General features: G+C 72.8%; 109 protein-coding genes and 1 riboswitch (1 of these 110 running past the window's edge). Of the genes, 91 read left to right on the top strand and 18 right to left on the bottom strand.

All coding sequences use genetic code 11. From position 1 onward, the window contains the following. Positions 1–306, bottom strand: partial view of a peptidylprolyl isomerase gene (locus AC3EN4_RS14650; protein ID WP_422739560.1) — the 5' portion only. Its footprint begins 573 nt before the window's first position; only the first 306 of its 879 coding nucleotides appear in the window; the start codon lies at positions 304–306; its stop codon lies off the left edge, out of view. A 266-nt stretch (positions 307–572) separates the two neighbouring features. On the opposite strand from AC3EN4_RS14650, the gene AC3EN4_RS14645 reads away from it, so the two are divergent. From AC3EN4_RS14645 to AC3EN4_RS14635, 3 genes are all read left to right on the top strand, one after another. Next, positions 573–1283, top strand: coding sequence for an MBL fold metallo-hydrolase (locus tag AC3EN4_RS14645; protein WP_435206396.1), 711 nt, complete (start codon positions 573–575; stop codon positions 1281–1283). 74 nt (positions 1284–1357) lie between these two features. Further along, positions 1358–2686, top strand: a complete 1329-nt coding sequence (hisS, locus tag AC3EN4_RS14640) for a histidine--tRNA ligase (RefSeq protein WP_435206395.1) — start codon at positions 1358–1360, stop codon at positions 2684–2686. Positions 2687–2757: 71 nt separating this feature from the next. Then, positions 2758–3699 (top strand): acyl-ACP desaturase, encoded by a 942-nt coding sequence (locus AC3EN4_RS14635; RefSeq protein ID WP_435206394.1) that lies wholly within the window; start codon positions 2758–2760, stop codon positions 3697–3699. A 149-nt stretch (positions 3700–3848) separates the two neighbouring features. Here the strand turns inward: AC3EN4_RS14635 and AC3EN4_RS14630 are convergent, their stop codons facing one another. Next, the gene (locus tag AC3EN4_RS14630; RefSeq protein ID WP_435206393.1) at positions 3849–4355 is read right to left on the bottom strand and encodes a PaaI family thioesterase; all 507 of its coding nucleotides are present in this window, start codon (positions 4353–4355) and stop codon (positions 3849–3851) included. A gap of 55 nt (positions 4356–4410) precedes the next feature. On the opposite strand from AC3EN4_RS14630, the gene AC3EN4_RS14625 reads away from it, so the two are divergent. Both AC3EN4_RS14625 and AC3EN4_RS14620 read left to right on the top strand, forming a co-directional pair. Next, complete coding sequence (locus AC3EN4_RS14625) at positions 4411–4887, top strand: winged helix-turn-helix transcriptional regulator (protein ID WP_435206392.1); 477 nt, start codon at positions 4411–4413, stop codon at positions 4885–4887. Between the two features lie 328 nt (positions 4888–5215). Beyond that, complete coding sequence (locus AC3EN4_RS14620) at positions 5216–6259, top strand: S1 family peptidase (protein ID WP_422739566.1); 1044 nt, start codon at positions 5216–5218, stop codon at positions 6257–6259. Positions 6260–6320: 61 nt separating this feature from the next. Here the strand turns inward: AC3EN4_RS14620 and AC3EN4_RS14615 are convergent, their stop codons facing one another. Further along, positions 6321–7040: a DUF998 domain-containing protein gene (locus AC3EN4_RS14615; protein ID WP_435206391.1), complete on the bottom strand. Its 720-nt coding sequence runs from the start codon at positions 7038–7040 to the stop codon at positions 6321–6323. Positions 7041–7194: 154 nt separating this feature from the next. Here AC3EN4_RS14615 and aspS point away from each other — a divergent pair, with 154 nt between their 5' ends. From aspS to AC3EN4_RS14595, 4 genes are all read left to right on the top strand, one after another. Then, positions 7195–9000: an aspartate--tRNA ligase gene (gene aspS / locus AC3EN4_RS14610; RefSeq protein WP_422739568.1), complete on the top strand. Its 1806-nt coding sequence runs from the start codon at positions 7195–7197 to the stop codon at positions 8998–9000. A gap of 92 nt (positions 9001–9092) precedes the next feature. After that, a complete protein-coding gene (locus AC3EN4_RS14605) occupies positions 9093–9902 on the top strand; it encodes an SDR family oxidoreductase (protein ID WP_435206390.1) in 810 nt (269 codons plus the stop codon). A gap of 64 nt (positions 9903–9966) precedes the next feature. Next, positions 9967–10569, top strand: coding sequence for an ArsR/SmtB family transcription factor (locus tag AC3EN4_RS14600; RefSeq protein ID WP_422739570.1), 603 nt, complete (start codon positions 9967–9969; stop codon positions 10567–10569). Positions 10570–10624: 55 nt separating this feature from the next. Beyond that, positions 10625–12130 carry an MFS transporter gene (locus tag AC3EN4_RS14595; RefSeq protein WP_435206389.1) on the top strand — a complete coding sequence of 502 codons (1506 nt, stop codon included), beginning with the start codon at positions 10625–10627 and terminating at the stop codon, positions 12128–12130. On the opposite strand, the gene AC3EN4_RS14590 is transcribed toward AC3EN4_RS14595, so the two are convergent. Next, positions 12127–12876, bottom strand: a complete 750-nt coding sequence (locus tag AC3EN4_RS14590; RefSeq protein ID WP_435206388.1) for a GNAT family N-acetyltransferase — start codon at positions 12874–12876, stop codon at positions 12127–12129. The genes AC3EN4_RS14595 and AC3EN4_RS14590 overlap by 4 nt on opposite strands. Positions 12877–13170: 294 nt before the next feature. Between AC3EN4_RS14590 and AC3EN4_RS14585 the strand changes: the two genes are divergently transcribed. The 9 genes from AC3EN4_RS14585 (at position 13171) to AC3EN4_RS14545 (ending at position 24095) form a co-directional block, all read left to right on the top strand. Beyond that, entirely contained in the window at positions 13171–13383 is a 213-nt protein-coding gene (locus AC3EN4_RS14585; RefSeq protein WP_435206387.1) for a hypothetical protein, read from the top strand. Positions 13384–13458: 75 nt separating this feature from the next. Then, positions 13459–15027 (top strand): replication-associated recombination protein A, encoded by a 1569-nt coding sequence (locus AC3EN4_RS14580; RefSeq protein ID WP_435206386.1) that lies wholly within the window; start codon positions 13459–13461, stop codon positions 15025–15027. A 2540-nt stretch (positions 15028–17567) separates the two neighbouring features. Then, positions 17568–18266: a hypothetical protein gene (locus AC3EN4_RS14575; RefSeq protein ID WP_422740659.1), complete on the top strand. Its 699-nt coding sequence runs from the start codon at positions 17568–17570 to the stop codon at positions 18264–18266. A gap of 148 nt (positions 18267–18414) precedes the next feature. Further along, entirely contained in the window at positions 18415–18879 is a 465-nt protein-coding gene (locus tag AC3EN4_RS14570) for a DUF948 domain-containing protein (protein ID WP_422739575.1), read from the top strand. A gap of 28 nt (positions 18880–18907) precedes the next feature. After that, positions 18908–19213, top strand: coding sequence for a hypothetical protein (locus AC3EN4_RS14565; protein WP_422739576.1), 306 nt, complete (start codon positions 18908–18910; stop codon positions 19211–19213). Further along, on the top strand, positions 19210–21888 hold the full coding sequence (gene alaS / locus AC3EN4_RS14560) for an alanine--tRNA ligase (protein WP_435206385.1): 2679 nt from the start codon (positions 19210–19212) through the stop codon (positions 21886–21888). Before AC3EN4_RS14565 ends, alaS begins: the two co-directional genes overlap by 4 nt. A gap of 73 nt (positions 21889–21961) precedes the next feature. Continuing rightward, entirely contained in the window at positions 21962–22420 is a 459-nt protein-coding gene (gene ruvX, locus AC3EN4_RS14555) for a Holliday junction resolvase RuvX (protein WP_435206384.1), read from the top strand. Next, positions 22420–23616: an endolytic transglycosylase MltG gene (mltG, locus tag AC3EN4_RS14550; protein ID WP_435206383.1), complete on the top strand. Its 1197-nt coding sequence runs from the start codon at positions 22420–22422 to the stop codon at positions 23614–23616. Before ruvX ends, mltG begins: the two co-directional genes overlap by 1 nt. A gap of 170 nt (positions 23617–23786) precedes the next feature. Beyond that, the gene (locus tag AC3EN4_RS14545; protein WP_422739580.1) at positions 23787–24095 is read left to right on the top strand and encodes a hypothetical protein; all 309 of its coding nucleotides are present in this window, start codon (positions 23787–23789) and stop codon (positions 24093–24095) included. Between the two features lie 130 nt (positions 24096–24225). Here the strand turns inward: AC3EN4_RS14545 and AC3EN4_RS14540 are convergent, their stop codons facing one another. After that, positions 24226–24717: a peptidoglycan-binding domain-containing protein gene (locus tag AC3EN4_RS14540; protein WP_435206382.1), complete on the bottom strand. Its 492-nt coding sequence runs from the start codon at positions 24715–24717 to the stop codon at positions 24226–24228. Positions 24718–24870: 153 nt separating this feature from the next. Here AC3EN4_RS14540 and AC3EN4_RS14535 point away from each other — a divergent pair, with 153 nt between their 5' ends. From AC3EN4_RS14535 to AC3EN4_RS14470, 14 genes are all read left to right on the top strand, one after another. Further along, positions 24871–25701, top strand: coding sequence for a shikimate dehydrogenase (locus AC3EN4_RS14535; RefSeq protein WP_435206381.1), 831 nt, complete (start codon positions 24871–24873; stop codon positions 25699–25701). Between the two features lie 738 nt (positions 25702–26439). Beyond that, positions 26440–28140 carry a glycosyl hydrolase gene (locus AC3EN4_RS14530; RefSeq protein ID WP_435206380.1) on the top strand — a complete coding sequence of 567 codons (1701 nt, stop codon included), beginning with the start codon at positions 26440–26442 and terminating at the stop codon, positions 28138–28140. Positions 28141–28365: 225 nt separating this feature from the next. Beyond that, positions 28366–30303: a WD40 repeat domain-containing protein gene (locus AC3EN4_RS14525; protein WP_435206379.1), complete on the top strand. Its 1938-nt coding sequence runs from the start codon at positions 28366–28368 to the stop codon at positions 30301–30303. A gap of 127 nt (positions 30304–30430) precedes the next feature. Beyond that, on the top strand, positions 30431–30949 hold the full coding sequence (locus tag AC3EN4_RS14520) for an acyltransferase (protein ID WP_435206378.1): 519 nt from the start codon (positions 30431–30433) through the stop codon (positions 30947–30949). Continuing rightward, positions 30942–32543, top strand: coding sequence for a lipopolysaccharide biosynthesis protein (locus AC3EN4_RS14515; protein WP_435206377.1), 1602 nt, complete (start codon positions 30942–30944; stop codon positions 32541–32543). The genes AC3EN4_RS14520 and AC3EN4_RS14515 overlap by 8 nt, the downstream gene beginning before the upstream one ends. A gap of 9 nt (positions 32544–32552) precedes the next feature. After that, positions 32553–33908, top strand: a complete 1356-nt coding sequence (locus tag AC3EN4_RS14510) for an O-antigen ligase family protein (RefSeq protein ID WP_435206444.1) — start codon at positions 32553–32555, stop codon at positions 33906–33908. After that, positions 33905–35512 (top strand): lipopolysaccharide biosynthesis protein, encoded by a 1608-nt coding sequence (locus AC3EN4_RS14505; RefSeq protein WP_435206376.1) that lies wholly within the window; start codon positions 33905–33907, stop codon positions 35510–35512. Before AC3EN4_RS14510 ends, AC3EN4_RS14505 begins: the two co-directional genes overlap by 4 nt. Before the next feature lie 8 nt (positions 35513–35520). Further along, on the top strand, positions 35521–36423 hold the full coding sequence (locus tag AC3EN4_RS14500; RefSeq protein WP_435206443.1) for a sulfotransferase domain-containing protein: 903 nt from the start codon (positions 35521–35523) through the stop codon (positions 36421–36423). After that, positions 36420–37676: a hypothetical protein gene (locus tag AC3EN4_RS14495; RefSeq protein ID WP_435206375.1), complete on the top strand. Its 1257-nt coding sequence runs from the start codon at positions 36420–36422 to the stop codon at positions 37674–37676. The genes AC3EN4_RS14500 and AC3EN4_RS14495 overlap by 4 nt, the downstream gene beginning before the upstream one ends. A 214-nt stretch (positions 37677–37890) precedes the next feature. Next, a complete protein-coding gene (locus AC3EN4_RS14490; RefSeq protein WP_355243117.1) occupies positions 37891–38367 on the top strand; it encodes a UDP-N-acetylglucosamine--LPS N-acetylglucosamine transferase in 477 nt (158 codons plus the stop codon). Positions 38368–38459: 92 nt separating this feature from the next. Then, on the top strand, positions 38460–39026 hold the full coding sequence (locus AC3EN4_RS14485) for a glycosyltransferase (protein WP_422740663.1): 567 nt from the start codon (positions 38460–38462) through the stop codon (positions 39024–39026). Beyond that, complete coding sequence (locus AC3EN4_RS14480) at positions 39023–39943, top strand: glycosyltransferase family 2 protein (protein WP_422739593.1); 921 nt, start codon at positions 39023–39025, stop codon at positions 39941–39943. Before AC3EN4_RS14485 ends, AC3EN4_RS14480 begins: the two co-directional genes overlap by 4 nt. A 103-nt stretch (positions 39944–40046) precedes the next feature. After that, entirely contained in the window at positions 40047–41225 is a 1179-nt protein-coding gene (gene aroC / locus AC3EN4_RS14475; RefSeq protein ID WP_435206374.1) for a chorismate synthase, read from the top strand. Then, positions 41225–41728, top strand: a complete 504-nt coding sequence (locus tag AC3EN4_RS14470) for a shikimate kinase (protein WP_435206373.1) — start codon at positions 41225–41227, stop codon at positions 41726–41728. The genes aroC and AC3EN4_RS14470 overlap by 1 nt, the downstream gene beginning before the upstream one ends. Positions 41729–41842: 114 nt before the next feature. Here the strand turns inward: AC3EN4_RS14470 and AC3EN4_RS14465 are convergent, their stop codons facing one another. Then, positions 41843–42571 carry an alpha/beta fold hydrolase gene (locus tag AC3EN4_RS14465; RefSeq protein ID WP_435206372.1) on the bottom strand — a complete coding sequence of 243 codons (729 nt, stop codon included), beginning with the start codon at positions 42569–42571 and terminating at the stop codon, positions 41843–41845. Positions 42572–42651: 80 nt separating this feature from the next. Between AC3EN4_RS14465 and AC3EN4_RS14460 the strand changes: the two genes are divergently transcribed. From AC3EN4_RS14460 to nusB, 5 genes are all read left to right on the top strand, one after another. Then, positions 42652–43650, top strand: coding sequence for a helix-turn-helix transcriptional regulator (locus AC3EN4_RS14460; protein WP_435206371.1), 999 nt, complete (start codon positions 42652–42654; stop codon positions 43648–43650). Positions 43651–43660: 10 nt separating this feature from the next. Beyond that, positions 43661–44740, top strand: coding sequence for a 3-dehydroquinate synthase (aroB, locus tag AC3EN4_RS14455; RefSeq protein WP_435206370.1), 1080 nt, complete (start codon positions 43661–43663; stop codon positions 44738–44740). A 58-nt stretch (positions 44741–44798) separates the two neighbouring features. Further along, complete coding sequence (gene aroQ / locus AC3EN4_RS14450) at positions 44799–45230, top strand: type II 3-dehydroquinate dehydratase (protein WP_435206369.1); 432 nt, start codon at positions 44799–44801, stop codon at positions 45228–45230. 400 nt (positions 45231–45630) lie between these two features. Next, positions 45631–46188, top strand: a complete 558-nt coding sequence (efp, locus tag AC3EN4_RS14445) for an elongation factor P (protein ID WP_433538268.1) — start codon at positions 45631–45633, stop codon at positions 46186–46188. A 23-nt stretch (positions 46189–46211) separates the two neighbouring features. Then, on the top strand, positions 46212–46622 hold the full coding sequence (nusB, locus tag AC3EN4_RS14440) for a transcription antitermination factor NusB (RefSeq protein WP_435206442.1): 411 nt from the start codon (positions 46212–46214) through the stop codon (positions 46620–46622). An 87-nt stretch (positions 46623–46709) separates the two neighbouring features. Here the strand turns inward: nusB and bldD are convergent, their stop codons facing one another. Then, positions 46710–47198: a transcriptional regulator BldD gene (gene bldD, locus AC3EN4_RS14435; RefSeq protein ID WP_007458348.1), complete on the bottom strand. Its 489-nt coding sequence runs from the start codon at positions 47196–47198 to the stop codon at positions 46710–46712. A gap of 289 nt (positions 47199–47487) precedes the next feature. Here bldD and pyrR point away from each other — a divergent pair, with 289 nt between their 5' ends. The 15 genes from pyrR to AC3EN4_RS14360 all read left to right on the top strand — a co-directional run bounded on the left by pyrR (position 47488) and on the right by AC3EN4_RS14360 (position 65359). Then, positions 47488–48072: a bifunctional pyr operon transcriptional regulator/uracil phosphoribosyltransferase PyrR gene (pyrR, locus tag AC3EN4_RS14430; RefSeq protein ID WP_422739601.1), complete on the top strand. Its 585-nt coding sequence runs from the start codon at positions 47488–47490 to the stop codon at positions 48070–48072. Then, complete coding sequence (locus AC3EN4_RS14425) at positions 48069–48995, top strand: aspartate carbamoyltransferase catalytic subunit (protein WP_422739602.1); 927 nt, start codon at positions 48069–48071, stop codon at positions 48993–48995. Before pyrR ends, AC3EN4_RS14425 begins: the two co-directional genes overlap by 4 nt. Next, positions 48992–50269 (top strand): dihydroorotase, encoded by a 1278-nt coding sequence (locus tag AC3EN4_RS14420; RefSeq protein WP_435206368.1) that lies wholly within the window; start codon positions 48992–48994, stop codon positions 50267–50269. The genes AC3EN4_RS14425 and AC3EN4_RS14420 overlap by 4 nt, the downstream gene beginning before the upstream one ends. Continuing rightward, the gene (carA, locus tag AC3EN4_RS14415) at positions 50266–51423 is read left to right on the top strand and encodes a glutamine-hydrolyzing carbamoyl-phosphate synthase small subunit (RefSeq protein WP_435206367.1); all 1158 of its coding nucleotides are present in this window, start codon (positions 50266–50268) and stop codon (positions 51421–51423) included. The genes AC3EN4_RS14420 and carA overlap by 4 nt, the downstream gene beginning before the upstream one ends. Next, a complete protein-coding gene (carB, locus tag AC3EN4_RS14410) occupies positions 51416–54763 on the top strand; it encodes a carbamoyl-phosphate synthase large subunit (protein WP_435206366.1) in 3348 nt (1115 codons plus the stop codon). The genes carA and carB overlap by 8 nt, the downstream gene beginning before the upstream one ends. After that, positions 54760–55806, top strand: coding sequence for a quinone-dependent dihydroorotate dehydrogenase (locus tag AC3EN4_RS14405; RefSeq protein WP_435206365.1), 1047 nt, complete (start codon positions 54760–54762; stop codon positions 55804–55806). Before carB ends, AC3EN4_RS14405 begins: the two co-directional genes overlap by 4 nt. Positions 55807–56098: 292 nt before the next feature. Further along, positions 56099–57373, top strand: a complete 1275-nt coding sequence (locus AC3EN4_RS14400) for an adenosylmethionine--8-amino-7-oxononanoate transaminase (RefSeq protein ID WP_435206364.1) — start codon at positions 56099–56101, stop codon at positions 57371–57373. A gap of 66 nt (positions 57374–57439) precedes the next feature. Next, on the top strand, positions 57440–58276 hold the full coding sequence (pyrF, locus tag AC3EN4_RS14395; RefSeq protein ID WP_435206363.1) for an orotidine-5'-phosphate decarboxylase: 837 nt from the start codon (positions 57440–57442) through the stop codon (positions 58274–58276). 178 nt (positions 58277–58454) lie between these two features. Continuing rightward, the gene (mihF, locus tag AC3EN4_RS14390; protein WP_007458370.1) at positions 58455–58772 is read left to right on the top strand and encodes an integration host factor, actinobacterial type; all 318 of its coding nucleotides are present in this window, start codon (positions 58455–58457) and stop codon (positions 58770–58772) included. Between the two features lie 25 nt (positions 58773–58797). Next, positions 58798–59331 (top strand): nucleoside/nucleotide kinase family protein, encoded by a 534-nt coding sequence (locus tag AC3EN4_RS14385; RefSeq protein ID WP_435206362.1) that lies wholly within the window; start codon positions 58798–58800, stop codon positions 59329–59331. Between the two features lie 64 nt (positions 59332–59395). Further along, complete coding sequence (gene rpoZ / locus AC3EN4_RS14380) at positions 59396–59659, top strand: DNA-directed RNA polymerase subunit omega (RefSeq protein ID WP_074318577.1); 264 nt, start codon at positions 59396–59398, stop codon at positions 59657–59659. A gap of 14 nt (positions 59660–59673) precedes the next feature. Further along, positions 59674–60882: a bifunctional phosphopantothenoylcysteine decarboxylase/phosphopantothenate--cysteine ligase CoaBC gene (coaBC, locus tag AC3EN4_RS14375; RefSeq protein WP_435206361.1), complete on the top strand. Its 1209-nt coding sequence runs from the start codon at positions 59674–59676 to the stop codon at positions 60880–60882. A gap of 87 nt (positions 60883–60969) precedes the next feature. Continuing rightward, positions 60970–62163: a methionine adenosyltransferase gene (gene metK, locus AC3EN4_RS14370; protein WP_355624166.1), complete on the top strand. Its 1194-nt coding sequence runs from the start codon at positions 60970–60972 to the stop codon at positions 62161–62163. Positions 62164–62222: 59 nt separating this feature from the next. Continuing rightward, positions 62223–64184, top strand: coding sequence for a primosomal protein N' (locus AC3EN4_RS14365; RefSeq protein ID WP_435206360.1), 1962 nt, complete (start codon positions 62223–62225; stop codon positions 64182–64184). 191 nt (positions 64185–64375) lie between these two features. Further along, entirely contained in the window at positions 64376–65359 is a 984-nt protein-coding gene (locus tag AC3EN4_RS14360; protein ID WP_422739612.1) for an AAA family ATPase, read from the top strand. Between the two features lie 72 nt (positions 65360–65431). Here AC3EN4_RS14360 and AC3EN4_RS14355 read toward each other — a convergent pair whose 3' ends face one another. Beyond that, the gene (locus tag AC3EN4_RS14355) at positions 65432–66712 is read right to left on the bottom strand and encodes a chymotrypsin family serine protease (RefSeq protein WP_435206359.1); all 1281 of its coding nucleotides are present in this window, start codon (positions 66710–66712) and stop codon (positions 65432–65434) included. A gap of 244 nt (positions 66713–66956) precedes the next feature. On the opposite strand from AC3EN4_RS14355, the gene AC3EN4_RS14350 reads away from it, so the two are divergent. The 5 genes from AC3EN4_RS14350 to AC3EN4_RS14330 all read left to right on the top strand — a co-directional run bounded on the left by AC3EN4_RS14350 (position 66957) and on the right by AC3EN4_RS14330 (position 73755). Beyond that, entirely contained in the window at positions 66957–69440 is a 2484-nt protein-coding gene (locus tag AC3EN4_RS14350; protein WP_435206358.1) for an ATP-binding protein, read from the top strand. A gap of 79 nt (positions 69441–69519) precedes the next feature. After that, complete coding sequence (locus AC3EN4_RS14345; protein WP_435206357.1) at positions 69520–70788, top strand: cytochrome P450; 1269 nt, start codon at positions 69520–69522, stop codon at positions 70786–70788. Positions 70789–70829: 41 nt separating this feature from the next. Further along, on the top strand, positions 70830–71390 hold the full coding sequence (gene def / locus AC3EN4_RS14340) for a peptide deformylase (protein ID WP_433538285.1): 561 nt from the start codon (positions 70830–70832) through the stop codon (positions 71388–71390). Positions 71391–71395: 5 nt separating this feature from the next. After that, the gene (fmt, locus tag AC3EN4_RS14335) at positions 71396–72322 is read left to right on the top strand and encodes a methionyl-tRNA formyltransferase (protein WP_435206356.1); all 927 of its coding nucleotides are present in this window, start codon (positions 71396–71398) and stop codon (positions 72320–72322) included. After that, positions 72319–73755 carry an RsmB/NOP family class I SAM-dependent RNA methyltransferase gene (locus AC3EN4_RS14330; RefSeq protein ID WP_435206355.1) on the top strand — a complete coding sequence of 479 codons (1437 nt, stop codon included), beginning with the start codon at positions 72319–72321 and terminating at the stop codon, positions 73753–73755. The genes fmt and AC3EN4_RS14330 overlap by 4 nt, the downstream gene beginning before the upstream one ends. Before the next feature lie 62 nt (positions 73756–73817). Here AC3EN4_RS14330 and AC3EN4_RS14325 read toward each other — a convergent pair whose 3' ends face one another. Further along, positions 73818–74708, bottom strand: a complete 891-nt coding sequence (locus AC3EN4_RS14325) for a septum formation family protein (RefSeq protein WP_435206354.1) — start codon at positions 74706–74708, stop codon at positions 73818–73820. Positions 74709–74792: 84 nt separating this feature from the next. Beyond that, the gene (locus AC3EN4_RS14320; RefSeq protein WP_435206353.1) at positions 74793–75683 is read right to left on the bottom strand and encodes a septum formation family protein; all 891 of its coding nucleotides are present in this window, start codon (positions 75681–75683) and stop codon (positions 74793–74795) included. A gap of 254 nt (positions 75684–75937) precedes the next feature. On the opposite strand from AC3EN4_RS14320, the gene rpe reads away from it, so the two are divergent. From rpe to ribH, 7 genes are all read left to right on the top strand, one after another. Next, a complete protein-coding gene (gene rpe, locus AC3EN4_RS14315) occupies positions 75938–76618 on the top strand; it encodes a ribulose-phosphate 3-epimerase (RefSeq protein ID WP_422739621.1) in 681 nt (226 codons plus the stop codon). Position 76619: 1 nt separating this feature from the next. After that, on the top strand, positions 76620–77576 hold the full coding sequence (locus AC3EN4_RS14310) for a response regulator (protein ID WP_422739622.1): 957 nt from the start codon (positions 76620–76622) through the stop codon (positions 77574–77576). A gap of 78 nt (positions 77577–77654) precedes the next feature. After that, positions 77655–77825: riboswitch (FMN riboswitch) on the top strand. 159 nt (positions 77826–77984) lie between these two features. Further along, positions 77985–79046 carry a bifunctional diaminohydroxyphosphoribosylaminopyrimidine deaminase/5-amino-6-(5-phosphoribosylamino)uracil reductase RibD gene (gene ribD, locus AC3EN4_RS14305; protein WP_422739623.1) on the top strand — a complete coding sequence of 354 codons (1062 nt, stop codon included), beginning with the start codon at positions 77985–77987 and terminating at the stop codon, positions 79044–79046. A gap of 1 nt (position 79047) precedes the next feature. Then, positions 79048–79665, top strand: a complete 618-nt coding sequence (locus AC3EN4_RS14300) for a riboflavin synthase (RefSeq protein WP_435206352.1) — start codon at positions 79048–79050, stop codon at positions 79663–79665. Next, complete coding sequence (gene pnuC / locus AC3EN4_RS14295) at positions 79665–80354, top strand: nicotinamide riboside transporter PnuC (protein ID WP_435206351.1); 690 nt, start codon at positions 79665–79667, stop codon at positions 80352–80354. Before AC3EN4_RS14300 ends, pnuC begins: the two co-directional genes overlap by 1 nt. Next, complete coding sequence (locus AC3EN4_RS14290; protein WP_435206350.1) at positions 80351–81616, top strand: bifunctional 3,4-dihydroxy-2-butanone-4-phosphate synthase/GTP cyclohydrolase II; 1266 nt, start codon at positions 80351–80353, stop codon at positions 81614–81616. Before pnuC ends, AC3EN4_RS14290 begins: the two co-directional genes overlap by 4 nt. A gap of 2 nt (positions 81617–81618) precedes the next feature. Further along, a complete protein-coding gene (gene ribH / locus AC3EN4_RS14285) occupies positions 81619–82119 on the top strand; it encodes a 6,7-dimethyl-8-ribityllumazine synthase (RefSeq protein ID WP_422740667.1) in 501 nt (166 codons plus the stop codon). Between the two features lie 76 nt (positions 82120–82195). Here ribH and AC3EN4_RS14280 read toward each other — a convergent pair whose 3' ends face one another. Genes AC3EN4_RS14280 through AC3EN4_RS14270 form a run of 3 tightly spaced genes read right to left on the bottom strand, consistent with a single transcriptional unit; the run spans position 82196 to position 84659 of the window. After that, positions 82196–82939: an amino acid ABC transporter ATP-binding protein gene (locus AC3EN4_RS14280; RefSeq protein WP_435206349.1), complete on the bottom strand. Its 744-nt coding sequence runs from the start codon at positions 82937–82939 to the stop codon at positions 82196–82198. 2 nt (positions 82940–82941) lie between these two features. Then, positions 82942–83802, bottom strand: coding sequence for an amino acid ABC transporter permease (locus tag AC3EN4_RS14275; RefSeq protein WP_422739628.1), 861 nt, complete (start codon positions 83800–83802; stop codon positions 82942–82944). Further along, positions 83799–84659, bottom strand: a complete 861-nt coding sequence (locus tag AC3EN4_RS14270) for an ABC transporter substrate-binding protein (protein WP_435206348.1) — start codon at positions 84657–84659, stop codon at positions 83799–83801. The genes AC3EN4_RS14275 and AC3EN4_RS14270 overlap by 4 nt, the downstream gene beginning before the upstream one ends. A 133-nt stretch (positions 84660–84792) precedes the next feature. Here AC3EN4_RS14270 and AC3EN4_RS14265 point away from each other — a divergent pair, with 133 nt between their 5' ends. The 9 genes from AC3EN4_RS14265 to pheT all read left to right on the top strand — a co-directional run bounded on the left by AC3EN4_RS14265 (position 84793) and on the right by pheT (position 93553). After that, entirely contained in the window at positions 84793–85056 is a 264-nt protein-coding gene (locus AC3EN4_RS14265; protein ID WP_089016570.1) for a phosphoribosyl-ATP diphosphatase, read from the top strand. 45 nt (positions 85057–85101) lie between these two features. After that, positions 85102–85947 (top strand): ATP phosphoribosyltransferase, encoded by an 846-nt coding sequence (hisG, locus tag AC3EN4_RS14260; protein ID WP_422739630.1) that lies wholly within the window; start codon positions 85102–85104, stop codon positions 85945–85947. 278 nt (positions 85948–86225) lie between these two features. After that, positions 86226–86699: a PH domain-containing protein gene (locus AC3EN4_RS14255; protein WP_422739631.1), complete on the top strand. Its 474-nt coding sequence runs from the start codon at positions 86226–86228 to the stop codon at positions 86697–86699. A gap of 809 nt (positions 86700–87508) precedes the next feature. After that, positions 87509–88156: a translation initiation factor IF-3 gene (gene infC / locus AC3EN4_RS14250; protein ID WP_030335715.1), complete on the top strand. Its 648-nt coding sequence runs from the start codon at positions 87509–87511 to the stop codon at positions 88154–88156. A 20-nt stretch (positions 88157–88176) separates the two neighbouring features. After that, complete coding sequence (rpmI, locus tag AC3EN4_RS14245; RefSeq protein ID WP_354973576.1) at positions 88177–88371, top strand: 50S ribosomal protein L35; 195 nt, start codon at positions 88177–88179, stop codon at positions 88369–88371. Positions 88372–88403: 32 nt separating this feature from the next. Further along, a complete protein-coding gene (gene rplT / locus AC3EN4_RS14240; protein WP_007458417.1) occupies positions 88404–88796 on the top strand; it encodes a 50S ribosomal protein L20 in 393 nt (130 codons plus the stop codon). An 83-nt stretch (positions 88797–88879) separates the two neighbouring features. Further along, positions 88880–89677, top strand: coding sequence for a TrmH family RNA methyltransferase (locus AC3EN4_RS14235; RefSeq protein WP_422739632.1), 798 nt, complete (start codon positions 88880–88882; stop codon positions 89675–89677). A 217-nt stretch (positions 89678–89894) separates the two neighbouring features. After that, positions 89895–90962: a phenylalanine--tRNA ligase subunit alpha gene (gene pheS / locus AC3EN4_RS14230; RefSeq protein ID WP_435206347.1), complete on the top strand. Its 1068-nt coding sequence runs from the start codon at positions 89895–89897 to the stop codon at positions 90960–90962. 41 nt (positions 90963–91003) lie between these two features. Next, positions 91004–93553: a phenylalanine--tRNA ligase subunit beta gene (gene pheT, locus AC3EN4_RS14225; RefSeq protein WP_435206346.1), complete on the top strand. Its 2550-nt coding sequence runs from the start codon at positions 91004–91006 to the stop codon at positions 93551–93553. 170 nt (positions 93554–93723) lie between these two features. On the opposite strand, the gene AC3EN4_RS14220 is transcribed toward pheT, so the two are convergent. Continuing rightward, a complete protein-coding gene (locus tag AC3EN4_RS14220; protein ID WP_435206345.1) occupies positions 93724–94227 on the bottom strand; it encodes a hypothetical protein in 504 nt (167 codons plus the stop codon). A gap of 197 nt (positions 94228–94424) precedes the next feature. Between AC3EN4_RS14220 and AC3EN4_RS14215 the strand changes: the two genes are divergently transcribed. The 9 genes from AC3EN4_RS14215 to argH all read left to right on the top strand — a co-directional run bounded on the left by AC3EN4_RS14215 (position 94425) and on the right by argH (position 104173). Continuing rightward, complete coding sequence (locus AC3EN4_RS14215) at positions 94425–95258, top strand: AfsR/SARP family transcriptional regulator (protein WP_435206344.1); 834 nt, start codon at positions 94425–94427, stop codon at positions 95256–95258. 114 nt (positions 95259–95372) lie between these two features. Next, the gene (locus tag AC3EN4_RS14210) at positions 95373–96632 is read left to right on the top strand and encodes a chymotrypsin family serine protease (protein ID WP_435206343.1); all 1260 of its coding nucleotides are present in this window, start codon (positions 95373–95375) and stop codon (positions 96630–96632) included. A gap of 206 nt (positions 96633–96838) precedes the next feature. Further along, the gene (gene argC / locus AC3EN4_RS14205) at positions 96839–97840 is read left to right on the top strand and encodes an N-acetyl-gamma-glutamyl-phosphate reductase (protein ID WP_435206342.1); all 1002 of its coding nucleotides are present in this window, start codon (positions 96839–96841) and stop codon (positions 97838–97840) included. Beyond that, positions 97837–99009: a bifunctional glutamate N-acetyltransferase/amino-acid acetyltransferase ArgJ gene (gene argJ, locus AC3EN4_RS14200; protein ID WP_435206341.1), complete on the top strand. Its 1173-nt coding sequence runs from the start codon at positions 97837–97839 to the stop codon at positions 99007–99009. Before argC ends, argJ begins: the two co-directional genes overlap by 4 nt. 30 nt (positions 99010–99039) lie before the next feature. After that, positions 99040–99945, top strand: coding sequence for an acetylglutamate kinase (gene argB / locus AC3EN4_RS14195; protein WP_435206340.1), 906 nt, complete (start codon positions 99040–99042; stop codon positions 99943–99945). After that, a complete protein-coding gene (locus AC3EN4_RS14190) occupies positions 99942–101183 on the top strand; it encodes an acetylornithine transaminase (protein WP_435206339.1) in 1242 nt (413 codons plus the stop codon). The genes argB and AC3EN4_RS14190 overlap by 4 nt, the downstream gene beginning before the upstream one ends. Next, the gene (gene argF / locus AC3EN4_RS14185) at positions 101180–102115 is read left to right on the top strand and encodes an ornithine carbamoyltransferase (protein WP_435206338.1); all 936 of its coding nucleotides are present in this window, start codon (positions 101180–101182) and stop codon (positions 102113–102115) included. Before AC3EN4_RS14190 ends, argF begins: the two co-directional genes overlap by 4 nt. Further along, on the top strand, positions 102112–102627 hold the full coding sequence (locus AC3EN4_RS14180) for an arginine repressor (RefSeq protein WP_435206337.1): 516 nt from the start codon (positions 102112–102114) through the stop codon (positions 102625–102627). The genes argF and AC3EN4_RS14180 overlap by 4 nt, the downstream gene beginning before the upstream one ends. Positions 102628–102709: 82 nt before the next feature. After that, the gene (gene argH, locus AC3EN4_RS14175; protein ID WP_422740668.1) at positions 102710–104173 is read left to right on the top strand and encodes an argininosuccinate lyase; all 1464 of its coding nucleotides are present in this window, start codon (positions 102710–102712) and stop codon (positions 104171–104173) included. A 42-nt stretch (positions 104174–104215) separates the two neighbouring features. On the opposite strand, the gene AC3EN4_RS14170 is transcribed toward argH, so the two are convergent. Together AC3EN4_RS14170 and AC3EN4_RS14165 are read right to left on the bottom strand one after the other, a co-directional pair. Further along, a complete protein-coding gene (locus tag AC3EN4_RS14170) occupies positions 104216–104569 on the bottom strand; it encodes an MmcQ/YjbR family DNA-binding protein (protein WP_435206336.1) in 354 nt (117 codons plus the stop codon). 170 nt (positions 104570–104739) lie between these two features. After that, positions 104740–105165 (bottom strand): DNA-binding protein, encoded by a 426-nt coding sequence (locus tag AC3EN4_RS14165; RefSeq protein ID WP_435206335.1) that lies wholly within the window; start codon positions 105163–105165, stop codon positions 104740–104742. A 77-nt stretch (positions 105166–105242) separates the two neighbouring features. On the opposite strand from AC3EN4_RS14165, the gene AC3EN4_RS14160 reads away from it, so the two are divergent. From AC3EN4_RS14160 to AC3EN4_RS14140, 5 genes are all read left to right on the top strand, one after another. Next, positions 105243–105926 (top strand): DNA-3-methyladenine glycosylase, encoded by a 684-nt coding sequence (locus tag AC3EN4_RS14160; protein ID WP_435206334.1) that lies wholly within the window; start codon positions 105243–105245, stop codon positions 105924–105926. A gap of 89 nt (positions 105927–106015) precedes the next feature. Next, a complete protein-coding gene (locus AC3EN4_RS14155; protein ID WP_435206333.1) occupies positions 106016–107101 on the top strand; it encodes a WD40/YVTN/BNR-like repeat-containing protein in 1086 nt (361 codons plus the stop codon). After that, complete coding sequence (locus AC3EN4_RS14150; protein WP_422739648.1) at positions 107102–107377, top strand: ubiquitin-like small modifier protein 1; 276 nt, start codon at positions 107102–107104, stop codon at positions 107375–107377. A gap of 123 nt (positions 107378–107500) precedes the next feature. After that, entirely contained in the window at positions 107501–108643 is a 1143-nt protein-coding gene (locus tag AC3EN4_RS14145; protein WP_421476048.1) for an LLM class flavin-dependent oxidoreductase, read from the top strand. After that, positions 108640–109275: an FMN reductase gene (locus tag AC3EN4_RS14140; protein ID WP_435206332.1), complete on the top strand. Its 636-nt coding sequence runs from the start codon at positions 108640–108642 to the stop codon at positions 109273–109275. Before AC3EN4_RS14145 ends, AC3EN4_RS14140 begins: the two co-directional genes overlap by 4 nt. Here the strand turns inward: AC3EN4_RS14140 and AC3EN4_RS14135 are convergent. Further along, the gene (locus AC3EN4_RS14135; protein WP_435206331.1) at positions 109268–110125 is read right to left on the bottom strand and encodes a universal stress protein; all 858 of its coding nucleotides are present in this window, start codon (positions 110123–110125) and stop codon (positions 109268–109270) included. The two genes, AC3EN4_RS14140 and AC3EN4_RS14135, sit on opposite strands and share 8 nt — an antisense overlap. Positions 110126–110320: 195 nt before the next feature. Here AC3EN4_RS14135 and AC3EN4_RS14130 point away from each other — a divergent pair, with 195 nt between their 5' ends. The 3 genes from AC3EN4_RS14130 to AC3EN4_RS14120 all read left to right on the top strand — a co-directional run bounded on the left by AC3EN4_RS14130 (position 110321) and on the right by AC3EN4_RS14120 (position 112943). Then, the gene (locus tag AC3EN4_RS14130) at positions 110321–110815 is read left to right on the top strand and encodes a GNAT family N-acetyltransferase (RefSeq protein ID WP_435206330.1); all 495 of its coding nucleotides are present in this window, start codon (positions 110321–110323) and stop codon (positions 110813–110815) included. 15 nt (positions 110816–110830) lie between these two features. Continuing rightward, on the top strand, positions 110831–111472 hold the full coding sequence (locus tag AC3EN4_RS14125) for a hypothetical protein (RefSeq protein WP_435206329.1): 642 nt from the start codon (positions 110831–110833) through the stop codon (positions 111470–111472). A 127-nt stretch (positions 111473–111599) separates the two neighbouring features. Beyond that, positions 111600–112943: a hemolysin family protein gene (locus tag AC3EN4_RS14120; protein WP_435206328.1), complete on the top strand. Its 1344-nt coding sequence runs from the start codon at positions 111600–111602 to the stop codon at positions 112941–112943. A gap of 13 nt (positions 112944–112956) precedes the next feature. Here AC3EN4_RS14120 and AC3EN4_RS14115 read toward each other — a convergent pair whose 3' ends face one another. Continuing rightward, a complete protein-coding gene (locus AC3EN4_RS14115; protein WP_435206327.1) occupies positions 112957–113346 on the bottom strand; it encodes a PaaI family thioesterase in 390 nt (129 codons plus the stop codon). A 100-nt stretch (positions 113347–113446) separates the two neighbouring features. Here AC3EN4_RS14115 and tyrS point away from each other — a divergent pair, with 100 nt between their 5' ends. Further along, positions 113447–114739, top strand: a complete 1293-nt coding sequence (gene tyrS / locus AC3EN4_RS14110) for a tyrosine--tRNA ligase (RefSeq protein WP_435206441.1) — start codon at positions 113447–113449, stop codon at positions 114737–114739. Positions 114740–115343 lie beyond the last annotated feature (604 nt).

The following is a 115343-nucleotide window of genomic DNA, read 5'->3' as shown; positions in this document are numbered from 1 at the left end:
CGGCCGGGTGCCGTCGGTGGGCAGGCCCTTGGTCTCCGGCGTGCCGACGTCCTTGAGGTTGGTGTTCGCCGTCGCGTCCTGTGGCGTCCAGAGGCAGGTGTCCTCGGCCGCCGTGTTCTGCTTCGGGTCGGAGTCGAACGCCCCGAGCGCCCAGGCCGAGCCGGCCACGATCACCGCGAGGACCAGGAAGGCGCCGACACCGGCCTGGATCTGCCGACGACGCCGCGTGGCGGCCGCCCGGCGGGCCATCTGCCGGTCGAGCTTGGCCCGCGCCAGTTTGCGCTGCCGGTCCCTGCTGGAAGCCACAGGTGCTCCCCTTTCTTCGCCTGATCGTCACCGGCGGCCGGCCCTTGCGGCCCGTCCGGGCGTCGCGTGTGCCGCGCCACACGCCCGCCAGAGTGTACGGCTAGTGACTGGGAATGTGGTGTACGAGGTCCACCCCGTGCCGAGCAGCGCTTATCGGAGGTTGTCACTGTGCCGCCCGGGGCGCGTGGGACGGACGCGGCAAACTCGTTCGGCCCGCCCGATAGGCTGCTGGGCAGGACGACAGCTCGACGGAGAGGACAGCGCCCGTGCTCGTGGCCGGCTTTCCCGCGGACGCCTTCGGCACCAACTGTTACGTGGTCGCCACCGCGCCGGGGGAGCAGTGCGTGGTGGTCGACCCCGGCATCGGGGTGCTCGACCAGCTCGACGCGCTGCTCGCCGAGCACCGCCTGCATCCGGCCGCCGTGCTGCTCACCCACGGCCACCTGGACCACACGTTCTCGGTGGCGCCGGTCTGCGACGCCCGCGGGATCACCGCGTACGTGCACCCCGGCGACCGGGAGATGCTCGCCGACCCGGCCAAGGGCCTCTCGGCGGACCTGACGTCGCTCTTCGGCGGCCGGCTGAGCTACAGCGAGCCGGAGGACGTGGCCGAGCTGACCGACGGCGCCACGCTCGCGCTCGCCGGCCTGGAGATCGCTGTCGACCACGCCCCGGGCCATACCGGCGGGTCGGTGCTGTTCCGGCTGCCGGGCGCGGGCTCGGGCTGGGAGGCGGACGAGATCTGCCTCTCCGGCGACGTGCTCTTCGCCGGCTCGATCGGCCGCACCGACCTGCCCGGCGGCAGCATGCCGGCCATGCTCGCCAGCCTGCGCGACAAGATCCTCCCGCTGGCCGACGACACCGTCGTGCTGCCCGGCCACGGCCCGAGCACCACCATCGGCCGCGAGCGCGCCAGCAACCCGTACCTCGTCGAGGTGGCCGGCACGTCGCCGGCCGCGCCCACCCGGGGCCTGTAGCTCCCCCGTCCGCGCCGCGCGCGCGGACCCACGACACCACCGCGCCGCGGGCGCGGAACCGCAAGGAGTACGCCATGAGCAAGCCCACGCCCATCTCCGGGTTCCCGGAGTGGACCCCCGGCCAGCGGATGATCGAGCAGTTCGTGCTCGACAGGATCCGCAACACCTTCGAGCTGTACGGGTTCGCCCCGTTGGAGACCCGCGCGGTGGAGCCGCTGGACCAGCTCCTGCGCAAGGGGGAGACCTCCAAGGAGGTCTACGTGATCCGGCGGCTGCACGCCGACGCCGAGAGCGGCGGCGGTGACGACCAGCTCGGGCTGCACTTCGACCTGACCGTGCCGTTCGCCCGCTACGTGGTGGAGAACGCCGGCAAGCTGGCCTTCCCGTTCCGCCGTTACCAGATCCAGAAGGTGTGGCGGGGGGAGCGGCCGCAGGAGGGGCGCTACCGGGAGTTCGTCCAGGCCGACATCGACATCGTCGACCGGGACACCTTGGCCCCCCACCACGAGGCGGAGATGCCGCTGGTCATCGGGGACGCGCTGCGCGCCCTGCCCATCCCGCCGGTGACCATCCAGGTCAACAACCGCAAGATCTGGGAGGGCTTCTTCCGCGGCGTCGGGGTGACCGATCCGGAGGCGGCGCTGCGTACCGTCGACAAGCTCGACAAGATCGGCCCGGCGAAGGTGGTCGAGCTGCTGGTGGAGACCGCCGGGGCGAGCGAGGCGCAGGCCAAGGCGTGCCTCGCGTTGGCCGAGATCACCGCGCCGGACGCCTCGTTCGCCGACGCGGTACGCGCGCTCGGCGTGACCGACCCGCTGCTCGACGAGGGCGTCGACGAGCTGGTCCGGGTGGTGGAGACCGCTGCCGGGCACATGCCCGGCCTCTGCGTGGCCGACCTGCGCATCGCCCGTGGGCTGGACTACTACACCGGCACGGTGTACGAGACCCAGCTGCGCGGCTACGAGCGGTTCGGCTCGATCTGCTCCGGCGGCCGGTACGACAACCTGGCCACCGCGGGGGCCACCTCGTACCCCGGGGTGGGTATCTCGATCGGGGTGACCCGGCTGCTCGGGCTGCTGTTCGGCGCGGGGGAGCTGTCCGTCTCCCGGTCGGTGCCCACCTGTGTCCTGGTGGCGCTGGCGGACGAGGAGCACCGGGGGGCCAGTGATCAGATCGCGGCGGAACTGCGTCGGCGGGGGATCGCCACCGAGGTGTCGCCGAGCGCGGCGAAGTTCGGCAAGCAGATCCGGTACGCCGAGCGGCGGGGCATCCCGTACGTCTGGTTCCCGGGAGCCGACGGCGCGGCGGACGAGGTGAAGGACATCCGCTCCGGTGAGCAGGTCATGGCCGACGCGCAGGCATGGAATCCGCCGGCGGTTGACCTGAAACCGGCGGTGAGTTGAGCGGTCCCACTGGCGCTCACGGTCGCGGGGACCTACGGTAGCGTAAGTTACGCCACCGTAGGGAGTTCTTCGTGACCGTGAGCACCACACTGAGCCAGACCGCCCTGCTCGTCGAGCTGGAGCCGGTAGTCGCGCGCAACCTGGACCGTCATCTCTCGCTGGCGAAGGAGTGGTTCCCGCACGAGTACGTGCCGTGGAGCGAGGGTCGTACGTTCGACGGGCCGCTCGGTGGTGAGGCGTGGTCGCCCACCGACTCCACGATCCCGGACGTGGCGCGCACCGCGCTGATCGTGAACCTGCTGACCGAGGACAACCTGCCCTCGTACCACCACGAGATCGCCACCCTGTTCGGCCGCGACGGCGCCTGGGGCACCTGGGTGCACCGGTGGACCGCCGAGGAGGGCCGGCACGGTGTCGCCATCCGGGACTACCTGACCGTCAGCCGGGCCGTCGACCCGGTGGCGTTGGAGCGGGCCCGGATGACGCACATGTCCGCCGGCTACATCAACGCGCACGACGACGAGGTGCTGCACTCGCTGGCGTACGTCTCGTTCCAGGAACTGGCCACCCGGATCTCGCACCGCAACACCGGCAAGGCCACCGGTGACCCGGTCTGCGAGGCGCTGCTGGCCCGCGTCGCCGCCGACGAGAACCTGCACATGGTCTTCTACCGGAACCTGCTCGCCGCCGCGTTCGAGCTGGCCCCGAGCCAGGCCATGCGGGCCGTCGCCGACGTCGTCGCCGACTTCCAGATGCCCGGCAACGGCATCGAGGGCTTCGCCCGCAAGTCGGTGGCGATCGCCCTGGCCGGCATCTACGACCTGCGCCAGCACCGCGACGAGGTGTTGCAGCCGGTGCTGCGCCAGTGGGACGTCTTCAACGTGACCGGCCTGAACGCCGACGGCGAAGCCGCCCGTGAGCAACTCGCCGCCCAGCTCGACGACCTGGACCGCGCCGCCTCCCGCTTCGAGGAGAAGCGCGCCGCCCGAGCGAACCGCCTAGCCCTGCGCTAACCCCCGGCCCCCCGCACCCCCCGCGCGCCCCACCCCACCCCGTCGATCTTGCACTTTCTGTTGTCACGAACCGGGGCACAGCCCGCGTTTCGGCGACAGGAACTGCAAGATCGACGGGGGTGGGGGGCGGGGTGCGCCCGGGGTGGGGGTCAGGGGAGGGGGAGGAGCAGGCAGGTGCTGGTGGCGTGGGCTACCAGGCGGCCTTTCGTGTCTGTTAGGCGGGCTTCGGCCAGGGCGGTGCGGCGGCCGCGTTGCAGGACCGTGCCCTCGCAACGCAGCGTGCCGCTGGCGACGGTGACCGGGCGGAGGAACTTCACGTTCAGGTCCAGCGACGTGTAGCCGACCCCGGCGGGCAGCGTGGTGTGCACGGCGCAGGCGGCGGCGGTGTCCAGCAGGGTCGAGAGGACGCCGCCGTGCACGGTGCCCAGCGGGTTGTAGTGGAACTCCTGTGGGACCAGTTCGACGACGACACGGCCCTCGTCGGCCTCCATGCGGGCCATGTCGAGCAGGTGCATCACCGGTGGCGCGGCCAGTTCCCCGGCGATCATCGCGCGCAGCATGTCGAGGCCGCTGCGCTGACCGACCTGCGCGGCGTTCGCGGCCGGGTCCGACCAGGTGAAGGTACGGCTGCGCGCCGGCTCCTGAGTCTGTGTCATGGACGCAGCCTGGCAGCACGTTGCTGAGTCTGTCAACGAGACCTAGCCTGGTCGGATGAGGCCTGCGGCACTGGACTGGTCGGTGGAGAACTGCACCATCGCCCGCGCGATGGAGATCCTCGGCGAGCGGTGGACCATGGTGGTGCTGCGCGAGGTGTTCAGTGGCGTACGGCGCTTCGACGACATGCGGGTCCGCACCGGCATCCCGCGGCAGGTGCTCACCAGCCGGCTGACCCTGCTGGTCGAGCGGGGGGTCCTGCGCCGTGAGCCGTACCGGGAGCCCGGCAGCCGGCTGCGCCACGAGTACCGGCTGACGGAGATGGGCCTCGCGCTCTGGCCGGTGCTGGTCGCCGTGCTCGGCTGGGGCGACCGGTATCTGGCCGACCCCGAGGGCGCGCCGTTGCGGGTGGAGCACCGCGGCTGCGGCGCCGAGGTGCGCGCCGAGCTGCGCTGTGCCGACGGGCACCCGGTGCGGGACCCGCGCGACGTGCTGCCCCGCCCGGGGCCCGGCGCGCGCCGTCGTACCCCCTGACGCCGCCGCCCGCCCGGCCGTGCCGGCGCAGGCGTCCGGCGCGTGCGTCCGCGCCGTTGTGGCATCAACCGCCTCGGTTGCCCGGCGGTGTCCGAAAGGGATCCGGCGGTCTTCGCGGTGTGACGGCGGATGTCAGCGAGTGTGTCCGTGGTGTTGCGGCGGTGTCATCGGTGGCGGTCGACGAATTCGGGCGAAACCAGGTCTTGTCAATGATCTTAAGTATGTGAATACTTCAGTTCACTCGACCGGTTTTCGCAGATCGGCCGGGTTGCCCTCGGGTCAGCCACCCCCGGCCAGACCCGTCTCCCCCGCCCAGGAGGTTTGTTACATGCGACCCACGAGGTCCTCCTTCCGTGTTGCGGCGACCGTCGCCGTGACCGGAACCCTGGTCGTCGGCTCGCTCATCGGCGCACCCGCCCAGGCCGCCCCCGCCGCCTCGCCCGACGCCGGCGCCGCCCTCTCCGCCCAGCTCGGTGACCGCTCCGCCGGCTCGTACATCGACGCCAGCGGCAAGACCGTGGTCACCGTGACCGACGCCGCCGCCGCGCGGACGGCCAGCAAGGCCGGCGCGAGCGTCCGGTACGTCACCCGGGGCGCCGCCGAGCTCAACCGGGCCACCGCCGAGCTGGAGCGCTCGGCGAAGATCCCGGGCACCGCCTGGTGGAGCGACCCGGTCACCAACCAGGTGGTCGTCTCCGTCGACAGCACCGTCACCGGCGCCAAGCTGGAGCGGGTCAAGGCCGCCGCCGCGCGGGCCAACGGCGCGGTCCGGGTCGAGGCCGAGGCCGGCGTGCTGAGCACCCGGATCTCCGGTGGTCAGGCCATCTACACCGGCGGGTACCGCTGCTCGCTCGGCTTCAACGTGCGCAGCGGCAGCACCTACTACTTCCTGACCGCCGGGCACTGCACCAACCTCGGCACCAACTGGTACTCGAACTCGAGCCAGACCAGCCTGCTCGGCACCCGTACCGGCACCAGCTTCCCGGGCAACGACTACGGCATCGTGCGGCACAGCAACTCCGCGAACGCCGCCGGTAACGTCTACCTGTACAACGGCAGCTACCGGGACATCACCGGCGCCGGCAACGCGTCGGTCGGCCAGTCGGTGCAGCGCTCCGGCAGCACCACCGGCCTGCGCAGCGGCTCGGTCACCGCGACCAACGCCACGGTGAACTACGCCGAGGGCTCGGTCTCCGGCCTGATCCGCACCAACGTCTGCGCCGAGGGTGGCGACAGCGGTGGCTCGCTCTTCTCCGGCGGTACCGCGCTCGGCCTCACCTCCGGCGGCAGCGGCAACTGCAGCAGCGGAGGCACCACCTTCTTCCAGCCGGTCACCGAGGTGCTGAGCCGCTACGGCGTCAGCGTCTTCTGATCGACGTACCGCACGCGGGCCGCCGGGACTCCGGCGGCCCGCGTCGCGCGTCCGGGCCCGCTCACGCCAGCCGGTCGGGGCCGTCCGTCGGCAGCAGGGGATCCGGGGGTACGACACCGGTCGCCGGCAGGGCCGGTCCGAGCGGGGTGGCCCCGGCGGCGGCCCACGCGAGATGCGCCCGGCGGGCCGACAGCACCGCCAGCAGTGGCCAGAGCGAGACGCCCACCGCCGTCACCCGCTCGGCCAGGCCGGTCCGGGATCCGCTGGTCACCTCGAAGGCGAACCAGCCGAACAGGGCCAGCAGCACGAGTGTGGCGCTCAACGCCACGCCCCGCCGGAACGCCCAGGGCGGTTGCGGCGCCCGGGGGTGCGCGGCGTCCGGGCCACGCGGCAGCCGCAGCGCCGACCCGGCCGGCCAGAGCGCCAACGCCAGCACGGCGACGGTCGCCACGATGCCGTGGCTGAGTGAGCCGCCGACCGTCGGCCGGGGAAAGGCGACGAGCGCGATGGTGGCCACGCCGCCGACGGCGAGCAGGAACCGGCTGGGCAGCCCGGCGGCGTGCAGTACCGCGGCGATCGCCAGGTAACAGCAGCCGAGCAGCACCAGGGCACTGATCATGATCCAGGCGTCGGTGGCGTCCGGCCCGGCCAGTTCACTGATGGTGTCCCGGACGGGGTCGTACCCGGCGGGCTGCCGGGCGCCCGCGACCGTCCAGCCGCCCACCAGCAGCACCGGCGCGGCCACCGCCGTGGCGACGCCCCAGTTCGGTACGGCGCGCATCAGGTCACGCTAACCGGCGTCGGGCCCCGTCGCCCGGGGTTCGCCGGCTCGCCCACCAGCGAATCGGGCCTGCCTGACGGGTGCCCCGGAGCCGGGCCGGCCTCCCCTGACAGAATGCGGGTGAGGACTGTTCCACGATGAGGAGTTGCCAGCCGTGATCCGTACCCACAATGCCGGAAGCCTGCGCGCCGCGGACGCCGGCTCGACGGTGACGCTCGCCGGGTGGGTGGCCCGCCGGCGCGACCACGGCGGTGTCATCTTCGTCGACCTGCGCGACGGCTCGGGCGTCGTGCAGGTGGTGTTCCGCGAGGAGGACGCGCACGCGCTGCGCAACGAGTTCTGCGTGAAGGTCACCGGCGAGGTGACCCGCCGCCCCGAGGGCAACGAGAACCCCGACCTGCCGACCGGTGAGGTCGAGGTGACCGCCGTCGCGCTGGAGGTGCTCTCCGAGGCCGCGCCGCTGCCGCTCCCGGTGGACGACCAGGTCGAGGCCGGTGACGACATCCGGCTCAAGTACCGCTACCTGGACCTGCGCCGCAGTGGCCCGGCGAACGCGCTGCGGCTGCGTTCGCGCGCCAGCCAGCTCGCCCGGGGCGTGCTGCACGAGCGGGACTTCCTGGAGATCGAGACGCCGACGCTGACCCGGTCGACCCCGGAGGGCGCCCGCGACTTCCTGGTGCCGGTGCGGTTGCAGCCCGGCAGCTGGTACGCGCTGCCGCAGTCGCCGCAGCTGTTCAAGCAGTTGCTGATGGTCGGCGGCATGGAGCGGTACTACCAGATCGCCCGCTGCTACCGGGACGAGGACTTCCGCGCCGACCGGCAGCCGGAGTTCACCCAGCTCGACATCGAGATGTCGTTCGTCACCGAGGACGACGTGATCGACCTCGGCGAGGCGATCGTCTCGGCGCTCTGGAAGGACCTGGCCGGGCACGAGATCACCCGGCCGATCCCGCGGATCACCTGGCACGACGCGATGGCCCGGTACGGCTCGGACAAGCCGGACCTGCGCTACGGCGTCGAGCTGACCGAGCTGACCGACTACCTGCGCGGCACCGAGTTCCGGGTGTTCGCGGGCGCGATCGACGCGGGCGGCTACGTCGGCGCGGTGGTGATGCCCGGTGGCGCGTCGCAGACCCGCAAGGAGCTGGACGGCTGGCAGGACTGGGCCAAGGCGCGTGGCGCGCGTGGCCTGGCGTACGTGGTGCTGGACGCCGAGACCGGCGAGGCGCGCGGTCCGGTGGCGAAGAACCTCTCCGCCGAGCACCTGGGCGGGCTCGCCGACGCGGTCGGCGCGAAGCCGGGCGACGCGGTCTTCTTTGCGGCGAGCACGAACACCCGCGAGGCGCAGGAGCTGCTGGGGGCGGCGCGGATCGAGATCGCCAAGCGCTCCGGCCTGATCGACGAGAGCGCCTGGGCGTTCTGCTGGGTGGTCGACGCGCCGATGTTCGAGCGTACGGACGAGGGCGGCTGGACGGCCGTGCACCACCCGTTCACCTCGCCGAACGCCGAGTGGGTGGACCGGTTCGAGGAGGCCCCCGACCGGGCGCTGGCGTACGCGTACGACATCGTCTGCAACGGCAACGAGATCGGCGGCGGCTCCATCCGTATCCACCGGGGCGACGTGCAGCAGCGGGTGTTCGACCTGCTCGGCATCACCCCCGAGGAGGCGCAGGACAAGTTCGGCTTCCTGCTGGAGGCGTTCAAGTACGGCGCACCGCCGCACGGCGGCATCGCGTTCGGCTGGGACCGGGTCTGCATGCTGCTGGCCGGCGCGGACTCCATCCGCGAGGTCATCGCGTTCCCGAAGACCCGGGGCGGCTTCGACCCGCTGACCGGCGCGCCGACGCCGATCACCGCCCAGCAGCGCACCGAGGCCGGCATCGACGCCAAGCCCAAGCCCGCAGCCACCGCCCACACCGGCACCGCCGGCCCGGCCGCCCCGGTAGCCGACCCGGTCTGACCCGACCCCTTCTTTGGTTGATCAAGAGGTTCGCGTCATCATCGCCCTGCGAGATGACGCGAACCTCTTGGTCAACGGGGGAGTGGGTGGGCATGCGGGTACTTGTCGTCGGGGGTAGTGGGTTTCTCGGGCGGGAGGTGTGTCGGCGGGGCGTTCGCGCGGGGGTTTCGGTGGTCGGCACGTTCTACGGCGGTGACGTCGGCGTGCCGGGGGTCGTGGCGCGGCGGTTGGACGTGACCGACCGCGCCGCCGTGCGTGCGCTGGTCGCCGAGGTGCGGCCGGACGCCGTGGTCGCCACCCCCTACCGGTACGACGACTGGACGATCACCGCCGACGGCGCCGCGTACGTGGCCCTCGCCGCCGCCGAGGTGGGCGCCCGGCTGGTGCACCTGTCCAGCGACGCCCTGCACGGCGGCCGGCCCGAGCCGTACCTCGACGACGACCCGCCCAGCCCGATCAACGCGTACGGGGCCGCGAAGGCGGCGGCCGAGACCGCCGTACGGGCGATCGACCCGGGCGCGGCGCTGGTGCGTACATCGCTGATCCTCGGGGAGGGCAGCAAGCAGATCCAGCTCTGCCGGGACGCGCTCGCCGGCCGGGCCGTCCTGTTCACCGACGAGGTCCGCTGCCCGATCGACGTCACCGACCTGGCCGACGCCGTGCTGGAACTGGCCCGCTCGTCGTACGCCGGGCCGCTCAACGTGGCCGGTGCCGATGCGGTCAGCCGGGCCGAGTTGGGCCTGCTGGTCGCCGAGCGGTTCGGGCTGGATGCGACCGGGTTGAAGACGACCACGGCCGCCGCCGTCGGCGTGGTGCGCCCCGGCGACGTACGCCTCGACTGCGACCGCGCGGCCGGTCTGCTGCGCACGCGCCTGCGGGGGGTACGCGAACTCCTGGCCTGACATCACGCACACTTTCTATGCACACCTCTTGTGCATAGAAAGTGTGCAGAGATAGTGTGCTCGTATGGATGCCACCCCCGGTCCCGCGAACAAACCGTCCGAACCCCGGCAGGTCCACCTCGACAGCCGGCAGGTCCGCACCCTGGCCCACCCGCTGCGCATGCGCCTGCTGGGCTCGCTGCGCGTCGACGGTCCGGCGACCGCCACCGCGTTGGCCGAGAAGCTGGGCACGAACACCGGCGCGACCAGCTACCACCTCCGGCAGCTCGCCGAGGTCGGGTTGGTGGCCGAGGACCCGGCCCGGGGCAGCGGCCGGCAGCGCTGGTGGCAGGCCGTGCACGACATCAGCAATTTCGAGCCCACCGACTTCGACGACGACCCGGACGCCCGGGCCGCCGTGCAGTGGATCCAGGGAGACCAGGTACGGCTGATGGCCGACCTGGCCGAGCGCTGGATGGGCGTCGAGCACCACCAGTCCCGCGAGTGGCGCGACGCCGCCGGCATGGGTGACCTGGTGCTGCCGCTCGATCCGGCCCGCCTGCGGGCGCTCAACGACGAGCTGTGGGCGGTGCTGATGCGCTACCGCGACCAGCCCGCCCCGGAGGGGGACGTCAAGCCGGTGCACCTGTTCGTCGCCGGCTTCCCGCGGTTGGAGGAGCGCTGGTGAGCGCGAGGAGTGAGCCGGGTTTGCGAGCCCCGCAGTCGCGAGCGCAGGTGGTCCGGTGAGCGCCCTCTCCGTACGCCAGGTCCGGCGTCGCTACCTCACGCTGTACGGCCTGCGCTGGCTGCCCACGGGCCTGATGGTCCCGGTGATGATCCTGCTGATGCAGGAGCGCGGCCTGTCGCTGCCGCAGATCGGCCTGGTCACCACCGCACAGGGGTTGCTGGTGCTCGCGCTGGAACTGCCCACCGGCGGATTCGCCGACGCCCTCGGGCGCAAGCCGGTCCTGCTCGCCGCCGGAGTCCTCAACCTCGCCTCCCTCGCGGTGTTCACGGTGGCCGACTCGTTCGCGCTGTTCTTCCTGGTCTGGGCCCTGCAGGGCATCTACCGCGCGCTCGACAGCGGCCCCCTGGAGTCCTGGTACGTCGACGCCACGCTGGCCGCCGACCCGCAGGCCGAGTACGAGCGCGGCCTCGGGTACGCCGGCACCATCGTCGGTGTCGCCATCGGCGGCGGGGCCCTGCTCAGCGGTGGCCTGGTCGCGCTCGGTCCACTCGGGCCGGTCAGCGCGCTCACCGTGCCGGTGCTGGCCGCGATCGTCGCGCAGGCGGTGGCGCTCGGCGCGTTGCTGGTCCTGCTGGTCGAGGAGCGCCCGGCCACCGGCGTCGCGGCGGTGCGCGCGTCGGTGACGCAGGCGCCCCGCATGATCGGCCAGGCGATCGGCCTGCTGCGCCGGTCCCGGGTGCTGCTCGCCCTGGTGGCGGTGGAGCTGTTCTGGGGCTTCGGCATGATCACCTTCGAGTCGCTGCTGCCGGTTCGGCTCGCCGAGGTGGTCGGCGACCCGGAACGCGCCGCCGCGCTGCTCGGGCCGGCCAGCTCCGCCGCCTGGATCGCCAACGCGGCCGGCGCGGCGCTCACCCCGCTGCTGCTGCGGTGGCCCGGGGCGGCGCCCGGCGCGGCCCTGCTGCGCATCCTGCAGGGCGCGACGGTCGTCGGGATGGGGCTGCTCGCCGGCCCGGTCGGGGTGATCGTCGCCTACCTGGCCTGCTACGCCGTGCACGGCGCGTCGAACCCGCTGCACAGCGGCCTGCTGCACCGCCAGGTCGACGGCCCGTACCGGACCAGCGTGCTCTCGTTGAACTCGATGATGGGGCAGCCGGCGGCCGCGCTCGGCGGGGTGGTGCTGACCGCGGTCGCGGCCGCCACCAGCGTGGGTACGGCGATGGTGGTCGGCGCGGTCGTGCTGGCCGTCGCCGCGCCGCTGTACGTGCCCGCCTGGCGGGCCGACCGGCGGGCCGCGGCAGATCCGGCTGGCACGGTGACGGACTCGGCCGTTGCCGCGGCGGTGGCTGACTCGGCCGGTGGGTCGGCGGTGGCGGGGCCGGCCGGTGCGGCGGCGGCAGGCCCGGCCGAATCCGGGGCCATCGTGGATCGGCCCCGGCAGCGCGCTAGGGGCGCGGACCCCGACGGCTCCGCTGGCCTCGACGGCCCCGCCGGCTCCGGTGGGGACCCGACGGGCCGTGGCGCGGACCCGACCGTGGTCGCCGAGCCGGTCGAGCGGCGTTAGCGCTCGGGGCCGAGGCGGATCGAGGTGCGGGTCAGGGTGCTGGTGAAGCCGAGGCGGCGGTAGAGCCGCACCGCCCCGACGTTGTCCGGGTAGACACCGAGCGCGACGGTGTCGTGCCGGGACAGCAGCGCCCGGGTCATCCCGGCGGTCAGCGCCGCGCCCAGCCCTTGGCCCCGCTGGTCGGGGGCGACGGTCAGACCGGCCAGGAACCCGATGTCACCCCGGCTGCGGTCCGCGCCGCAGGCCACCAGCCCGTCGCCGGACCGGATGCCGTACCAGTCGACGACCGTCGGGTCGCCCGGGCGGGTGGTGGTGGTCGGGAACGACCGGTCCACGAGCGCCTCCAACGCAGGGCGGTCGGCGTCGGTCAGCCGGACGACCCGCTGCTCGTCCGGCTGCGGCGGGGGAGCGACAGTGGTCCAGTGGAAGTCCCAGTCGACGTGCTGCGCCACCGCCACCCGCCCGATCGCCAGGGCGGGGTCGAACCGGGGCAGGTGCAGCCGGTTCCCCGGCCGCAGCAGCCCTTCGGCGATCAGTGCGGCGCAGAGGACCAGTGCCGGGCCGGCGGGGCCCACGGCGTCGGCGCCGAAGCCGCGCTCGGGAGGCAACAACCACAGGACGGCGCCATCGCGTTGCCAGCCACGCGCCGGGATGCCCGGCGAGAGCGAGTGCCGGACGAACGGGTGCCCGCCGGCGGCGGCCAGGATCGTGGCCCGGTCGTGCAGCTCCTGGTCCTCGATGATCATGAGACCAGCCTAGAAGCCGGCGTACGGCCGACCGCGCCGGCCCAGGGATGCGCCCCATTCGCACCTCGCGCGGGTGCCGTAGGCCCAAGATCGTCACAACTTCGGGGATGGTGCTGCTTCGCACGCGCCGGAGACAGCAATATCGCCGAAGTTGCGCGGATCTTGACAGCGGCCCTGGCGACGCGGCGGCCCGAGCGGCACGGGCGTGCGGCCGATCCACGGTGGAGATTGGCGAGTCGACCGATTGGGTACATCACGCGCCGACCTACTGGGAACCCCCACCGGAGGACCGACATGCTCGCCATTCTCGCGGCCATCGTCTTTGGCTTCGCCCTGCTGATCGACCTGCTCGACACCAACTTCGGCGCGCCCGACCTGTTCAACTGGAACACCCTCGTGCTCATCGGCCTCTTCCTGCTCGCGCTCTACCTGGGCGGCGTCGGCAGCGGGCCGCGGGGCAGTGGTGGCGGTCGCTGGTACCGGGGTCGCCGCCCCGGTCGTGGCTGACCGAGACCGATCAGCGATGGCCCGGCCCGTAGCGCGATTCCGGCGTCTCGGGTCGGGCCCGGTACTGTCTTCGTGATGGAGTCCGACGCTCTCTTCTCCCTCGGTGCACCCACCGGGTCGCGTGCCGCGCCCGAGGGTCCCGCCGGTGTCGACGGCTTCACTCCGGTAGCGGACGATTCGCCCCTGCCTGTCCGCATGCGACCCGCGAGCCTGGACGAGTTGATCGGGCAGGACCACCTGCTCGCCCCCGGCGCGCCGCTGCGGCAACTGGTCTCCGGCGGTGCGCCGATGTCGGTCATCCTCTGGGGGCCGCCGGGCAGCGGCAAGACGACAATCGCGCACCTGGTGGCCGGCGCCACCGACCGCCGCTTCGTCGCCATGTCGGCGCTCTCCGCCGGCGTCAAGGACGTCCGTGCGGTGATCGAGACGGCCCGTCGCCAGCGCCGTTCGGGCGGCCCGCAGACGGTGTTGTTCATCGACGAGGTGCACCGGTTCAGCAAGACCCAGCAGGATTCGCTGCTCGCCGCCGTCGAGGACCGTACGGTCACGCTCCTCGCGGCGACCACCGAGAACCCGTACTTCTCGGTCATCTCGCCCCTGCTCTCGCGGTGCGTGCTGCTCACCCTGCAACCGCTCGACGACGACGCCGTACGCGGTCTGCTGCGGCGCGCGGTCGCCGACGAGCGCGGCCTGGGCGGCACGCTCACCCTGGCCGCCGACGCTGAGGACCACCTCGTTCGGCTCGCCGCCGGTGACGTCCGCAAGGCGCTGACCGCGCTGGAGGCGGCGGCGGCCTCGGCCACGGCCCTCGGTGCCGGGCGGATCGACCTGGCCACCGCCGAGCAGGCGGTCGACGTGGCGGCGGTGCGCTACGACCGCGACGGCGACGCCCACTACGACGTGGTCAGCGCCTTCATCAAGAGCATGCGCGGCTCGGACGTGGACGCCGCGGTGCACTGGCTGGCCCGGATGCTGGTCGCCGGGGAGGACGCCCGGTTCATCGCCCGCCGGCTGGTCATCTTCGCCAGCGAGGACGTGGGCATGGCCGACCCGACCGCACTGAGCGTGGCCACCGCCGCCGCGCACGCGGTCGAGTACGTCGGCCTGCCCGAGGCGCAGCTCAACCTGGCCCAGGCCGTGATCCACCTGGCCACCGCGCCGAAGTCGAACTCGGCCACCACCGCGATCGGCGCTGCCATCGCCGACGTCCGGGCCGGTCGGGGTGGCCCGGTGCCCCGGGGGCTGCGCGACGCGCACTACGCCGGCGCGCGCGGGCTGGGTCACGGCACCGGATACCGCTACCCGCACGACGACCAGCGCGGCGTGCTCACCCAGCAGTACGTCCCCGACGACCTGGTGGGCGTGGACTACTACCAGCCCGGCCCGCACGGGGCGGAACGGTCCGTGGCGACGCGGCTGCCGCTGCTGCGCCGGATCGTACGCGGGCTGCCGGTCCCACCGGCCCGTCCGGAAGGTCCGGCCGCCGGTTCCCCCGCGACAGCCACGCCGGCCGCGGGGGAACCGGTAACGCCGCAGCCCGCGACGGCGCTTGCTGGTCGGAACGGCCGGGCGGCCACGGACGTGGACGGTGCCGGCACGACGCAGGACGGCGGCACGAACGCCGCAGGAGAGGGTCAACAGTGAGATCGCGTGGTGCGGACCGCCCCGACGAGGGCCCGGACGAGCGGCGTGATCCGCGCGCCAAGGGCCGCCGTTGGGGCCGAGGCCGAGCCGAGGCCGAGCCGGAGGAGCCGGTAGCCGGCGAGGAGTTCGGCTGGATCGACGATCTGCGCTCGGCCAAGCAGCAACGGGGCGAGTTGGGCCCGGACGGGGTCCCGACCGAGCCCGCGCCCCCGCGTGCCGGCGTGCCGGCGCCTCCGGACGCGCCGCCCGGCCCGCGCCGGCCGGACGCCGAGGCCGCCGGCCCGCGCCGGCCCGTCGACGGACCCTGGCCCGGCGAGGCGCCCCCGCCCGGTCGTCGTCCGGACGCCCGCCCGCCCGCCGACCGGACGCCGGTCGAGCGTCCGCGTGAGCCCGGACCGGCCGGCGCCCCCGGCCAACCGGCGCCGCGTGGCACCCAGCCCGTGCCCGGCGTCGACCCGCGCGCCGCCGCAGGACCCCGCACGCCGCCGGTCGGCCGCCCCGGCGGCGGTGACCCGGCCGACCCCGCCGGCCCTCGCGCCAGAGGCGTCGACCCGCGCGACCCGGCCGGCCCCCGACCGAGGGGCGGCGTTCCCACCGGCCCCGCGCGAGCACGACCGACCGTGGGGCCGTCTGGCCCGCCCCCGGTCCCACCGGTCGTCGGCACTCCGACCGGCCCCCGTCCCGAGGTGGCCGCGCCGGCCGGCCGGGCGGAGGCCGTGCCGCCGCTGCGCCGGCCCGAGGCCGTACCGCCGGGCCGTCCACCCGCGCCCGAGCCGGGTCCGGGCGGCCGGCCGCTCGGCGGTGACGGTCCGCAGCCCGGACGGCGTACGCCCGACCCGGCACGACCCGCCGCCGGTGGCGCCGCCCGCTTCGACGGACCCGTGTCCGGTGTCGCCGCCCAGGTCGCCGACGGTCTGCGACCCGACCCGGCGGTCGCCGACGACCCGCGTACGGCCCGCCGCCGTCCCGGGCCGGTCGACCCGGGAGCGCCGGAGCCGCCCCGCCCCGCCGGGGGCGGCCGCCGTCGGGCCGCCGAACCGGACGAGCCGGTGGTGCCCCGCTCGGGCAACGCCCCGCCGCTGCCCGACGGGTCGCCGAGCGGCCCTCTCCCCACCGGCGGCACGGCCACCGACGGCACCGGCCGCCGTCGGGCGGTCCCCGACGAGCAGGACCGGCGCGCGACGACCGGCGGTGAGCCGCAGCCGGAACGCCGGGACCGTCCGGAGCGGCCGGCGGACTGGCTGCGTCAGGCCGGCCGGCTGCCGCACACCGACCCGGGCCTGCCGGTGGTCAACCGTCGAGGGGCCGGCGGGCAGCCCGCGGAGCGGCCCGCCGCCCGCCGTACCGGCCCGCCGCCCGCGGGTGACCTGAACGACCGCTCCGGCGGCCCGTTGGCGGTACCGGATCCGGCTGCGGAGCGCGCCACCGGCCGCCGGGCCGCCGGACCGCCCACCGACCCGGGCGCGGACGCTCCCGCCGGCCGCCGGCCCGCCCGCACCCCGGAAACCACCGGCGAGCACCCGACCGGTGCGGTGCCGCAGCCGCCGGCCCCCGGGGAGCGCCCCGTCGGCCGTCGCGGTGCTCCGGGCACCGTCGGGGACCCGATCAACCGTCGCCGCCGCCCGTCGGCCGAACCCCCTGCCGAGGGGCGGCCCGGACCGGTGGGCGAGCGCGGTGACGACCCGTACGCCGGTCCGCCCGGTGGCGGACGACCCGCACCCGGCGCGCCGGTGCGGGGTGCCCGTTCCGGCCCACCCGGTGGCCGGGCCCGGCTCGCGCCCGGCGACGCGCCGGTCTCCGGCGCCGGCCGCCGTGGCCCCGACGGCCCACCCCGACCCGGCGTCACCCGCCCCGACGGTCCGGCGCGCGCGGCGGTCCCGCCGGGCGCCGGCCCCGACGGTCCGCCCGGCCCACGCCTGGATGGTCCGCCCCGGTCCCGCCCCGACGGTCCGGCCCGCGCGGCGGTCCCGCCGGGCGTCGACGGCCCGGCCCGCGCCGCGACGCCGCCGCCGGGCGCCGGTCCGGACGCTGCGGCCCGCGCCGCCGTCCCACCCGGCGTCGATAAGCAGGGTGCGGCGCGGGCGGCGGTACGACCGGGCGTCGGCCCGGACGCTCCACCCCGACCTGGTACGGCCCGGCCCCGCCCGGACGCTCCGGGCCGGGCGGCGGTCCCGCCGGGCGTCGGCCCGGACGGCGCACCCCGCCCGGACGGTCCACCGCGTCCGGACGGACCGGCGCGCGCCGCCGTTCGCCCCCCGGGTGTCGCCCAGCCGCCCGGCGGCGACGTCCGCACGGGTGCCGAGCCGCCCGGCCCGGGCGCACCGGTGGCCGCGCGTGCCGCCGCCCCGCGGCCGACGGACCGCGCCGCGGGTCGGGCGCTGCCGCCGCCCCGCGCGGGTGGCCGTCCCGAGCCCAGTGGTGTCGCTCCCGTGCCACCGCCGGGTCGTACCGGCGAACCGGTCGCCCGGGCCGCCGTCGTGCCACCGGGCCCGGCGGGTCCCGCGGACCGGCCGCCCGCCGAGCCGACCGACGAGCCGGCGCTGCGTGCGGCCGGCCAGGACGTCGCCGACGACGAGGACGCGGCCCCGGGCGCCCGGTCCGACCAACACCGGCAGTCGCGCGAACGACGTCGGCTGCGGGTCGCCGTGCTGGCGCTGGTCAGCGTCGTGCTGCTCGGCGCGGTGCCGCTCTTTTTCGGCCTCCGTACGCTCAGCCGGGACCCGGTCTTCGACAACCTGGACCAGCTCGACGTGCCCGGGTGGGCCGCGGCCAAGACGGTCGACGACGTCAGCGGCAGCCGCTGGTGCCTGCTCGACTGCCGACTGCGCGAGCGCACGGTCACCTCGGAGAAGTCGCCGGAGGAGACGGCGAAGGTCTACGAGGAGGCGCTGCGCGCCGACGGCTGGCGGCCGTGGAAGGTGAGCCGCTGCCCCGAGCAGGAGACCAAGGGCAGCTACACGTGCTGGCGTCAGGACGAGCTGACCCTCGACCTGTGGGTGCGTGCGCCGGCCTGCGTGCCGCCGCCGGTCGACGGGGAGCCGGCGATCGTGCCGTCTCCCGAGCCGTCGGCCGCTGCGGGGGAGTGCGCCGGCTCGTTGGTGTCGGTGAAGGTGCGCAACGCGATCGACGACGAGCGGACCAGGCCGCAGCCCAGCACCGATCCGTCACTGACCGGCGAGGATCCGTTCCCGACGGTCAGCGGGGATCCGCTGGGCGACGTGACACCCTCACCGTCCTGAGCCGCTCTCCATCACGGACGGTAGGGTCTGGGGCTGGCGGGCCGCCCACGCCCGCCGGCCGGCGACGGCCCGGTGGGTTCGGTGGGCACCACGGTTGTGCGTTCCGGGGACGTCGGGTCCGGCGGAAATCTGCTTGAGGAGGACACGCGTGGGCGACATTCTGGCGGTCGCGGCGCTGATCGCGGCGAGCGCGTTCGCGGTGCTGGTGCTCATCCTGACGCTGCCGATCCTGCGGCTGCGGCACACGGTGGACGCCACCACCCGGATGATCAACGACCTCAACGACCGGACGGCACCGCTGCTCGGCGACGTCAACACCACGGTGAAGAACGTCAACGTCGCCCTCGAGCAGGTGCAGACCTCGCTCGACGGCGTGAACCTGCAGCTGGCCAAGGTCGACACGATGACCAGCCACGCCCAGAACGTCACCGCCAACATCGCCAACCTGGCGACGGTGGTCTCCGCCGCGGCCGCGAACCCGCTGGTCAAGGTGGCCGCCTTCGGCTACAGCGTGCGCCGGGCCGCCGCCAGCCGCCGGCACGCCGAGACCGAGCGCGAGGTGCGCGACACCATCAAGCAGCAGCGGCGGGCCGCCCGGCGCGGCAACCGTTGACCCATCCGGCCACAGGAGGTAGCGCGACATGAGGCGGTTGTTCTGGCTCGGCATCGGCGTGGCCGTGGGCGTGGTGGTGGTCCGTAGGGCGACCCGGACCGCGCAGGCGTACACCCCGGCCGGCATCGCCAGCTCGTTGTCGGAATCCGCTGGCAGCCTGGTGGAGTCGGTGCGTAGCTTCGTGGAAGACGTGCGGGTCGGGATGGCCGAGCGCGAGCAGGAGATCCACCAGGCGTTCGTCCAGGGCGAGGCGTTCGACGACCAGTTCGCCGAGCTGCGGGAAGACCCGCGGATCGGCGATCGAGAGATTTTTCCGGAGGAACACCAGCGATGAAGACGGCGGAAATCAAGCGGCGGTACCTCGCGCACTTCGAGGCGAACGGTCATGCCGTGGTGCCGTCCGCTCCGCTGCCCGCCATCAGCGACCCGAACCTGCTGTTCGTCAACGCCGGCATGGTGCAGTTCGTGCCCTACTTCCTGGGCCAGCAGACCCCGCCGTATGAGCGGGCGGTGAGCGTGCAGAAGTGCATCCGCACCCCGGACATCGACGAGGTCGGCAAGACCAGCCGGCACGGCACGTTCTTCCAGATGAACGGCAACTTCTCCTTCGGCGACTACTTTAAGGCCGGTGCGATTCCGCTGGCCTGGGAGTTGTCCACGAAGCCGATCGCCGAGGGCGGTTACGGGCTGGATCCGGAGCGGATCTGGCCGACGATCTACCTCGATGACGACGAGGCGTTCGAGATCTGGCGGTCGGTGGGTGTGCCGGCCGCGCGGATCGTGCGTCGGGGCAAGGCGGACAACTTCTGGTCCATGGGCATCCCCGGGCCGTGCGGTCCGTCGTCCGAGCTGTTCTACGACCGGGGCCCGGAGTACGGCGCCGAGGGCGGTCCGGCGGTCGACGAGGACCGGTACATGGAGTACTGGAACCTCGTGTTCATGCAGTTCGAGCGGGGTCCGGGCACCAACAAGGAGGACTACCCGATCCTGGGTGACCTGCCGGCGAAGAACATCGACACCGGCATGGGCCTGGAGCGGATGGCCTCGATCCTGCAGGGCGTCGACAACCTGTACGAGATCGACGAGGTCCGGCCGATCCTGGCCCGGGCGGCGGAGCTGACCGGCAAGCGGTACGGCGCGCACTCCGGGCACGTGGCCAGCGAGTCGCACCCGGACGACGTCCGGCTGCGGGTGGTCGCGGATCACGTGCGGACCGCGCTGATGCTGATCGGCGACGGCGTGACGCCGAGCAACGAGGGCCGTGGGTACGTGCTGCGGCGGATCATGCGCCGGGCGATCCGGTCGATCCGGCTGCTGGGCTGGCAGGACCGGGCGCTGCCCGAGCTGCTGCCGGTGGCGCGGGACTGCATGGCGCCGTCGTACCCGGAGCTGGCGACCGACTTCGACCGGATCGCGCAGTACGCGTACGCGGAGGAGGAGGCGTTCCTGTCGACGCTGCGTGCCGGGACGACGATCCTGGACACGGCGATCGCCGAGACCCGCTCGGCGGGCGGCACGGCGCTGTCCGGGGCGAAGGCGTTCCAGCTGCACGACACGTACGGCTTCCCGATCGACCTGACCCTGGAGATCGCGGCCGAGCAGGGCCTCAAGGTCGACGACGAGGGTTTCCGCCGGCTGATGGCCGACCAGCGGACCCGGGCCAAGGCGGACGCGCAGGCGCGCAAGACCGGGCACACCGACGTCTCGGCGTACCGGTCGGTGCTCGACGAGGGTGGCCCGGTGACGTTCACCGGCTACAGCGAGGTGGCCCGCGAGTCGCGGGTCCGGGCGCTGCTCGGCTCGGACGGCCCGCGCGCGGCGGCGACCGAGGGTGAGACCGTCGAGCTGGTGCTCGACACGACCCCGTTCTACGCCGAGGGCGGCGGCCAGCAGCCCGACCACGGCATCATCACCGTCGGCGACGGTCAGGTCGAGGTGCTGGACGTGCAGCAGCCGGTGCCGGGGCTGATCGTGCACCGGGCCCGCGTCATCCGGGGTGAGGTGCACCCCGGTGACACCGGCTACGCCGAGATCGACACCACCCGGCGGCGGGCGATCTCCCGGTCGCACACGGCCACCCACCTGGTGCACCAGACCATGCGCAACTTCCTCGGCGAGTCGGCCACCCAGGCGGGTTCGCTGAACGCGCCGGGCCGGCTCCGGTTCGACTTCAACACCCCGACCGGGGTGTCGCCGACCGTCCTGCGGGACGTGGAGCAGCAGGTCAACGAGGTGTTGCTGGCCGACCTGGAGGTGCACGCCTTCATCACCTCGCTGGACGAGGCGCGGCGGATCGGCGCGATGGCGCTGTTCGGCGAGAAGTACGGCGAGGAGGTGCGGGTCGTCGAGGTGGGCGACTACGCCCGGGAGCTGTGCGGTGGCACGCACGTGGCCCGCTCGGCGCAGCTCGGCCTCGTGAAGATCCTCTCCGAGTCGTCGATCGGCTCCGGCGTCCGCCGGGTCGAGGCGCTCGTCGGTATGGACGCCTTCGGTTTCCTGGCCCGCGAGCACCTGCTGGTGTCCCGGCTGGCCGAGCTGTACCGGGTGCCCAACGAGCAGGTCGCCGACCGGGTCGAGCAGACGGTCACCCAGCTCCGCGACGCCGAGAAGGAGCTGGAGAAGCTGCGCGCCCAGCTGGTGCTCGGTGGGGCGGGCGCGCTCGCCGCGCAGGCGAAGGACGTGCGCGGGGTGGCGTACGTCGGGACCGAGGCGCCGGAGGGCGCGGCCGGTAACGACGTACGGACCCTGGCGCAGGAGATCCGCGGCAAGATCGACCCGGCGCGGCCGGCGGTGGTCGCCGTGGCGGCCCGGGCGAACGGCAAGGCGTCCCTGGTGGTGGCGGTCAACGCGGCGGCCCGCAGTCGCGGCCTCGCCGCGTCGGACCTGGTGAAGGCGGCGTTCTCCGGGCGCGGCGGGGGTAGTCCCGACCTGGCCCAGGGTGGCGGCCTGCCCGCGACCGAGGCGCCGAACCTGCTGCTCACCGTCGAGAAGGCGATCACCGAAGCGTGATGGACGGTCAATGTCGACCAGGGCGGACCGAATGGTCCGCCCTGGTTCGTCGACAGCCCATGGGTGGCCCACGGTGACCGGGCTGACACGCGGAGTTCGCCTCGGTGTGGACGTCGGTCAGGTGCGCGTCGGGGTGTCCCGCTCGGATCCGCACGGCGTGCTGGCCACGCCCCTGGTGACCCTCGCCCGTGATCTCACCGCCGCGCCGGAGGCGGTCCCGAGCGACATTGCCCAGCTCAAGGCCCTGGTGGCCGAGCACGAGGCGGTCGAGGTGGTCGTCGGGCTTCCGGTCAACCTGGCCGGCAAACACGGCCCGGCGGCGCTCAGCGTGAAGGCGTACGCTGACCGTTTGGTCAATGTGATAGCGCCGGTTCCGGTAACGCTCACTGACGAGAGGATGTCGACCGTGGTCGCTTCTCGTAGGCTTGCCGAACGTGGCGTACGTGGCAAGCGTCAACGTGCGGTTGTCGACCAGGCGGCCGCGGTGGAGATCCTGCAGAGCTGGCTGGACGCACAGCGGAGGCGGACGTAATGATCGACGATCTGGACCTTGGGTTCGACGAGCCGGAGCGGGGTGAGAAAGGGCGGCACCGGCGCAGCTTCCGGAAGCGCAAGTCAGGCTCCGGCGGTGGCCGGGGCAAGACGTTCCTGGCTCTGCTGATGGCCCTGGTCCTGCTGGGCGCCATCGGTGGCGGCGCGTTCTACGGGTTCGACCGGATCCAGAACTACTTCGTCACGCCTGACTACGACGGCGCCGGGTCGGGTGAGATCACCGTCGAGATCAAGAACGGCGCGTTGCTGGCCGACATGGCCGACGCCCTGGTCGCGGCCGACGTGGTCAAGAGTCAGAAGGCGTTCATCGAGGCGGCCGAGGCCAACTCGCGCAGCAAGAACATCCAGCCGGGCACGTACAAGCTCCGCAAGCAGATGAGCGGCGCGAGCGCGGTGACGGCGATGCTCGACCTGAAGAACAAGATCGTCAACGGGATCACCATCCCCGAGGGTCGTACCAGCAAGAACATCTACAAGCTGCTCTCCGACAAGACCAAGATCCCGGTCAAGGAGTTCGAGGCCGCCGCCAAGGACCCGGAGGCACTCGGCATCCCGGACTGGTGGTTCAAGCGCGAGGACGGCAAGAAGGTCGTCAAGTCCGTCGAGGGCTTCCTCTACCCGGACACGTACGAGATCCCGCCGAAGGCCACCGCCGAGACCGTCCTGAAGCTGATGGTGGACAACTTCCTCTCGGTGACCGGTGAGATGAAGTTCGCCGACCGGGTGCAGAAGGAGCGGGGCGGCGTCAGCCCGTACGAGGCGCTGATCGTGGCGTCGCTGGCCCAGGCCGAGGCGGGCAACAAGGACGACCTCGGCAAGGTCGCCCGGGTGGCCTACAACCGGGCGTACGGCGAGTTCCCGTGCAACTGCCTGGAGATGGACGTCACGGTCAACTACTGGTTGGAGTTGACCGGTAAGCCGACCAAGACGTCTGCGGAGATGAAGCAGTCGGAGCTGCTCGACACCACGAGCCCGTACAGCCGCAAGCTGAAGGGCATGATTCCCACCCCCATCAACAACCCCGGCAAGCTGGCGCTGGAGGGTGCGATGGACCCGCCGGTGGGCAAGTGGCTGTACTTCGTGGCGATCGACAAGCAGGGGCACTCCGCCTTCGCCGAGACGTACGAGGAACAGAAGCGCAACGAGGCCCGGGCCAAGGAGGCCGGCGTGATCTGACACCGCCCCTCTCTGTTGCCGGTCCATCGTCATGCCGCGCCGACGGGGCAGCGCGTTCCGCTCCGGCCTCCTAGACTGCCGCTGTTCGTATCGACAGTCGTGAGAACGGGGGAATGGTTGTGGCTACGAAGAGATGGACGGCGCGAGCGGGAGCGGTCGCCTCGACGGCTATGGTGCTGCTTGCCTTCGCCGCGGTGCCGGCACAGGCCGCCGAGGTCACCAGAAGCACGACCGGAGCCGCAGGTCGGGCCGTCTACATCAAGAATGGCGACTGGGACCTCTACGCACGGGACCCCCTGACCGACGGGCACTGCGCCCGTTGGCAGGAGCGCGCTCCGGGGAGCAGCTCGTGGTCGTGGAAGGGCAACTCGATCTGCACCTCGTCGGAGGGGTGGGCGGCGTTCGCCCGATCGGGCTACTCCTACCGGGTCTGCCGCACCGGTATCGGCAACTGCTCGTCGGTGGCCACCCTGCCCTGACCGAGCATCGTCGATCGAGGTTGGCTGACGAGCTGGCCGCGACACCGTAAAAAGGCTCCCCTCTCCCTCGACCAGGAATCGGTCGCGGTGGAGAGGGGAGCCTTCCGGTGTCAGTGCCTACGGTCGTGCGTCAGTGGCTCGTGCCGGTCCAGGAGCCGGTGCGCGGGTTCAGGAACGTCCACACGCCGTTGCTGTTCTGCTTGCGCAGCGCGAACGTGCGGTTGTAGCCGTAGTAGAAGTACCCGGTCTGGGTGCTGGTGTCGTAGCCGGTGTTCCGGTTGACCGCGCCGTACGCCTTGCCCCAGGTCTGCGGCCCGACCTGCCCGTCGACGCCGATGTTCATCACGTCCTGCCAGGTCCTGGTCTTGGCGGCGGTGTTGGAGCCGAACTCGCCGTCGATGAAGCTGGTGCCGACGGTACCGCTCAGGTCGTCGGCCCAGATGATGGCCTGCCAGAGCCGCACGATGTTGCCGGCCCGCACGCACGAGCTGGAGTTGCAGAGCTGGTGGTTGTCCGACCAGCTGCCGGCCGCGCTGTCCGCCCGTGCGGGAGCCCCGGCCAGCAGCGTCATGCTGAGGGCCGCGGCAACCGCGATGAGGACGCGCAGAATCCGTTTGTTCATGGTTCCCCCCTGTTGACGATCGATCGTCCTGCCTCAGAAGCTTTCACCGACGTCGATGAAGCGTCAAGTGGATACCACCGTCGCGGTCGGCGGCGGCTGGTGCGGTGCGCCCGGCGGTGGGTAGGGTCGGGGCGACGTGGACGGGGGGCGGAGATGACGCGGACCGGGGCGGCCCGCCGGGCCGCGGTGCTGGGCAAACCCATCGCGCACTCGCTCTCCCCGGTGATCCACACCGCCGGTTACGCCGCCGCCGGGCTGGCCGGGTGGTCGTACACCCGGATCGAGTGCGCGGCCGCGGAGCTGCCGGCCCTGGTCGCCGGCCTGGGCCCGGAATGGGCCGGGTTGTCGGTGACCATGCCGGGCAAGGAGGCGGCGCTCGCGGTGGCCGACGCCGCGTCGCCTGTCGCCGTCGCCGTCGGCGCGGCCAACACGTTGGTACGACGAGACGACGGCTCCTGGTACGCGGACAACACCGACGTCGGCGGCATGGTGCAGGTGCTCACCGACGCCGGGGTGGTGTCCGGCGGGACGATGACGGTGCTCGGTGCGGGCGGAACGGCCCGCGCCGCGCTCGCCGCAGCCGCGCGGCTGGCCTGCCCGTCGGTGACGGTGGTGGCCCGTCGGGCCGAGGCGGTCGACGAGCTGCGACCGGTGGCTGATGCGCTCGACCTGGCCCTGACCGGCGCCGGCTGGTCCGAGGCTGCCCGGCTGACCGACGCGGACGTGGTCATCTCCACGGTGCCGAAGGGCGTCGCCGACCCGCTCGCCGGCACGACGACGTGGCGGCCGGGTGGCGTCTACTTCGATGCGCTCTACGACCCGTGGCCGACGCCGATGGCCGACTCGGCCGTCGCAGCCGGGCTACGGGTCGTCTCTGGTCTGGACCTGTTGCTGGCGCAGGCGGTCGGCCAGTTCGAGCAGTTCACCGGCGTTGCCGCGCCGGTCGAGGCGATGCGTGAGGCGCTGGTGGCGGCCCGCCGCTGATGACGCACGCAGAAGGCCCAGCGGTCCCCGAGCCACCGTTCCTGTCCGGCTAGGCAAATGCCGTCCGTGCGGGTTGAGCTTGGCCATGTCCCCGATCGCGTCGAACAGGTACCCCGCCATCTCGATCGCCAGCCCGACCGGGTCGTCGTCGTACACCGCTCGCAAGGTAAGTCGGGCGGTGGGGCGTGAGCGGCGGCGGTAATGCTGATGAGTGTGATGCCTGTGAGTCATCTAGATGACTCACAGGCATCACACTCATCAGGGTGTTGTCGCCGCCGGTCGCATGGCTGGCGGTCGCGAAGACGCACGGTGTGCCTGAAGCGGGTGCAGTCGTTGACGTTGCCGCCCGAGAGCACGAACGCCAGAGTCCGACTCAGTCCATCGAGGCACGTGCTATATCCTGCCCCACCAAGATCCTTTGAAGACACCGCCTAGCGCCCGATCGACGCCTTTGATCGTTCCGCAGGGCTTCCGCTGGCAGTCTCTTCGTGATGCTCCTCCGTCGGAGGCATTGATGTCCGTCCTGGTGTTTCTCGCCATCGGTGCCCTCAGCGTCCTGGCGCTGGTCGCCGTGCTCGCGTACGGCTCACTTGGATGGCCCCTCGTCGCACACCCTCGTTCCGCGTGGATCCTTAGCTGACGGTTAAGACGCGCTTACGGAAAACTGTCCTACCGACGACATGCCCTGGTCATCGATACGCTGCTCACGGTTATCGCACCAGACACAGGGAGTCTTCCTTGACCAGGCACGGACTGCACCGCATCACCCGGTTCCGCAACGGCCCCCGACGCAAGGCGATCGCCATCGGCGTCGTCGGTGGTTCGGTGGTGGCCGGCATCGTCGCGACCATGATGCCTCTGCTGGCCAGCGACGACCTGTCGATCCGCGCGGTGGCGGACACCACCGCGACGATGGTCTCGCAGGACGGTGACAACTCCACCAAGGGGACCCTGGCGACCTGCGCGGCGCGCTGCGACGGCAACCCGCGCGGCGGCCGGGAGGCGGTCGTCGAGTTCGCGGTGACCACCCTCCCCGCCGCCGCCGTCAACGTCCGGGCGACGCTGCGCATGCACGCCTGGCAGCAGTTCGGCGCGACGGTGACCGCGTACGCCTCGTCGGTGAGCGCCCGCGAGGCGCGACCGGCCCCGGCGAAGGCGGGAGCCGTGTTGGACGCCGTGACCGGTGTGGCCAAGGGCGTCAACGAGTGGGACGTCTCCAAGCTGGTCACCGGTAACGGCACCTGGACGGTGTCGCTGGCCCAGACCGGCCTGGAGACCCGGGTCTACTGGGCGTCGGTCGAGAACCGCAACTCCGACCTGCGACCCAGCCTGGTGATCAGCTACGACCTGGGTAGCGGGCCGACGTCGGCGCCGACCACCCGACCCGCGCCGACGCCCACGATCGCACCGACCACCGCCGCGCCCCGGCCCACGCCGACGGTCGCACCGAGCCGTACGCCCACCCCGACCGGGAGTCCCACCCTCCCGTCCGGCAAGTGCGGCCAGGTGTCCGACACGCTGGTGCCCTCCTGCGGCGCCTGGTGGGGGATGTACTCGCCCGCGAACGCCGGCAGCGGCTGGGACCACGGCAAGGCGATCACCGATGTGGAGGCCCAGGTCGGGCGCAAGTTCGACATCGTGCACCGTTACCACGACTTCTCCAACGCCGGCAGCAATGGCGCGTTCCCCGACGCGTACGAGCAGGAGCAGATGCGCCAGGGCCGGCTGATGTTCTTCGCCTGGGAGTCGCGCGACTTCTCCGCCGGTACCACGCTGAAGTGGTCCGACGTCTACAGCGGCCGGCAGGACGAGACCATCGACGCGGTCGCCGGTCGCATCCGGGCCGCCAAGGTGCCGGTGTTCATGGGCTTCGACCACGAGCCGGAGGACGAGCCGGGCAAGGGCAGCGACGCCGACTTCGTCCGGGCCTGGAAGTACGTGTACGAGCGGTTCGCCAAGGCGGGCGCGGACAACGCGGTCTGGGTGTGGACGATGATGGGCTGGTCCGGGCACTACTCGCGGTACGCCGGTCTCTACCCCGGCGACCGGTACGTCGACTGGGTGGCGTACGACCCGTACAACTTCCACGTCTGCAACGGCAGCACCGTGTGGAAGAGCCCGAGCACCACCATCGGCGGCTTCTACGACTGGCTCGACCAGAACGGCATCGGTGCGGGCAAGCCCCGGATGCTCGCCGAGTTCGGCACGAACTTCGACGCCAAGGATCCGGGCGCGAAGCAGCGCTGGTTCCAGGAGTTCCCGGCGGCCCTCAAGTCCCACCCGAAGATCAAGGCCGCCATCTACTTCAATTCGCCGGGCATGACGACCCGCACGGCGACCTGTGACATGACGATGAACCACGATGCCGCCTCGGTGGCCGGGTTCAGCCAGGCCGGCAAGGACACCTACCTGCGGCAGCCGACCGGAGGGAGCCGCTGACCCGCGTGACGACACTGTGAACACAGCCGCCGTTCATCGGAGATCCACCAGCTGATCTTCCGGCGTTCTGTCGGCTAGCGGATTCACGCACCGCCCAATCGGCGGATGCGCCTACCAGGCTGGGCGAGGCACGCTACCTCGGGTTCTCATCCATCTTGGAGGCGCAGCGTGCCCACACTCTCGCACTCATGGCGTTTGTCAGGACGACGTCGTACTCGGGCGGGGGTGGTCGCGCTGGCGGTGTTCGCCGCGGTGTTCAGCGCGCCCACGGCCTCCTCGGCGGCGGTGCTACCGGTCCCCGGGACCGCGACTCTGGTGTCGGCGAATCCCGCCGACATCACCCCGCACGCGCGGGACGGTGAGACCCGCGCCTTCGCGCAGGTCGGCAACACCGTGTTCGTCGGGGGCAGCTTCACCCAGCTCCGGCAGACGGCCACGTCCGCGTGGGTCACCCAGCGCTACCTCTTCGCGTACGACCGCACCACCGGCACGATGTCCACCACCTTCCTGCCGGTGCTGGACGGCGCGGTCAACACCCTGATCGCGGGACCCGGCGGCACGCTGATCGTCGGCGGCGCCTTCAAGAACGTCAACGGGGTCTCCCGCAAGAACCTGGTCGCGCTGAACCCGAGTACCGGCGCGATCATCGACAGCTGGGTGGGCCGCTCCGACGGCGGCACCGTCCGTGACCTGGTGCTGTCGGGCAACTGGCTCTACGTGGCCGGCGCGTTCAACTGGCTCAACGGCACCGCGCACTCCGGCCTCGGTCGGCTGAACGCGACCACCGGGGCGATCGACCCGACGTTCTCCGTCGACGCCACCGTCGGGCGGCACAGCACCACCTCGTACGTGTGGACCATCGACGTCACTCCGGACGGCAACACCCTCGCCGTCGGCGGCAACTTCACGCTCCTCAATGACCTGCCGCGCAACCAGATCGCGCTTGTCGACGTCTCCGGAACCCCGACCGTCCTGGACTGGAGCACCGACAAGTACATCGCGCCGTGCGGGGCCCCGACGACCTTCGTCCACTACGTGCAGGACATCAGGTTCGCCGAGGACGGCAGCTGGTTCGTGGTCGGTAGCAACGGTGGCGCCGGCTGGCCGAGCGCGTACTGCGACGCGCTGGTCCGGTTCGAGACCGCCGCCCGCGGTACCGGGCAGCTCGCCACCTGGGTCGACTTCACCGGCAACGACACCATCACGTCGGTCGAGGTGGCCGACAACGTGATCTACCTGGGCGGCCACTTCCGCTGGCTGAACAACCCGAACGCCAGCGACAACGCCGGCGCGGGCGCGATCGACCGCCTCGGCATCGCCGCGGTCACCCCGGCCACCGGCCTGCCGGTGAACTGGAACCCACGGCGCAGCGGCAGCGCCACGATGCCGTCCGGCACCACCGCCTGGGGCTCGGCGGTGCCCGTGCTCTGGAAGGGCTCGGACGGTCTCTACTTCGGGCACAATTCCGACGGCATGGGCGAGGAGTACCACGGTCGCCTGGGCATGTTCCCGTCCGCCGGTGGCCGCACCTTCACGGCGAAGAACCCGCCGAGCGGCAGCACCGGCAACCTCTACCTGGGCGCCGGCGCGGGTGCGGTGTCGAAGGTGCCGTTCGACGGCGTCACCCTGGGCACCCCGACCACCGTCAGCCAGCCGGCCTACACCGCGTCCGGCGCGACCTGGCGGGTGGACGACCGGATCTACTGGTCGCACACCGTGGCCGGTACGCCCACCGGTAGCCGGATCGACGTCTCGCTGTTCAACGGCGGCGCGATCGGCTCGCCGTGGGAGGCCTCGGGCTACAACGACTGGTACAACCCGGCGCTGCTCACCGGCGCCTTCTACCTCGACGGCCGGCTCTACTACACCCGTACCGGCGCCAACAACCTCTACTACCGCTACTTCGAGATCGACGGCAACTACCTCGGCGCCACCGAGTTCGCGCTGCCGACGAGCGGTGTCACCTGGTCGAGCGTGCGTGGCATGGCCTGGGTGGACGGTCGGATCGTCTACGGTGCGACGGACGGCGGGTTGCGCAGCGTCCCGTTCGACCCGACGGCCGCGCCGACCGCGGTGGTCAACGGCACCGCGACGACGCTCATCGCCGCAGCGACGCCCGAGTTGTCCTGGTCGATCCCCTCGATGTTCTTCTCCGTGCAGTAACGGTCAACAAAACGTAACGGAGGATCGGTAGATTGTTCACGTCGGGTCGGCGGCGGTACCACCGCCGCCGACCCCGCGATGTGGGGAGGGGTCGTTGGTCGGCGGCGCTGGATTCCGCGCTAAACGCGTGGTCCACCTGGTCTTCGCGCTCAAACGTGCCTGGTACGGGTTGCGCTATCCACGGCTGACCCTGGGGCGGGACGTGCAGATCCGGGGCCGGATCCGGCTACGTCGGGGGGTACGGGTCACCATCGGCGACCGCACCCGCATCAACAAGCTGGTCCGCTTCGCCGGCCCCGGCGAGGTACGCGTCGGCGCCGACTGTCTGCTCAACGCCACCTGGATCGGCACCTGGACGTCGGTGACGATCGGGGACAGGTGCCTGTTGTCCGACTGCGAGCTGCTCGACAACGACTTCCACAACCTGCCGCCCGACCAGCGGCACGCCCCGCCCAGTCCGGCCACCCGCGCGCCGATCGTGCTGGAGGAGAACGTCTGGGTCGGCGCGCACGCCCTGGTGCTCAAGGGGGTCCGGGTCGGCCGGGACAGCGTCGTAGGGGCGGCCTCGGTGGTGCGTACCGACGTGCCACCGGGCGTCGTCGTGGTGGGCAATCCTCAACAGACGGTGAAGAAGTTCCATGACTGATGCGACGCCCGCCCCCTGGCCATCCGACCCGTCGAGCGCCGGCGCCGCCCGTGTCGTGACGCTCTCCGACCTGCTGCGGGTGCCGATGCACCGGCTGCGGCTGGTGGTCGCGGTCGCCGTGGCCGGCCTGCTCGCCGCCCTCGGCTACGTGCTGCTGGTCCCGGCGGCGGTGACCGCCAGCGCGGTCGTGGCGGTCCGGCCGGTGGTCACCGACGCCTTCACGCCCAGCGGCGCGGGCGCCGACCGCGCCGTCAACATGAACGTGGAGAGTGGACTCGCCACCGGCACCGAGGTGGTGCAGCGGCTCACCAACGCCGTCGGTGGCGCGCCGCGCGACGTCCGCAACGCCCTGGAGGTCGAGGTACCCACCGGCGGGCAGATCCTGCGCTTCACCTACCAGTCGCACGACGCGCAGCGGGCGGTGCAGGGCGCCAACCTCGCCGCGCAGGCCTACCTCGACGTGCGGCGCGCCATGTACGAGCAGCAGCGCGCCGAGATGCTCCGCTCCTACGACGCGAGCATCGCCAAGGTCGTCGCCCAGCAGACCGCCGTGCAGAAGCGCGCGAGCAGCGCCAAGGGCACCGCCGCCGGTGACGCGGCGCTGGCCGAGCTGTCCGGCATCAACAACCAGCTCACCCAGCTCAACGCGGCCCGTACCGAGATCGCCGCGGTCGACGTCAACCCCGGCTGGGTCACCCAGACCGCCGAGCGGGCGCTGGTGTCCTCCGCCGGGCACCGGCCGATCTACCTGGTCGCCGGCCTGCTCGGCGGCGCGCTGATCGGCGTCGTGCTGGCGTACGCGTGGGAGTCGGCGGACCGGCGGGTCCGCTCGGTCACCGACGGCCGGGACGCCACCGGCCTGCCGCTGCTCGGCACGGTACGCCGGCCGCCGTTGCGGGGCAGTCCCCGGGCGGTCGACGCGGACGTCCGCTACGTGGCGATGGCGGTCGCCGAGCGGGTCCGCCAGCCGGCCCGGGTCGCGCTGGTCACCTCCCGCGAGGACGCCACGGCACTCACCGCCGGGCTGGCCGTGGCGCTGGCCGCCGACGGCCGGGAGGTCTTCGTCGCCGACGACAGCGGCCGGGTGGAACGGCTGCGGGCCGCCGTGCTCGCCGACCGTGGGCGGCTGCCCGTCGACCCGTCCCGACCGCTGGTGCCCAAGCCGCGCCCGGCCGGCACCCCGGCGGCCGGCGGTGGTGCCCCCGCCGAGACGTCGGCGACCCGACGGCCCTCGCCGCACCCGCCCGGCAGCCGCCCGTCCACCGACCCGGACGCCACCCTCACCCTGCCCCGGGTCTCGTCCGCCCGCACCGACAACGGCCGGCCGGCGTCGGCGGACGAGGTGACCGTCGGGGTGGGCAGCGTCCGCTTCGGCACCTGGCGGCAGGGCGCCGACCACGGCCTGGTGCTGTTCAACGCGCCACCGGCCGAGTCCGACGAGCGGGGCGTCGCGGTCGCCCGGCAGGGCAGCGCCGTGGTGGTCGTCGAGCGGGACCGTACCCGCCAGAGCGACCTGCGGCGGCTCGTGGAGCGGCTGCGCGCCGCCGGGGTCACCCCGCTGGGCTTCGTCCTCACCCGCAACGGCCGGGCCTGATCGGTGTCGATCACCCGAGCCCCGGCGACCGAGCCGCCGCCCGGCGACACACCGGTCGCCGCCGGGCCGACGCCGCCGACACCGCCGCCCGCCCGGCTGCCGCTCTGGCCGCTGGCGTTGATGTTCGGCCTGGTGCCGCTCTGGTGGGCGCTCGGCGCGTTCTACCTGGGGTGGCCGATGCTGGGGGCGCTGCTGCTGGCGATGCTGCTCACCCGGGGTCGGGTGCCGCTGCCCCCGGTGGCCGGCCTCTGGCTGCTGTTCCTGGCGATCGTGGTCGTCAGCGCCACCCAACTGGCCTCACCGGCCTCGCTGCTGACCTTCGCCCTGCGGCTGGCCTTCTACCTGACCGCGCTGGTGGTCGGGGTCTACGTCTACGTCGCCGCCCGGGAACGCGCCGACCTGGTGGCCGTGCTCACCCCGCTCTGCGCGTTCTGGTTCGCGCTGGTGGTGCTGGGCTGGCTCGGCGTGCTGATGCCCCGGTTCGCGCTGGCCACCCCGATGGAGGTGCTGTTGCCGGCCGGCGTCGCCCGTACCCCGTTCATCCAGGACATGGTGCACCTGACCACCGCGGAGTACAGCCCCCGCTCGCTCAACCCGATCTACCGGCCCGCGGCGCCGTTCGCGTACACCAACAACTACGGCAGCGCGTACGCGATGACCCTGCCCTGCGTGGTGGCGTACACCATGTTGCGCCGTCGCGGCCTGCTGCGGTGGGTGCTGCTGGCGTCGTTGCCGCTGTCGCTGGCGCCCGCGTTCCTCACCCTGAACCGGGCGATGTTCCTCAGCCTCGGCGCGGGGCTCGCCGTGCTCGGGGTGCGCGCCAGCCTGCGGGGCAACGTCCGGGTCGCCGCGTCCATCGTCGGCGTGGTCGTCACCGGCGGACTGGCCACGCTCTTCATCCCGATCACCGAGCTGATCAACAACCGGGTCGACTCCAGCGACACCAACACCGACCGGTTGTCGCTCTACACGGAGGTGATCCGTCGGGTGCAGGACTCCCCGTGGCTGGGCTACGGCGCTCCGGTGAACGTGGACACGGTCTCCGCGGACGCGCCGATCGGTACCCAGGGGCAACTGTGGATGGTGCTGTTCAGCCACGGCGTACCGGCGCTGCTCTGCTTCCTGGGCTGGTTCGTGGCCGCCGCGGTGGTCTGCGCGCGGGCCACGTCGGCGGCCGGTCAGTGGCTCGCGGTGGTGCCGGTGGTCTGCCTCGTGCAGATCCCGTTCTACGGCATGGCCAACCAGAACCTGGCGGTCGCGTTCTTCGCGGTCGGCTTCGCCATGGCGCTCACCGAACGCGAACGCACGCCCCGTCCGCAGCGGTGGCAGCCACCGCTCGCCGCCGGCACGGCGGTGCCGGCGTGACCGCCGCCACCCGACCGCCGGCCGACGCCGGCCGGGACGGCCCGCGCGGCGCGGCGGCGGACACCGGCGCGGCCGAGACGCGCCGCAGCGCCCGCAGCGGGGTGGCCGGGCTGCTCGGCGCGGCCACCAGCGGACTGTTCGGGTTCGTGCTGGCCGTGGTGATCACCCGGGGGTACGGGACGGCCGGCGCGGGCGCGTTCTTCGCCGCGATCGGCGTGGTCACCGTGGCCACCGCGGTCTGCACGCTCGGCGCGGAGACCGGTCTCATGTGGGCGGTACCCCGGCGGCGACTCGGCCCCCGGGGGGACGCGGCCCGGGTGCTGCCGGTGGCGCTGATCCCACCGCTGCTGGTCGGCCTGGCCGTCGCCGGCGTGGGAGCGCTCAGCGCCGACGCGCTCGCTCCCCGCCTGCTGCGCGGCTCGGGCGAAGAGGGCCACGGCCTGTTGACGCTGACCTTCGCCGCGGTGCCCGTGGTGGTGGCGATGACCCTGCTGCTGGCCGCGTTGCGCTGCGTACGACCCATCCGCGCGTACGTCGGCGTGCAGTTCCTCCTGCTGCCGGTGGCCCGCCCGGCGCTGGTCGGTGCCGCCGCGCTGGCCGGCGGCGGACTGCTCGCCGGCATGACCGGCTGGCTGGTGCCGGCGGCGCTGGCGTTGCTGGTCTGCCTGGTGTTGGTGGCCGGACCACTCGGGGTGGGTCGGGGCGCGACGCTGCGACCGACCCGGTCCGACTGGTCGACGTTCTGGCGCTTCGCGCTGCCCCGGGCCGCCTCGGCGGCCATCGACGCGGGCAGCATGTGGGTGGGGGTGCTGCTGACCTCGGTGCTGGCCGGGCCGGCCGACGCGGGTGTGTTCGGCGCGGTCGGCCGCTACGTGCTGGCCGGTCAGCTCGCCATGCAGGGCCTGCGGGTCGCGGTGTCACCGCAGCTGTCCCGGCTGCTCGGGCGCGGTGAGCGGGCCGCCGCGGCGGCCGTGCACCGGCAGTTGAGCAGGTGGGGACTGGTGCTGTCCTGGCCGGTGTACCTGCTGCTGGCGGTGTTCGCGCTCGCGTTCCTGCAGTTGTTCGGCCGGGAGTTCACCGCCGGCGTGCCGGCGATGACGGTGCTGGCGCTGGCGATGCTGGTGAACACCGGCGTGGGCAACGTGCAGAGCCTGCTGCTGATGGGCGGGCGCAGCGGCCTGCACCTGATCTCCACCCTGGCCGGGCTCACCGTGACCGTCTCGCTCGGACTGTGGCTGATCCCCGGCCACGGCGCGACCGGCGCCGCGCTGGCGTGGGCCGCCGGCATCGTCACCGAGAACCTCACCGCCGCCGGCTTCGCCCGCTCGGTGGTCGGTGAACCGCTGGTCGACACCGCGACGCTGCGCGCGGCGGCGGCCACCGTCGGCGGGGTGGGCGTCGCGGCCGTGATCGGTGTGCTGGCCGCGGGGCGGGGCCTGCCCGGCCTCGCGGTGGCGCTCGCCGTGCTGCTGGCCGGCTGCGTCGGCTTGTTGACGTTGCCCCGGGTGCGCGCCGGCATCCGGGTGACCATGAGGCAGATCCGTGGGTCCGACGAGGCGGCCACGGCCGCCGGGCCGGTCCCGGTATCGACGAGAGGCAGGTGAGAGCCGTCGTGGCGTCCATCCGTGACCGGGTCAAGCAGTTGGTGCCGACCCAGGTGACCACCCGGGTGAAGGAGTCCCTGGTCGACTACGGGGTACGCACCAGTGACCGGCGTCCGCTGCCGGACTTCCTGATCATCGGGACGAAGCGGGGCGGCACCACCTCCCTGTGGAACTACCTCATCCAGCATCCGCTGGTGCCCCGGCTCTTTCCCGCGTGGAACACCAAGTCGGCGCACTACTTCGAGGAGCACTGGGCTCGGGGAGAGGCGTGGTACCGCTCGCACTTCCCGACCGAGCGGCAGCGCGACGCGCTCGCGAAGCGGCACGGCGGGCCGGTCCGCGTCGGCGAGGCCGCGCCGCTGTACATGTTCCACCCGCTCGCCGCGCAGCGGGTCGCCGCGCTCATGCCCACCGTGAAGCTGATCGTGCTGCTGCGCGACCCGGTCGAGCGGGCGTACTCGCACTGGAAGGAGCGCCGTACGCACGGCATCGAACCGCTGGACTTCGCGGCCGCGCTGGCCGCCGAGCCGGAGCGTACGGCGGGGGAGCGGGAACGGCTCATCGCCGAGCCGGAGGCGTTCAGCGAGGCGTACGACTGGTACACCTACCGGGCGCGCGGGCGTTATCTGGAGCACCTGGAGCCGTGGTTGGAACGCTTCGACCCCGCCCAGATCCTCTTCCTGCCCAGCGAGGACCTGTACCGCGACTCCCGCGCCACCTACCAGCGCACCCTCGACTTCCTCGGGCTGCCCCGGTACGACCTGCCGAACTTCAAGGTCTACAACGACCGGCGGTCGGCGCCGCTGGAGCCGGCGGTGCGCGCCGAGCTGACCGAGTACTACCGCCCGTACAACGACGCGCTGCGCGAGCGGCTCGGGTTGGACCTCGACTGGGCGGACCGGGCGGCGTGACGACCGGGGTCACCCCGGCCACCGACCCCCGCTCGCGGGTGGACGGGCTGGGCTGGGTGAGTCGCGCGGTGTTCCCGGACGACCGGGTCCACCTGACGCTGGGCGGCGCGGTCCCGGACGGGCAGCGGGCGGTGGCCCGGTACGCCGTGGTGCCGTCGGTGCCACGGGCCCGGTTCCTGGTGCCGCTGGGCGCGCCCCGGGCCGGCGCGGCGTCGCTGCTGGCGTACAACGCGCTGCGGCCGCCGAAGGTGCGGGTGATGCGGGCGGCGCTCGGTGGACTGGCCCGGTTCGGCGCGGCGGGTCTGGCGCCGTTTCCGACGCTGACCGTCTCGGTGCCGGTGGGGGCGCCGGTGGCCGATCTGGTGCTGACCGAGCGGCTCGCCGGCGCGCTGGGCGGCACGCCCCTGCTGGCCGCGTGCGGCGTCCGTCCGCCGGACCCGAACGCCAAACCGACCCTGCAACTGTTCACCGTCGACGGTCGTCCCCGCGGCTACGCGAAGATCGGCTGGAACGACGCCACCCGGGCCCTGGTCACCGCCGAGGCCGCCGCGCTGCGGGCGCTGCGCGCGGTGACCGGGGTGCCCGACCATCCGACGCCGCCCGGGCTGCTCACCGAGACGGCGTGGGCCGGCCAGGCCGTCGCGGTGATCGAGCCGCTGCCGCCGGACGTACGCGGAGTGCCGGTGGACGACCCGCCGCGGATCGCGGCGCTGCTCGCGGTCGCCCGCCGGGGCGACGCGCCCGGTGTGTCGCGCCCGTTGGCGTCGTCGACGTTCCTGGCGCGGCTGGCCGCCCAGGCGCAGCGGGCCACCGGGGCCGCCGGGGCGCGGGCGGTGGCGGCGGTCGACGCGCTGGCCCGTCGGCACGGCGACACGACCGTCGAGTTCGGCCACTGGCACGGCGACTGGGTGCCGTGGAACCTGGGTACGCACGACGGTCGCCTGGTCGCCTGGGACTGGGAGCACAGTGGCCCGGACGTGCCGGTCGGCTTCGACCTGGCCCACGACGCGTTCCAGCGGTCGCTGGTGCTGCGCGGCGAGCCGGCGGCGGTGGCCGCCGTGGCGGTGGACGCGTGGCTCGGGCGACACGGTGGGCGGCTGGGCCTCGACGCGGCGCGGTGCGCGCTGGTGGCCGATGCGTACCTGGTGGAGATGTGGCTGCGTACGTGGCGGCTCGCGGACGCCGGCGCCGGGTGGAACCCCGCGCTGCATCCCGCACTGTTGGACGTCATCGAGAAACGACATAGCGAGTGAACAGGAGAATCCCGACGCCCGGGAGGCGTCACAGAGTGACCACATAATGGCAGGTCGTGACGATGGTCGATGGGCTGTGGGCTCGACAGTGGGCCTCGACAGCTCGGCGGGAGATCGTCGCCTGGTCCGGTCGCGCTATTCAACGACCGCAGAACCTGTGATCTGCTGCTGCCTTGCCTGAACAGGAACTCCAAGCGGACTTGTGGGGAGTCGCGTGGACACGAACAACGACGACGAGTCGCCGGTGCTGCTGCTGGTGGGATCCAGCGGCGGTCACCTGGCCCAACTTCTCGCCCTGCGGCCCTGGTACGAACGGTGGCGGCGCTGCTGGGTCACCTTCGACACCCCGGAGGCGGTGTCGCTGCTGACCGGTGAGGACCTGGTGCCCGCGCACCACCCGACCACCCGGAACGTACCCAACCTGCTGCGCAACGCGCGGCTGGCCTGGCGGGTGCTGCGGCGTCGGCGGGTCGCCGCCGTGGTCACCACCGGCGCCGGCGTGGCTGTGCCGTTCGTGGTGCTGGCCCGCCTGCGTCGCATCCCGACCGTCTACATCGAGGTGTACGACCGGATCGACACCCCGACATTGACGGCCCGGCTCTGCCGCCCGTTCCTGTCCGCGATGCTCGTGCAGTGGGACGAGCAGCGCCGGCAGTACCCGGAGGCCACCGTCGTGGGGACGCTGCTGTGAGCGGGGAGACGGAGATCGCCCGCCGCGACGCCGTCGCCGAGCCGTCCCGGCTGCCGCGTCAGCGCGACACCACATCCGTCGAGCGGCCCTGGCTGCTCGTCGCCGTCGGTACCGACAAGCATCCCTTCGACCGGCTCGTGGACTGGCTCGCGCAGTGGCACGCGCAGGCCGGCCCGGTCGGGCTGACCGTGCAGCACGGGCACACCGTGGCGCCGTCGCTGCCCGGCGCGGTGCCGTTCCTCGGTCACGACGCGCTGCAGCAGGCGATGGCCGACGCCGACCTGGTGGTGTGTCACGGTGGCCCGGCGACGATCCTGGAGGCCCGCCGGCACGGTCACCTGCCCATCGTGGTGCCCCGGGACCCGGCGCGCGGCGAACACGTCGACGACCATCAGCAGCTCTTCGCGCGTCGCCTCGGCGCGGCCGGGCTGGTGGTGCTCTGCGAGACCCGCGAGGAGTTGCACGACGCGCTCGCGGCGGGGCAGGCCGACCCGTCCCGGTACGCGGTCCAGGCCGACCCGGCCGCGCACGAGGCCCGCCGCGCCGCCGTGGCCAGGGTCGGGCAGATCGTGGACGACCTGGTGGCCCGCTCGACCCGGCGCCGACCCCGCTGGCGGACCTGGCCGCGTCCCGGCCGGACGACGAAGGAGACCCGATGACCCGGCAGCCGAGCGTCAGCGTCGTGGTGCCCACCCGGGACCGCCCCGAACTGCTGCGCGCCGCCCTCGCCGCGATCCTCGCCCAGGAGTACCCGGGCCCGATCGAGGCCGTGGTGGTGTTCGACCAGTCCACCCCGGACGAGTCGCTGACCGGCCTGGGCGGGCCGGACCGGACGGTCCGGGTGATCACCAACGGGCGCGCGCCCGGACTGGCCGGCGCGCGCAACAGCGGCACCCTCGCCGCCGACGGCGAGCTGATCGCGTTCTGCGACGACGACGACGAGTGGCTGCCCGGCAAGCTGGCCGCCCAGGTCGAGGCGTTGTCGGCCGACCCGGACGCCGAGTTCGTCTGCTGCGGCATCCGGGTCAGCTACGACGGGCACACCGTCGACCGGGTGCTCGACAAGGACCGGATCACCCTGGACGACCTGCTGCGGGACCGGATGACGGAGCTGCACCCGTCCACCTTCCTGATCCGGGCGACCGCGCTGCGCGACGGCTTCGGCCTGGTCGACGAGGAGATCCCGGGCAGCTACGCGGAGGACTACGAGTTCCTGCTGCGCGCCGCCCGCAGCGCGCCGCTGATCAACCTGCGGACGCCGTCGGTGCTGGTGCGCTGGCACAAGCGGTCGTACTTCGCGCAGCGTTGGGACACCATCTCCGAGGCGTTGCAGTGGCTGCTGCGGCGCTATCCGGAGTTCGCCGGACAACCGGCCGGCGAGGCCCGGGTCACCGGGCAGATCGCCTTCGCCCGGGCTGCCTCCGGCGACAGACGGGGCGCGCTGCGGTGGGCCCGGCACACCCTGCGCCGCAATCCTCGCGAGCCACGCGCCTACCTGGCGCTCGCGGTCGCCGGACGGGTCGTCCGGGCCGACTCGGTGCTGCGCACCCTGCACAAGCGCGGTCGGGGCATCTGATCCGTCGCGCGAATCCGCCCTGCGGACGGTCTCGGCCGTCCGCAGGGCGGGACGCGGCGGGCAGCGCGACGCGCCCGTCGCGCCCCGTGACAGACTGACCGCTGTGTTGCGCTGGTTGACTGCAGGTGAATCGCACGGCCCCGCCCTCGTCGCGCTGCTGGAGGGGGTGCCGGCCGGCATCGAGGTGAGCACCACCGAGATCGCGGGGGAGCTGGCCCGTCGCCGGTTGGGCTATGGCCGCGGCGCCCGGATGTCCTTCGAGCAGGACGAGGTCGAGGTCGTCGGTGGGCTCCGGCACGGCGTCACGCTGGGCAGCCCGGTGGCGATCCGGGTCGGCAACTCCGAGTGGCCCAAGTGGCGCACGGTGATGGCCGCCGACCCCGTCGACCCCGACGAGCTGGCCCGGCAGGCCCGCAACGCGCCGCTGACCCGTCCCCGGCCGGGCCACGCCGACCTGGCCGGCATGCAGAAGTACGGCCACACCGACGCGCGTCCGATCCTGGAGCGCGCCAGCGCCCGGGAGACCGCCGCCCGGGTGGCCGTCGGCACGGTCGCCAAGGCGTTGATCCGGCAGGCCCTCGGCATCGAGATCGTCTCGCACGTGGTCGAGTTGGGGCCGGTGGCCGCGAAGCCCGGGCTGCGGCCGACCCCCCAGGACGCCGAGCGCATCGACGCCGACCCGCTGCGCTGCCTCGACCCCGAGGCCAGCGCCCTGATGGTCGCCGAGGTCGACGCCGCGAAGAAGGCCGCCGACACCCTCGGCGGCGTGGTGGAGGTGCTGGCGTACGGCGTGCCGCCGGGCCTGGGCAGTCACGTGCAGTGGGACCGCAAGCTCGACGCCCGACTGGCCACCGCGCTGATGTCCATCCAGGCGATCAAGGGTGTGGAGATCGGCGACGGGTGGCAGCAGGCCCGTTCCCGTGGCTCGGAGGCGCACGACGAGATCATCCCGTCGGCCACCGGCGTGCGTCGGGTCACCGACCGGGCCGGCGGGCTGGAGGGTGGCATCACCACCGGTGAGCCGCTGCGGGTCCGTGCCGCCATGAAGCCGATCTCGTCGCTCAACCGGGCGCTGGCCACCGTGGACGTCCTCACCGGCGAGCCGGCGACGGCCATCAACCAGCGTTCCGACGTCTGCGCCGTGCCCGCCGCCGCCGTCGTCGCCGAGGCGATGGTCGCCCTCGTGCTGGCCGAGGCGGCCACCGAGAAGTTCGGCGGCGACTCGGTCGCCGAGATCCGCCGTAACCTGGCCGGCTACCTCGACGCGCTGGTCATTCGCTGATGGCGCCGGTCGTCGTGCTGGTCGGAGTGCCCGGCTGCGGCAAGACCACCGTGGGGCAGGCGCTCGCCGTCTCCCTCGGCGTGGAGTTCCGGGACACCGACGCCGACATCGAGCAGTTGGCCGGCAAGACCATCCCGGAGATCTTCATCGACGAGGGTGAGGCGCACTTCCGTGCCCTGGAGCGGGCCGCCGTGGCGGCGGCACTCGCCGCGGGTACCGGTGTGCTCGCGTTGGGCGGCGGCGCCGTGCTGGCCGAGGAGACCCGGGCCGCCCTGGTGGGGCACCGGGTCGTGCACCTCTCGGTGGAGCTGCCGGACGCGGTGAAGCGGGTGGGGCTCGGCGCGGGCCGACCGCTGCTGGCGATCAACCCGCGCGCCACCCTCAAGCACCTCATGGACCAGCGCAAGCCGCTGTACGCCGAGGTGGCCACCGACACGGTGGTCACCGACGGTCGTACCCCGGCCCAGGTCGTCGCCGAGGTAGCCGCGCTGCTCCCGCGCTGACCCTGCCCCTGACCCCACCCCGCCCCGCCTCCGCGCCGATCTTGCAGTTGCTGTGCCGACGTACCGGGGCATTCCCGGTGTCTCGACCACCACAACCGCAAGATCGGCGCGGTGTCAGGCTCGGGCGATCAGGTCGAGCACGTCGGCCAGCGCCTTCGGCTCGCTGAGCATCGGCCAGTGCCCGGTGGGCAGCTCGAACAGCCGGCCGCCGGTCAGGCCGGTGAAGAGCGGATGCCGCTGGGCGATCATCTGCTCCACCACGCTCAGCGGAAAGGTGCTGGCGACCAGGGCGGTCGGCACCGGGCGGCCACCGGTACGCCGTACCGGGTCGGTGGCCGTACGCAGCGGCTGGGGGGTGCTGCGGGCGCGCAGCAGTGTCAACGCCTGCTCGTCCAGGCCGGCCAGGTTCGTCGGGTCGGCCGTCGGATCCCAGGCCGGCGGGGGCAGCAGGTGACCGTTGCCGATCAGGGCGCGCAGTCGCTGCTGCTCCTCCGGCGGCACGGTGTCGAACTGCGCGGTCCCGTCCGGCAGGGGTCCGCTCTCCACGTACACCACCCGGGCGATCCGGTCCGGGATCCGGTCCGCCGCCTGGGCGACCGGCATGCCGCCGCCGGAGTGCCCGACCAGCAAGACGTCGTGCAGGTCCTCGACCTCGATCAGCCGCACGATGTCGGTGGTGTGCGTCTGCAGGTCCACCTCCGGCCCGGCCAGGTGGTCGCGCTCGGCCAGGCCGGTGAGCGTCATCGGGTACACCTCGTGGCCCTGCGCGCGCAGGGCCAGGGTCACGTCCCGCCACGCCCAGGCACCTAACCAGAAGCCCGGTACCAGGACAAAAGTCGCCATCGATCGCTCCTTCTCTCGGTTTACCGGTCGACCGTACGATCGAATCCGGACAGTGTTCGCCCGGTTTGAAGGAGTGGTCCGTGTCACAACCCGCCGGTCGGATGCTGGCCCTGCTCGAACTCCTGCAGAGCCGGCACCGGGCGACGGCCGCTGACCTCGCCGCCCGCCTCGGCGTGGACGAACGGACCGTGCGCCGGTACGCCGCCACGCTGCTCGACCTGGGCATCCCGGTCACCGCCGACCGGGGTCGCCACGGCGGTTACCGGCTGCGTCCCGGGTACAAGCTGCCGCCGCTGATGCTCACCGACGACGAGGCGGTGGCCGTGCTGCTCGGCCTGGTCGTCGCGGAACGGCTCGGGATCGCTTCCGAGCAGCCGGCCACCGCCACCGCGCTGGCGAAGATCCGCCGGGTGCTTCCGGAGCCGCTCGCCGACCGGCTGGCCGCCGTGCAGGAACACCTGGGCTTCACCCTGCCGCGCGCCGGGCGGGAGCACGGTCCGGCCCCGGGCACCCTGCTCGCCCTCGCCTCGGCCGCCCGTCGCGGGCAGCGGGTGGCGCTGAACTACCGCTCCTGGCGCGGCGAGGAGTCACACCGGGAACTCGACCCGTACGGGCTGGTCGTCCACGCCGGCCGCTGGTACGTCACCGGCCACGACCACCGGCGCGGTGAGATCCGCACCTTCCGGTTGGACCGGATCGGCGCCGTGACTCCCCGCTCGGCGACCTTCCGGGTGCCGGACGACTTCGACGCGGTCGCCTGGGTGACCCGTTCGCTGGCCGGGGTGCCGTACGCCCACGAGGTGGAGGTGCTGCTGGAGACCGATCTGGACGCCGTACGTCGCCGCATCCCGCCCACCGTGGCCGAGTTGACCGCCGGCGCCGACGGGGTGCTGTTGCGCGCCCGGGCGGAGAGCCTGCCCGGGATGGCCGTGTTGCTCGCCGGTCTCGGCTGCCCCTTCACCGTGCGGCGCCCGGAGGCGCTGCGCGCCGAGGTGGCCGCGTACGCCCGTCGCCTGGCGGACTGGTCCACCCGGTCAGCAGGTGGACAGCCGCCCGCACCGCGTGCTCCGCTCGACTAGGCTGCCGGCGATGGACGAGGTGACCCGGATTCCGGTCGGCGGCGAACGACCGTACGACGTGCTTGTCGGACGCGACCTGCTCGGCGCGCTGCCGGGGCTGCTGCCCGGCGCGACCCGGGTGGCGGTGCTGCACACGCCCCCGCTCAAGGCCCTGGCCGACGCGATCGGTGAACGGCTGCACGCCGCGGGCGTCGACCCGCTGCCGATCGAGGTGCCCGACGCGGAGTCGGGCAAGCAGATCGACGTGGCGGCCGCCTGCTGGGACCGGCTCGGCGCGGCCGGGTTCACCCGTACCGACGCGGTGGTCGGGGTGGGCGGCGGCGCGGTGACCGACCTGGCCGGATTCGTCGCGGCCTGCTGGCTGCGCGGGGTGCGCTGGGTGCCGGTCGCCACCTCGCTGCTGGGCATGGTGGACGCGGCCGTGGGCGGCAAGACGGGGATCAACACCGCCGCCGGCAAGAACCTGGTGGGCGCGTTCCACCCGCCGGTCGGTGTGCTCGCCGACCTCGCCACCCTGGACAGCCTGCCCGCCGTCGACCTCGCGGCCGGGTTGGCCGAGGTGGTCAAGTGCGGGTTCATCGCCGACCCGGTGATCCTGGATCTCGTCGAGCGTGACCCGGCGGCGGCCACCGACCCGCGTGGGCCGGTGACCCGGGAGCTGATCGAGCGGGCCATCCGGGTCAAGGCCGACGTGGTCGCCGGCGACCTGCGCGAGTCGGGTGTGCGGGAGGTCCTCAACTACGGCCACACCCTGGCGCACGCGATCGAGCAGAACGAGGGCTACCGCTGGCGGCACGGTCACGCGGTGGCGGTCGGCCTGGTGTACGCCGCCACCCTGGCCCGGCTCGCCGGCCGGCTGGACGCCCCGACCGCCGACCGGCACCGGCGCACCCTGACCGCGCTCGGCCTGCCAGTGAGCTACGCGGCCGAGGCCTGGCCGCGGCTGCTGGCCACGATGCGGGTCGACAAGAAGGCCCGGGGTGCCCGGCTGCGGTTCGTGGTGCTGGACGGGCTGGCCCGCCCGGCCATGCTGGAAGGCCCGGACGACGCCCTGCTCGAAGCCGCCTACCGCGAGCTGGTTGCCCCGTGAGCGCGAGGAGTGAGCCGGTTTTGCGAGCCCCGCAGTCGCGAACGAAAGACAGCGCCGCGTGAGGGTGTACGTGCTGAACGGGCCTAACCTGGGTCGGCTGGGCACCCGGGAGCCCACCGTGTACGGCTCGACCAGCTACGCCGACCTGGTGGCGCTCTGCGAGACCACCGGTCGGGAGTTGAGGCTCGACGTCACGGTCCGGCAGACCGACGCCGAGCACGAGCTGCTCGGCTGGCTGCACGACGCCGCCGACGAGGGCGCCGCCGTGGTGCTCAACCCGGCCGCCTGGTCGCACTACTCGTACGCGGTGCGCGACGCCTGCGCCATGCTGCGCGGGCCGCTGGTGGAGGTGCACATCTCCAACATCCACACCCGTGAGGAGTTCCGGCACCATTCGGTGATCTCCGCGGTGGCGACCGGGGTGATCTGCGGCCTGGGCATCGATGGCTACCGCCTCGCCCTGCACCACCTGGCCGCCCGCGTCGACTGAACCATCCCATTCCGCAGTTTCACCCTCAGTGATGTCGCCGGTGCTCGGCAATGTCACTGCTGGTGGTCGCCGCCTCGCCCGATGAGGGGGAGCGTCCTGCTGATTCGCCTCCTTTGCTCTGCTTCAACGGACGCAACACCTACCCTGAGCTGCTGATCTCTGGGGTGGGTCGGGGTGGGGTGCCGATCATGGCGCGGCACTGACCGTGACTGTTGCGTCCGTTGAAGCAGAGCAAAGGGTCAAGGACGTGCACACGGCGGCGAGTCGGCGATAACGGATAGTGATGATAGATGGGCATCGGGCGCCGGTTTGCGCGAGTGGCGACCACGGCGGGTAACGCGTCTCGGCGCAGCTTGTAGACTTGCCGGGTCTGTCCGCCAATTGATGATCAAGGCAGGAAATGGCCTCCACCAACGACCTCAAAAACGGCCTGGTACTCAACCTTGACGGCGAGCTCTGGTCCGTCGTCGAGTTCCAGCACGTCAAGCCCGGTAAGGGTGGCGCGTTCGTGCGCACCACGCTGAAGAACGTGCTGTCCGGGAAGGTGGTCGACAAGACCTTCAACGCGGGCACCAAGGTCGAGACCGCGACCGTGGACAAGCGCACGATGCAGTACCTGTACGCCGACGGCGAGGACTACGTCTTCATGGATCTGGAGACCTTCGACCAGATCACCGTTCCCGGCGGCACCGTCGGGGAGGCAGCCAACTACCTGCTGCCCGAGGCGGAGGCGACCGTCGCCACCCACGAGGACGTGCCGCTCTACATCGAGCTGCCCACCAGCGTCGTGCTCGAGGTCACCTACACCGAGCCGGGCCTGCAGGGCGACCGTTCGACCGGTGGCACCAAGCCGGCGACGGTCGAGACCGGCGCCACCGTGCCGGTCCCGCTGTTCATCACCACCGGTGAGAAGATCAAGGTCGACACCCGCGACGGCCGTTACCTCGGCCGCGCCTGATGGCTGAGGGTCCCAAGCAGCAGATGCCGGCGCGCCGCAAGGCGCGCAAGCGGGCGCTGGACGTCCTCTACGAGGCCGACCTGCGGGATCGGCCGCCCGTGGAGGTCCTGGCCGGTTACCTCCAGCGCATCGAGCAGCCCCGCCCGGAGCACCTGAGCTACACCGTGGGGCTGGTCGAGGGGGTCGCCGAGCACCTGGACCGGATCGACGAGCTGATCGCCAGCTACGCCGAGGGGTGGACCCTCGACCGGATGCCGGTGGTCGACCGCAACCTGGCCCGGATCGCCGTCTACGAGTTGCTCTACGTCGACGAGATCGACGACGCGGTGGCGATCAGCGAGGCGGTCGAGTTGGCCCGGCAGATGTCCACCGACGACTCGCCGCGCTTCCTCAACGGGGTGCTCGGCCGCATCGCCGAGTACGCCACCCGCTGAAGCCGACGCGAGCAGCGCGAACGAGAAGGGCCCGTGCCACCGGCACGGGCCCTTCTCGTCGAACGGTGGATCGGGTGAAGCGACAGCTCAGGAGGCGAAGAACGCCCGGGGGTCGGCCACCAGCACGCCGTGCTCGGTGAGCCGCTCGATCAGACCCGACGGCGAGGCGTCGTAGACGATGGCGAGCGCCCGGAGGTCGTCGGCACGGATGGAGAGCACCCGGCCGTTGTAGTCACCGCGCTGCTGCTGGATCGCGCGGGCGTAGCGGGCGACGTAGGCCAGGTCCTCGGAGGCCTCGTCGTAGAGCCGCTCCAGGTCCAGGACGATCTTGCTGGTGGGCTCGTGCCGGACACCGCTGCCGTCGGGCAGCAGTTCCGAGACGGGGACCCGGTAGAACTCGGCCAGCTCGGCCAGACGGGACACCGTCACGGCCCGGTCGCCACGCTCGTACGAGCCGACCACCACGGCCTTCCACCGCCCGTTCGACTTCTCCTCCACACCCTGCAGGGAGAGGCCCTGCTGCTGGCGGATAGAGCGCAGGCGGGCGCCCAGAGATTTGGCGTATTCAGAGGGCATTCGGACACTCCCAGTGCTGCTCGGGGTTCTCCCGTCGATCGCTACGGAGCGTGACGGTACGGGGAATGGGACACCTGGTCAAGTGGTCGTGACCTTACCGTTGGGGAGCGTCGAGGGGGCCATCGGTGTTTCGAAGATCTGATCCGGTGGTCAGCGGCCGCCGTCGGCCGGCGCGGTGACCACTGGTAACGTGGCGTGAAGCCCCGGTCAGGGCAGCTCGCGCTTCCCGGCCGGAGGTGCCCGACATCCTTTAACGACCCGTCCCGTGAGGCGGGGAAGGAGGTCCGCCGTGGCGTCCCCACCGGCTGCCCGCCCGTCACCACCGCGACAACCCTCGGTGAAGGTGATCCTCGCCAGCGCCGACGTGCAGCGGGTGGTCGACCGGATCGCCCACCAGATCCTGGAGAAGACCCAGGGCGCGGCCGACACCGTGCTGCTCGGGATTCCCACCCGGGGTGCCCCCCTCGCGCGGCGGCTCGCCGCCCGGATCAGCACCTTCGAGGACGTCGACGTCCCGGTCGGTGTGCTCGACATCACGCTCTACCGCGACGACCTGCGCCGGCACGCCACCCGCGCGATCGGTCCCACCCAGGTGCCCAGCGGCGGCATCGACGGCAAGCGGGTGATCCTCGTCGACGACGTGCTCTTCTCCGGACGTACCGTGCGGGCCGCGCTCGACGCGCTCAACGACGTCGGCCGCCCGGCATCGGTACAACTCGCCGTGCTGGTCGACCGTGGCCACCGCGAACTGCCGATCCGCGCCGACTACGTCGGCAAGAACATCCCCACCGCGCTCGCCGAGAGCGTCAAGGTGACGCTCGCCGAGACCGACGGGACCGACGAGGTCAAGCTCTACGGGGGAGCTCACTCATGATCAGGCACCTGCTCTCCGGCGCGGACCTGGACGCCGACACCGCCACCGAGATCCTGGACACCGCCGCCGAGATGGCCACCGTGGCCGGCCGGGAGATCAAGAAGCTGCCCGCGCTGCGCGGACGGACGGTGGTGAACCTCTTCTACGAGGACTCCACCCGGACCCGGATCTCGTTCGAGGCGGCCGCGAAGCGACTCAGCGCCGACGTGATCAACTTTTCCGCCAAGGGGTCCAGCGTCGCCAAGGGCGAGAGCCTGAAGGACACCGCGCTGACCCTGCAGGCCATGGGCGCCGACGCGGTGGTCGTACGGCATCCCGCCTCCGGCGCTCCGCACCGGCTGGCCAACTGGGTGGACGGGTCGGTGGTGAACGCCGGCGACGGCACCCACGAGCACCCCACCCAGGCGCTGCTCGACGCGTACACCATGCGGTCCCGGCTGGGCCGGCTCGCCGGCCTGTCGGTCGCGGTGGTCGGGGACGTGCTGCACTCCCGGGTGGCCCGCTCGAACGTGCTGCTGCTGTCCACCCTCGGCGCGAAGGTCACCCTGGTCGGCCCGCCCACGCTCATCCCCGTCGACATCGCCGCGGCGCTCGCCCCGGGCACCGATGTCTCGTACGACCTCGACTCGGTGCTGCCGAACGTGGACGTGGTGATGATGCTGCGCGTGCAGCGGGAACGGATGCGGGACTCCTACTTCCCCTCCGCCCGCGAGTACGCCCGCCGGTACGGGCTGGACGGTCCCCGGATGCGCCGCCTGCCCGAGCACGCGATCGTCATGCACCCCGGCCCGATGAACCGGGGGATGGAGATCACCCCCGAGGTCGCCGACTCACCCCGCTCCACCATCGTCGAACAGGTCACCAACGGGGTCTCCGTCCGGATGGCCGTCCTGTACCTGCTGCTCGGAGGGAACAACCGGTGACCGCGTACCTCATCACCAGCGTGAGCATCGTCGGCGCCGCGCCGACCGACCTGCTGATCCGCGACGGCGTCGTCGCCGAGGTCGGCCCGGGACTGTCCGCGCCGGACGCCACCGTCATCGACGGCACCGGTCTGGTCGCCCTGCCCGGCCTGGTCGACCTGCACACCCACCTGCGCGAGCCCGGCCGGGAGGACGCCGAGACGGTCGAGTCCGGGTCGCGGGCGGCGGCGCTGGGCGGCTACACGGCGGTCTGTGCGATGGCCAACACGTCGCCGGTCGCGGACACCGCCGGCGTGGTCGAGCAGGTCTGGCGGCTCGGCCGGGAGGCCGGGCTGGTCGACGTGCAGCCGATCGGCGCGGTCACCGTCGGGCTGGCCGGCGAGCGCCTCGCCGAGCTGGGCGCGATGGCCGACTCCGCGGCCCGGGTACGGATCTTCTCCGACGACGGGCACTGCGTCGCTGACCCGCTGCTGATGCGCCGGGCCTTGGAGTACGTCAAGGCGTTCGACGGGATCATCGCCCAGCACGCCGAGGAGCCCCGCCTCACCGAGGGCGCCCAGATGCACGAGGGTGAGGTCTCCACCCGGCTCGGGCTGATCGGCTGGCCGGCGGTCGCCGAGGAGGCGATCATCGCCCGGGACGTGCTGCTCGCCGAGCACGTGGGCAGCCGCCTGCACGTCTGCCACGTCTCCACCGCCGGCAGCGTCGAGGTGCTGCGCCAGGCCAAGGCCCGCGGGGTACGCGTCACCGCCGAGGTCACCCCGCACCACCTGCTGCTCACCGACGAGCGTGCGGAAACCTACGACCCGGTCTTCAAGGTGAACCCGCCGCTGCGGACGGCCGCCGACATCGCCGCGCTGCGTGCCGCGCTCGCCGACGGGGTGATCGACATCATCGCCACCGACCACGCCCCGCACGCCGTGGAGGACAAGGAGTGCGAGTGGGCGTACGCCCGGCCGGGCATGCTCGGCCTGGAGACGGCGCTCTCCATCGCGCTGGACGTGCTCGGTCCCGAGTGGGACCTGATCGCCGAGCGGATGTCCCGCACCCCGGCCCGGATCGCGGGACTGACCGGGCACGGCGTCGACCCCGCCCCGGGCGTGCCGGCCACCCTGACCCTGGTCGACCCGGCCGCCCGCCGCACCATCGAGCCGGCGGAGCTGGCCAGCCGTAGTCGCAACACCCCGTACGCCCGCATGACGCTGCCGGGTCGCATCGTGGCGACCTTCCTGCGCGGCGAGCCGACGGTCCTGGACGGAAAGGCAATCAAGTGACGCGTAGACGTTCCGCGATCCTCGTGCTCGAGGACGGGCGCACCTTCCCCGGTGAGGCGTACGGCAGCGTGGGGGAGACGTTCGGCGAGGCGGTCTTCACCACCGGCATGACCGGTTACCAGGAGACGCTGACCGACCCGTCCTACCACCGTCAGGTGGTCGTGCAGACCGCCCCGCACATCGGCAACACCGGCGTCAACGACGAGGACGACGAGTCCGGCCGGATCTGGGTGGCCGGTTACGTGGTCCGCGACCCGGCCCGGATCGGCTCGAACTGGCGGGCCACCGGCGGTCTCGAGGACCGCCTCGCCACCGAGGGTGTGGTGGGCATCAGCGGGGTGGACACCCGGGCGCTGACCCGGCACCTGCGCGAGCGGGGCGCCATGCGGGTGGGCATCTCCAGCGTCGAGCAGGACCCGCAGCGGCTGCTGGCCCGGGTCCGGCAGTCGCCGCAGATGGTCGGCGCGGACCTGTCCGCCGAGGTGACCACCCCGGAGTCGTACGTGGTCGAGGCGGTCGGCGCGCACCGGTTCACGGTGGCCGCGCTGGACCTGGGCATCAAGCGCAACGTGCCGCGCCGGCTCGCGGCGCGCGGGGTGACCACCCACGTGCTGCCGGCGTCGTCGAGCATCGAGGACCTGCTCGCCACCGGCGCCGACGCGATCTTCCTGTCGCCGGGACCCGGCGACCCGGCCACGGCCGACGGTCCGGTGGCGGTGGCCCGGGAGGCGCTGCGCCGGCAGGTGCCGCTGTTCGGCATCTGCTTCGGCAGCCAGATCCTCGGCCGGGCGCTCGGCTTCGGCACCTACAAGCTGGGCTACGGCCACCGGGGGATCAACCAGCCGGTGCTCGACCGGGCCACCGGCAAGGTCGAGGTGACCAGCCACAACCACGGCTTCGCGGTACAGGTGCCCGGTGCCGGCGCGGTGGTCCCCGACCAGGTGATCGACACCGACTTCGGTGGCGTACGCGTCTCGCACGTCTGCCTCAATGACAACGTGGTCGAGGGGCTGCGGGCCGTGGACGTGCCCGCCTTCACCGTCCAGTACCACCCGGAGGCGGCAGCCGGCCCGCACGACGCCGACTACCTCTTCGACCGTTTCGCCGAGCTGATCGAAGGCCGGAACCACAGCAAGGGGCGCGCGAATGCCTAAGCGGACCGATCTCAAGCACATCCTGGTGATCGGCTCGGGGCCGATCGTCATCGGGCAGGCCTGCGAGTTCGACTACTCCGGCACCCAGGCGTGCCGGGTGCTGCGCAGCGAGGGGATCCGGGTCAGCCTGGTCAACTCCAACCCGGCCACGATCATGACCGACCCGGAGTTCGCCGACGCGACCTATGTCGAGCCGATCACCCCGGAATTCGTCGAGCTGGTCATCGCCAAGGAGCGCCCGGACGCGATCCTGCCGACCCTCGGCGGGCAGACCGCGCTGAACACCGCCGTCGCCCTGCACTCCAACGGCGTCCTGGCGAAGTACGGCGTCGAGCTGATCGGCGCGAACATCGACGCCATCAACCGGGGTGAGGACCGCCAGCTTTTCAAGGAGATCGTCGCGAAGGCCGGCGTACGCCTCGGCGTCGACGACCCGACCACGTTGGTGCCCCGCTCCCGGGTGTGCCACTCGATGGAGGAGGTCGAGGCGACCGTCGCCGAGCTGGGTCTGCCGGTGGTGATCCGGCCGTCGTTCACCATGGGCGGCCTGGGCTCCGGCATGGCGCACACCCCGGAGGACCTGGCCCGGATCGCCGGCGACGGCCTGGCGGCCAGCCCGGTGCACGAGGTCCTCATCGAGGAGAGCGTGCTCGGCTGGAAGGAGTACGAGCTCGAGCTGATGCGCGACCGGCACGACAACGTGGTGGTGGTCTGCTCCATCGAGAACGTCGACCCGATGGGTGTGCACACCGGCGACAGCGTCACCGTGGCCCCGGCCATGACGCTCACCGACCGGGAGTACCAGCACCTTCGGGACCTGGGCATCGCCGTGCTGCGCGAGGTCGGGGTGGACACCGGCGGCTGCAACATCCAGTTCGCGGTCAACCCGGTCGACGGCCGGATCGTCGTGATCGAGATGAACCCCCGGGTGTCGCGTTCCTCGGCGCTGGCCTCCAAGGCGACCGGTTTCCCGATCGCGAAGATCGCCGCGAAGCTGGCCATCGGCTACACGCTCGACGAGATCCCCAACGACATCACGTTGAAGACGCCGGCGGCGTTCGAGCCGACCCTGGACTACGTGGTGGTGAAGATCCCCCGGTTCGCGTTCGAGAAGTTCCCCGGCGCGGACCCGGAGCTGACCACCACCATGAAATCGGTGGGCGAGGCGATGAGCCTGGGCCGCAACTTCACCGAGGCGCTGAACAAGGCCATGCGGTCGATGGAGACGAAGGCGGTCGGCTTCTGGACCCAGCCCGACCCGGAGGGCACCACTCTGGCGGACACTCTGGCCGCGTTGCGCGTCCCGCACGACGGCCGGCTCTACACCGTCGAACGGGCGCTGCGTCTGGGCGCGTCGATCGCCGAGGTCGCCGAGGCGTCCGGCGGCATCGACCCCTGGTTCCTGGACCAGATCGCCGCGCTGATCGAGCTGCGGACCGAGATCGTCGACGCGCCGGTGCTCGACGCCGAGCTGCTGCGCCGCGCCAAGCGGGCCGGCCTGTCCGACCGGCAGCTCGCCGCGCTGCGCCCGGAGCTGGCGGCCGAGGACGGCGTACGCGCCCTGCGGCACCGCCTCGACGTGCGCCCGGTCTACAAGACCGTCGACACCTGCGCGGCCGAGTTCGAGGCCACCACGCCCTACCACTACTCGTCGTACGACCTGGAGACCGAGGTCGTGCCGTCGGACCGGCCGAAGGTGCTGATCCTGGGCTCCGGCCCGAACCGGATCGGGCAGGGCATCGAGTTCGACTACTCGTGCGTGCACGCGGTACAGGCGCTGCGGGCGGCCGGCTACGAGACCGTGATGGTCAACTGCAACCCGGAGACGGTGTCGACCGACTACGACACCGCCGACCGGCTCTACTTCGAGCCGCTGACCTTCGAGGACGTGCTGGAGGCCTGGCACGCGGAGGACTCCTCCGGCCGGGCGGCCGGCGGGCCGGGCGTGGTCGGCGTGGTCGTGCAGCTCGGCGGGCAGACCCCGCTGGGGTTGGCGCAGCGGCTCAAGGACGCGGGCGTGCCGGTGGTCGGCACCTCGCCGGAGTCGATCCACCTGGCCGAGGAGCGGGGCGCGTTCGGCGCCGTGCTGGCCCGCGCCGGGCTGCGCGCGCCGGCGCACGGTCTGGCCACCTCGTACGACGAGGCCAAGGCGATCGCCGACGAGATCGGCTACCCGGTGCTGGTCCGTCCGTCCTACGTGCTCGGTGGGCGCGGCATGGAGATCGTGTACGACGACCCGACGCTGCGCGACTACATCGGCCGGGCCACCGACATCTCCGGTGACCACCCGGTGCTGGTGGACCGGTTCCTCGACGACGCCATCGAGATCGACGTGGACGCCCTGTGCGACGCCGACGGCGAGGTCTACATCGGTGGCGTGATGGAGCACATCGAAGAGGCCGGTATCCACTCCGGAGACTCGTCCTGCGCGCTGCCGCCGATCACCCTCGCCGGCTCGCACCTGGCCGAGGTCCGCCGGTACACCGAGGCCATCGCCCGGGGTGTCGGCGTCCGCGGTCTGCTCAACGTGCAGTACGCGCTCAAGGACGACGTGCTCTACGTGCTGGAGGCGAACCCGCGCGCGTCGCGGACCGTTCCGTTCGTCTCCAAGGCGACGGCGGTGCCGCTGGCCAAGGCGGCGGCCCGGATCGCGCTGGGCGCGACCATCGCCGAGCTGCGCGCCGAGGGTCTGCTCCCGGCGACGGGGGACGGCGGCACGATGCCCGCCGACGCGCCGATCGCGGTCAAGGAGGCGGTGCTGCCGTTCAAGCGCTTCCGAACCCGCGCGGGCAAGGGGATCGACTCGTTGCTCGGCCCGGAGATGAAGTCGACGGGTGAGGTGATGGGCATCGACACCAACTTCGGGCACGCCTTCGCCAAGAGCCAGTCGGCCGCGTACGGGTCGTTGCCGACCACGGGGAAGATCTTCGTGTCGGTGGCTAACCGGGACAAGCGCGGCATGATCTTCCCGATCAAGCGGTTGGCCGACCTGGGCTTCGAGATCGTGGCGACCGCCGGTACCGCCGAGGTGCTGCGCCGGCACGGCATCGCCTGCGAGCAGATCCGCAAGCATTACCAGGCCGGCGAGGGTGACGACGCGGTGTCGCTGATCCTCGGCGGCCACGTCGCACTGGTGATCAACACGCCGCAGGGTTCGGGCGCGAGTGCCCGCTCCGACGGCTACGAGATCCGCAGCGCGGCCGTCACCGCGGACATCCCCTGCATCACCACGGTTCCCGGGGCCGCTGCGGCCGTGATGGGGATCGAGGCCCGGATCCGGGGCGACATGCAGGTGCGCCCGTTGCAGGACCTGCACGCCACGCTGCGGGCGGCCCAGTGACGGTGTTCGAGCGGGTCGTCCGACCCGGGTTGTTCCGCCTCGGCGGCGGGGACGCCGAGGCGGCGCACGAGTGGACGCTGCGGCGGTTGACCGCGCTGTCGCGGCGTCCGGTGGCCCTGGCCGCGCTGCGGTCCCGGTACGCCGTCGACGCTGGGCGCACCGTGTTCGGGGTGCGGTTCCCCAACCCGGTCGGGCTGGCCGCCGGCATGGACAAGGACGGCGCGGCGCTGCCGGCCTGGCCGGCGCTCGGCTTCGGCTTCGTGGAGGTCGGCACGGTCACCGCGCACCCCCAGCCCGGTAACCCACGGCCCCGGCTCTTCCGGCTGCCGGCCAGCGAGGCCGTGATCAACCGGATGGGCTTCAACAACGCCGGAGCCGCCGCGCTGGCCGCCCGGCTGGCGGCGCTGCCGCGCCCGATCGGGGTGCCGTTGGGCATCTCGCTGGGCAAGTCCAAGGTGACGCCGCTCGACGAGGCGGTCGAGGATTACCTCACCTCGTACCGGGCGCTGCGCGGGCACGGCGACTACTTCGCGGTCAACGTGTCGTCGCCGAACACCCCGGGCCTGCGGTCGTTGCAGGACCGTGCCCACCTGGACGCGCTGCTCGGCGCGCTGGTGGGGGAGAAGCCGGTGCTGGTCAAGATCGCACCCGACCTGACCGAGGCGGCCATCGCCGAGCTGCTGGAGGTCTGTCTGGCCCGGGGCGCGGCCGGGGTGATCGCCACCAACACCACCCTGTCCCGGGACGGGCTGGTCCCGGGGGACGCCGCGCGCGGCGCCGAAACCGGTGGTCTGTCCGGCCGACCGTTGACCGGCCGCGCCCGGGACGTGGTCGCCTTCGTGCACCGCGAGACCGGCGGCCGACTGCCGATCATCGGCGTCGGCGGGGTGCTGGACCCGGACGACGCGGCGCGGATGTTCGACGCCGGCGCGGCCCTGGTGCAGCTCTACACGGGCTTCATCTACCGGGGTCCGGCCCTGGTGCGTGCCGTGGCCCGCGCGGCGACGACAGCGGTGGCACCGGACCCGGTCGCCGGGCGGTGACCGGCCCGGGTCCGCTGCTGGCCCTGCCACGCGCCGCGCCGCGCCGGCTCTACGCCATGAATTCGCCCCTGCGGCGCCCGGCCGTTCATCGGCGAGGTGCTGCGCTGCCGGCAGCCATCGGCCCCTTTGCTCTGCTTCAACCCGCGCAACGGCCGGCGTCCGATATCCGGACACCGGGCGTTGCCTCCGTTGAAGCAGAGCAAAGGATGAGGAGGAACGGCCCGACCGGCGGCCTGACGACCGGCGCCCGGCCCGCTGGCGCCCGGCCCGCTGGCGCTTGGAAGGAGTACGCGTGACACCCGAGGAGATCCTGGCCGTCGACCGGGCGCACGTCTGGCATCCGTACGCCGCGCTGCCGCCGGCGAACGCGCCGTTCGTGGTCCGCAGCGCCGAGGGGGTACGACTGACCCTGGCCGACGGCCGGGAGCTGGTGGACGGGATGTCGTCCTGGTGGGCGGCGGTCCACGGCTACCGGCACCCGGTGCTGGACGCGGCCGTGACCGACCAGCTCGGGCGGATGAGCCACGTCATGTTCGGCGGACTCACCCACGAGCCCGCCGTGCGGCTCGCCCGCACCCTGGTCGAGCTGGCCCCGGACGGGCTGGAACACGTGTTCCTGGCCGACTCCGGGTCGGTGAGCGTCGAGGTGGCCGTGAAGATGTGCCTGCAGTACCAGCGGGCGGTCGGCCGGCCGGAACGGCGGCGGCTGGCCACCTGGCGGGGCGGGTACCACGGCGACACGTTCCACCCGATGAGCGTCTGCGACCCCGAGGGCGGGATGCACCACCTCTGGGGTGACGTGCTGCCCCGGCAGGTCTTCGCCCCGGTGCCGCCGGGCGGGTTCGCCGATCCTCCCGACGAGGCGTACGTGGCGGCGTTGGTGGACGCCGTCGAGCGGCACGCCCACGAACTGGCCGCGGTCATCGTGGAGCCGGTGGTGCAGGGCGCGGGCGGGATGCGTTTCCACCACCCCGGTTACCTGCGGGTGCTGCGCGAGGTGACCCGCGCGCACGGGGTACTGCTGATCTTCGACGAGATCGCCACCGGGTTCGGCCGTACCGGCACGATGTTCGCCGCCGAGCACGCCGGGGTGTCCCCGGACGTGATGTGCGTGGGCAAGGCACTCACCGGGGGTTATCTGACCCTGGCCGCGACGCTGTGCACCCCGGAGATCGCCCGGGGGATCTCCGCCGACGGCGTCCTGGCGCACGGTCCGACGTTCATGGGCAACCCGCTGGCCTGCGCGGTCGCCAACGCCTCCATCGGGCTGCTGCGGGCCGGCGACTGGCCGGCGCAGGTGTCCCGGATCGGCGCGGGCCTGCGCGCCGGCCTGGAGCCGCTGCGCGCCGCGCCGGGCGTGGCCGACGTGCGGGTGCTCGGGGCGATCGGCGTGGTCCAGCTCGACCACGACGTCGACCTGGGCGCGGCCACCGTGGCCGCCGCCGACCGGGGCGTCTGGCTGCGGCCCTTCCGGGACCTGATCTACACGATGCCGCCGTACGTCACCGACGACGCCGACCTGGCCCGGATCGCGGCCGGGGTGGCGGCGGCCGTGGCGGCCGGCTGAGCGGCCGGTCGACGAGTATCCCGGGCGGCGGCACCGCCACCCGACGACAAGAGGGGAAGTACGCCGATGGAGAGCTTCGGCACCCGGCTGCACCGGGCGGTCACCGAGCGCGGACCGCTCTGCGTGGGCATCGACCCGCATCCCGGTCTGCTCGCCCGGTGGGGCCTCGCGGACGATGTCGACGGTCTGGACCGGTTCACCCGAACCGTGGTGGATGCGCTCGGTGACCGGGTTGCGGTTGTCAAGCCTCAGTCGGCCTTTTTCGAGCGGTTCGGATCCCGCGGTGTGGCGATTCTTGAGTCAACTATCCGACAGTTACGGGAAGCCGGATCGCTCGTTCTGCTCGACGTCAAGCGCGGCGACATCGGCTCAACGGTCAGCGCGTACGCCTCGGCGTACCTGGATCCATCCAGCCCGCTGTATGTCGACGCGGTCACGGCCAGTCCCTACCTGGGAGTAGGTTCGCTGGCCCCAATGTTCGAGTTGGCCGCGAAACACGGCGGCGGCGTCTTCGTGCTGGCGCTCACCTCCAACCCCGAGGGCGCAGCTGTGCAGCGGGCGCGCACGGCCGACGGACGCACCGTCGCGCAGACCGTAATCGACGAGATTTCCCAGCTCAACAGCGGTGCGAACCCCCTCGGCAGCTTCGGTCTGGTGGTCGGGGCCACCATCGGTGACACCGGTCATGACCTCTCCACGGTGGGGGGTCCGTTGCTCGCTCCGGGGCTCGGCGCGCAGGGTGCGGGCGCCGCCGATCTGCGTACCGTCTTCGGCTCCAGCCTCGCCGCGGTGCTCCCGTCGTACTCCCGCGAGGTCCTGTCGGCGGGACCGGACGTCGACGCCCTGCGGGCCGCCGCGGACCGGGTGCTGGGTGAGTGCCGGGCCGTTCTGGCTGCCCGGTGACTGACTGACGGCTCGGTCACTTTGCGGTGATCATCGCGCGCCCACGTTGCCGAAAGCTCCGTTGACCGCTAGTTTTCCCCGCGCTGGGAACCATGGACCCCTTGGTTCACAGCGACACCACGTTTCACAGATGCGGCGGTGCGCCCCGCCCGCCGCGATAGGGACCTGAGGAGAACTGGTGCCGCTCCCGTCACTGACCCCCGAACAGCGCGCTGCCGCGCTCGAGAAGGCCGCGGAGATCCGCAAGGCCCGTGCCGAGCTGAAGGAGCAGCTCAAGCAGGGCAAGACCACCCTTGGTGCCGTCCTCGAGCGCGCCGAGAGCGACGACGTCGTGGGCAAGCTCAAGGTTTCGGCCGTCCTGCAGGCGATGCCGGGCATCGGCAAGATCCGGGCTACCCAGATCATGGAGAAGCTCAAGATCGCCGACAGCCGTCGTCTGCGCGGCCTCGGCGAGCAGCAGCGCAAGGCACTGCTTGGAGAGTTCGCCGCCAACTGAACCTGGCAGCGTGTAGAAACAAGCAGTGAGCACGGATGACGAGGCGCGCCCGGCGGCTCGGCTCACTGTCCTGGCTGGACCTTCGGGTTCCGGCAGGGAGAGTGTCGTCGAGCTCGTCCGGGCGCGTTTCCCGTCCGTGTGGATCCCGGTGCCGGCAACGACCAGGCCGCGCCGGGAGCCGGAGACCGATGGCGAGCAGCGGGTGTTCCTCGCCCCAGCCGAGTTCGAGCGCCGGGTGGCCGCGGGCGAGCTGCTGGAGTGGTCCCGGATCGGCGCGTACCGCCGGGGGACCCTGCATCCGCCGCTGCGCGCCCGGCTCGACGCCGGGCAGCAGGTCCTGCTTCCGCTCGACCTGACCGGGGCCCGGCTGGTGCGGGCCCGGATGCCCGACGCGCGGCTGGTGCTGCTGCTCCCGCCCGGACGCCGCCTCGACGCCGCCGTGACGGCCGCCTTCGCGGACACCCTCACGCACGACCTCACCGATCGGGTGGTGGACGAGCTGGTAGGCTTACTCGGTTCAACTTATCCGGATCCGGCCTGGTCGCGTGTGCGTGGCTGACGGCCGGCCGCCGTCGGGACTCAGCACCGCGTCCGCGCGGCTCGAAAGACGCAGAGGTTAATTCGTGGGATCCATCGCCAACCCCGAAGGCATCACCAACCCGCCGATCGACGAGCTCCTCGAGAAGACGACGTCGAAGTACGCGCTGGTCATCTTCGCCGCCAAGCGCGCGCGCCAGGTCAACGCCTACTACAGCCAGCTCGGTGAGGGCCTGCTGGAGTACGTCGGCCCGCTCGTCGAGACCACCCCGCAGGAGAAGCCCCTCTCCATCGCCATGCGCGAGATCAACGGCGGCCTGCTCACCGCCGAGCCGACCGACCAGCCGTAGGTCCGTCCCCGTCGATGTCCGCCTCGATCGTCCTCGGGGTCGGCGGCGGCATCGCCGCCTACAAGGCGTGTGAGCTGCTGCGACTCTTCACCGAGTCCGGCCACCGGGTCCGTGTCGTGCCGACCGCGTCGGCGCTGCGGTTCGTCGGCGCACCGACCTGGGCGGCGCTCTCCGGCCAGCCGGTCGCCGACGACGTCTGGTCCGACGTGCACGAGGTGCCGCACGTCCGCCTCGGCAAGCAGGCCGACCTGGTGGTGGTCGCGCCGACCACGACCGACCTGCTCGCCAAGGCCGCCCACGGGCTCGCCGACGACCTGCTGACCAACACGTTGCTGACCGCCCGCTGCCCGGTGCTGCTGGCCCCGGCCATGCACACCGAGATGTGGGAACACCCGGCCACCGTCGCCAACGTCGCCACGCTGCGCTCCCGGGGCGTCCGGGTGATCGAGCCCGCCGTCGGGCGGCTCACCGGCGCCGACACCGGCAAGGGCCGGCTGCCCGACCCGGCGGAGATCTTCGCGGTCGCCCGCCAGGCCCTCGCCCGGGGCGTCGCCGCCCCGGCCGACCTGACCGGTCGCCGGCTGGTGGTCACCGCCGGTGGCACCCGCGAGCCGCTGGACCCGGTCCGCTTCCTCGGCAACCGCTCCTCCGGCAAGCAGGGGTACGCCTTCGCGCGTGCGGCGGTCGCCCGTGGCGCCCGGGTCACGCTGATCGCGGCCAACGTCTCGCTCGCCGACCCCGCCGGGGTCGATCTGGTCCGGGTCGGCACGACCGCCGAGCTGCGCGAGGCGACCCTGACGGCCGCCGCCGAGGCCGACGCGGTCGTGATGGCGGCGGCTCCGGCCGATTTCCGACCGGCGACGTACGCGCCTGGCAAAATCAAGAAGTCGGACGACGGTGTCGCTCCCACCATCGAGCTCGTCACGAACCCGGACATCGCGGCGGAGCTCGGCCAGCGCAAGCGGCCGGAGCAGGTGCTGGTGGTGTTCGCCGCCGAAACCGGCGACGCGGAGGCCAACGGCCGGGCGAAGCTGGCCCGGAAGCGGGCCGACCTCATCGTGATCAACGAGGTCGGTCCGGACCGGGTCTTCGGTGCCGACACCAACACGGTGACGGTCATCGGCGCGGACGGCTCGGTGAGCCGACTGCCGGAGCAGGCCAAGGAGGCGGTGGCCGACACCGTGTGGGACCTCGTCGTGGCGCGGCTGGCCAACCGCTCCTGACGGGTGGAACAGAGCGCGACCGATCCCGACACCGGCCGCAGCGGTGATTAGACTGCCGCGGAACGACCTCACACGCTTAGGAGTGCCGTGACACGCCGCCTCTTCACGTCCGAATCGGTCACGGAAGGCCACCCGGACAAGATCGCCGACCAGATCAGCGACGGCATCCTGGACGCCCTGCTCGCCGAGGACCCGCACAGCCGGGTCGCGGTCGAGACCATGATCACCACCGGCCAGGTGCACATCGCCGGCGAGGTCACCACCAAGGCGTACGCCGACATCCCGACGATCGTCCGCCGGACCATCCTCGACATCGGCTACGACTCGTCGAAGAAGGGCTTCGACGGGGCTTCCTGCGGGGTCAGCGTCTCGATCGGCGCGCAGTCCGAGGACATCGCGCAGGGCGTCGACAACGCCTTCGAGCTGCGCACCGGCGCCTCGGAGAGCGCGTTGGACGCGCAGGGCGCCGGCGACCAGGGCATGATGTTCGGCTTCGCCTGCTCCGAGACGCCGGAGCTGATGCCGCTGCCGATCGCCCTGGCCCACCGGCTGGCGCGTCGGCTCGCCGCGGTCCGCAAGGACGGCACCATCCCGTACCTGCGGCCGGACGGCAAGACTCAGGTCACCATCGAGTACGAGGGGCTGCGCCCGGTCCGGCTGAACACCGTCGTGGTGTCCAGCCAGCACGCCGCGGACATCTCGCTGGAGTCGCTGCTGACCCCCGACGTGCGCGACTCCGTGATCGCCCCCGAGCTGGAGAGCCTCGGTCTGGACACCGACGGCTACCGGCTGTTGGTGAACCCGACCGGCCGGTTCGAGATCGGCGGCCCGATGGGTGACGCCGGCCTGACCGGCCGCAAGATCATCGTCGACACCTACGGCGGGTACGCCCGCCACGGCGGCGGCGCGTTCTCCGGCAAGGATCCGTCCAAGGTGGACCGCTCGGCCGCGTACGCGATGCGCTGGGTGGCCAAGAACGTGGTCGCCGCCGGCCTCGCCGAGCGGTGTGAGGCGCAGGTCGCCTACGCGATCGGCAAGGCGCACCCGGTGAGCCTCTTCATCGAGACGTTCGGCACCGAGACCGTGCCGGTCGCCTCGATCGAGAGCGCCGTCTCCGAGGTGTTCGACCTGCGCCCGGCCGCGATCATCCGGGACCTCAACCTGCTCCGCCCGATCTACCAGCAGACCGCCGCGTACGGCCACTTCGGCCGGGAGCTGCCGGACCTGACCTGGGAGAGCACCGACCGGGCCGCCGACCTCAAGTCGGCCGCGGGAGCCTGACCGCCACCAGGCGTAGCGACCGGCGACCCGCGCAGGGGTCGCCGGTCGCGCGCGTCTGCGTGGACGTGCCGCTGGCGCACCTGGACCGCCCGTTCGACTACCTCGTGCCGGCCGAGCTGGACGACCAGGCGGTGCCCGGCACCCGGGTCAAGGTGCGCTTCGCGGGGCAGCTCGTCGACGGCTGGCTGCTGGAGCGCGCCGACGACTCCGGGCACACCGGGCGGCTCGCCTACCTGGAGAAGGTCGTCTCGCCCGAGCCGGTGCTGACGCCCGAGGTCGCCCGCCTGGCCCGCGCCGTCGCCGACCGGTACGCGGGCAACCTCGCCGACGTCCTCCGGCTCGCCGTGCCACCCCGGCACGCCCGCGTCGAGAAGGAGCCCGCCGCCGACCCCGAATCCGGCGATGCCGCCGTGCCGGGCGGGCTGGCCGGGTCCGGCGATGCCGCCGTGTCGGCGGTGCCCGCCGAGCCCGTCGACCCGAGGGGGTGGCGGGACTACCCGGCCGGCCCGGCGCTGTTGCGGGCGCTCACCGACGGCCGGCCGGCCCGGGCGGTCTGGTCCGCGCTGCCCGGCGAGGACTGGGCCGCCCGCTACGCCGACGCGGTCGCCGCCACCGTGGCCGGGGGGCGCGGCGCGGTGGTGGTGGTGCCCGACGCGCGTGACCTTGACCGGCTCGACGCGGCGCTGACCGACGTGCTGGGTCCGGGGCGGCACGTCACCCTCTCCGCCGCCCTCGGGCCGGCCCGGCGCTACCGGGCGTTCCTCGCCGCCCGTCGCGGGCAGGTGCCGGTGGTCATCGGCACCCGGGCGGCGATGTTCGCCCCGGTGCGCCGGCTCGGTCTCGTCGCCGTCTGGGACGACGGGGACGACCTGCACTCCGAACCCCGCGCGCCCTACCCGCACGCCCGGGACGTGTTGCTCACCCGGGCGCGGCTCACCGAGGCCGCCGCGCTGGTGGGCGGGTACGCGCGCACGGCCGAGGCGCAGTTGCTGCTGGAGACCGGCTGGGCCCGCGAGGTGGTCGCCGACCGGGCCACGGTCCGGGCGCGGATTCCGACCATCGCGCCGACCGGCGACGATCCGCAGCTCGCCCGTGATCCCGGCGCGGCCACCGCCCGGCTGCCCAGCCTGGCCTGGACGGCCGCCCGCGACGCGCTCCGGGCGGGCCTGCCGGTGCTGGTGCAGGTGCCCCGCCGCGGCTACCTGCCCTCGGTCTCCTGCGCCGACTGCCGCACCCCGGCCCGCTGCGCGCACTGCGCCGGTCCGCTCGCCCTGCCGTCGGCCGGGGGCACCCCCGTCTGCCGGTGGTGCGCCCGGGTCGCCGCCGCGTACGCCTGTCCGCAGTGCGGCGGGCGGCGGTTGCGGGCGGCGGTCACCGGCGCCCGGCGTACCGCCGAGGAGTTGGGCCGGGCGTTCCCGGACGTGCCGGTGCGGACCTCGGGACGCGAGGAGGTGCTGACCGACGTGCCCGGAACGGCGGCCCTGGTCGTCGCCACGCCCGGCGCCGAACCGGTCGCGGCGGGCGGCTACGGCGCGGTGCTGCTGCTCGACTCGTGGGCCCTGCTGACCCGGGCCGACCTGCGGGCCGGCGAGGAGGCGCTGCGCCGCTGGCTGGCCGCCGCAGCCCTGGCCCGTCCGGCGCCGGCCGGCCGGGTGGTGGTGGTCGCCGACGGCGCCCTCGCCCCGGTGCAGGCGCTGCTGCGCTGGGACGCCGCCTGGTTCGCCGGCCGTGAGTTGGCCGAGCGCCGTGAACTGGGTTTCCCGCCGGCGGTACGGATGGCGAGCGTCACCGGCCCGGCCGAGGCGGTGGCCGACCTGCTCGCCGCCGCGCGGCTGCCCGCCGACGCCGAGGTGCTCGGGCCGGTGCCGGCCGACGAGGGGCGCGAGCGGATGCTGCTGCGGGTGCCCCGGGCGCGGGCCGCCGCGCTCGCCGAGGCGCTGCACTCGGCAGCCGGACTGCGCGCCGCCCGCAAGGCCGCCGACCCGGTTCGTCTCCAGGTCGATCCGCTGAGCCTGTTCTGACCGTTTTCCCGCAGGTGGCCGGCGGCCGAAGCCGACCCGGCGACCGCTGCCCGCACACCGCGTCCGGCAAAGCGCTGGCGGCGAGGTGGTAGCATCGCCCGTCATGCTCGGGTGTACGACGGCCCAGGAACGCGTCGGTCGGACGCGATGTCGATGATGTCAGGAAGCCGGTTATCAGGGGTGGACCAGTCGTGACCGTTCGACAATCTATCGTCTTCAACGGCGACCTCGGCAGCGGCAAGAGCACCGTGTCGGTGGAGATCGCCAAGCGGCTCGGCATGCGCCGGGTCAGCGTGGGTGACCTCTATCGGGAGATGGCGCAGCAGCGGCAGATGACCGCGTTGCAACTCAACCTGCACGCCGAGCTGGACCAAGCCGTCGACGGGTACGTCGACCAGCTCCAGCGGGACATCGCCGCCTCCGGCGAGCACCTGATCATGGATTCGCGGCTGGCCTGGCACTTCTTCACCGACGCGCTCAAGGTGCACATGATCACCGAGCCGGGTGAGGCGGCCCGCCGGGTGCTGGCCCGCCCGTCCGGCCCGGCGGAGAGCTACACCTCGCACGACGAGGCCAAGGCCAAGCTCCGCGAGCGCAGCGCCAGCGAGCGCAACCGGTTCATCCTCCGCTACGGGGTGGACAAGGCGCGGCTGCGCAACTACGACCTGATCTGCGACACCACCCGGGCCTCCGCGGCCGAGGTGGTCGAGCACATCATCGCCGCGTACGAGGGCACGCTCGGCGCCGACGTGCTGCGCGACGGCCCGCCGCTGCTGCTGCTGGACCCGGCCCGGGTCTACCCGACCGAGGACATCGCCACCCTGCGCGGGCTCTGGGACAGCGAGTTCGTCGGTGACGTGGCCGAGGCCGGTGACGAGTCGTTGGAGCCGCTGAAGATCGGGTTCACCGGGGAGTACTTCTTCGTGGTCGACGGGCACCGTCGGCTCAGCGCCGCCCTGCAGAACGGGTTCACCCTGGTCCCGGCCCAGTTGGTCGCCGAGGTCGACGAGCCGGTGGTGGGCGGGATGAGCGCCGTGGACTACTTCGCGGCGCAGGTGCGGCCCGGCCTGGTCTACGACTGGGAGGCCGCTCACAAGATCCAGTTGCCGCTGCCGGAGCCGGCGCTGCTCCGCGGCGACGCCGTACTCGCCGCCGACACGGGCGTCGGCGCCTAGCACCGTGCCGGGCCGGCACGCGGGATGCGCGCCGGCCCGACTGTCGGGTTGAACGGTGGTCGTGCGGAGGCGTCAGCCCAGCACGACTCCGGAGGCGCCCACGCCGGCCATGCCGGAGAAGATGTCCTCGTAGTAGAACCGCCAGGCGCACACCCGCCCGGTCGGAACGTAACCGGTGCATGCCGTCGAGGTGTTGGTGTCGTCGATGGCGGTGTTGGTGCCGGTCGCCCAGACCTGGAGGGTGTTCGCCGGGTTCACGATCTCCACCGGGCCGCCGCTGTCACCCTGGCCGACGGCGTTGGTGCGGGTGGTGTTCTCGGCCTGGACCTGACCGCAGACCGTGCCGAAGTTGCGCACGTTGATGCACAGGTTGCGGGCCTTCACCTGGATCGAGCACCGGGTGCCGGAGTACGCGCCGGAGCTGCACACCCAGTTGCCGACCTGGCTGGCCTGCGCGCCGATCACCTGGTTGCTGAACTCGCTGACCACCGCGCCGTTCGCGTCGGTGCTGTTGTTGAAGACCCGGCCGCCCCCGGAGCCCGCGATGAGCAGCGTGTCGCTGCTGACGTTGCGGCTGATGACGGTGCCGATGGTCTGCCCGGTCGGGTCGGCCGCGACGACGTTCAGGTTGGCGCAGTGCGCGGCGGAGAGCACCCGCGACACCCCGCCCGCCCAGACGCCGAAGCCGGTCGAGCAACCGCCGCCGGTGGAGGTGTTACGCCACGCGGCGCCACCCCACCAGGGCGGCGAGTCGTCCCACCGGGTGGCGGGAGCGGCGGCGACGCCGGTCTGGACGGTCACCGGCACGCCGGCGAGGGCCGCCGCGCCGAGCAGTCCGCTCTGCGTACCCACGAGCAGGCCGGCGCCGTCGGCGCGCGGCCCCACCGTCGTGATCTTGTCACCGGCCGAAGCGCGCAGCTTGTCGGCCGCGGCCATCAGCTCCCGCTGCGAGTACGCGGCGGGCAGCACCGTCGTCGCGACGGTGGCCCGGGCGTTCGCCACCAGGCGGGCCGGCGGCTCGCCCTTCCAGTAGACCTGGAGGTGCCGGGTGGTGGGATCGGCGACGATCCCGGCGAAGCCGGAGTTCGCGCTGCGCTGCGCGGCGTTGGTGATCTGGGCGGCGGCGGTGTTCATCCGCTCCTGCAGCTTCAGCAGCTCGGCCCAGGAGGCGAAGCCACCGGGCACCGCGGTGCTGTCGACGAACGATCCGGTGGTGGTGGCCTTGCCCTTCGGCGCGGCGGTGGCCGACGTGGCGGTCACGCCCGTGACGAGCAGCGTGAGGCCGCAGGCGACCACGGCGATGCGGCGCAGCATCGACGTGGACCGTCGGGCGGTCGGGTGTGGACGGATCATCTGTACCCCTTCCCCAGGGTTCGTGGCGCGGGCCGAGCCCGCACCAGGACGGTGGCACGGGTCGTCCGTTCGGGGCGGCGATCCTGGACGGGATTGGACACGGTCGGACACCGCCGGACGCCGAAAGGTCTGATGTGAACTGTCAGACATCGGCGCTCGCCTATCTCACCGTGGGTGGCCGCAACTAGCCTGCCCGTGTCGGCATCCGGGGCGGCCCGGGTGGCCGGGAGGGGGTGGGGGCCGCATGTCCGACCAGTGGGTTGCTCCCGGGGTTCGTCCCGGACCGCAGGAGTCGCCCGGGGCGTCCGACGTGGCACGACGCGCCGCCGCCGCGCAGACCCTGCCGGACCTGGCCGCTCTGCTGCGCCAACTGCGCCGCCGCGAAGCGCGGCAACAGGGCGAGACCCGGCTGACGTACCGGCAGTTGGCGGCGAAGACGGGCTGGTCACGCGGCATCATCGGGGAGTACTTCGCCGGGAACGTGCTGCCCCCGCCGGAGCGGTTCGACGCGCTGATCCGGTTGCTCGGGGCGGGCCCCGGCGAGCAGGGTGTGCTGGCCACCGCGCGGGACCGGATCGAGGAGCGACGCCGACGCCCCACCGGTGACCACGTGACCGACGTTCGGGCGGGCGCCACGGCGACGCGCTCCCGGGGCGGCGGCGCCCGCGCCGCCGCGACGACGAACCGTCTTCCCGTACCCCGCCAACTGCCCCCGGCGCTACCCGGATTCGTCGGACGTGCCGCCCAGCTCGCCCAGCTCGACGCCGCCTGTGCCGACCCGGACCCCGCCGACGACGGCGGCATGGCGCCCGCCCGGGTGGTGACGTTGTCCGGTACGGCCGGGGTCGGCAAGACCACCCTGGCGGTGCACTGGGCGCACCGGGTCGCCGACCGCTTCCCGGACGGTCAGCTCTACGTCGACCTGCGCGGATTCGACGCCACCGGAACGGTGGTGACGGCTGCCGAGGCGATCCGGGGCTTCCTCGAGGCCCTCGAGGTGCCGCCCGAACGGATCCCCACCCACCTGAACGCACAGGTGGGCCTGTACCGCAGCCTGCTCGCCGGCCGTCGGATGCTGGTGCTGCTGGACAACGCCCGCGACGCCGAGCAGGTCCGGCCGCTGCTGGCCGGCAGCCCGACCTGCCTGGTCCTGGTCACCAGCCGCAACCGCCTGGCCGGGCTGATCGCCGCCGAGGGCGCCCGTCCGCTGGGCGTGGAACTGCTCAGTGCCGCCGAGGCGTGGCAACTGCTCGCCCGCCGACTCGGCGCGGACCGGCTGGCCCTCGAACCACGGGCCGTGGACGAGATCATCGAGCGGTGCGCGCGGTTGCCGCTGGCGCTGGCGGTGCTCGCCGCCCGGGGCGCGGCGAATCCCGGGTTTCCGCTGGCCAGCCTCGCCGCCGAACTGCGCAGGGCACCCCGTCCGCTGGAACCGTTCGACGCCGGTGACGCCAGCACCGACGTCCAGGCCGTCTTCTCCTGGTCGTACCAGAGCCTCACGCCCCCGGCCGCCCGGCTGTTCCGGCTGTTCGGCTGCCACCCGGGCCCGGACATCGGGGTGCCGGCGGCGGCCAGCCTGGCCGCAGTGCCCCGGGAGCAGGCCCCCCGACTGCTGGCGGAGCTGGCCCACGCGCACCTCGTCACCGAGCACGCCCCCGGGCGGTTCGGCGCGCACGACCTGCTCCGGGCGTACGCCGCCCAGCAGGCCGAACGGTTCGAGCCGGCCGGCGCCCGGCGGGCCGCGATCCGGCGCGGCCTGGACCACTACCTGCACACCGCCCACGCGGCCGCGCTGCTGCTGCAACCGGGCCGTGATCCGGTCACCCTGGCCCCGGCCCCGCCCGGTGTGCTGCCCGAGGAGATCACCGACCACGCGCAGGCGCTCGCCTGGTTCACCACCGAGTACCCGGTGCTGCTGGCAGCGGTCGCGCACGCCAGGCACGTCGGGTTCGACGGCCACGCCTGGCAGCTGGCGTGGACGCTTGTGGACTTCCTGCAACGCCGGGGGCGCTGGCCGGACCTCGCCGTCGCCCAGCGGACCGCCCTGGCCGGAGCCCGTCGGGCGGGTGACCGACTCGGGCAGGCGAACGCTCACCGGGACCTCGCCCGGGTGCTCTCCCGGCTGGGCCGGGTGGAGGAGGCTGCGACCAACTACCGGGAGTCGTTGGCCATCTTCGGGGCGCTGGGTGACCACACCGGGCAGGCGCGTACCCACCGGGCGTTCGGGGCGATGCTCGACGGCCTCGGCCGGCACGCCGAGGCCCTGGAGCACGGGCAGCGGGCGCTGGAGCTGTACCGGGACGCGGGCCACCTCGCCGGCGAGGCGAGCGCCCGCAACGCGGTGGGCTGGGCACACGCCCAGCTCGGCCAGTACGCCCCGGCGCTCACCCACTGCGGGCAGGCGCTGACGTTGCTGCGCCGCACCGGTGACCGGCACGGCGAGGCGAACACCTGGGACAGTCTCGGCTTCATCCACGCCCGCCTGGGCGACCATGCCGAGGCGATCCGCTGTTACGGGCGGGCGCTGCGGCTCTACCGGCGGATCAGCGACCGTTACGACGAGGCGGACACCCTGTCCCGGCTCGGCGAGAGCCGGCAGGCGGCGGGGGACACCGTCGGCGCGGTGCGCACCTGGCAGCGTGCGGTGCGCATCCTCGACGACCTCGGCCATCCCGACGCCGAGCGGGTCCGCGCCCTGCTGGCCACGGCGGCGACCGCCCGGGGCTGACGGGTGCCCGGCAGGGGCTGCCGTCCGGCGGCGGCACCGGGATGATGGAGCCTTCGACGCATCGACGGGGAGGCCGGCCATGGAGGCTGCCGAGGCGCTCACACTGCTCATGTCGCCGCAGGGACGCGTCGACCCGTACCCGACGTACGAGCGGCTGCGCGCCCACGGTCCGGTGGTCGAGGCGTTGCCCGGCCTGTACGTGGTGACCGGCTACCCGGAGGTCGACGAGCTGCTGCGCGACCCCCGCCTCGGGGTGCTCGACGACGCGCTGCGGGACCAGGTGTGGCCGAACTGGCGGCAGAGCCCGGCGATGAAGTCAATCGCCCGGTCCATGCTGCGGACCAACCCGCCCGACCACAGCCGGATGCGTCGGCTCGCCGCCGGGGCGTTCAGCCCGCGCCGGATCGCCGGGATGCGTGACGTGGTGCGGGCACAGGCCGAGGAGCTGCTCGACGCCATGATCGAGCGCGCCCAGGACGGCCGGCCGGTCGACGTTCTGGCCGACTTCGCGTACCCGCTCCCGGTCGGGGTGATCTGCGCGCTGCTGGGCGTGCCGGCGCAGGACCGGCCGCTGTTCCGGCGCTGGGCCGGCGATCTGACCGGCGTGCTGGAGCCGGAGATCACCACCGAGGAACTGGCTGTCGCCGACGCGGGCGCCGCCGAACTGCGCGACTACTTCGTCGAGCTGATCGTCGCCCGGCGCCGGGAACCGGCCGACGACCTGACCACCGCGCTGGTCCAGGTCCACGACGCCGACGGCGAGCGGCTCACCGGCGACGAACTGCTGGCCAACCTGGTGGTGCTGCTGGTGGCCGGCTTCGAGACCACCACCAATCTGCTCGGCAACGGCCTCGTCGTGCTGCTGCGCCACCCCGAGCAGGCCGACGCGCTGCGCGCCGACCCCGGGCTCGTCCCGGCGTACGTCGAGGAGCTGTTGCGCTACGACTCCGCGGTGCAGCTGACCACCCGGACCAGCACGGCGTCGGTGCGCTGCGGCGGGCTCGGCCTGCCGGCCGGCAGCACGGCGCTGCTGCTGCTCGGCGCCGCCAACCGCGACCCCCGCCGCTTCACCGACCCGGAGCGTTTCGACCCCACCCGTGAGCAGGCGCACCCGCTGTCCTTCGGTGCCGGTCCGCACTACTGCCTCGGCGCCGGCCTCGCCCGGCTGGAGGCGCAGCTGGCGTTCCCGCTGCTGCTGCGCCGGCTGCCCGAGCTGGCACTGGCCGAGCCGCCCCGGCACCGGACCCGGCTGACCCTGCGCGGCTACGAGAGCCTGCTGGTGACGCTGGGCACACCGGCGGCGGCCGATCGAGGTACGCCGGCCGGCTCCCTCCCGAGCACTCCGTAGACTGGTACGGCACCGCCCGCCCTACGAAGGAGCCGTCCCGCGTGACCGTCCAGCCCATCCGTCTGTTTGGGGATCCGGTGCTGCGCACGCCGGCCGATCCGGTGGTCGACTTCGATGTCGAGCTGCGTAGGCTCATCGCCGACCTCACCGACACCATGCGGGGGCAGAACGGCGCCGGCCTGGCCGCGCCGCAGCTCGGCGTGAGCCTGCGGGTGTTCACCTTCGACGTCGACGACGTGCTCGGGCACCTGGTCAACCCGGTGTTGGAGTTCCCCGACGAGGAGGAGCAGGACGGTCCCGAGGGCTGCCTGTCCATCCCCGGGCTGTACTTCGACACCAAGCGCCGGCAGAACGTCATCGCCAAGGGCTTCAACGGCTACGGCGACCCGTTGCAGATCGTCGGCACCGGGCTGATGGCCCGCTGCGTGCAGCACGAGACCGACCACCTCGACGGGGTGCTCTTCCTCGACCGGCTCGACTCCGCCGGTCGCAAGGAGGCCATGAAGGCGATCCGCCAGGCCGAGTGGTACGACCCGGCCGCCCCGCCGGTGGTCAAGGTCAACCCGCACGCCGGTGGCAGCCCCTTCGGCCTGGGTCGGTGACCGGGATGCGTGTGATCTTCGCCGGTACGCCCGCGGTGGCCGTACCCGCCCTGGCCGCCGTCGCGGCCTCCCGACACGAGCTGGTCGCCGTGGTCACCCGACCCGACGCGCCCGCCGGACGGGGCAGGGGCCTGTCCCGCTCGCCGGTCGGCGCGTGGGCCGACGAGCACGGCGTGGAGGTGCTCACCCCGGCCCGCCCCCGCGAGCCGGAGTTCCTCGACCGGCTGCGCGCGCTCGCCCCGGACTGCGTGCCGGTGGTGGCGTACGGCGCGCTGGTGCCGCCGTCCGCGCTGGAGATCCCCCGCCACGGCTGGATCAACCTGCACTTCTCGCTGCTGCCGGCCTGGCGGGGAGCCGCGCCCGTGCAGCACGCGGTGCTGCACGGCGACGAGCTGACCGGGGCGAGTGTCTTCCAGTTGGAGCAGGGCCTGGACACCGGGCCCGTCTACGGCACGCTGACCGACGAGATCCGCCCCGGTGACACCTCCGGCGACCTGCTGGACCGTCTCGCCGACAGCGGCGCGGGGCTGCTCGTGGCGGTGCTCGACGCGATCGCCGACGGCACCGCCCGGGCCGAGCCGCAGCCCGCCGACGGGGTCTCCCTGGCGCCGAAGCTGACCGTGGAGGACGCCCGGGTGCGCTGGGGCGACCCGGCCTTCGCGGTGGACCGGCGCGTCCGCGCCTGCACCCCGGCGCCCGGGGCGTGGACGACCTTCCGGGACGAGCGGGTGAAACTCGGCCCGGTCGCACCGGAGCCCGACGGTCCGGACCTGAAACCGGGGGAGTTGCTGGTGGAGAAGACCCGCGTGTTGGCCGGTACGGCCACCGGGCCGGTGCGCCTGGGCGAGGTCCGCGCCGCCGGCAAGCGGGCCATGGCGGCCACCGACTGGGCGCGCGGCGTCCGGGTGAGCGCCGGCGAGGCCTTCGCGTGACGGCCCCGGAGGGAACCCGTCCGTTCCGGGGCGGATCGTCGGCCGGCCGTGGTGGCGATCGTCGGCCGGCTCGGCCTCCACTGGACCGGCCGCGCCGGGCGGCGTACGAGGCGGTGGCCGCCGTGCACCGCGACGACGCGTTCGCCAACCTGGTGCTGCCCACCATCCTGCGCGAGCAGGGGCTCGTCGGCCGGGACGCCGCCTTCGCCACCGAGCTGACCTACGGCACGCTGCGGCACGTCGGCACGCTGGACGCGATCCTCAGCGACGCGGCCGGCCGGGACGTGGCCCGGATCGACCCGCCGGCCCGCGACGCGTTGCGGATCGGGGCGTACCAACTCCTGCACACCCGGGTGCCCCCGCACGCGGCCGTGTCGTCGACCGTGGACCTGGTCCGCTCCGTCGCGCCGGGCGCCGCCGGGTTCGCCAACGCGGTGCTGCGTGAGGTGTCGACCCGGGACATCGACGCGTGGGTGGCCAAGCTCGCCCCGCCCATGGAGACCGACCCGGTCGGGCACCTGGCGCTGGCGTACAGCCACCCGCAGTGGATCGTGCGGGCCTTCTCCGAGGCGCTCGGCGGTGACCTGGGCGAGACGGCCCGCCTGCTGATCGAGGACAACGAGCGTCCCCCGGTGCACCTCTGCGCCCGGCCCGGGTTGATCGACCCGGTCGAGCTGGCCGACTCGGTCGGCGGGGCGCCCGGCGCCTTCTCCCCGTACGCCGTCTATCTGCCCGGCGGCGCGCCCGGCGACGTGCCGGCGGTGGCGGACGGCCGCGCCCACGTCCAGGACGAGGGCTCCCAGTTGGTGGCCGCCGCGCTCGCGGACGCGCCGCTGGACGGCCCGGACGGGCGCTGGCTGGACCTCTGCGCCGGCCCCGGCGGCAAGGCGGGGCTGCTCGGCGCGCTGGCCGCGCAGCGGGGCGCCCGGCTGACCGCCGTGGAGGTGGCCGAGCACCGGGCCCGGCTGGTGTCCCAGGCGACCCGGGGTCTGCCGGTGACCGTGCTGGCCACCGACGGCCGGGAGGTCGGCGCGGACCCGAAGCTGCCGGAGGGGCACTTCGACCGGGTGCTGGTGGACGCCCCGTGCACCGGGCTGGGCTCGCTGCGCCGCCGGCCCGAGTCGCGCTGGCGGCGGCAGCCGTCGGACCTGCCGCCGCTGACCCGGCTGCAACGCGAGTTGCTGGGCGCCGCGCTGCGGGCGGTCCGGCCGGGCGGGTTGGTCGCCTACGTGACCTGCTCGCCGCACACCGTCGAGACGCACGTGACGGTCACCGAGGCGGCCCGCCGCAGCGGTGTGGCGGTGGACTTCGTCGACGCCCGACCGTTGCTGCCGGCCGGCATGCCCGGCCTGGGTGACGGCCCGACCGTGCAGCTCTGGCCGCACCGGCACGGCACCGACGCGATGTTCCTGGCCGTCCTGCGCAAGGGCTGACAGCGGCCGAAACGACACCGCGCCCGGCCGACCCCGGCCAGGCGCGGTGTCCGTGTTCGGGCTCAGGTGACCGGGAGGCCCTTGGTGCCGGCGTTGCGCATCGAGCGGGTCAGGTTCCGGTCACTGATCCACAGGAAGCACTGCACGCCCCGGTTGCCGTTCTTCCACTCCTGCTCGTACGGCTGGTAGTAGATCGTCCCGGCCCGGAAGTCGAGCTTGGAGTCGTCCGGCACCTTGGCGTACTTGGCGGTGACCGACTGGCACGCCCGGTGGGTGCGCTTGGTGGTGCGGTTGAACTCCGCGTAGCTGATGTCCGGGGCCTGCCAGATGCCGACGAACTCGGCGTGGTGCTTCGCCGTGCAGGAGACCGGCACCATCGCCTCGATGTCGTCCTTGACCAGCTTCGGGTTGAAGCAGCGGTAGGCCAGTGGCGCGGCCCCGGTGAGCGCGCCCCGCAGGCTGCCGGTACGCAGGTCGACGGCGGTGTCGTCGATGCTGGCGATCTCGGTGACGTCGCACCGGTACCAGCGGGCGCCGCCGGCCCAGGCGGGCGCCGACGGCAGCACGACGGTCAGCCCGAGACGGCCGGAGCGCCAGTCACCGCCGACCGCCTTGGTGACCTCCTTCTCGCAGCCGGCCTGCGCGGCCCGCATGCCCTCGGACCCGGGCGGCGGGGTGGTGCCGCGCTGGGCGCCGGGACCGGTGAGCGTGCCGACGTGGATGGTCTCCACCCGGTGCGCCTCGCTGCACTCCATCGGGTTGTAGCCGCTGAGGAAGCCGACCTGCTGGGAGGAGTGGTGGCAGACACCCGCGGCGGGGACGAACTGCTCAGCGGCCACGGGCGCGGGCCAGTCGTCGGTGAGGTTCCGGTCCACGCCGGCGGGCGCGCCACAGCCGGTGAGGGCCAGCGCCACCGCCGCGCCTCCGGCAACCGCCGTCAACCACCGTCGCATCATCGACCTCCCGCCGCCGGTGACCTCCGGTCGACCTCCAGCCGGCCGGTAGCGCCACGGCGCAGCAGCATACGGCACCGTCACTCAGATCGCCGGTAGTCCCTCGGGGCCGGCGCCGCGCATCGAACGGGTGAGTTTGCGGTCGTCGCTCCACAGGAAACAGCGCACCCCGCGGTCGCCCTCCTCCCACTCCCGTTGCGACGGTGGGTAGTAGATGGATCCGGCCCGGTACGGCAGCTCGCTGTTGTTGGGCACGGCCACGTACGCGGCGATCAGCGCCATGCACCGCCGGTGCGCCAGCTCGCCCGCGCGGGTGAAGGCCGCCCAGCTCGTGTCCTTCTCCTCGTAGACGCCGACGAACTCGGCGCGGTGCGGCTCGGTGCAGAGCACCGGGGCCATGTAGTTGAGGTTGTCGCCGATCAGCTTGGGATCGAAGCAGCGGTGGGTCAGCGGGCTGTCCCCGATCAACGCGCCACGCAGGCTGCCGACCCGGTTCACCGGGCGGGTGTTGTCGATGCTGTCGGTCTCGCTGAGGTCGCAGCGGAACCAGCGCGCACCCCCGGTCCACGCCGGGGCCGAGGGCAGCGAGAGGGTCAGGGTGAGCCGGGCCGTGTGCCAGTCGCCGCCGAGCACGTCCCGGGCCCGCTGGTCGCACTCGGCGCGGGCCGCGCGCAGCGCGGTCGAACCCGGGCCCGGTCGGGCGCCGGCCAGCGCGGCCGGCCCGGTGAACGTGCCGACGTGGATCGCCTCGGCGAGGTGGCTGCGGGCGCAGTCCACGGTCTCGTACGTGCTGGCCTGCACGACCGAGGTGATCCGGGGCAGGCAGGTGTCGGTGGCCGGGGTGAACGGCCGGGGCACCCGCAGCGCCGGCCAGTCGTCGGTGAGATCACCGTCCGCGCCTCGTGCCGGCGCGCAGCCGGACAGCAGCATCGTCGTGACGCCGACCAGCGCCAGCGCTGCAAGCCACCGTCGCATCGTCCGCCCTCCCGGAAGCTGGCGACCGGTCGCCGCGCCCCACGGCGCGACCCCGGCGGGCGTGCAGCCTATGGCACCATCCCGCTTGGAGTGTCGTCGCGTTTGGGTCGATCGGCCAGCCACTGATGTCTGTTCGTCCGGATTCGAGGGTCCGGACCGGCTCATTCTGCACTACTGGTCACTGCTGGATCACAGCGTGTCGGAGTTGGTGCCGTGCTGCGGGCGGCGGGTGACCGCGTTCGTACACTGGCCCCGTGACCGTACCGCCGCCAATCGTCGCGCCGAGCATCCTGGCCGCCGATTTCGCTCGCCTCGCCGAAGAGGTCCGTGCCGTCGAGGACGCCGCGGACTGGTTGCACGTGGACGTGATGGACAACCATTTCGTGCCCAACCTGACCATCGGGCTGCCCGTGGTGCAGAGCCTGCGGGCCGCCACCACGATGCCGTTCGACGTGCACCTGATGATCTCCGACCCGCGCCGGTGGGCCCCCGGGTACGCCGACGCCGGGGCGTACAACGTCACCTTCCACGCCGAGGCGGCCGACGATCCGGTGGCCCTGGCCAAGGACCTGCGCTCGGCCGGCGCGAAGGCCGGACTGGCCATCGACCGGGACACCCCGATCGAGCCGTACCTGGACCTGCTGCCCAGCTTCGACACCCTGCTGATCATGACGATCAAGGCGGGCTTCGGCGGGCAGCGGTTCATCCCGCAGCTGTTGGAGAAGGTCCGCACCGCCCGCCGGCACGTGAACGCCGGGCACCTGGAGCTGCGCATCGAGGTGGACGGCGGGATCGCCGCCGACACCATCGAGCAGGCGGCGGCGGCCGGCGCCGACGCGTTCGTGGCCGGCACCGCCGTCTACGGCGCCGCCGATCCGGCGGAGGCGGTACGCCACCTGCGGGCGCTGGCGGAACGCGCGGCGCCCGAGGCCTGACGTGGAGCCCGAGGCCGACCGCAAGGACGTCATCCTCGTCGTCGACGACGACGAGGACATCGCTCGGTTCGTCGACTTCAACCTGCGGTTGCACGGCTTCGAGGTGATCCACGCCAGCGACGGCCAGGAGGCACTGGAGGTCATCGAGCGCCAGCGACCGGATCTGGCGGTGGTCGACCTCATGATGCCCCGCATCGACGGGCTGGAGCTGACTCGGCGGCTGCGCGCCGACCCGATGACCTCCGCGCTGCCGGTGATCATGCTGACGGCCAAGGGGATGACCGTGGACAAGGTCCACGGGCTCAGCGCGGGCGCGGACGACTACCTGGTCAAACCGTTCGACACCGCCGAGCTGGTGGCCCGGGTCTCCTCGACGCTGCGGCGCAACAAGGAGTTCCGGGAGGTCTCCCCGCTCACTGGGCTGCCCGGCAACAGCCGCATCCGGCGGGAGATCAGCGACCGGGTCCGGCAGGGTGTGGACTACGCGGTCGGCTACATCGACATCGACCGGTTCAAGAGCGTCAACGACCGGTACGGCTTCGTCCGGGGCGACGACTTCATCTCCGCGTTGGCCCGCAGCCTGCACCGGGCCGTGGTGGCGGTGGGCCTGCCGCCGGCCTTCCTCGGCCACGTCGGCGGCGACGACTTCGTGATCGTCTGCGCGCCCGACCAGGTCCGCCCCCTCACCTCCCGCGCGGTGGTCGACTTCGAGAAGTCCGCGGACACGCTCTACGACGCCACCGACCGCGAGCGCGGCTTCGTCGAGCTCAAGGACCGGCGCGGCAACATCCGCCGGGCGGCCCTGGTCACGCTCTCGATCGGCGTCTCGCTCTCCGACGCCGGCAAGCGGTTCACCGACCCGCTCGAGGCGATCGCGGTGGCCTCGGAGATGAAGACGGTCGCCAAGAGCCAACCGGGGTCGTACGTCGCCGTGGACCGGCGGCGGGGTGTCACCTGACGCGTGATCCCGCTGTGAAGTAGCTCGCCTGAATAACGACACGCCGCCCTCGGCGTGTAAGACTGCGGAGTACCCACCACGCGCTGGCGGGACTCGGTGAAATTCCGAACCGGCGGTGATCCACGGTCCAACCGTGGTCAGCCCGCGACCCGGACGGCTCTGCCGCCCGGTGGACCTGGTGAAAATCCGGGGCCGACGGTTGGGGGCGGCTCGTCCGCGCCCAGACAGTCCGGATGGGAGACAGCGCGCGGGACGGACGGGTCTTCAGCCGGCCGCTGGCGTCAGCGTGCCGTGCCGCCCTCCCGGGGCGGCTGTGCCGTACCCGGAATCCGCCGCCGCCTGCCCGCGGTCCATACCGCCTCCCTGACCGCCCGCGCGATGAGGCGAGTGAGAGGGCAGGACAGGGCGATGGCCAGCGTCTCCGTCGACGAGGCGATGCGGCGTGCGATCGAGTTGGCGGCGCGCGGGTTGGGCACCACCAGCCCCAACCCGGTGGTCGGGTGCGTGCTGCTCGACGCGGACGGCCAGGTCGTGGGCGAGGGCTTCCACGCGTACGCGGGCGGACCGCACGCCGAGATCGTCGCGCTGGCCCAGGCCGGCCGGCGCGCCAAGGGCGGCACCGCGGTCGTCACTCTGGAACCGTGCGACCACACCGGCCGCACCGGTCCCTGTAGCACCGCGCTGGTCCAGGCCGGCGTGGCCCGGGTCGTCATCGCCGTACCGGACCCGAACCCGGTGGCCTCCGGTGGCGCCGCCACGTTGCGCTCCGCCGGGGTCCAGGTGGACCTGGGGGTACGCGGTGACGAGGCCGAGGCCGGCAACGTGGCCTGGTTGACCTCGATGCGCCGGGGCTGGCCGTACGTGATCTGGAAGTACGCCGCCACCCTCGACGGCCGGTCCGCCGCCGAGGACGGCACCAGCATGTGGATCACCTCCGAGGCGGCCCGGATCGACGTCCACGCGCTACGCGGCACGGTCGATGCGGTCATCGCCGGGGTGGGCACGGTGCTCGCCGACGATCCGCGGCTGACCGCCCGCAACCTGCGCGACGGCAGCCTGGCGATCCGGCAGCCGCTGCGGGTGGTGGTGGACAGCTCGGGGCGTACCCCGGTGGACGCCCGGGTCCGCGACGGCGCCGCGCGGACGTGGATCGCGACCGCCGCCGAGGTCGGCGCGGGCCCGGACGGCCGGGTCGACCTGCCGGCGCTGCTCGCGGCGCTGCACCAGCGCGGCGTCCGCGCGGTGCTGCTGGAGGGTGGACCCCGGCTGGCGGGCGCGTTCCTGGCCGCCGGTCTGGTGGACAAGATCGTCGGGTACGTCGCGCCGCGGTTGCTCGGCGCCGGCCCGACCGCGCTGGTCGACGCGGGAGTGACGACCATCGCTGAGGCCATCGATCTGGAGTTCGTCGACGTTACGCAGGTCGGTCCGGATCTCCGGATCACCGCTTTGCCCCGAAAGAGGGAGGGCTGACATGTTCACCGGCATTGTCGAGGAATTGGGCGAGATCGTACGCGTCACGGCCACGGCGGGCGATTCCGCGCTGATCGCCGTGCGTGGCCCGTTGGTCACCTCCGACGCCCGCCACGGTGATTCCATCGCCGTCAACGGTGTCTGCCTGACCGTGGTGGACGCGGCGGACGGCGTCTTCACCGCCGATGTGATGGGCGAGACCCTGCGCCGCTCCGCGCTGGGCGCGCTGCGCCCGGGCGACCCGGTCAACCTGGAACGGGCCGCCGCGCTGGGCAGCCGCCTCGGTGGGCACCTCGTGCAGGGCCACGTCGACGGCGTCGGCGAGCTGATCTCCCGGGAACCGGCCGAGCAGTGGGAGACGGTCCGGTTCCGGCTCCCCGCCGAGCTGTCGCGCTACGTGGTGGAGAAGGGCTCGATCACCATCGACGGCGTGTCGCTGACCGTGGCCGCCGTCGGCGTCGACGAGTTCGCCGTCGGGCTGATCCCGACCACCCTCAAGCTGACCACCCTCGGCGCGAAGGGCGTCGGCGACCCGGTCAACCTCGAGGTCGACGTGGTGGCCAAGTACGTCGAGCGGCTGCTGGGCAGTCGGCTCGCCGAGACCGGCGAGGTGGCCTGATGGGCGCCCTCGGCTGGTTCCTCGACGCCCAGGTGCAGGTGGCCGGCTCGCCGGTGCTGATCCGGGAGATCGTCGGCAACGCGTTCGGCCTGATCTCGGCGCTGCTCGGGCTGCGCCGGCTGGTCTGGGCGTGGCCGGTCGGCATGATCGGCAACGCGCTGCTGTTCACCGTCTTCCTCGGCGGGGTGTTCGCCACCCCGCAGGCCCACGACCTGTACGGGCAGGCCGGCCGGCAGGTGTTCTTCTTCGCGGTGAGCGTCTACGGCTGGTGGCGCTGGCAGCGCAACCGTCGGGCCGACGCCCAGCACGCCGCGGTGCTGCCACGCTGGGCCACCGGCCGGGAACGGCTCGCCCTGCTGCTGGCCGCCGTCGTCGGCACCGCCGCGGCGTACCCGCTGCTCAAGGCGCTGGGCTCGTGGGGTCCGCTGCCGGACGCCTGGATCCTCACCGGCAGTCTGCTCGCCACCTACGGCATGGCCCGCGGCTGGGTCGAGTTCTGGCTGGTGTGGATCGCGGTGGACGCCGTCGGTGTGCCACTGCTGCTGCGCGGCGGGTTCTACCCGTCGGCGGCCATGTACCTGATCTACGGCGCCCTCTGCGCCTGGGGCTTCGCCGCCTGGTGGCACACGTCGCGCGTCACCCGGCCGGCCGCCGCGCTCCCGCCCACCTACACGGAGGCCGTCGCATGACCAGTTTCGGGAGTATCGACGAGGCGATCGCCGAGATCGCGGCCGGCCGGCCGGTCGTCGTGGTCGACGACGCCGACCGGGAGAACGAGGGCGACCTGATCTTCGCGGCCGAGCTGGCCACGCCGGAGCTGATGGCGTTCATGGTGCGCTACACCTCGGGGTACGTCTGCGTGCCGTTGACCGAGAGCGAGGCCGACCGGCTCGACCTGCCGCCCATGCACCACACCAACCAGGACCGCCGGGGCACCGCGTACACGGTGACGGTGGACGCCCGGGAGGGGGTCAGCACCGGCATCTCGGCGGCCGACCGCGCGCACACCATCCGGCTGCTCGCCGACGCCGCCACCGACCCGACCGACCTGGCGCGTCCCGGGCACGTGGTGCCGCTGCGCGCCCGCGAGGGTGGGGTGCTGCGCCGGCCCGGGCACACCGAGGCGGCCATCGACCTGACCCGGCTCGCCGGGCTGCGTCCGGCGGGCGTGCTCTGTGAGCTGGTCAACGACGACGGCACCATGATGCGGTTGCCGGACCTGGAAAAGTTCGCCGCCGAACACGGCCTCGTGCTGATCACCATCGCCGACCTGATCGCCTACCGGCGGCATACCGAGAAGCAGGTCGAGCTGGTGGCCGAGGCGCGGATGCCCACCCGGCACGGGGTGTTCCGGGCGCTGGGTTACCGCGCCGAGCACGACCCGGCCGAGCACGTCGCCATGGTCATCGGCGACCTCGGCGACGGCCAGGACGTGCTGGTCCGGGTGCACTCCGAGTGCCTGACCGGGGACGTGTTCGGCTCGCTGCGGTGCGACTGCGGGCCGCAGTTGGACGCCGCGCTGGCCCGGGTCGCCCGCGAGGGTCGGGGCGTGGTGCTCTACGTGCGCGGGCACGAGGGGCGTGGCATCGGGCTGCTGCACAAGCTCCAGGCGTACCAGTTGCAGGACCAGGGCCGGGACACCGTCGACGCCAACCTCGACCTGGGTCTGCCGGCCGACGCCCGCGACTACGGCACCGGCGCGCAGATCCTCTACGACCTGGGCGTGCGCTCGATGCGGCTGCTCACCAACAACCCGGCCAAGCGGGCCGGGCTGGAAGGCTACGGGCTCACCATCACCGGCCGCGAGAGCCTGCCGGCCGGGGCGCACCCGGAGAACCTGCGCTACCTGCGCACCAAGCGGGACCGGATGGGTCACCTGCTGGACGAGTTGGACGAGGTGTCCGAGGCGCCGCTGGGGCGTCCCGTCGCCAATGACGAGATCGGAGCATGACGATGGCGGGATTCGGTGAGCCGGGAGTCGACGCGGTGGACGCCGCGGGGCTGACCGTCGGCGTGGTGGCCGCGCGCTGGCACGGCGAGCTGACCGACCACATGCTGGAGCGCGCGGTCGCCGCCGCCGAGGCGTGCGGCGCGCGATCCGTGGTGGCCCGGGTCGCCGGCTCGGTCGAGCTGCCCGTCGTCGCCCAGGCCCTGGCCCGCCGCTGCGACGTGGTGGTCGCGCTCGGCGTGGTCGTGCGGGGCGCGACCGCCCACTTCGACTACGTGTGCCGGTCGGTCACCGACGGGCTGACCCGGGTGGCGCTGGACGAGGGCAAGCCGGTCGCGCACGGTGTGCTCACCGTGGAGACCATCGAGCAGGCCCGGGACCGGGCCGGGCTGCCCGGCTCGGCGGAGGACAAGGGCTGGGCGGCGACCGTCGCCGCGCTCGACGCGGCGCTGGCCGTGCGGACCGTCGCCGCCGGCAACGGCCAGCGGGTCGGCTTCGGCGGCTGACGCCGCGCGGCTCCATTGTCGGCCGGCTCCCGGCCTGCGCGGCCTCGGTGCTGGCCGGCTCCGAGGCCGGCCGGTCTCAGAGCCGGCCGGCCTCGATGATCCGGCGGAGGAACTGCCGGGTACGGGGCTGCGTCGGTTCGCCGAGCACCTGCTCCGGCGGGCCGCTCTCCACGACGCTGCCTGCGTCGAGGAAGCACACCTCGTCGGCGACCTCCCGGGCGAAGCCCATCTCGTGGGTGGCCAACACCATGGTCATCCCGTCGGCCTTCAGGTCGCGGATCATCGCCAGCACCTCGCCGACAAGTTCCGGGTCCAGCGCCGAGGTGACCTCGTCGAGCAGCATCAGCCGGGGCGAGTTCGCCAGCGCCCGGACGATCGCCACCCGCTGCTGCTGCCCGCCGGAGAGCCCGTCCGGGTAGGCGTGCGCCTTCGCGCCCAGCCCCACCCGGTCCAGCAGGTCGCGGGCCTGGGCCTCGGCCTCGGCGCGGGCCCGCCGGTGTACGCGCCGGGGCGCGAGGGTGATGTTGTCCAGCACGCTCAGGTGCGGAAACAGGTTGTACGCCTGGAACACCATGCCGATCCGCCGGCGCACCCGGTCGGCGTCCACCCGGGGGTCGGAGATGTCCTCCCCGTCCAGCTCGATCGTGCCGTCGTCGATGTCCTCCAGTAGGTTCACGCACCGCAGCAGGGTGGACTTGCCCGACCCGGACGCCCCGATCAGCGCCACCACCCGGTGCTCGGCGACGGTCAGGTCGAGCCCGTCCAGCACGACGTGACCGGCGAACTCCTTGCGCAGACCCCGGCAGCGCAGCAGCGACATGGTCAGCCTCCCGACTGGCGGCGGGCCGAGCGCAGCGTCACCCAGTCGGTGACCGCGATCAGCGGGATCGCGAGCAGCACGAACAGCACGCCCGCCACGATGTACGGCGTGTAGTTGAACGACTGGGCTGTGGCGATCTGGGCGGCCCGGACCGCGTCGATCGGGCCGGCGAGCGAGACCAGCCCGACGTCCTTCTGCAGGGCCACCACGTCGTTCAGCAGCGGCGGCGCCACCCGGCGGACGGCCTGCGGCAGCACCACGTGGCGCATCGTCTGCCGGTAGGTCAGGCCCAGCGAGCGGGCCGCGGCGAGCTGACTGGGATGCACCGACTCGATGCCGGCCCGGAACACCTCGGCGAGGTAGCCGCCGTAGGTGAGCACCAACGCGAGCCCGCCCAGCACCAGCACCGACGGCATGCCCTGCAACCGCAGCCCGGGCACACCCAGGGTGAGCAGGTAGAGCACGATGATCAGCGGTAGCCCACGGAACGTGTAGGTGTACCCGGCGGCCAGCGCGCGGACCGGGAAGAAGACCGGGCCGCGCAGCGTCCGCAGCACGGCGATCACCAGCCCGAGCAGCAGCGCCCCGGCCGCGCAGCAGACCAGCAGCCGTACGTTGAGCCACAGCCCGTCCAGCACGGCCGGCAGCGCGTCGGCGGCGATCCGCGGGTCCAGGAAGGACCGCCGTACCCGGTCCCAACCCGGCGCGCCGGTCACCGCGACCACCAGCAGGGTGCCGAGCGCCGCCGTGGAGGAGGCCGCGACCAGCACGCTGTAGACGGTCTGCCGACGTCGGTACGCCGCCCGCCGCACCTGTGCGGCGGAGGGGGTGTGCGCCGCAGCGTGTGTCCGCTCCCGCGTCACGTCAGCTCGGTCGCGCCCGCCACCTGCGCGAGCCACTTCTGCTCCAACTGCTTCAGCGTGCCGGCCTCGCTGAGCTGACCGACCGCGCCGCTCACACAACGGGTCAGCGGCGAGTTCTTGTCCAGCAGCAGCCCGAACATCTCCGGCACGCCCACCTGCGGAACCTGACCGACGATCACCGCGTCGCTGATCTCCGCGCCGGTGATGTAGAAGGCCGTCGGCAGGTCCACCACGAGACCGTCGATCTGCCCGTTCTGCAGGGCCTTCTTGGCGTCGTCGTTGCTGTTGTAGACCTGCGGCTTCGCCGTCGGCTTGATCACGTCGGTGATCGCCTGGTAGCTGGTCGTACCGACCTGGGCGCCGAGCTTGGCGCCCTTCAGGTCGGCCACGGACTTCTTGCCGGCGATCTTCGACGACTTGAGCGCGATGACGGTCTGCCGCACCAGGTAGTAGGGCGCGGAGAAGTCCACCGCCTGCTTGCGCTCGTCGGTGACCGAGAACTGGTTGATGTCGAAGTCGAAGCTCTTCTCCCCGGGTGCGATCGCGGTGTCGAACTTCACCCGGGTCCAGGTCACGTCACCTCGGGCGTAGCCCAGCTTCTCCGCCACCGCGTACGCGACGGCGGCCTCGAAGCCCTCGCCGTTCTCCGGCTTGTCCTGCCGGAACCACGGCTCGTACGCCGGCTGGTCGGTGGCGATGGTGAGCTTGCCCGGCGTACGGGTCGGCAGGCTGTCCTTGGCGCACGTCGGCGCGGCGGTGACGGTGGGGGTCGGTTCGTCCTGTGGCGCGCACCCTGCGATGGCGCCGACGACGGCGCCGACGAGGATGAGCGCGAGCAGACGTGAGCGGCTGGCCATGGCGGACAGCGTAAAGGTCCACGCGCATCGATCGAAGATCTTCCCACCGCGACGGCAGGGAATTGTCCGCCTGCTGGGTTCGGCCCGACCCGGACGTCGGGCAGCGGCCCGGCGGCTGGAAGAATCGTTCCCCGTGAAGACGTTCGAGGAGTTGTTCGCCGAGCTGCAGGCCAAGGCCGCTGCCGGCACCCCGGGCTCGGGCACGGTCGCCGCTCTGGACAAGGGTGTGCACTTCATCGGCAAGAAGGTCGTCGAGGAGGCGGCCGAGTCGTGGATGGCCGCCGAGCACGAGGGGCCCCAGCGCACCGCCGAGGAGATCTCCCAACTGCTCTACCAGGTCCAGGTGCTGATGCTCGCCAGCGGTCTCGAGCTCAAGGACGTCTACCGACATCTGTGAGTGCGCCCCGTCGTTGATCAGACTCGATCGAAGGAGCACTCCGTCATGCTGCGTGTCGCCATCCCCAACAAGGGCACCCTGGCCGAGCCGGCCGCCCAGATGCTGCGCGAGGCGGGCTACCGCCAGCGCACCGACCCCAAGGACCTCGTCTGCCGGGACGAGGCCAACGACGTCGAATTCTTCTACCTGCGTCCCAAGGACATCGCCACCTACGTCGGCTCCGGTGATCTCGACCTCGGCATCACCGGCCGCGATCTGCTGATCGACTCGGCCGCGCCCGCCGAGGAGGTCGTCGACCTCGCCTTCGGCCGGGCCACCTTCCGGTTCGCCGCCCGCCCCGACGACATCGCCTCCGTGCAGGAATTGGGTGGGCACCGGATCGCCACCGCGTACCCGGGGCTGGTCGAGCGGCACCTCGACGAGGCGGGCGTCAAGGCCGAGGTGATCCGCCTCGACGGCGCCGTGGAGAACGCCGTACGCCTCGGGGTCGCCGACGTGATCGCGGATGTGGTGGAGACCGGCGCGACGCTGCGTCAGGCGGGTCTCGTGGTGTTCGGCGAGCCGCTGCTGCGCTCGTCCGCGGTGCTGGTACGCCGCGCCGGCGCGCCGGCCCACGCGCAGGCCGAGCAGTTGCTGCGCCGCCTGCACGGCGTGCTGGTGGCCCGCCGTTACGTGATGCTCGCCTACGACGTGCCGGCCGGCCTGCTGGACCGGGCCAGCGGGTTGACCCCCGGCATCGAGTCGCCCACCGTCTCGCCGCTGCACCGCGAGGGCTGGGTGGCCGTGCAGGCCATGGTGCTCCGCGACGACGTGCACCGGATCATGGACGAGCTGTACGACCTGGGCGCCCGCGCCATCCTGGTCACCAACATCCACGCCTGCCGCCTCTGACCGGTCCTTGATCCACACGAGATCGCCGAAATGGGGGTGTCCGCCCGCCCGGGTTACCCCGGCTTCCCCGATCTCGTGTGGATCACCGCCGCCCCGCGCCGCCCCGCGTCGGGGGCTGTGCGTGCCCGCCTCCGCAAGATCGTGCCCGAACAGGGATGTAGTGGCATCGGTGGCGGGCTGAGGCCACTACATCCCTGTTCGGGTGCGATCTTCATCGGCGCGCGGTGCCTCGGCGGGTGGTGCGTCGGTGCGGCGGACGTGAGTGGCAGACTGGGCGGGTGAGTGACACCGAACTGGTCCGCCTGAAGCCGCGCCGCATCCGGGTGGTGTGCTGGTCGGCGGCGATCGTGCTGGTGGTGGTGTTCGCCCTGGTCGCCACCTCGCTGACCGGGCCGACCGGCGACGGGTACGGCAGCTTCCAGCGCGGTGACCAGATCGCCATGATCGGCCTGGGTGTCTTCGGCGCGCTGGGTTTCCTGTTGTTCACCCGCCCGCGCATCGAAGCGGACGGGCGGGGCATCCGGGTACGCAACGTCATCAGCTCGTACGAGCTGCCCTGGGAGGTCGTCCGGGGCATTCGGTTCGACCGGGGCGCGCCGTGGGCCAGCCTGGAGCTGCACGACGACGACCTGCTGCCGTTGATCGCGTTGCAGGCCGCCGACAAGGAGCTGGCCGTCGACGGCGTGCGCGCCCTGCGCCGGCTCTTCGAAGCCCACCAGTCCCGCCTCGCCGAACGTGCCGTCGGCAACTAAGCCCCCGCCCCGCCTCGGCCCGCGCGGCCCCCGCCTCGGCCCGCGCGGCCCCGCCTCGCGCCCGCGCCGCCTCGCGCCCGCGCCGCCCCGCCTCGGCCCGCGCCCGCGCGGCCCCGCGCCGCCTCGCGCCCGCGCCGCCTCGCGCCGCGCCGCCCCGCCTCGGCCCGCGCCCGCGCGGCCCCGCGCCGCCTCGCGCCCGCGCCGCCTCGCGCCCGCGCCGCCCTGCCTCGCGCCCGCGCCGCCTCGCGCCCGACTCGCCCCGCCTCGGCCCGCGCCCGCGCGGCCCCGCGCCGAGGCAGCAACTTCCCCGAAACTGCTGCCTCCCGGCGCCTGGATGCCGCAACTTCCGGGAAACTGCGCGGATCTTGAGGCCCGCCGAGGTCCGCCGAGGCCCGCCGAGGCCCGCCGAGGCCCGCCGGGGCCCGCGAGGTCCAACGAGACCCGCTCAGGCCCGCTGAGCGGCACCGACGCCATCCGCCCAGCCCCAGGCGGTGTCCGGTTTGGGGGTGGGCGGTACGGCGGTGTAGTGTTGTCGAGTCGACCAGGCTGTCTCCGCGTGCGAGCAGACAGCCTTGAAAGCGGAGCGCCTGCTCCCACCCGAGTCGCCGCCACGGTGGCCGGGTCCGGTCACCGGTTCCGGGCATGTCCCGGCCCCGGATGCGCGATCCTGTGATCGTGCCGACCGGTCGAGCGGGCCCTGGCATGCGCCAGGGCCTTCTGTTTTCCAGGTCGGTTCCCTTCCGGGAGCCGCAGGGGTCGGCACCTGAGCAGAAACGACTCGAGGAGGCCCCATCAGCGTCGAACCACGCGTGAACGAGCAGATCCGGGCACGTGAGGTCCGACTGGTCGGCCCAGAGGGTGAGCAGGTGGGCATCGTCCCGCTGGAGCGCGCCCTGCAGCTGGCCGCGGACGTCGATCTGGACCTGGTCGAGGTTGCGCCGATGGCGCGCCCGCCGGTGTGCAAGCTCATGGACTTCGGCAAGTTCAAGTACGAGAGCGCACTGAAGGCGCGCGAAGCGCGGCGTAACCAGCAGCAGACCGTCATCAAGGAAATGAAGCTCCGGCCGAAGATCGACCCGCACGACTACGAGACCAAGAAGGGTCACGTGGTGCGGTTCCTCAAGGCGGGCGACAAGGTCAAGGTGACGATCATGTTCCGCGGTCGCGAGCAGAGCCGCCCGGAGCTGGGTTACCGGCTCCTGCGTCGGCTCGAGTCCGAGATCACGGATCTGGGATACGTCGAAGCCGCTCCCAAGCAGGACGGCCGAAACATGATCATGGTTCTCGCTCCGCACCGGGCCGTCAAGGCTTCCGCGGTCGCCGCCACGGCGTCCCGCGGTGGCCCTCGGGACCGGGCAGGGGACGAGTCCGCCGCTCCGGCAGCCGATGAGACCGCGGCGGTCGGGGAGACCGCAGCAGCCGGCGACACCGGCACCGCCGCCACCAGCGGCGAGTAACAGGGGAGAAGACGTTCCACATGCCGAAGATGAAGAGCCACACGGGTATGGGCAAGCGGGTCCGGGTGACCGGCAAGGGCAAGATCGTGTCTGAGCAGGCCGGCAAGCGCCACCTGCTGGAGGGCAAGGCGTCCACCCGCACCCGCCGGTTGACCGGCACGGTCGTCGTGGCCAAGGCCGACGTCAAGCGCATCAAGAAGCTGCTCGGCCGCTGACGCGCGCCACCTTTACGTAAGAAGGAGTTGAGATGGCACGCGTCAAGCGGGCTGTGAACGCCCAGAAGAAGCGTCGTACCCTGCTGGAGACCGCGAGTGGTTACCGCGGCCAGCGCTCCCGGCTGTACCGCAAGGCCAAGGAGCAGGTGCTGCACTCGATGCAGTACGCCTACCGGGACCGTCGTGACCGCAAGGGCGACTTCCGGCAGCTGTGGATTCAGCGGATCAACGCGGGCGCCCGGGCGAACGGGATGACCTACAACCGCCTGATCCAGGGCCTGCGTCTGGCCGGCATCGAGGTCGACCGCAAGATCCTGGCCGACATGGCCGTCAACGACGCCGCCTCGTTCGCGGCGATCGTCGAGCTGGCCCGGGCCGCGGTCACGGCCGAGGGCACCGGCGGCGCGGCGGCTCAGGCCGCCTGATCCCCACGCACCAGAACGAGGCGTCTCCCGCGTCGGCACCGCCGTCCGGGGGGCGCCTCGATCGTGCCCGAGGAGCAAACCCCATGGCCTTCACCCCGCGTACCCCCAGGATTGTCGCCGCCCGCCGGCTGCAACGCCGCCGGGACCGCGACGCCGCCGGCCGGTTCCTGGCCGAGGGCCCGCAGGCGGTCCGCGAGGCCCTGGCGCGGCCGGGGGTGGTCACCGAGCTTTTTGGTACGGCGACCGCGCTGGACCGCTATCCGGAGCTGGCCGCCACGGCGGCCCGGGCCGACGTGCCGGTCTCCGAGGTGACCGACGACGCCCTCGCGGCGTTGGCCGAGACGGTCGCCCCGCAGGGGCTGGTCGCCGTCTGCCGGCACCTGGACGTGCCGCTGGAGCAGGCCCTCGCGGCCGCTCCCCGGCTGGTGGCGGTGCTCGCCGAGATCCGTGACCCGGGTAACGCCGGCACCGTGCTGCGCACCGCCGACGCGGCGGGCGCGGGCGCGGTGGTCTTCGCCGGTGACGCGGTCGACCCGTACAACGGCAAGTGTGTCCGCGCCTCGGCCGGCAGCCTGTTCCACGTCGACGTGGTCCGCGCGCCCGACCCGGTCGCGGTGGTCGACGCGCTCCGGGCCGCCGGACTGTCGATCTTCGCCACCACCGGGTACGGCGACGACGACCTGGACGACCTGACCGACTACGGCCGACTCGTCGGGCCCACCGCCTGGTTGTTCGGCTCGGAGGCGCACGGGCTGCCCGAGACGTTGACCGCCGCCGCCGACGCCCGGGTGCGGGTGCCGCTGTACGGGCGCGCCGAGAGCCTGAACCTGGCTGCCGCCGCGGCCGTCTGCCTGTACGCTTCAGCGAGAGCGCAGCGCTGAGGGTGACCCTCGGCGCCACTGACAGCAGGGGAGAGCGTCCGTCCATGAACGCGCCACGGCGTTCGTTTAGCCAGCCCGCCGGTGTCGGCGGGCGGCGGGCCTGACCTGCTCCCTGCGCAACTCCTACCGGCGGGCTGCGGCACAGCCGCGCGTCCGTAGACTCGCTTCGCCGCCCCGATGACGGGCTGGCGCCGCCGTGAGGGAGTGCCCGTACGCCATGAGCTACCGCAACGATCCGTACGACCCGAAGCAGGTCGCCCTGCTCGACCCGGCCGCCCTGGCCGAGGCCGTCGCCGACGCCACGAAGGCGTTCGAGGCCGCCGCCGACCCGGACGCGCTGACCGCGCTGCGCCCCGCGCACCTCGGTGACCGGTCTCCGGTCTCCCTCGCGCGCCGGGAGATCGGCGCGTTGCCGCCGGCCGCGAAGTCCGACGCCGGCAAGCGGGTCAACGAGGCCCGCCGGGCGATCGAGTCCGCGTACGCCGAGCGCGCCGAGGTGCTGGAGCGCGAGCAGGCCGCGCGGGTGCTCGTCGAGGAGCGGGTGGACGTCACGCTGCCGTACGCCCGGCGTCCACGGGGTGCCCGGCACCCGCTCAGCACGCTGATGGAGTCGATCAGCGACCTGTTCGTCGGGATGGGCTACGAGGTGGCCGAAGGCCCCGAGGTCGACCTGGAGTGGGTCAACTTCGACGCGTTGAACATCCCCGCCGACCACCCGGCGCGCGGTCTGATGGACACCTTCCACATCGCGCCGGAGGGCTCCGGGCTTGTATTGCGAACGCACACCTCGACGGTGCAGACGCGCACCATGCTCAGCCGCAAGCCGCCGATCTACGTGATCGTGCCCGGCCGCGTCTACCGCACCGACGAGATCGACGCCACCCACAGCCCGGTGTTCCACCAGGCCGAGGGCCTGGTCGTCGACAAGGGCATCACGATGGCGCACCTGCGGGGCACCCTCGACCACTTCGCCCGGGCGATGTTCGGCCCCGAGGCGAAGACCCGGTGGCGGCCGCACTACTTCCCGTTCACCGAGCCGTCGGCGGAGTTCGACGTGTGGTTCCCGGAGCACCGCGACGGTCCGCAGTGGGTCGAGTGGGGTGGCTGCGGGATGGTCAACCCCCGGGTGTTGCGCGCCTGCGGGGTCGACCCGGAGGTCTACTCCGGCTTCGCCTTCGGCATGGGCATCGACCGGACCCTGATGGTCCGGCACGGGGTCAGCGACATCCGCCATCTCTTCGAGGGCGACGTGCGGTTCAGCCGGGCGCTCGGGACCGGGGCGTAGGGCGATGCGGGTACGAGACACGGGAACGGTGGTCTGAAGTCATGCGAGTTTCTGTCAGTTGGCTGCGGGAGTACGTCGACCTCCCCGCCGACCTGCCCACCGGTGACCTGGAGCAGGCCCTGGTCGACCTCGGCATCGAGGTCGAGTCCGTACAGGACCTGCGCGCGAGCGTCACCGGTCAGCTCGTCGTCGGCGAGGTGCGCGAGATCGAGGAGCTGACCGGCTTCAAGAAGCCCATCCGGTTCTGCCGGGTAGACGTGGGCGCCGCCAACGGCACCGGCGAGCCGCAGGAGATCGTCTGCGGGGCGCGCAACTTCGCCGTCGGTGACCGGGTCGTCGTCATCCTGCCCGGCGGCGTCCTGCCCGGCGGGTTCGCGATCGGCGCCCGCAAGACGTACGGGCACAACTCGGCCGGCATGATCTGCTCGGCCAAGGAGTTGGGCCTGGGCGACGACCACTCGGGCATCATCGTGCTGCCGCCGGACACCGCCGCCAAGCCGGGTGACGACGCGCGGGCCGTCGTGGGCCTCGACGACGTCGTGTTCGAGCTGGAGATCACCCCCGACCGGGGGTACGCGCTGAGCCTGCGCGGCCTCGCCCGGGAGCTGTCGCACGCGTTCGACGTGCCGCTGCACGACCCGGGGATGGCACCCGCCCCGGGTGGCACGCCGACCCCGGCGTACCCGGTGGAGGTCCGCGACACGGTCGGCTGCGACCGGTTCACCGCCCGCCTGGTCCGCGGCGTCGACCCGAACGCGCCCACACCGTCCTGGATGGCCCAGCGACTGGTGACCGCCGGCATCCGCAGCATCTCGCTGCCGGTCGACATCACCAACTACGTGATGTTGGAACTGGGCCAGCCGATGCACGCCTTCGACGCCGACCGCATCGCCGGGCCGCTGGTGGTCCGCCGCGCCGAGGCGGGGGAGAAGCTGACCACCCTGGACGGGGTCAGTCGGGTGCTCACCGCCGACGACATGGTGATCTGCGACGACACCGGGCCGATCTCCCTGGCTGCGGTGATGGGCGGCGAGACCAGCGAGGTCGACACCGGAACCACCACCAACGTGCTCTTCGAGGCGGCCCACTGGGACCCGGCCATGGTCGGGCGCACCGCCCGCCGGCACAAGCTGTTCAGCGAGGCCGCGAAGCGCTGGGAGCGGGGCGTCGACCCGGCCGTGGCGCTGGTCGCGCTGGAGCGTGCCGTGCGACTGCTCACCGAGCACGGCGGCGGCACCCCGGGCGACGAGATCCTGGACATCGACCACGTCCGGCCGCGTACCCCGATCAGCCTGCCGGCGGACCTACCGACCCGTCGGGTCGGCGTCGAGTACCCGCCGGCGCGGGTGGTCGCCCTGCTGGAGCAGGTCGGCTGCACCGTCGCGCAGGGTGCCGACCGGCTGTCCGAGGACCCGGGCACGGTCGGCGTGGCCAGCGGTGTCGGGACGACGCTGAGCGTCACCCCGCCGACCTGGCGACCCGACCTGACCGACCCGGCCGACCTGGTCGAGGAGGTCGTCCGCCTCGACGGGTACGACCGGGTGCCGTCGGTGCTGCCGACCGCGCCGCCCGGTAACGGCCTGACCCCGCGTCAGCGCCGCCGCCGGGCCGTCGCCGGATCGCTGGCCGAACGCGGGTACGTGGAGGTGCTCGCGCACCCCTTCGTCTCTCCGGAGTTGGCCGACCAGCTCGGCCTGCCGGCCGACGACCCGCGCCGACCCGCGGTGCGCCTCGCCAACCCGCTGTCCGAGGAGGAGCCGCTGCTGCGTACCACGCTGCTCGGCCCGCTGCTCGGCATCCTCAAGCGCAACCTCGGCCGGGGCCACCGCGACCTCGCCCTCTACGAGATCGGCGCCGTCTTCCACCCGCGCCCCGACGCCGGCAGCCCGCCGGCGATGGGCGTGGACCGCCGGCCCACCGACGAGGAGTTCGCCGCCGCCGACGCGGTCGTGCCGGCCCAGCCGGTGCACGTCGCGGCGGTGCTCGCCGGTGACCTGGACCCGGCCGGCTGGTGGGGCGCGGGCCGCCCGGCCGGCTGGGCGGACGCCATCGAGGCGGCCCGGGACGTGCTGGCCGCCGCCGGCATCCCCGACGAGCGGGTCGAGGTACGCGCCGCCGAGTACGCGCCGTGGCACCCGGGCCGCTGCGCCGAGCTGCGGGTCGACGACACCGTCGTCGGGTACGCCGGTGAGCTGCACCCGGCGGCGGTCGCGGCGTTGGAGCTGCCCCGCCGTACCTGCGCCATGGAGCTGAACCTGGACGTACTGCCGCCGGTGCCGGTGACTCCCGCGCCGACGGTGTCCGGGTTCCCGCCGGCGCTGATCGACGTGGCGCTGGTGCTCGACGAGTCGGTCCCGGCCGAGCAAGTGCGTCGGGCGCTGGAGGCGGGCGCCGGCGAGCTGCTGGAGGACGTGCGGCTGTTCGACGTGTACTCCGGCGCGCAGCTCGGCGAGGGTCGCCGGTCGCTGGCGTACAAGCTGACGTTCCGCGCTCCGGACCGGACGCTGACGGTGGAGGAGGCGCTGGCCGCCCGGGACGCGGCGGTCGCCGTCGTGGCCGAGCGTTTCGGCGCGACCCTGCGCGGCGCGTAACCGGGAGGTGCCCCGTCCTGCGGTCTCTCGATCTGCGGGTTCGGCTTCCTGGCCGTGCACCAACGAGCAAGGCCCTGACCTGGCGGTACCCGCCAGGTCAGGGCTTTTCTCGGGTACGTCGATCGGGTAGGGCTCGCTCGGTGGGTGCCCGGGATCCGTTGGGCCCGAGGTCAGTCGACCCGGAGTGAGTCGGCGATCGCGTCGGCGTCGGCCGGGTCGTCGGCGACCGCGATGACGACCACCCGTTGGTCGGCGATCACCACCACCCGCCGCGCCCGGCCGTCCGGCAACACATCCCCGCCCCGGATCACGGGGTGGCCGGCCGCGTCGCCCTGCTCGGTGGCGATCGCCGCCACCGGATCGCGGGCGAGGTCCCTGGACCGTCGAACCTCCGCGTAGTCGACGCGGGGCGCCGGCGTCAGCGCGCAACCGGCGACGACGTCGAGATCGACGATGTACGTGTCCCGGACCGGCGTACCGCACTTGACGGCGTTGCGCGGCCACTGCGCCGGCACCGAGATCCGTACGCCCTCGCTGGAGACCTCCTGTGTGCCGGATGGGTCGCCGCCGGGCGCGGCTTCGCGCCCGCACGCACCAAGGCCGGCCACCGCCGCGACGGCGACGGCGACGGCGACGATCGGCGGCCTCCTGCGGCCGTTCAGGTCGAGGTTCATGCTCGGCCCTTCCTCGGGTGGCGCGCCAGCAGCACGGACCGGGGATGGGCCCGACGGTTGCTGCCCGAACCTGCCCCACCCGCGCCGATGAGCCGGCCAGCCACTGACGACATCAGCGACTCACAGGTTACTTCCCGTGATCGACCGTGGAAGAATCACGACAATCAGCTTTATCGATACACGGGGAGGTAACGTCGATGGCTGATATCGATGCGGTGCGTCCGTCGCCCGCGGAATCCCATGGTCCGGCACATTCCACGGCGACCCTTGCGGCGCAGCGGACGACGGTCCGGCTGTTCGGTCGGACAGCGGTGTGGCGCAACGAGGCAGAGGTGCCACTCGGTCCGGCAGGGCAGCGAACGCTCTTCGCCGTGCTGGCTCTGAACGCCGACCGTCCGGTGCCCCGGCAGGAGCTACTCGACGTGCTCTGGTCGGACAGTCAGCCCCGCGAAGCGGTAAACGTCATCCAGACCTACGTCAAGCGGCTGCGGCGTTCCCTGGAGCCGGAGCGCCCGCCGCGCGCCCCGAGCGGCCTCCTGGTCCGCGTGGGCGACGGCTACGCGCTTCGCATCGGTGCCGACGCCGTCGACCTGGGACGGTTCCGCGTCCTGGTGGGTGCAGCCCGTACGGCACGGCGCTACGGCGATCACGAGCGAGTCTGCCTCCTGCTCGAGGAGGCCCTACGGCTCTGGCGCTCACCCCTGCTGGCGGATCTCCCGGCGCTCGCCGCGCAGCCACCGGTTCGAGCGATCGAGGGCGAACGCGCGATGGCGGTCTGCTGGTACGCCGAGGCCGCGCTGCGCCAGGGCGCTGCCGACGAGGCGCTCGTCACCGTCGACCAGGCGGCTGCGGTGTCCCCGCTGGACGAGAGCCTGCACGCCTGGCTGATCCGGCTGTGTCTGGCGGTCGGGCGGCGTGCGGAAGGGCTGGCGGCGTACCGACGGATCGAACGCCGCTTGGCCCGCGATCTCGGGGTGGATCCGCGACCGGAGTTGGAGCAGCTGCGGCGGGCGCTGGTCGCAGCGGGGTGAGCCGGTCCAGTTGTCGACCAGTCCGCATCCATCGACGTAGGTGATCCTGGTGTCGCCGTCCTGACTGTCTGGTCGGGACGGTGTCCGATCGCCTCGAAGAAAGGACCTCCGGACATGACGCGTCGTCCGTCAGGACGTTCCTACCTCCTACTGGCCCTGCTGCAGGTGGGTGCCCTCACGCTGGGGGCAACACCCTCGCCTGCCGCGGCCGTCCCGGAGCCGAACGATTCGCGGCACCTGGTCAACCTCGACAGGCTCGGCGCGAGCGATCTGGAACGAGCGCAGGCGCCGCTCGTCGCGCTGGCCGACCAGATCCAGCAGCGGGTCGCGAAGCAGCGGCTCTCGGGCTTCACCGGCGTCGCTGTCGACGTCGAGGCCCGGCAGGTGACGCTCTACTGGAAGGGGGCCCCGCCGGCTGCCTTCATCAAGGGCCTGACCATGGCCGAGGGGGTCCGACTCGGGACCGTCGCGGTGCCGTACTCGCTCGCCGAACTCGACCGTGAGGCACGACGGATAGCCCAGGAGAACCAGTCGACGGTGGCGTCGGTGGGGCCACGCGACGACTTCCGTGGGCTGACGGTCGCCGTGGACCGCGAAGCCGTCAGCGGCTTCCGCGCATCCGCCGACCTTGCCAGCACCATCCCGTTGACGGTCACCACGTCCGCGCGGACCGAGCCGGCGAGCCGGTGGACGGATGTGGTGCCGTACTGGAGTGGCAACGCCATCCAGCGCCCCGTCGGCAGCGGGAACGTGGTCCGCTGCAGCACGGCCTTCGCGGGGAAGACAACCAGCGGTACGGACGTCATGGTGACCTCGTACCACTGCGGGAAGAACACCGAGTGGAAGTCGCCGGGTAACGGATGGATCGTCGGAAACTCCAACGCCGGCCAGGCGTCCATCGACTCCATGCTGATCACGGGCAGCTACTACGAGGGCAACATGTACGTCGGTGACTACCAGTCCAACCAGGGCGTGCCGATCTACGGTGCGGGAAACCCGGCGTTGAACTCGTGGGTCTTCTCCTCGGGTTCGCACTCCGGCGCCTCGGTCGTGCAGGTGCAGGCCGTCAACAAGTACATCAACCTCGAAGGCGTGGGAACCGTGGGTCCGGGTTTCTACACCGTGAACACGGACGGCGTCGCGTCGATCGGGCAGGGCGACAGTGGTGGTCCGATCGCGCAGGCGGTGTCGGTCAGCGGCGGTACCGCGATCTACGGTCGAGGGGTCATCACCGGCGGATCACCGGACACCGCAGGGCCCTGTCAGGGCGTGCAGAGTTCCGGCCGGCAGTGCTGGCGCGAGACGTTCCACGTCAACATCTACGAGGTCATGGCCCGCTGGGGGATCACGATCGGAAGCAGTGGCGGGGTCTGACCGGCTCCGGGAGTGTGGCGAGCTGGGCGGTGGCGCACCGCCCAGCTCCGCCCGCGGGCACACCTGGAGGACCGGGCCGCCCGCTTGGTAGAACTGAGAGTGTCACCGCGCGGCCCGGCCCCTCATTAGCATGCACTGCTCTGCATGAACTTGCACCCGCGAGTCATCCTTGTTAATCTTCGCTGCATAGTCATGCGGAGGTGGGTATGGGGATTCGAGTCGCGGTCGCCGGAGCGAGCGGGTACGCCGGTGGCGAGCTGCTGCGTCTGGTCGCCGGGCACCCGGAGTTCGACCTGGTCGCCGCCACCGCGCACCGCCAGGCCGGGCACCGCGTCGACGTGGTGCATCCGCAGCTCACCGGGCTCGACCTGGTGCTCGGCGAGACCGACCCGTCGACCCTCGCCGACGCCGACCTGGTCTTCCTGGCGCTGCCGCATGGTGAGTCGGCGGCTCTCGCGGCCCAGCTCCCACCCGAGGTGCGCGTCGTCGACCTGGGCGCCGACCACCGGCTCGCCGATCCGTACGCCTGGGCGCAGTACTACGGCGGCACGCACGCCGGCCAGTGGACGTACGGCCTGCCCGAGCTGCCCGGCCAGCGGGAGCTGATCGCCGGCTCCACCCGGGTCGCGAACACGGGCTGCTACGCCGCCGCGATCACCCTGGCTCTCGCGCCGTTGATCGCCGACGGTGCGGCCAGCCCCGCCGACGTGGTGGTGGTCGCCGCCTCGGGAACGTCCGGAGCGGGCCGGGCGACGAAGCCGCACCTGCTGGCCAGCGAGGTGCTGGGCGACCTGTCGCCGTACCGGGTCGGCACCCACCAGCATGTGCCCGAGATCAAGCAGGCCTCCGGTGCCACCGGCCTGTCGTTCACCCCGGTCCTCGCGCCGATGCCACGCGGCATCCTCGCCACGGTCACCGCCGTGCCGGCCCGCGGCGTCGACCCGCAGCAGGTGCTGGCGCAGGCGTACGCCGACGCGCCGTTCGTGCACGTGCTGCCGGAGGGGAGCTGGCCGCACACGGCCGCCACGCTGGGCTCCAACTCGTGTCACCTGCAGGCGACCGTCGACGTCGACTCCGGTCGGCTGATCGTGCTCAGCGCGCTGGACAACCTCGGCAAGGGCGCCGCCGGCCAGGCCGTGCAGAACGCCAACCTGATGCTCGGCCTGCCGGAGACGACGGGCCTGTCCATCTGGGGAGTCAGTCCGTGAGTGTCACCGCCCCCCGGGGGTTCCGGGCGGCCGGGGTGGCCGCCGGGTTGAAGGCCAGCGGTGGCGCGGACGTCGCCCTGGTGGTCAACGACGGCCCGGACGCCGGTGTCGCCGGTGTCTTCACCACCAACCGGGTCAAGGCCGCGCCGGTGCTCTGGAGCCAGCAGGTCGTGCAGGGCGGCGTGGTCCGCGCCGTGGTGCTCAATTCCGGTGGCGCGAACGCCTGCACCGGCCCGGCCGGTTTCCAGGACACGCACGCCACGGCGGAGCACACCGCCTCGGCGCTGAGCGCGGTCAGCCCGCGGCTGCTCCTCGGGGCCGGCGAGGTGGCGGTCTGCTCCACCGGCCTGATCGGTGCGCGGCTGCCGATGGAGAAGTTGCTGCCGGGTGTCCGTACCGCGATCCGGGAGCTGTCGCGCGACGGCGGCCCGGCCGCCGCCGAGGCCATCATGACGACGGACACCAGGCCGAAGACGACGGTGGCGCGGGGTAGCGGCTGGACCGTGGGTGGGATGGCCAAGGGCGCCGGGATGCTCGCGCCCGGGATGGCCACCATGCTCTGCGTGCTCACCACCGACGCGGTGGCCGGGCCGGCGGCGCTGGACGAGGCGCTGCGCGCGGCCACCCGGGTGACCTTCGACCGGGTCGACTCCGACGGCTGTATGTCCACCAACGACACCGTGCTCCTGCTGTCCAGCGGCGCCAGTGGCATCGAGCCCACCCCCGCCGAGCTGGCCGCCGCGGTCACCTCGGCCTGTCACGACCTGGCGCAGCAGCTCATCGCCGACGCGGAGGGGGCCACCAAGCAGGTCGCCATCGACGTCGTGGGGGCGGCGAGCGAGGACGACGGGGTCGAGGTGGGTCGCTCGGTGGCTCGCAGCAACCTGGTCAAGACGGCGTTGTTCGGCAACGACCCGAACTGGGGTCGGATCCTGGCCGCCGTCGGCACCACGTCCGCCGCGTTCGAGCCGGACCAGGTGGACGTGGCCGTCAACGGGGTGTGGGTGTGCCGGGGCGGGTCCGCCGGCGAGGACCGCTCGAAGGTCGACCTGATCGGGCGGGACGTGACGATCCGGATCGACCTGCACGCGGGCGATGCGACGGCCACGATCTGGACCAACGACCTGTCCCACGCGTACGTGCACGAGAACTCGGCCTACTCAACGTGAGCGCGAGGAACGCAGCGAAAGGCCAGTACTGTGAATCTCACCAGTGATCTCACCCGGGCGCAGGCGAAGGCGGAGACGCTGATCGAGGCGCTGCCCTGGCTGGCGCGTTTCTCCGGCTCCACCGTCGTGGTCAAGTACGGCGGCAACGCCATGACCGAGCCGGAGTTGCAACGGGCGTTCGCGGCCGACATGGTGTTCCTGCGCTACGCCGGCCTGAAGCCGGTCGTGGTGCACGGCGGCGGTCCGCAGATCTCGGCCATGCTGGGTCGGCTCGGTATCGCCAGTGAGTTCCGCGGCGGCCTGCGGGTGACGACCGCCGAGGCGATGGACGTGGTCCGGATGGTGCTCGTCGGACAGGTCGGCCGGGAACTGGTCGGGCTGATCAACTCGCACGGCCCGTACGCCGTCGGCCTCTCCGGCGAGGACGCGCGGCTGTTCACGGCGGTGCGCCGGTCGGCGTACGTGGACGGGGAACCCGTCGACGTCGGCCAGGTCGGCGACGTCGAGTCGGTGGACACCTCAGCGGTGACCGACCTGATCGACGCCGGCCGGATTCCGGTGATCTCGACGGTCGCGCCGGACGCCGACGGGGTCCTGCACAACCTCAACGCGGACACCGCCGCCGCCGCGCTCGCCGTCGCGCTACGAGCCCGCAAGCTGGTCGTCCTCACCGACGTGCCCGGCCTGTACGCGGACTGGCCGGACACCAGCAGCCTGGTCTCCGAGATCGCCGCGGACGACCTGGCCAAGCTGCTGCCGCGCCTGGAGTCGGGGATGGTGCCGAAGATGGAGGCCTGCCTGCGGGCCGTGCGGGGCGGTGTGCCCGCCGCGCACGTCGTCGACGGCCGGGTGGCGCACTCCACGTTGCTCGAGGTGTTCACGTCGGAAGGGTTCGGAACGATGGTGGTGCCGCAGGACGGGACGGTCGGGGCATGAGCAGCCTGGTGCAGCGCTGGACGCAGTCCATGATGGACAACTACGGCACGCCGCCGTTGGCGCTGGTCTCCGGCGCGGGCGCCGTGGTCGTCGACGAGGCGGGCCGCGAGTACGTGGACCTGGTCGGCGGGATCGCGGTGAACTCCCTCGGGCACGCCCATCCGGCGGTGGTGGCCGCCGTGTCGAAGCAGGTGGCCACGCTCGGGCACGTCTCCAACCTCTTCGTGGCCGAGCCGCCGGTGGCTCTCGCGGAGCTGCTGCTGGCGCTCGCCGGCCGACCCGGCCGGGTCTTCTTCGCCAACTCCGGCGCGGAGGCGAACGAGGCCGCCTTCAAGCTGTCCCGGCGCACCGGGCGCAGTCACGTGGTCGCCACCAACGGCGGCTTCCACGGTCGCACCATGGGCGCCCTCGCGCTGACCGGTCAACCGGCCAAGGCGGACCCGTTCCGCCCGCTGCCCGGCGAGGTGACCCACGTCGACTACGGCGACGTGAGCGCCCTTGAGGCGGCGGTCACCGACGCCACCGCGATGGTGATCCTGGAGCCCATCCAGGGTGAGAACGGTGTGGTCGTACCGCCGCCCGGCTACCTGACGGCGGCTCGGCGGATCACCGCCCGGCACGGGGCGTTGCTGGTGCTCGACGAGGTGCAGACCGGCGTCGGCCGGACCGGGCACTGGTTCGCGCACCAGGCCGAGGGCGTGGAGCCCGACGTGGTGACCCTGGCCAAGGGCCTGGGCGGCGGGCTGCCGCTGGGCGCGACGCTCGCCTTCGGCCGGGCCGCCGACCTGCTCACCCCCGGTTCGCACGGTACGACCTTCGGCGGCAACCCGGTGAGCTGCGCCGCCGCCCTCGCCGTGGTGGCGACCATCGCCAACGAGGGGCTGCTCGACCACGTCAAGCGGGTCGGCGAACGGCTGCGTCGTGGCATCGAGGCACTGGAGCACCCACTCGTCGCGGGCGTACGCGGGGCCGGGCTGCTGCTCGGCGTGGTGCTCGCCGCGCCGGTGGCGACGGTCCTGGCCGAGGCGTTGCGGGAGGCCGGCTTCCTGACCAATCCGGTGCAGCCGGGCGTACTCCGGCTCGCCCCGCCGTTGATCCTCAGCACCGAGCAGGTCGACGCGTTCCTGGCCGCGCTTCCGGCGGCCCTCGACGCGGCGGCCCCGGCGGCGGCCGGTGCGAGCGCCCCCGCGACGCCCGTATCCTCCACCCAGCCCACCACGACGAGGACGATCGCATGATCCGGCACTTCCTGCGCGACGACGACCTGACGCCCGCCGAACAGTCGAGCGTGCTCGACCTGGCGGCCCGGATGAAGGCCGACCGCTTCGGCCACCAGCCGCTGGCCGGCCCCCGCTCGGTGGCGGTGCTCTTCGACAAGCAGAGCCTGCGGACCCGGATCTCGTTCGACGCCGGCATCGCCGAGCTGGGCGGGCATCCGCTGGTGGTGGACACCCAGGTCACCCACTTCGGCCGGGGCGAGACGCTGGCCGACGCGGGCCGGGTGCTGTCCCGCTACGTCGCGGCCATCGTCCTGCGGACCCACGGCGACGACCGGATCGCCGAGGTCGCCAGCGGCGCGACCGTACCGGTGGTCAACGCGCTCACCGACGGCTTCCACCCCTGCCAGTTGCTGGCCGACCTGCTGACCGTCCGGGAGCGGTGCGGCGGCACGACCGGCCGGACGCTGACCTACGTGGGCGACGGCGCGAACAACATGGCGCAGTCGTACCTGCTGGCCGGTGCGATGGCCGGGATGCACGTGCGGATCGCCGGACCGGCAGGGTTCGCGCCGGACCCGGCCGTGGTGGCGAGGGCCACCGAGATCGCCGCCGGCACCGGCGGGTCGGCACGGGTGCTGACCGACCCGGTGCAGGCGGTCCGGGACGCCGACGTGGTGGCGACCGACACCTGGACGTCGATGGGTCAGGAGACCGACGGGCTGGACCGGGTCACCCCGTTCCTGCCGTACCAGGTCAACAAGGAGCTGCTCGACCACGCCGCGCCGGACGCGATCGTGCTGCACTGCCTGCCCGCCCACCGGGGCGAGGAGATCACCGACGAGGTGCTCGACGGTCCGCGGAGCGCGGTGTTCGACCAGGCGGAGAACCGGCTGCACGCCCAGAAGGCGCTGCTCACGTTCCTCCTGACGGTCTCCGGGGAGCGACGATGACGGCTCCGCTGACCCGCGCCGCGCGGCACGCCCGGATCGTCGAGCTGATCCGGGACCGGCCGGTACGCTCGCAGACCGAACTGGCCGACCTGCTCGCCGCCGACGGGGTCGGGGTCACCCAGGCGACCCTGTCGCGTGACCTGGAGGAGTTGGGCGCGGTCAAGGTGCGCGGCGGCGACGGCCCGGCCGTCTACCTGATCCCCGAGGATGGCAAGCGCCCGCTGCGCGACGCCGAGGCCGCGCCGGCCCGGCTGATCCGGCTGCTGCGCGAACTGCTCAACGGGGTGGACGCCAGCGGCAACATCGCCGTGCTGCGGACCCCGCCGGGCGCGGCCCAGTACCTGGCCAGCGCGTTGGATCGGGCGGGCCTGCCCGAGGTCGTCGGCACCATCGCCGGCGACGACACCATTCTCGTCGTGGCACGGGAGACCATCGGCGGTGCCGCGCTCGGTGACAAGCTCGCCGGTTGGGCCCGCCGGGAAGACAGCGTCGAAGGGAACAGCGCACCATGACCGCGCAACTGTGGGGCACGCCGAGCCGGACGGCTGCGGCCCGCGACGCCCGGATGGGTGGCTGACGAGCATGGGTACCACAATGGGCGGCGTGGACGACAAGAGCCTCACCGAGAACAGCGCCGGCACCAACCGGACGAGCCTGTGGGGTGGCCGGTTCGCCGGCGGTCCCGCCGAGGCGCTCGCCCGACTGTCGGTGAGCGTGCAGTTCGACTGGCGCCTCGCCCCGTACGACATCGCGGGTTCCCGGGCGCACGCCCGGGTCCTGGCCGGCGCCGGCCTGCTCGACCCGGAGGAGCTGGGTCGCATCCTGGCGGCCCTGGACGACCTGGAGGCGGCCTGCGCGTCGGGGACGTTCCGGCCCACCGTCGACGACGAGGACGTGCACACCGCGCTGGAGCGCGGGCTGCTGGAGCGCCTCGGCAGCCTCGGCGGCAAGCTGCGCGCCGGCCGGTCCCGCAACGACCAGGTCGCCACCGACCTGCGGCTCTACCTGCGGGATCACGCGCGGGGGGTGGCCAGCCGGGTCGTCGAGCTGGCGGAGGCACTCGTCGAGCAGGCCGAGCGGCACGTCGACACCGCCGCGCCCGGCATGACCCACCTCCAGCACGCACAGCCGGTCACCTTCGGCCACTGGCTGCTGGCGCACGTGCAGCCGCTGCTGCGCGACCTGGAGCGGCTGCGCGACTGGGACAACCGGACGGCGATCAGCCCGCTCGGTGCGGGCGCGCTCGCCGGGTCCGGGCTGCCGCTGGACCCGGTGGCCGTCGCCAAGGAGCTGGGTTTCCGGACGTCGTTCGCCAACTCGATGGACGCGGTCGCCGACCGGGACTTCGTGGCCGAGTTCCTCTTCACCACCGCGCTGATCGGGGTGCACCTGTCCCGCCTCGGCGAGGAGGTGGTGCTCTGGACGTCGCACGAGTTCGGCTGGGTGGAGCTGGACGACGCGTTCGCCACCGGCTCGTCGATCATGCCGCAGAAGAAGAACGCGGACATCGCCGAGCTGGCCCGGGGCAAGTCCGGTCGGCTGGTCGGCGGCCTGATGACGGTGCTGACCATGCTCAAGGGTCTGCCCATGACGTACGACCGGGACATGCAGGAGGACAAGGAGCCCGCGTTCGACGCCGTCGACACGCTGGAGCTGCTGCTCCCGGCCCTGGCCGGAATGATCTCCACGATGACCGTCCGGGTGGACCGGCTCGTCGCCGCCGCCCCGGTGGGCTTCTCGCTCGCCACCGAGGTCGCCGACTGGCTGGTCCGGCGCAACGTGCCGTTCCGGGACGCGCACGAGATCACCGGCCGGTTGGTGGCGCTCTGCGCGGCCCGCGAGTGCGAGCTGGAGGACGTCTCGGACGCCGACCTGGCGGCCGTCAGCGAGCACCTCGACCCGTCCGTGCGGGACGTGCTCTCGGTGCGCTCGGCGCTCGCGGCCCGGACCACCCCCGGCTCGACCGGTCCCGGCCCGGTCGCCGACCAGCTCGCCGCCGCGGCGGACCGGCTGGCCGGCTGGCGGGAGTGGGCCACCGAGCGGGTCGTACCTCGCTGAGGTCACCGTGGCGTCGGCGCGAGCCGCCGGCGCCACGGTGGTTCAGGCCGTCGGGCGCTCCCGCTTCGGGAGCTTGGCCACCACCATGTCGTACGACGAGTCGACCGCCTCGGTCAGCTCGTCGAGGTCGATCCCGCCGTCCAGGCGCAGCGTGTTCCAGCCGGACCGGCCGATGTACGGCATCGGTCGCGCGTCGGCGGGATAACGGTGCAGCCACTCGTCGGCGATCTCGCGGTTCGCGCCGCACTTGACGCCGACCGTGGGCTCCTTGTCGGCGTTGCCGAGGAACGCGAAGATCCGGCTGCCCACCTTCACCACCTCGTCGTCCTCCCACGGCCGGTCCAACCACGCCCCCGGCTTGGCCAGGCAGTACGACAACATCTCCCCACGCTCCACAAAAACCTCCCTCATCGCCCCGTTGCGCCCCCGCGCCCGTCCCCGCCCCCCCGCGCCCCCCGCGCCCTCACTCTCGCGCCGATCTTGCAGTTTCTGTTGTCGAAGTGCGAGGCAACGTCCCGTTATGTCGCCACAGCAAGTGCAAGATCGGCGCGGGGTGGGGGCGCGGGTTAGGGGTGGTTTTCGGTTTGGCGGGCGGCTAGGCGTTCGTAGCGTTGGCGGGCTGCCTGGGCGCTGCCGAGGCCCAGCCCGTACGCGATGGACTGCCAGGTCAGGCCCCGGTCGCGGGCGAGGGTGAGCAGCCCGGCCTCCAGGGCGTCCAGTTCGGCGCGTACGTGGGGGAGCAGCGTCAGCGCGGCGGTCAGGTCGCCCGCGTCGACCGGCTCCTCGGCGGGTTCCCGCTCGGCGCCGCCGGCGGCGAGGGCGGTGACCAGGGCGACGGCCTCCCACGGGTCCAGCACGTACGGGTGGGCCCAGCGTCCCCGCCGCGCGTCGGAGCCGGCGTGCCGCTCGCTGATCCGTTGCAGCGCCTCGTAGGTGCGGTGGGCGCGCGCCCGACCCGGGTCGGGCGCCGTGAAGAGGTCCGGGGTCGTCATGTCCCGAGCACACCTCATCAACGACATGTTGTCAACAGAATGTTGAAAAGCCCGGCGGGGTGGGTACCGTTCGGTCCATGGATCTCGTGCCGGACGATCGCACCGCCGACGCCGACGCCGACGCCGACGCCGACGCCGACGCCGACGCCGACGCCGACGTCGCGGAGCTGGCGGACCTGCTCGCCGGCCCGCTGCTGCCGGCCGCGCGCGGCCTGCTCGGCTGCCGTCTGACCGCCGGAGGCGTCACCGTCCGGATCGCCGAGGTCGAGGCGTACGCGGGCACGGCCGGTGACCCCGCCTCGCACGCCCACCGGGGCCGCACGCCCCGCAACGCGGTGATGTTCGGTCCCGCCGGGCACGCCTACGTCTACTTCACCTACGGCATGCACTGGTGCATGAACGTGGTCACCGGTGACGAGGGCGAGGCCGCGGCCGTGCTGCTGCGCGCCGGCGCGGTGGTCGACGGGCTGGACACGGCACGGCAGCGCCGGCCGGCGGTACGACGCGACGTGGACCTCGCCCGTGGGCCGGCCCGGCTCTGCGCCACGCTCGGCATCGACCGCGCGGCGTACGGCGCTTACCTGCTCGCCGACGGTGCGGTCCGGTTGCGGCCGCCGGCCGAGCCGGTGCCACAGGAGACCGTGGTGGCGGGGCCCCGGGTCGGTGTGACGGGCGCGCATGACCTGCCCTGGAGGTTCTGGCTCGACGGTGATCCCACCGTCAGCGCGTACCGGCGGCACGTACCCCGCGTCCGGCGGTGAGGGCCGCCCGCGGCGTGTGACCGGTGAGGCTGTCGGGGGTTGTGGCCATAATCACCCCACCTGCCCCACCGACGGTTCGGAGGACGTCCATGGCAACGCTGCTCGCGATCGGCACGGCGAAGGGGCTGTTCCTCGCCACCAGCGCCGACGATCGGCGCACCTGGGAAGTCAGCGGCCCGCACCATCCGAGGACCAGCGTCTACTCGGTCGCCCTCGACACCCGGCGGGCGACCCCACGGCTGCTCGCCGGGCTGACCAGCTCCCACTTCGGTCCCACCGTCGCGACCAGCGACGACCTCGGCGCCTCCTGGGACGAGCCCGACCACGCGCCGGTCGCCTTCCCGGCCGACACCGGCGCGTCCCTGGGGCGGGTCTGGCAGCTCATGCCGGCCGGCCCGGGCGAGCCGGACGTCGTCTGGGCCGGCACCGAGCCGTCGGCGCTGTTCCGCTCGACCGACGGTGGCCGCACCTTCGAGCTGGTCCGCGCGCTCTGGGATCACCCGCACCGCCCGCACTGGCAGGCCGGATTCGGTGGCCAGGCCGTGCACACCGTGCTGCCGCACCCGCGTGACCCGGGCCGGCTGCTGGTCGCCATGTCCACCGGCGGGGTCTACCGCTCGGAGGACGCCGGGGCGAGCTGGACCCCGGGCAACGTCGGCATCCGCGCCGCCGGCCTGGCCGACGAGTGGCCGGAGTTCGGCCAGTGCGTGCACAAGGTCGCCCGGGACGCCGGCAACCCCGAGCGGCTCTACGCGCAGAACCACTTCGGCGTCTACCGCTCGGACGACGACGGCCGCACCTGGTCGTCGATCGCCGACGGGCTGCCCAGCGACTTCGGCTTCCCGATGGTCTCGCATCCCGGGCGTCCCGGCATGATCTGGACGTTCCCGCTGGTCGCCGACGTCGAGCGGTACCCCACGGACCACCGCTGCCGGGTGTACCGGTCGGCCGACGCGGGAGGCAAGTGGGAGCCGCTGTCGGTGGGTCTGCCCGAGGGCCCGTTCTACCCGGCGGTGCTGCGCGACGCGATGTGCGCCGACGACGCCACCCCCGGCGGGGTCTACCTCGGCACCCGCTCCGGCGAGGTCTACGCCAGCGCGGACGAGGGCGACTCCTGGTCGCTGGTGGCCGCGCACCTGCCCGACGTGCTCTGCGTCCGGGCGGCGGTGGTCTGAGTGGTCACCGTGCTGCTGCCCGGTCCGCTGCGCGGCGAGGCCGGCGGCGCGAGCCGGCTGAGCGTCGACGCGGCGGGCACGCTGGGGGCGGTCCTCGACGAGTTGGCCGCCGGTCATCCGCGCCTGGCCCGACGGATCCGCGACGAGCGCGGGGAGCTGCGCCGCTACGTCAACGTGTACGTCGACGGGGAGGACTGCCGGCACTCCGGAGGGCTGGCCACGCCGGTCGGCGACGGCGCCCAGGTGCAGGTGCTGCCGTCGGTGGCCGGGGGGTGATTCCCGGACGTGACCGGCGTCACCGCAGGCCATGCCCCCGATGGAATAGTTGACTCGTCAAATAAGTTGTGAGCTGCGTCCGGGTACCACGACGGCACCCGGTTGACACGCGAGGAGCTGGTCATGCAGTTCGGAGTCTTCACCGTCGGTGACGTCACGGTCGATCCGACCACCGGTCGGGAGCCGACCGAGCATGAGCGGATCAAGGCGATGGTCGCCATCGCGCTCAAGGCCGAAGAGGTCGGGCTCGACGTCTTCGCCGCCGGTGAGCACCACAACCCGCCGTTCGTCCCGTCGTCGCCGACCACCATGCTCGGTCACATCGCGGCCCGCACCGAGCGGCTGCTGCTGTCCACCGCGACCACGCTGATCACCACCAACGACCCGGTGAAGATCGCCGAGGACTACGCGATGCTCCAGCACCTGTCCGACGGTCGGGTGGACCTGATGATGGGCCGCGGCAACACCGGCCCGGTGTACCCGTGGTTCGGCAAGGACATCCGCGCCGGCATCCCCCTGGCCATCGAGAACTACGACCTGCTGCACCGGTTGTGGCGTGAGGACGTGGTCGACTGGAAGGGCCGCTACCGTACGCCGTTGCAGTCCTTCACCTCGACGCCGCGTCCGCTCGACGGCGTGCCGCCGTTCGTCTGGCACGGCTCGATCCGCAGCCCCGAGATCGCCGAGCAGGCCGCGTACTACGGCGACGGCTTCTTCGCCAACCACATCTTCTGGCCCAAGGAGCACACCCAGCGGATGGTCGGCCTCTACCGCGAGCGGTACGCCCACTACGGCCACGGCTCCGCCGACCAGGCCATCGTCGGCCTCGGCGGCCAGGTGTTCATGCGCCGCAACTCGCAGGACGCCGTCAAGGAGTTCCGGCCGTACTTCGACAACGCCCCGGTCTACGGGCACGGGCCGTCGCTGGAGGAGTTCACCCGGGAGACCCCGCTGACCGTGGGCAGCCCGCAGCAGGTCATCGACCGCACGCTCGGCTTCCGCGAGTACGTCGGCGACTACCAGCGGCAGCTCTTCCTGATCGACCACGCCGGCCTGCCGCTCAAGACCGTGCTGGAGCAGCTCGACCTGCTCGGCGAGGAGGTCGTGCCGGTGCTGCGTAAGGAGTTCGCGGCCCTGCGCCCGGTGCACGTCCCGGAGGCGCCCACCCACGCCTCGCTGGTCGCCGCCGCCGGTGGCGCGAAGGACAGCACCGTGCACGCCGTCGACGACGTGACGGGCAAGGCGCCGGAGGGGGCGACCCGATGACCCGCCGCACGCTGGCCGTGGTGTCGGCGGGGCTGAGCCAGCCCTCGTCCACCCGGCTGCTCGCCGACCAGCTCGCCGGGGCGACCCGCGACGAGCTGGCCCGGCGGGGCCACGACGCGGAGCTGCGCGCGATCGACCTGCGCGAGTACGCCCACGACGTGGTCAACAACATGCTCACCGGGTTCCCGCCGGCCGCGCTGCGCGAGGCCATCGACACGGTGACCGGGGCGGACGGCATCATCGCCGTCACCCCGATCTTCAGTGCCTCGTACAACGGGCTGTTCAAGTCGTTCTTCGACGTCCTGGACGCGGGTTCGCTTGTCGACCGGCCGGTGCTCATCGCTGCCACCGGTGGCACGGCCCGGCACTCCCTCGCGCTGGAACACGCGGTCCGCCCGATGTTCAGCTACCTGCGGGCGGTGGTGGTTCCCACCGCGGTCTTCGCCGCCCCGGAGGACTGGTCCGACGGCACCGCGGACGGCGCGTTGCGCGGTCGGATGCGGCGGGCGGCCGGGGAACTGGCCGACCAGGTCGAACGCCGGCCGCTTAGCAGTGGCCCGGCGGACCCGTTCGCCCTCACCACCGACTTCCTGCAGATGCTCGACCGAGGTGGCGACACCCCGGTCAACTGACCGGGTGGGCCACCAGCACCGGGCAGTGCGCGTGGTGGACGGCGGCCTGACTGACCGAGCCGAGCAGCAGCCCGGCGAATCCGGCCCGACCCCGGGTGCCGACGACCAGCAGCGACGCCGCGCCGCTGGCCTCGACGAGCCCCTGGGCCGGGCTGGCCGCCCGGACCGGGTGCTCCCGCACCACCAGGTCGGGATGCTCGGCCCGGACGACGGCGGACGCGTCGGCGAGCAACCGCACCGCCTCGGCCTGCTCGGCGGCCTGCGCCTCCTCGATCTCGTCCGGCACCGGCCGGTCACCGCCCGGCGAGCCGACATGCGCCAGCACCAACGGGACGTCGCGTAACGTCGCCTCGACCGCCGCGTGACCGACGGCGAGCTGCGACGGCTCGGAGCCGTCCACGCCGACCACGACCGGCCCGTCCACGTCGATCGGCCGCCCCTCGGGACGGACCACCAGCACCGGGCAGTGCGCGTGCGCGGCGACCTGCGCGCCCACCGAGCCGAGCAGCAGGCCGGTGAAGCCACCCAGCCCCCGGCTGCCCACCACGACCAGTTCCGCCCGGCGGGACTCCTCGACCATCGTCGCGCCGGGCCCACCGGCGACCAGACGTACCTCGACGGCGAGGCCGGGGAACCGCTCGGTGAGGTCGGTCGCCACCCCCTGCACCATCTTCTGCGACTCCTCGGACGGCGCCGGCATCATCAGGTCGTACGGGTTGAGGGGCGCGTGCAGGTAGCCGTGCACCACCAGCAGCGACCGGGACCGCAGCTGGGCGGCGCGGGCCGCGTGCTCCGCGGCGACGAGACTGGACGGCGAACCGTCCACGCCCACCACGACAGGTCGGTTCATCACTTCTCCCTGGATCGGCCACTCCCATTCTCAACGCCCCGCCCCCGCCCCGCCCGCACGCCGCGCCGCCCCACCCCGCCGCCGATCTTGCACATTCTGTCGACGATATGTCGGCTTACTGCGCTTCCGTCGCCACCGCAAGTGCAAGATCGGCGGGGGCTGGGGGCGAGGGCTGGGGGTGCGTAGGCTTGGTGGGTGGCGTTCGATGTGCGGCTGCGGGCGGTTCGTGAGGACGACCTCGTGGAGTTCTTCCTGCACCAGCAGGATCCGGAAGCGAACCGGATGGCGGCGTTCGGTCCCGCCGACCCGTCGGACCACCGCGAGTTCGCCCGGCACTGGGCGCGGGTGCTCACCAACCCGGCGAACCTGGTCCGCACCGTCGAGACCGACGGCGAGGTGGTCGGCTACGTGAGCGCCTTCCCGGTCGACGACCAGACCGAGGTCAGCTACTGGATCGACCCGGCCCGCTGGGGTCGGGGCCACGCCACTGCGGCGCTGGCAGCCCTGCTGCGCGAGCTGCCCCGGCCGGTGCACGCCCGGGCCGCGAAGGACAACGCCGCCTCGCTCGCGGTGCTCCGCAAGTGCGGCTTCGTCGTGGTCGGTGAGGACTCGGGGTACGCCAACGGGCGCGGCACCCAGGTCGAGGAGTGGCTGCTGGAGCTGCCCGCCGACGCCCCTGACCTGGGCTAGCACTAGTCTCGCGGGGTGAATTGGTTGGATCTGGTCGGCTGGGCCGGCTCCGCGGTGCTGGTCTGGTCGCTGCTGCAGTCGCGCATCCTGCGGCTGCGTGCCCTGAACCTGATCGGCTGCGCCGTGTTGATCGGCTACAACGCCGCCATCGAGGTCTGGCCCATGGTCGGGCTCAACATCGTCCTCGCGGTGATCAACATCTGGTACCTGCGGGGCATGCTCGCCACCCGGCACGACGAGCAGACCTACCAGGTGGTCCAGGTCGGGGTCGACGACCAGTTCCTCGCCCACACGCTGCGCGTGCACGGGCCGGACATCGCCCGGTTCAACCCCCACTTCCGGTGGGACCCGTCCGCCGTCGACCGTTCAGCCTTCCTCGTGGTCACCGCCGACGAGGTGGTCGGGGTGGTGCTGTCGCACGCCGAGGCGCGCGGGGTGGCCCAGATCGACCTGGACTACGTGACCCCGAAATTCCGGGACTTCACCCCGGGCGAGTTCGTCTACCGGCGCAGCCGCCTCTTCACCGAACGCGGCTTCCACCGGGTCGTCAGCCCGCCCGGCATGATCGCCCCCTACTACCACCGGCTCGGTTTCCGCCCCGAGGGCGACTCGTACGTCCTGGACCTGCCGACGTCACCGGCCGCCGAATCGGCGTAGCGTCACCCCGGCAGGATTCGGCCGGCGTCGCACGGGGCACAGATGCGCGTACGCCGGTCGGGCTCGTCGACCGGCGGGCGCCGCGCGTACCGGCCGGCGTCACCATCGCAGAGGGAGCGAACCGGGCGTGCAGAGCTACGGGAGCCAACTGGCCCTGGTCGGGATCCTGATCGTGATCAACGCGCTCTTCGCCGGCAGCGAGATGGCGTTGGTGTCGCTGCGGGACAGCCAGATCCAGCGCCTCGAACGCACCAGCCGGGCCGGACGGGTGCTGGCCCGACTCGCCAAGGACCCGAACCGCTTCCTCGCCACCATCCAGATCGGCATCACCCTCGCCGGCTTCCTGGCCTCCGCCGCCGCCGCGGTCTCCCTCGCCAAACCCCTCGTCCCCCTGCTCGGGGTCTTCGGCAGCGCCGCCGAGACGGTGGCGATCGTGGTGGTCACCCTCGCGCTGACCTTCGTCACCCTGGTCTTCGGCGAGCTGGCGCCCAAGCGGATCGCCATGCAGTCCGCCGAGCGGTGGGCGCTGCTGGTCGCCCGCCCGCTCGACGTGCTCGCCAGCCTGACCCGGCCGGCCGTGTGGGCCCTCGGCGCCACCAGCGACCTGGTCGTCCGCCTGGTCGGACTCAACCCGAAGCACGAGCCCGAGGAGATCGGCCCGGACGAGTTGCGCGAGATCGTCGCCGGCAACCACGGCTTCACCAAGGAACAGCGCACCATCATCGCCGGCGCCGTCGAGATCGCCGACCGGCGGTTGCGGGCGGTGCTCGTACCCCGTTTGCAGGTCTTCACGCTCGACAGCGGGACCACCGCGGAGGCCGCGCGGCTCGTGCTGGCCGCCACCGGGCACTCCCGGGCGCCCGTGGTGCGCCACGGCGGCCTGGACGACACCGCCGGCGTGATCCACCTGCGCGACCTGGTCGGCGTCTCCGACGACCGGCCGATCGACGAGATCGCCCGCCCGCCGATGCTGCTGCCCGACTCACTGCCGGTGGTGGACGCGCTGCGCCAGTTCAAGGCCGAGCGCCAGCACATCGCGCTCGTCGTGGACGAGCGCGGCGCGGTCGACGGCATCGTGACGCTGGAGGACATCCTGGAGGAGATCGTCGGGGAGATCTACGACGAGACCGACCGGGACGGCTACTCGGTGCGCCGGGAGCCGGACGGCACCCTGGTGCTGCCCGGCACCTTCCCGGTGCACGACCTGCCGGACATCGGCGTCGAGCTGCCGTCCCGTCCGGCGGGTGACTACACCACCGTCGCCGGGCTGGTGCTGGCCCGCCTCGGGCACATCCCGACGGTCGCCGGCGAGGACGTCACCCTGGACGGCTGGGTGCTGACGGTGGCCGGCATCGACCACCGGGCCATCACCGAGGTACGCCTGCGGCAGGTCCCCGCCGCCGACGAGGCGGTTGACGACGGTGACGCCGATGAGCCCGTCGAGCCGGTGCTCGACGAGGCCCGCAGCTGACCGAACCCGCCGGTCAGTCGCGCGAGAGGTTCTGCAACCGGACCTGACCGCGGGCCACCAGGCGCTCCTTGGCGTCGGTGATCTCCACCTGCCAGAGCTGCTGGCTGCGCCCCCGGTGCACCGGGGTGCCGACCGCCCGCAGCTCGCCGTCGGGCACGGCGCGCAGGAAGTCCGTCTGGTTCGACACCCCGACCACCGTGCCCCGGTCGGCCAGCCAGAGCGAACCGCCGACGCTGCCCGCGGTCTCCACGACCGAGCAGTACACGCCGCCGTGCTGGATGCCGAACGGCTGGTGCAGGTCAGGACGAACCTGCCAGCTGATGACGACGCGGTCGGGGGTCGCCTCCTCGAACTTCAGGCCGAGCAGGTTGACGAAACCACCCGTCAGATCCGGTGTCTCCACGGCAGAACCCTCCTGAAAACAGTGGGGCGCAAGCGTAACCGGGCGCGTCGCGCCAAACCCGGTACGGGTCGGTGCCGGCGATGGGGGAGAATCGGTGACCGTGACCGACAGCAACTCCCCGCCGTCCGGGCGGGACTCCCTGACCGACGACCTGCTCTGGCGTGGCCTCATCCAGGACTCGACCGGCCTCGACGAGCTGCGTGAGCTGCTCGACGGCGGGACGGCCACCACCTACTACGTCGGGTTCGACCCCACCGCGCAGAGCCTGCACGTCGGCTCGCTCATGCAGGTCACCACGGCCCGACGGCTGCAACTCGCGGGGCACCGCCCGCTGCTGCTCGTGGGCGGAGCGACCGGGCAGATCGGCGACCCGAAGGAGAGCGCCGAGCGGACGCTCAACCCGCCCGAGGTGATCGCCGGCTGGGTCGAGCGGATCCGCGAGCAGCTCGCGCCCTTCGTGTCGTACACCGGTGACAACGCGGCCCAGCTCGTCAACAACCTGGACTGGACCGGCGAGATGTCCGTGGTCGAGTTCCTCCGCGACGTGGGCAAGCACTTCCCCGTGAACAAGATGCTCGCCCGGGAGGTGGTGCGGGCGCGGCTGGAGACCGGCATCAGCTTCACCGAGTTCAGCTACCAACTTCTGCAGGCCAACGACTTCTTCGAGCTGCACCGCCGGCACGGCTGCCAACTCCAGTTCGGTGGCTCCGACCAATGGGGCAACATCACCGCGGGCGTCGACTACGTGCGGCGGCGCGGCGCCGGGCCGGTGCAGGCGTTCACCACACCGCTGGTGACCAAGGCCGACGGTACGAAATTCGGCAAGACCGAGGGCGGTGCGGTCTGGCTCGACCCCACCCTGACCAGCCCGTACGCGTTCTACCAGTTCTGGCTCAACGTCGACGACCGGGAGGTCGACCGCTACCTGCGGTACTTCAGCTTCCGTACCCGCGACGAGCTGGAGGAACTGGCGAAGGCGACGGCCGAACGGCCGGCGGCCCGGCTGGCCCAGCGGGCGTTGGCCGAGGAGTTGACCACGCTGGTGCACGGCGCCGAGGAGACCCGGCAGGCGGTCGCCGCCAGTCAGGCGCTGTTCGGACGGGGCTCGCTCGACGACCTGGCCCCGGAGACGCTGCGCGCGGCGCTCACCGAGGCCGGCCTGGTGCAACTCGGCGGAGAACTCCCGGACGTGGCGGGCCTGTTGCGGGACTCCGGGCTGGTGAGCGGGCTCAAGGAGGCACGTCGGGTCATCGCCGAGGGCGGCGCGTACGTGAACAACACCAGAGTGACCGAGGTGGACGCCACGGTGTCGACCGACGACCTGCTGCACGGTCGGTACCTCGTGCTGCGCCGGGGGAAGCGGTCGTTCGCCGGCGTTGAGCTGGGCGAATAGTCGACCGTCGACAATGTGACGGGGGACGCGTCCGGCGGATTTGACGATCATCGGGCCGGACGCGTAACTTTCTCTCTGCCAGCGCGGAACGGACGAAACAGGCGAAAGCCTGAAGCGGCCGGAGCGCGGTGACGGCCTCGGGGTCGGGCGGGTTCGCCGCCGGATCGCCGACCGGGTGGTGCCCACGGAAACGCCGCGAGGCGGATTTGGTGCGGCGGAACCGACCGGGTAAGGTAGTCAGCCGGCAGGGAAACGGACGAGCAAGCGGGCAACCGCTGCGGCCGGCCTGCCAACCCATGACGCGAGCGGCGCAAGCCGGTCGAACCATGGTGCCCGCAACACGGCAGAAAGCACGACGAACCGGGAAACACCGGTTTGACACGGCAGAAACCAGCGGGTAACGTAGTAAAAGTGCCTGGCGCTGAAAGCGCCGGACACGCGGAACGAAAAGCCCCGGGATGGGGCCCACGGATGTGGGTCGTTGATCGGTGTGTGGTTGTTCTTTGAGAACTCAACAGGGTGCTTGTAAAGCCAGTGCCAATTATGATTTATACCCCGGACTGGTCAGGCTTCGGTTTGGCTGGTTGGGATTCCTTTGGCAACA

This window comes from Micromonospora sp. bgisy143 (genome assembly GCF_057708145.1).
Note: the sequence above shows the minus strand (reverse complement) of the source record. Positions and strands in the feature narration are given on the sequence as shown.

What these genes read in the sequence shown, in the direction of transcription:
- aroB (WP_435206370.1), top strand. Translation starts at nt 43,661, where the DNA reads ATGGACGAGGTGACCCGGATTCCGGTCGGCGGCGAACGACCGTACGAC.
- AC3EN4_RS14135 (WP_435206331.1), bottom strand. Translation starts at nt 110,125, where the DNA reads ATGAACCGACCTGTCGTGGTGGGCGTGGACGGTTCGCCGTCCAGTCTC.
- AC3EN4_RS14165 (WP_435206335.1), bottom strand. Translation starts at nt 105,165, where the DNA reads ATGACGACCCCGGACCTCTTCACGGCGCCCGACCCGGGTCGGGCGCGC.
- AC3EN4_RS14355 (WP_435206359.1), bottom strand. Translation starts at nt 66,712, where the DNA reads ATGATCCGTCCACACCCGACCGCCCGACGGTCCACGTCGATGCTGCGC.
- pheS (WP_435206347.1), top strand. Translation starts at nt 89,895, where the DNA reads ATGAGCTACCGCAACGATCCGTACGACCCGAAGCAGGTCGCCCTGCTC.
- rpmI (WP_354973576.1), top strand. Translation starts at nt 88,177, where the DNA reads ATGCCGAAGATGAAGAGCCACACGGGTATGGGCAAGCGGGTCCGGGTG.
- argC (WP_435206342.1), top strand. Translation starts at nt 96,839, where the DNA reads ATGGGGATTCGAGTCGCGGTCGCCGGAGCGAGCGGGTACGCCGGTGGC.
- bldD (WP_007458348.1), bottom strand. Translation starts at nt 47,198, where the DNA reads ATGCCCTCTGAATACGCCAAATCTCTGGGCGCCCGCCTGCGCTCTATC.
- AC3EN4_RS14580 (WP_435206386.1), top strand. Translation starts at nt 13,459, where the DNA reads ATGGAGTCCGACGCTCTCTTCTCCCTCGGTGCACCCACCGGGTCGCGT.
- AC3EN4_RS14280 (WP_435206349.1), bottom strand. Translation starts at nt 82,939, where the DNA reads ATGTCGCTGCTGCGCTGCCGGGGTCTGCGCAAGGAGTTCGCCGGTCAC.
- hisS (WP_435206395.1), top strand. Translation starts at nt 1,358, where the DNA reads ATGAGCAAGCCCACGCCCATCTCCGGGTTCCCGGAGTGGACCCCCGGC.
- AC3EN4_RS14465 (WP_435206372.1), bottom strand. Translation starts at nt 42,571, where the DNA reads ATGGCGACTTTTGTCCTGGTACCGGGCTTCTGGTTAGGTGCCTGGGCG.
- AC3EN4_RS14515 (WP_435206377.1), top strand. Translation starts at nt 30,942, where the DNA reads ATGACTGATGCGACGCCCGCCCCCTGGCCATCCGACCCGTCGAGCGCC.
- rplT (WP_007458417.1), top strand. Translation starts at nt 88,404, where the DNA reads ATGGCACGCGTCAAGCGGGCTGTGAACGCCCAGAAGAAGCGTCGTACC.
- fmt (WP_435206356.1), top strand. Translation starts at nt 71,396, where the DNA reads ATGCGTGTGATCTTCGCCGGTACGCCCGCGGTGGCCGTACCCGCCCTG.
- AC3EN4_RS14470 (WP_435206373.1), top strand. Translation starts at nt 41,225, where the DNA reads ATGGCGCCGGTCGTCGTGCTGGTCGGAGTGCCCGGCTGCGGCAAGACC.
- AC3EN4_RS14540 (WP_435206382.1), bottom strand. Translation starts at nt 24,717, where the DNA reads ATGAACAAACGGATTCTGCGCGTCCTCATCGCGGTTGCCGCGGCCCTC.
- AC3EN4_RS14320 (WP_435206353.1), bottom strand. Translation starts at nt 75,683, where the DNA reads ATGCGACGGTGGCTTGCAGCGCTGGCGCTGGTCGGCGTCACGACGATG.
- AC3EN4_RS14630 (WP_435206393.1), bottom strand. Translation starts at nt 4,355, where the DNA reads ATGACACAGACTCAGGAGCCGGCGCGCAGCCGTACCTTCACCTGGTCG.
- AC3EN4_RS14140 (WP_435206332.1), top strand. Translation starts at nt 108,640, where the DNA reads ATGACCCGCCGCACGCTGGCCGTGGTGTCGGCGGGGCTGAGCCAGCCC.
- AC3EN4_RS14545 (WP_422739580.1), top strand. Translation starts at nt 23,787, where the DNA reads ATGGTGCTGCTTGCCTTCGCCGCGGTGCCGGCACAGGCCGCCGAGGTC.
- AC3EN4_RS14235 (WP_422739632.1), top strand. Translation starts at nt 88,880, where the DNA reads ATGGCCTTCACCCCGCGTACCCCCAGGATTGTCGCCGCCCGCCGGCTG.
- AC3EN4_RS14145 (WP_421476048.1), top strand. Translation starts at nt 107,501, where the DNA reads ATGCAGTTCGGAGTCTTCACCGTCGGTGACGTCACGGTCGATCCGACC.
- AC3EN4_RS14180 (WP_435206337.1), top strand. Translation starts at nt 102,112, where the DNA reads ATGACGGCTCCGCTGACCCGCGCCGCGCGGCACGCCCGGATCGTCGAG.
- carB (WP_435206366.1), top strand. Translation starts at nt 51,416, where the DNA reads ATGCCTAAGCGGACCGATCTCAAGCACATCCTGGTGATCGGCTCGGGG.
- mltG (WP_435206383.1), top strand. Translation starts at nt 22,420, where the DNA reads ATGATCGACGATCTGGACCTTGGGTTCGACGAGCCGGAGCGGGGTGAG.
- AC3EN4_RS14620 (WP_422739566.1), top strand. Translation starts at nt 5,216, where the DNA reads ATGCGACCCACGAGGTCCTCCTTCCGTGTTGCGGCGACCGTCGCCGTG.
- AC3EN4_RS14215 (WP_435206344.1), top strand. Translation starts at nt 94,425, where the DNA reads ATGGCTGATATCGATGCGGTGCGTCCGTCGCCCGCGGAATCCCATGGT.
- AC3EN4_RS14300 (WP_435206352.1), top strand. Translation starts at nt 79,048, where the DNA reads ATGTTCACCGGCATTGTCGAGGAATTGGGCGAGATCGTACGCGTCACG.
- alaS (WP_435206385.1), top strand. Translation starts at nt 19,210, where the DNA reads ATGAAGACGGCGGAAATCAAGCGGCGGTACCTCGCGCACTTCGAGGCG.
- AC3EN4_RS14600 (WP_422739570.1), top strand. Translation starts at nt 9,967, where the DNA reads ATGGATGCCACCCCCGGTCCCGCGAACAAACCGTCCGAACCCCGGCAG.
- AC3EN4_RS14565 (WP_422739576.1), top strand. Translation starts at nt 18,908, where the DNA reads ATGAGGCGGTTGTTCTGGCTCGGCATCGGCGTGGCCGTGGGCGTGGTG.
- AC3EN4_RS14325 (WP_435206354.1), bottom strand. Translation starts at nt 74,708, where the DNA reads ATGCGACGGTGGTTGACGGCGGTTGCCGGAGGCGCGGCGGTGGCGCTG.
- AC3EN4_RS14290 (WP_435206350.1), top strand. Translation starts at nt 80,351, where the DNA reads ATGACCAGTTTCGGGAGTATCGACGAGGCGATCGCCGAGATCGCGGCC.
- AC3EN4_RS14190 (WP_435206339.1), top strand. Translation starts at nt 99,942, where the DNA reads ATGAGCAGCCTGGTGCAGCGCTGGACGCAGTCCATGATGGACAACTAC.
- AC3EN4_RS14210 (WP_435206343.1), top strand. Translation starts at nt 95,373, where the DNA reads ATGACGCGTCGTCCGTCAGGACGTTCCTACCTCCTACTGGCCCTGCTG.
- ribD (WP_422739623.1), top strand. Translation starts at nt 77,985, where the DNA reads ATGGCCAGCGTCTCCGTCGACGAGGCGATGCGGCGTGCGATCGAGTTG.
- AC3EN4_RS14220 (WP_435206345.1), bottom strand. Translation starts at nt 94,227, where the DNA reads ATGAACCTCGACCTGAACGGCCGCAGGAGGCCGCCGATCGTCGCCGTC.
- AC3EN4_RS14605 (WP_435206390.1), top strand. Translation starts at nt 9,093, where the DNA reads ATGCGGGTACTTGTCGTCGGGGGTAGTGGGTTTCTCGGGCGGGAGGTG.
- AC3EN4_RS14345 (WP_435206357.1), top strand. Translation starts at nt 69,520, where the DNA reads ATGGAGGCTGCCGAGGCGCTCACACTGCTCATGTCGCCGCAGGGACGC.
- AC3EN4_RS14590 (WP_435206388.1), bottom strand. Translation starts at nt 12,876, where the DNA reads ATGATCATCGAGGACCAGGAGCTGCACGACCGGGCCACGATCCTGGCC.
- ribH (WP_422740667.1), top strand. Translation starts at nt 81,619, where the DNA reads ATGGCGGGATTCGGTGAGCCGGGAGTCGACGCGGTGGACGCCGCGGGG.
- efp (WP_433538268.1), top strand. Translation starts at nt 45,631, where the DNA reads ATGGCCTCCACCAACGACCTCAAAAACGGCCTGGTACTCAACCTTGAC.
- pheT (WP_435206346.1), top strand. Translation starts at nt 91,004, where the DNA reads ATGCGAGTTTCTGTCAGTTGGCTGCGGGAGTACGTCGACCTCCCCGCC.
- argH (WP_422740668.1), top strand. Translation starts at nt 102,710, where the DNA reads ATGGGCGGCGTGGACGACAAGAGCCTCACCGAGAACAGCGCCGGCACC.
- coaBC (WP_435206361.1), top strand. Translation starts at nt 59,674, where the DNA reads ATGTCCGCCTCGATCGTCCTCGGGGTCGGCGGCGGCATCGCCGCCTAC.
- AC3EN4_RS14535 (WP_435206381.1), top strand. Translation starts at nt 24,871, where the DNA reads ATGACGCGGACCGGGGCGGCCCGCCGGGCCGCGGTGCTGGGCAAACCC.
- AC3EN4_RS14270 (WP_435206348.1), bottom strand. Translation starts at nt 84,659, where the DNA reads ATGGCCAGCCGCTCACGTCTGCTCGCGCTCATCCTCGTCGGCGCCGTC.
- nusB (WP_435206442.1), top strand. Translation starts at nt 46,212, where the DNA reads ATGCCGGCGCGCCGCAAGGCGCGCAAGCGGGCGCTGGACGTCCTCTAC.
- AC3EN4_RS14155 (WP_435206333.1), top strand. Translation starts at nt 106,016, where the DNA reads ATGGCAACGCTGCTCGCGATCGGCACGGCGAAGGGGCTGTTCCTCGCC.
- AC3EN4_RS14480 (WP_422739593.1), top strand. Translation starts at nt 39,023, where the DNA reads ATGACCCGGCAGCCGAGCGTCAGCGTCGTGGTGCCCACCCGGGACCGC.
- AC3EN4_RS14585 (WP_435206387.1), top strand. Translation starts at nt 13,171, where the DNA reads ATGCTCGCCATTCTCGCGGCCATCGTCTTTGGCTTCGCCCTGCTGATC.
- pyrF (WP_435206363.1), top strand. Translation starts at nt 57,440, where the DNA reads ATGGAGAGCTTCGGCACCCGGCTGCACCGGGCGGTCACCGAGCGCGGA.
- AC3EN4_RS14625 (WP_435206392.1), top strand. Translation starts at nt 4,411, where the DNA reads ATGAGGCCTGCGGCACTGGACTGGTCGGTGGAGAACTGCACCATCGCC.
- argF (WP_435206338.1), top strand. Translation starts at nt 101,180, where the DNA reads ATGATCCGGCACTTCCTGCGCGACGACGACCTGACGCCCGCCGAACAG.
- AC3EN4_RS14160 (WP_435206334.1), top strand. Translation starts at nt 105,243, where the DNA reads ATGGATCTCGTGCCGGACGATCGCACCGCCGACGCCGACGCCGACGCC.
- AC3EN4_RS14350 (WP_435206358.1), top strand. Translation starts at nt 66,957, where the DNA reads ATGTCCGACCAGTGGGTTGCTCCCGGGGTTCGTCCCGGACCGCAGGAG.
- pnuC (WP_435206351.1), top strand. Translation starts at nt 79,665, where the DNA reads ATGGGCGCCCTCGGCTGGTTCCTCGACGCCCAGGTGCAGGTGGCCGGC.
- hisG (WP_422739630.1), top strand. Translation starts at nt 85,102, where the DNA reads ATGCTGCGTGTCGCCATCCCCAACAAGGGCACCCTGGCCGAGCCGGCC.
- AC3EN4_RS14425 (WP_422739602.1), top strand. Translation starts at nt 48,069, where the DNA reads ATGATCAGGCACCTGCTCTCCGGCGCGGACCTGGACGCCGACACCGCC.
- AC3EN4_RS14615 (WP_435206391.1), bottom strand. Translation starts at nt 7,040, where the DNA reads ATGCGCGCCGTACCGAACTGGGGCGTCGCCACGGCGGTGGCCGCGCCG.